This is a genomic window from Blastococcus sp. SYSU DS0828, from assembly GCF_054050975.1.
The window spans coordinates 112,310-223,617 of record NZ_JBJHAK010000002.1; the positions used below are offsets into that span (position 1 = coordinate 112,310).

General features: G+C 75.1%; 112 protein-coding genes, 2 tRNA genes and 1 pseudogene (2 of these 115 running past the window's edge). 40 read left to right on the forward strand and 75 right to left on the reverse strand.

The features are described from left to right. Positions 1-766 carry the 5' portion of a Rossmann-like and DUF2520 domain-containing protein gene (locus ACI79Q_RS02175; RefSeq protein WP_456588131.1) on the reverse strand. It extends 200 nt beyond the left edge of the window, so 766 of the gene's 966 nt are visible here — the first part of the coding sequence; its start codon is at positions 764-766; the stop codon falls past the left edge of the window. A 273-nt stretch (positions 767-1,039) separates the two neighbouring features. On the opposite strand from ACI79Q_RS02175, the gene ACI79Q_RS02180 reads away from it, so the two are divergent. Beyond that, positions 1,040-1,792 carry an SDR family oxidoreductase gene (locus ACI79Q_RS02180; protein WP_456599066.1) on the forward strand — a complete coding sequence of 251 codons (753 nt, stop codon included), beginning with the start codon at positions 1,040-1,042 and terminating at the stop codon, positions 1,790-1,792. A gap of 3 nt (positions 1,793-1,795) precedes the next feature. Here the strand turns inward: ACI79Q_RS02180 and ACI79Q_RS02185 are convergent, their stop codons facing one another. Beyond that, on the reverse strand, positions 1,796-3,199 hold the full coding sequence (locus tag ACI79Q_RS02185; protein WP_456614065.1) for a DUF6779 domain-containing protein: 1,404 nt from the start codon (positions 3,197-3,199) through the stop codon (positions 1,796-1,798). Between the two features lie 82 nt (positions 3,200-3,281). Here ACI79Q_RS02185 and ACI79Q_RS02190 point away from each other — a divergent pair, with 82 nt between their 5' ends. Next, the gene (locus ACI79Q_RS02190; protein WP_456614066.1) at positions 3,282-3,887 is read left to right on the forward strand and encodes a DUF1684 domain-containing protein; all 606 of its coding nucleotides are present in this window, start codon (positions 3,282-3,284) and stop codon (positions 3,885-3,887) included. 211 nt (positions 3,888-4,098) lie between these two features. On the opposite strand, the gene ACI79Q_RS02195 is transcribed toward ACI79Q_RS02190, so the two are convergent. From ACI79Q_RS02195 to ACI79Q_RS02205, 3 genes are all read right to left on the reverse strand, one after another. Further along, positions 4,099-5,097 carry a glycine betaine ABC transporter substrate-binding protein gene (locus ACI79Q_RS02195; protein ID WP_456614067.1) on the reverse strand — a complete coding sequence of 333 codons (999 nt, stop codon included), beginning with the start codon at positions 5,095-5,097 and terminating at the stop codon, positions 4,099-4,101. A 140-nt stretch (positions 5,098-5,237) separates the two neighbouring features. Continuing rightward, complete coding sequence (locus ACI79Q_RS02200; RefSeq protein ID WP_456588136.1) at positions 5,238-5,972, reverse strand: ABC transporter permease; 735 nt, start codon at positions 5,970-5,972, stop codon at positions 5,238-5,240. Beyond that, entirely contained in the window at positions 5,969-6,688 is a 720-nt protein-coding gene (locus ACI79Q_RS02205) for an ABC transporter permease (protein ID WP_456595840.1), read from the reverse strand. The genes ACI79Q_RS02200 and ACI79Q_RS02205 overlap by 4 nt, the downstream gene beginning before the upstream one ends. Positions 6,689-6,705: 17 nt before the next feature. Between ACI79Q_RS02205 and ACI79Q_RS02210 the strand changes: the two genes are divergently transcribed. Continuing rightward, positions 6,706-7,896 (forward strand): ABC transporter ATP-binding protein, encoded by a 1,191-nt coding sequence (locus tag ACI79Q_RS02210; RefSeq protein ID WP_456588138.1) that lies wholly within the window; start codon positions 6,706-6,708, stop codon positions 7,894-7,896. Here the strand turns inward: ACI79Q_RS02210 and ACI79Q_RS02215 are convergent. The 12 genes from ACI79Q_RS02215 to dacB all read right to left on the reverse strand — a co-directional run bounded on the left by ACI79Q_RS02215 (position 7,893) and on the right by dacB (position 18,856). After that, positions 7,893-8,438 carry a dihydrofolate reductase family protein gene (locus ACI79Q_RS02215; RefSeq protein WP_456588139.1) on the reverse strand — a complete coding sequence of 182 codons (546 nt, stop codon included), beginning with the start codon at positions 8,436-8,438 and terminating at the stop codon, positions 7,893-7,895. The genes ACI79Q_RS02210 and ACI79Q_RS02215 overlap by 4 nt on opposite strands. Then, positions 8,432-9,358: a helix-turn-helix domain-containing protein gene (locus tag ACI79Q_RS02220; RefSeq protein ID WP_456614068.1), complete on the reverse strand. Its 927-nt coding sequence runs from the start codon at positions 9,356-9,358 to the stop codon at positions 8,432-8,434. Before ACI79Q_RS02220 ends, ACI79Q_RS02215 begins: the two co-directional genes overlap by 7 nt. A 70-nt stretch (positions 9,359-9,428) precedes the next feature. After that, a complete protein-coding gene (locus tag ACI79Q_RS02225) occupies positions 9,429-9,944 on the reverse strand; it encodes a DUF3180 domain-containing protein (RefSeq protein ID WP_456614069.1) in 516 nt (171 codons plus the stop codon). A 7-nt stretch (positions 9,945-9,951) separates the two neighbouring features. Further along, entirely contained in the window at positions 9,952-10,458 is a 507-nt protein-coding gene (gene folK, locus ACI79Q_RS02230) for a 2-amino-4-hydroxy-6-hydroxymethyldihydropteridine diphosphokinase (RefSeq protein ID WP_456588142.1), read from the reverse strand. Then, complete coding sequence (gene folB, locus ACI79Q_RS02235; RefSeq protein ID WP_456588143.1) at positions 10,455-10,826, reverse strand: dihydroneopterin aldolase; 372 nt, start codon at positions 10,824-10,826, stop codon at positions 10,455-10,457. Before folB ends, folK begins: the two co-directional genes overlap by 4 nt. Next, on the reverse strand, positions 10,810-11,673 hold the full coding sequence (gene folP / locus ACI79Q_RS02240; protein WP_456595835.1) for a dihydropteroate synthase: 864 nt from the start codon (positions 11,671-11,673) through the stop codon (positions 10,810-10,812). The genes folB and folP overlap by 17 nt, the downstream gene beginning before the upstream one ends. 13 nt (positions 11,674-11,686) lie before the next feature. Beyond that, positions 11,687-12,304 carry a GTP cyclohydrolase I FolE gene (folE, locus tag ACI79Q_RS02245; RefSeq protein ID WP_456588145.1) on the reverse strand — a complete coding sequence of 206 codons (618 nt, stop codon included), beginning with the start codon at positions 12,302-12,304 and terminating at the stop codon, positions 11,687-11,689. Between the two features lie 13 nt (positions 12,305-12,317). Beyond that, positions 12,318-14,285, reverse strand: a complete 1,968-nt coding sequence (ftsH, locus tag ACI79Q_RS02250) for an ATP-dependent zinc metalloprotease FtsH (RefSeq protein WP_456595834.1) — start codon at positions 14,283-14,285, stop codon at positions 12,318-12,320. 400 nt (positions 14,286-14,685) lie between these two features. Then, complete coding sequence (gene hpt, locus ACI79Q_RS02255) at positions 14,686-15,270, reverse strand: hypoxanthine phosphoribosyltransferase (protein ID WP_456588147.1); 585 nt, start codon at positions 15,268-15,270, stop codon at positions 14,686-14,688. Further along, positions 15,267-16,295 (reverse strand): tRNA lysidine(34) synthetase TilS, encoded by a 1,029-nt coding sequence (gene tilS, locus ACI79Q_RS02260; protein ID WP_456614070.1) that lies wholly within the window; start codon positions 16,293-16,295, stop codon positions 15,267-15,269. Before tilS ends, hpt begins: the two co-directional genes overlap by 4 nt. 5 nt (positions 16,296-16,300) lie before the next feature. Beyond that, on the reverse strand, positions 16,301-17,383 hold the full coding sequence (locus tag ACI79Q_RS02265; protein WP_456599057.1) for a zinc-dependent metalloprotease: 1,083 nt from the start codon (positions 17,381-17,383) through the stop codon (positions 16,301-16,303). Between the two features lie 48 nt (positions 17,384-17,431). Next, positions 17,432-18,856 (reverse strand): D-alanyl-D-alanine carboxypeptidase/D-alanyl-D-alanine endopeptidase, encoded by a 1,425-nt coding sequence (gene dacB, locus ACI79Q_RS02270; protein ID WP_456614071.1) that lies wholly within the window; start codon positions 18,854-18,856, stop codon positions 17,432-17,434. Positions 18,857-18,912: 56 nt separating this feature from the next. Between dacB and ACI79Q_RS02275 the strand changes: the two genes are divergently transcribed. Then, positions 18,913-19,407, forward strand: a complete 495-nt coding sequence (locus ACI79Q_RS02275; RefSeq protein ID WP_456588151.1) for an inorganic diphosphatase — start codon at positions 18,913-18,915, stop codon at positions 19,405-19,407. A 219-nt stretch (positions 19,408-19,626) separates the two neighbouring features. Here ACI79Q_RS02275 and ACI79Q_RS02280 read toward each other — a convergent pair. The 3 genes from ACI79Q_RS02280 to tmk form a co-directional block, all read right to left on the reverse strand. Next, positions 19,627-19,699: transfer RNA gene (locus ACI79Q_RS02280), tRNA-Thr, on the reverse strand. Between the two features lie 57 nt (positions 19,700-19,756). Continuing rightward, a complete protein-coding gene (locus tag ACI79Q_RS02285; RefSeq protein WP_456588152.1) occupies positions 19,757-20,953 on the reverse strand; it encodes a DNA polymerase III subunit delta' in 1,197 nt (398 codons plus the stop codon). After that, complete coding sequence (gene tmk, locus ACI79Q_RS02290) at positions 20,950-23,229, reverse strand: dTMP kinase (RefSeq protein WP_456588153.1); 2,280 nt, start codon at positions 23,227-23,229, stop codon at positions 20,950-20,952. Before tmk ends, ACI79Q_RS02285 begins: the two co-directional genes overlap by 4 nt. Positions 23,230-23,425: 196 nt before the next feature. Here tmk and ACI79Q_RS02295 point away from each other — a divergent pair, with 196 nt between their 5' ends. Further along, entirely contained in the window at positions 23,426-24,250 is an 825-nt protein-coding gene (locus tag ACI79Q_RS02295) for a trans-aconitate 2-methyltransferase (protein ID WP_456612572.1), read from the forward strand. 17 nt (positions 24,251-24,267) lie between these two features. Here ACI79Q_RS02295 and ACI79Q_RS02300 read toward each other — a convergent pair whose 3' ends face one another. The 3 genes from ACI79Q_RS02300 to ACI79Q_RS02310 form a co-directional block, all read right to left on the reverse strand. Next, positions 24,268-25,080, reverse strand: a complete 813-nt coding sequence (locus tag ACI79Q_RS02300; protein WP_456588155.1) for a class I SAM-dependent methyltransferase — start codon at positions 25,078-25,080, stop codon at positions 24,268-24,270. Further along, positions 25,080-27,944 (reverse strand): type I DNA topoisomerase, encoded by a 2,865-nt coding sequence (topA, locus tag ACI79Q_RS02305; RefSeq protein ID WP_456614072.1) that lies wholly within the window; start codon positions 27,942-27,944, stop codon positions 25,080-25,082. The genes ACI79Q_RS02300 and topA overlap by 1 nt, the downstream gene beginning before the upstream one ends. A 266-nt stretch (positions 27,945-28,210) precedes the next feature. Then, on the reverse strand, positions 28,211-30,478 hold the full coding sequence (locus ACI79Q_RS02310; RefSeq protein ID WP_456588157.1) for a sodium-translocating pyrophosphatase: 2,268 nt from the start codon (positions 30,476-30,478) through the stop codon (positions 28,211-28,213). Between the two features lie 187 nt (positions 30,479-30,665). Here ACI79Q_RS02310 and ACI79Q_RS02315 point away from each other — a divergent pair, with 187 nt between their 5' ends. Beyond that, positions 30,666-33,149: a DEAD/DEAH box helicase gene (locus tag ACI79Q_RS02315; RefSeq protein WP_456588158.1), complete on the forward strand. Its 2,484-nt coding sequence runs from the start codon at positions 30,666-30,668 to the stop codon at positions 33,147-33,149. A gap of 36 nt (positions 33,150-33,185) precedes the next feature. Here ACI79Q_RS02315 and ACI79Q_RS02320 read toward each other — a convergent pair. The 7 genes and pseudogenes from ACI79Q_RS02320 to ssd form a co-directional block, all read right to left on the reverse strand. Continuing rightward, positions 33,186-33,512 (reverse strand): annotated as a pseudogene (locus ACI79Q_RS02320) (Rv3654c family TadE-like protein); the annotation flags it as partial. Beyond that, entirely contained in the window at positions 33,509-33,883 is a 375-nt protein-coding gene (locus tag ACI79Q_RS02325; protein ID WP_456588159.1) for a TadE family type IV pilus minor pilin, read from the reverse strand. The pseudogene ACI79Q_RS02320 and the gene ACI79Q_RS02325, both read right to left, overlap by 4 nt. Positions 33,884-33,886: 3 nt before the next feature. Then, positions 33,887-34,141 carry a DUF4244 domain-containing protein gene (locus tag ACI79Q_RS02330; RefSeq protein ID WP_456588160.1) on the reverse strand — a complete coding sequence of 85 codons (255 nt, stop codon included), beginning with the start codon at positions 34,139-34,141 and terminating at the stop codon, positions 33,887-33,889. Between the two features lie 119 nt (positions 34,142-34,260). Further along, complete coding sequence (locus ACI79Q_RS02335; protein WP_456588161.1) at positions 34,261-34,989, reverse strand: type II secretion system F family protein; 729 nt, start codon at positions 34,987-34,989, stop codon at positions 34,261-34,263. Then, a complete protein-coding gene (locus tag ACI79Q_RS02340) occupies positions 34,986-35,777 on the reverse strand; it encodes a type II secretion system F family protein (protein ID WP_456614073.1) in 792 nt (263 codons plus the stop codon). Before ACI79Q_RS02340 ends, ACI79Q_RS02335 begins: the two co-directional genes overlap by 4 nt. Then, the gene (locus tag ACI79Q_RS02345) at positions 35,774-36,913 is read right to left on the reverse strand and encodes a TadA family conjugal transfer-associated ATPase (protein ID WP_456612568.1); all 1,140 of its coding nucleotides are present in this window, start codon (positions 36,911-36,913) and stop codon (positions 35,774-35,776) included. Before ACI79Q_RS02345 ends, ACI79Q_RS02340 begins: the two co-directional genes overlap by 4 nt. Beyond that, a complete protein-coding gene (ssd, locus tag ACI79Q_RS02350; RefSeq protein ID WP_456612567.1) occupies positions 36,910-37,992 on the reverse strand; it encodes a septum site-determining protein Ssd in 1,083 nt (360 codons plus the stop codon). Before ssd ends, ACI79Q_RS02345 begins: the two co-directional genes overlap by 4 nt. 125 nt (positions 37,993-38,117) lie before the next feature. On the opposite strand from ssd, the gene ACI79Q_RS02355 reads away from it, so the two are divergent. After that, entirely contained in the window at positions 38,118-38,954 is an 837-nt protein-coding gene (locus tag ACI79Q_RS02355; RefSeq protein ID WP_456588165.1) for an HAD family hydrolase, read from the forward strand. A 3-nt stretch (positions 38,955-38,957) separates the two neighbouring features. Here ACI79Q_RS02355 and ACI79Q_RS02360 read toward each other — a convergent pair whose 3' ends face one another. Both ACI79Q_RS02360 and ACI79Q_RS02365 read right to left on the reverse strand, forming a co-directional pair. Then, positions 38,958-39,926 carry an aldo/keto reductase gene (locus tag ACI79Q_RS02360; protein WP_456614074.1) on the reverse strand — a complete coding sequence of 323 codons (969 nt, stop codon included), beginning with the start codon at positions 39,924-39,926 and terminating at the stop codon, positions 38,958-38,960. Between the two features lie 10 nt (positions 39,927-39,936). Beyond that, positions 39,937-40,725: an oxidoreductase gene (locus tag ACI79Q_RS02365; protein ID WP_456588167.1), complete on the reverse strand. Its 789-nt coding sequence runs from the start codon at positions 40,723-40,725 to the stop codon at positions 39,937-39,939. 65 nt (positions 40,726-40,790) lie between these two features. Between ACI79Q_RS02365 and ACI79Q_RS02370 the strand changes: the two genes are divergently transcribed. Beyond that, positions 40,791-41,342 (forward strand): histidine phosphatase family protein, encoded by a 552-nt coding sequence (locus tag ACI79Q_RS02370; protein ID WP_456588168.1) that lies wholly within the window; start codon positions 40,791-40,793, stop codon positions 41,340-41,342. A 307-nt stretch (positions 41,343-41,649) separates the two neighbouring features. Here ACI79Q_RS02370 and ACI79Q_RS02375 read toward each other — a convergent pair whose 3' ends face one another. From ACI79Q_RS02375 to def, 5 genes are all read right to left on the reverse strand, one after another. Then, on the reverse strand, positions 41,650-42,165 hold the full coding sequence (locus tag ACI79Q_RS02375; protein ID WP_456612565.1) for an FKBP-type peptidyl-prolyl cis-trans isomerase: 516 nt from the start codon (positions 42,163-42,165) through the stop codon (positions 41,650-41,652). A 120-nt stretch (positions 42,166-42,285) separates the two neighbouring features. Beyond that, complete coding sequence (locus tag ACI79Q_RS02380) at positions 42,286-42,615, reverse strand: tetratricopeptide repeat protein (protein ID WP_456588170.1); 330 nt, start codon at positions 42,613-42,615, stop codon at positions 42,286-42,288. 43 nt (positions 42,616-42,658) lie between these two features. Next, positions 42,659-43,837 (reverse strand): glucose-1-phosphate adenylyltransferase family protein, encoded by a 1,179-nt coding sequence (locus ACI79Q_RS02385; RefSeq protein ID WP_456588171.1) that lies wholly within the window; start codon positions 43,835-43,837, stop codon positions 42,659-42,661. Positions 43,838-43,889: 52 nt separating this feature from the next. Then, on the reverse strand, positions 43,890-44,384 hold the full coding sequence (locus tag ACI79Q_RS02390; protein ID WP_456588172.1) for an FBP domain-containing protein: 495 nt from the start codon (positions 44,382-44,384) through the stop codon (positions 43,890-43,892). A 90-nt stretch (positions 44,385-44,474) separates the two neighbouring features. Further along, positions 44,475-45,032, reverse strand: a complete 558-nt coding sequence (gene def / locus ACI79Q_RS02395) for a peptide deformylase (RefSeq protein ID WP_456588173.1) — start codon at positions 45,030-45,032, stop codon at positions 44,475-44,477. Positions 45,033-45,095: 63 nt separating this feature from the next. Between def and ACI79Q_RS02400 the strand changes: the two genes are divergently transcribed. The 5 genes from ACI79Q_RS02400 to ACI79Q_RS02420 all read left to right on the forward strand — a co-directional run bounded on the left by ACI79Q_RS02400 (position 45,096) and on the right by ACI79Q_RS02420 (position 50,887). Beyond that, positions 45,096-46,040, forward strand: a complete 945-nt coding sequence (locus ACI79Q_RS02400) for a cobalamin biosynthesis protein (RefSeq protein ID WP_456588174.1) — start codon at positions 45,096-45,098, stop codon at positions 46,038-46,040. Between the two features lie 250 nt (positions 46,041-46,290). Further along, entirely contained in the window at positions 46,291-47,739 is a 1,449-nt protein-coding gene (gene yczR / locus ACI79Q_RS02405; RefSeq protein ID WP_456612563.1) for a MocR-like transcription factor YczR, read from the forward strand. 147 nt (positions 47,740-47,886) lie between these two features. Next, positions 47,887-48,600 (forward strand): ANTAR domain-containing protein, encoded by a 714-nt coding sequence (locus ACI79Q_RS02410; RefSeq protein WP_456614075.1) that lies wholly within the window; start codon positions 47,887-47,889, stop codon positions 48,598-48,600. A 122-nt stretch (positions 48,601-48,722) separates the two neighbouring features. Then, positions 48,723-49,388 (forward strand): lysophospholipid acyltransferase family protein, encoded by a 666-nt coding sequence (locus ACI79Q_RS02415; protein WP_456588177.1) that lies wholly within the window; start codon positions 48,723-48,725, stop codon positions 49,386-49,388. Continuing rightward, positions 49,385-50,887 carry a cobyric acid synthase gene (locus ACI79Q_RS02420; RefSeq protein ID WP_456614076.1) on the forward strand — a complete coding sequence of 501 codons (1,503 nt, stop codon included), beginning with the start codon at positions 49,385-49,387 and terminating at the stop codon, positions 50,885-50,887. The genes ACI79Q_RS02415 and ACI79Q_RS02420 overlap by 4 nt, the downstream gene beginning before the upstream one ends. Here ACI79Q_RS02420 and ACI79Q_RS02425 read toward each other — a convergent pair. Continuing rightward, a complete protein-coding gene (locus ACI79Q_RS02425; RefSeq protein WP_456588179.1) occupies positions 50,874-51,263 on the reverse strand; it encodes an acyl-CoA thioesterase in 390 nt (129 codons plus the stop codon). The genes ACI79Q_RS02420 and ACI79Q_RS02425 overlap by 14 nt on opposite strands. A gap of 40 nt (positions 51,264-51,303) precedes the next feature. Here ACI79Q_RS02425 and ACI79Q_RS02430 point away from each other — a divergent pair, with 40 nt between their 5' ends. Both ACI79Q_RS02430 and ACI79Q_RS02435 read left to right on the forward strand, forming a co-directional pair. After that, entirely contained in the window at positions 51,304-51,927 is a 624-nt protein-coding gene (locus tag ACI79Q_RS02430) for an MSMEG_1061 family FMN-dependent PPOX-type flavoprotein (RefSeq protein WP_456588180.1), read from the forward strand. Positions 51,928-51,968: 41 nt separating this feature from the next. Then, positions 51,969-52,394, forward strand: a complete 426-nt coding sequence (locus ACI79Q_RS02435) for a VOC family protein (protein ID WP_456612559.1) — start codon at positions 51,969-51,971, stop codon at positions 52,392-52,394. A gap of 21 nt (positions 52,395-52,415) precedes the next feature. Here the strand turns inward: ACI79Q_RS02435 and ACI79Q_RS02440 are convergent, their stop codons facing one another. Then, a complete protein-coding gene (locus tag ACI79Q_RS02440; protein ID WP_456588182.1) occupies positions 52,416-52,613 on the reverse strand; it encodes a hypothetical protein in 198 nt (65 codons plus the stop codon). A 184-nt stretch (positions 52,614-52,797) separates the two neighbouring features. Here ACI79Q_RS02440 and ACI79Q_RS02445 point away from each other — a divergent pair, with 184 nt between their 5' ends. Next, positions 52,798-53,307: a type II toxin-antitoxin system PemK/MazF family toxin gene (locus ACI79Q_RS02445; RefSeq protein ID WP_456588183.1), complete on the forward strand. Its 510-nt coding sequence runs from the start codon at positions 52,798-52,800 to the stop codon at positions 53,305-53,307. A gap of 8 nt (positions 53,308-53,315) precedes the next feature. Here ACI79Q_RS02445 and ACI79Q_RS02450 read toward each other — a convergent pair whose 3' ends face one another. From ACI79Q_RS02450 to ACI79Q_RS02465, 4 genes are all read right to left on the reverse strand, one after another. Then, on the reverse strand, positions 53,316-53,531 hold the full coding sequence (locus ACI79Q_RS02450) for a hypothetical protein (RefSeq protein ID WP_456588184.1): 216 nt from the start codon (positions 53,529-53,531) through the stop codon (positions 53,316-53,318). A gap of 146 nt (positions 53,532-53,677) precedes the next feature. Then, the gene (locus tag ACI79Q_RS02455; protein ID WP_456614077.1) at positions 53,678-54,742 is read right to left on the reverse strand and encodes an AbrB family transcriptional regulator; all 1,065 of its coding nucleotides are present in this window, start codon (positions 54,740-54,742) and stop codon (positions 53,678-53,680) included. A 139-nt stretch (positions 54,743-54,881) separates the two neighbouring features. Next, positions 54,882-55,175: a transcriptional regulator gene (locus ACI79Q_RS02460; RefSeq protein WP_456599040.1), complete on the reverse strand. Its 294-nt coding sequence runs from the start codon at positions 55,173-55,175 to the stop codon at positions 54,882-54,884. Further along, on the reverse strand, positions 55,172-55,636 hold the full coding sequence (locus ACI79Q_RS02465) for a hypothetical protein (RefSeq protein ID WP_456599039.1): 465 nt from the start codon (positions 55,634-55,636) through the stop codon (positions 55,172-55,174). The genes ACI79Q_RS02460 and ACI79Q_RS02465 overlap by 4 nt, the downstream gene beginning before the upstream one ends. 63 nt (positions 55,637-55,699) lie before the next feature. Here ACI79Q_RS02465 and cobC point away from each other — a divergent pair, with 63 nt between their 5' ends. Together cobC and cobA are read left to right on the forward strand one after the other, a co-directional pair. Further along, complete coding sequence (gene cobC / locus ACI79Q_RS02470; protein ID WP_456614078.1) at positions 55,700-56,818, forward strand: Rv2231c family pyridoxal phosphate-dependent protein CobC; 1,119 nt, start codon at positions 55,700-55,702, stop codon at positions 56,816-56,818. Between the two features lie 11 nt (positions 56,819-56,829). Next, positions 56,830-58,053 carry a uroporphyrinogen-III C-methyltransferase gene (cobA, locus tag ACI79Q_RS02475; protein WP_456614079.1) on the forward strand — a complete coding sequence of 408 codons (1,224 nt, stop codon included), beginning with the start codon at positions 56,830-56,832 and terminating at the stop codon, positions 58,051-58,053. Here the strand turns inward: cobA and ACI79Q_RS02480 are convergent. Continuing rightward, a complete protein-coding gene (locus ACI79Q_RS02480) occupies positions 58,050-58,208 on the reverse strand; it encodes a hypothetical protein (RefSeq protein ID WP_456614080.1) in 159 nt (52 codons plus the stop codon). The two genes, cobA and ACI79Q_RS02480, sit on opposite strands and share 4 nt — an antisense overlap. 190 nt (positions 58,209-58,398) lie before the next feature. Between ACI79Q_RS02480 and ACI79Q_RS02485 the strand changes: the two genes are divergently transcribed. Genes ACI79Q_RS02485 through ACI79Q_RS02495 form a run of 3 tightly spaced genes read left to right on the forward strand, consistent with a single transcriptional unit; the run spans position 58,399 to position 60,422 of the window. After that, entirely contained in the window at positions 58,399-59,277 is an 879-nt protein-coding gene (locus ACI79Q_RS02485) for an ABC transporter ATP-binding protein (protein ID WP_456588191.1), read from the forward strand. After that, positions 59,274-60,128, forward strand: a complete 855-nt coding sequence (locus ACI79Q_RS02490; protein ID WP_456588192.1) for an ABC transporter permease — start codon at positions 59,274-59,276, stop codon at positions 60,126-60,128. The genes ACI79Q_RS02485 and ACI79Q_RS02490 overlap by 4 nt, the downstream gene beginning before the upstream one ends. Positions 60,129-60,131: 3 nt before the next feature. Further along, positions 60,132-60,422, forward strand: coding sequence for a helix-turn-helix transcriptional regulator (locus ACI79Q_RS02495; protein ID WP_456588193.1), 291 nt, complete (start codon positions 60,132-60,134; stop codon positions 60,420-60,422). 83 nt (positions 60,423-60,505) lie between these two features. On the opposite strand, the gene ygiD is transcribed toward ACI79Q_RS02495, so the two are convergent. Together ygiD and ACI79Q_RS02505 are read right to left on the reverse strand one after the other, a co-directional pair. Next, a complete protein-coding gene (gene ygiD, locus ACI79Q_RS02500) occupies positions 60,506-61,357 on the reverse strand; it encodes a 4,5-DOPA-extradiol-dioxygenase (protein ID WP_456588194.1) in 852 nt (283 codons plus the stop codon). Between the two features lie 86 nt (positions 61,358-61,443). Next, positions 61,444-62,142 carry a (2Fe-2S)-binding protein gene (locus ACI79Q_RS02505; RefSeq protein ID WP_456588195.1) on the reverse strand — a complete coding sequence of 233 codons (699 nt, stop codon included), beginning with the start codon at positions 62,140-62,142 and terminating at the stop codon, positions 61,444-61,446. Positions 62,143-62,275: 133 nt separating this feature from the next. Between ACI79Q_RS02505 and acs the strand changes: the two genes are divergently transcribed. The 3 genes from acs (at position 62,276) to ACI79Q_RS02520 (ending at position 65,822) form a co-directional block, all read left to right on the forward strand. Next, positions 62,276-64,225 (forward strand): acetate--CoA ligase, encoded by a 1,950-nt coding sequence (acs, locus tag ACI79Q_RS02510; RefSeq protein ID WP_456588196.1) that lies wholly within the window; start codon positions 62,276-62,278, stop codon positions 64,223-64,225. Between the two features lie 165 nt (positions 64,226-64,390). Further along, positions 64,391-64,891 (forward strand): phage holin family protein, encoded by a 501-nt coding sequence (locus tag ACI79Q_RS02515; protein WP_456588197.1) that lies wholly within the window; start codon positions 64,391-64,393, stop codon positions 64,889-64,891. 4 nt (positions 64,892-64,895) lie between these two features. Next, positions 64,896-65,822 carry an alpha/beta fold hydrolase gene (locus ACI79Q_RS02520; RefSeq protein WP_456599035.1) on the forward strand — a complete coding sequence of 309 codons (927 nt, stop codon included), beginning with the start codon at positions 64,896-64,898 and terminating at the stop codon, positions 65,820-65,822. A 70-nt stretch (positions 65,823-65,892) separates the two neighbouring features. Here ACI79Q_RS02520 and ACI79Q_RS02525 read toward each other — a convergent pair whose 3' ends face one another. The 5 genes from ACI79Q_RS02525 to nth are packed head-to-tail and all read right to left on the reverse strand — an operon-like array spanning position 65,893 to position 69,701. Continuing rightward, complete coding sequence (locus ACI79Q_RS02525) at positions 65,893-67,074, reverse strand: MarP family serine protease (RefSeq protein WP_456595791.1); 1,182 nt, start codon at positions 67,072-67,074, stop codon at positions 65,893-65,895. A gap of 2 nt (positions 67,075-67,076) precedes the next feature. Next, entirely contained in the window at positions 67,077-67,577 is a 501-nt protein-coding gene (locus tag ACI79Q_RS02530) for a plastocyanin/azurin family copper-binding protein (protein ID WP_456614081.1), read from the reverse strand. Next, positions 67,574-68,335: an NUDIX hydrolase gene (locus ACI79Q_RS02535; protein ID WP_456588201.1), complete on the reverse strand. Its 762-nt coding sequence runs from the start codon at positions 68,333-68,335 to the stop codon at positions 67,574-67,576. Before ACI79Q_RS02535 ends, ACI79Q_RS02530 begins: the two co-directional genes overlap by 4 nt. Next, positions 68,332-68,901 carry a TlpA family protein disulfide reductase gene (locus tag ACI79Q_RS02540; protein ID WP_456588202.1) on the reverse strand — a complete coding sequence of 190 codons (570 nt, stop codon included), beginning with the start codon at positions 68,899-68,901 and terminating at the stop codon, positions 68,332-68,334. The genes ACI79Q_RS02535 and ACI79Q_RS02540 overlap by 4 nt, the downstream gene beginning before the upstream one ends. Beyond that, on the reverse strand, positions 68,901-69,701 hold the full coding sequence (nth, locus tag ACI79Q_RS02545; protein WP_456588203.1) for an endonuclease III: 801 nt from the start codon (positions 69,699-69,701) through the stop codon (positions 68,901-68,903). Before nth ends, ACI79Q_RS02540 begins: the two co-directional genes overlap by 1 nt. 98 nt (positions 69,702-69,799) lie before the next feature. Here nth and ACI79Q_RS02550 point away from each other — a divergent pair, with 98 nt between their 5' ends. Beyond that, positions 69,800-70,039 (forward strand): hypothetical protein, encoded by a 240-nt coding sequence (locus ACI79Q_RS02550; protein ID WP_456588204.1) that lies wholly within the window; start codon positions 69,800-69,802, stop codon positions 70,037-70,039. Between the two features lie 176 nt (positions 70,040-70,215). Further along, positions 70,216-70,890, forward strand: coding sequence for a Crp/Fnr family transcriptional regulator (locus ACI79Q_RS02555; protein ID WP_091929288.1), 675 nt, complete (start codon positions 70,216-70,218; stop codon positions 70,888-70,890). 62 nt (positions 70,891-70,952) lie between these two features. Here ACI79Q_RS02555 and ACI79Q_RS02560 read toward each other — a convergent pair whose 3' ends face one another. The 3 genes from ACI79Q_RS02560 to ACI79Q_RS02570 form a co-directional block, all read right to left on the reverse strand. Further along, entirely contained in the window at positions 70,953-71,741 is a 789-nt protein-coding gene (locus tag ACI79Q_RS02560) for an NUDIX hydrolase (protein WP_456588205.1), read from the reverse strand. A 126-nt stretch (positions 71,742-71,867) separates the two neighbouring features. Further along, complete coding sequence (locus ACI79Q_RS02565; RefSeq protein WP_456588206.1) at positions 71,868-72,338, reverse strand: RidA family protein; 471 nt, start codon at positions 72,336-72,338, stop codon at positions 71,868-71,870. Then, a complete protein-coding gene (locus ACI79Q_RS02570) occupies positions 72,335-72,505 on the reverse strand; it encodes a hypothetical protein (protein WP_456588207.1) in 171 nt (56 codons plus the stop codon). The genes ACI79Q_RS02565 and ACI79Q_RS02570 overlap by 4 nt, the downstream gene beginning before the upstream one ends. A gap of 94 nt (positions 72,506-72,599) precedes the next feature. On the opposite strand from ACI79Q_RS02570, the gene ACI79Q_RS02575 reads away from it, so the two are divergent. From ACI79Q_RS02575 to ACI79Q_RS02585, 3 genes are read left to right on the forward strand one after another with little or no spacing between them, the layout of a single operon-like run. Continuing rightward, a complete protein-coding gene (locus tag ACI79Q_RS02575; RefSeq protein ID WP_456588208.1) occupies positions 72,600-73,592 on the forward strand; it encodes an ArsA-related P-loop ATPase in 993 nt (330 codons plus the stop codon). Beyond that, entirely contained in the window at positions 73,592-74,809 is a 1,218-nt protein-coding gene (locus tag ACI79Q_RS02580; RefSeq protein WP_456588209.1) for an ArsA family ATPase, read from the forward strand. Before ACI79Q_RS02575 ends, ACI79Q_RS02580 begins: the two co-directional genes overlap by 1 nt. 40 nt (positions 74,810-74,849) lie before the next feature. Beyond that, entirely contained in the window at positions 74,850-77,123 is a 2,274-nt protein-coding gene (locus ACI79Q_RS02585) for a transglycosylase domain-containing protein (protein WP_456599032.1), read from the forward strand. 64 nt (positions 77,124-77,187) lie between these two features. Here the strand turns inward: ACI79Q_RS02585 and ACI79Q_RS02590 are convergent, their stop codons facing one another. After that, on the reverse strand, positions 77,188-77,640 hold the full coding sequence (locus ACI79Q_RS02590) for a GatB/YqeY domain-containing protein (RefSeq protein WP_456588211.1): 453 nt from the start codon (positions 77,638-77,640) through the stop codon (positions 77,188-77,190). Positions 77,641-77,691: 51 nt separating this feature from the next. On the opposite strand from ACI79Q_RS02590, the gene ACI79Q_RS02595 reads away from it, so the two are divergent. The 3 genes from ACI79Q_RS02595 (at position 77,692) to ACI79Q_RS02605 (ending at position 80,605) form a co-directional block, all read left to right on the forward strand. Continuing rightward, on the forward strand, positions 77,692-78,603 hold the full coding sequence (locus ACI79Q_RS02595; protein WP_456588212.1) for a metallophosphoesterase: 912 nt from the start codon (positions 77,692-77,694) through the stop codon (positions 78,601-78,603). A gap of 49 nt (positions 78,604-78,652) precedes the next feature. Then, positions 78,653-78,726 (forward strand) — tRNA-Pro (locus ACI79Q_RS02600). A gap of 85 nt (positions 78,727-78,811) precedes the next feature. Next, entirely contained in the window at positions 78,812-80,605 is a 1,794-nt protein-coding gene (locus tag ACI79Q_RS02605) for a prolyl oligopeptidase family serine peptidase (protein ID WP_456599031.1), read from the forward strand. Here ACI79Q_RS02605 and ACI79Q_RS02610 read toward each other — a convergent pair. The 3 genes from ACI79Q_RS02610 to ACI79Q_RS02620 are packed head-to-tail and all read right to left on the reverse strand — an operon-like array spanning position 80,602 to position 83,448. Continuing rightward, positions 80,602-81,078 (reverse strand): hypothetical protein, encoded by a 477-nt coding sequence (locus tag ACI79Q_RS02610; RefSeq protein ID WP_456614082.1) that lies wholly within the window; start codon positions 81,076-81,078, stop codon positions 80,602-80,604. The two genes, ACI79Q_RS02605 and ACI79Q_RS02610, sit on opposite strands and share 4 nt — an antisense overlap. Positions 81,079-81,130: 52 nt before the next feature. Then, positions 81,131-82,183: an aspartate-semialdehyde dehydrogenase gene (locus tag ACI79Q_RS02615; protein WP_456588215.1), complete on the reverse strand. Its 1,053-nt coding sequence runs from the start codon at positions 82,181-82,183 to the stop codon at positions 81,131-81,133. Continuing rightward, a complete protein-coding gene (locus ACI79Q_RS02620) occupies positions 82,180-83,448 on the reverse strand; it encodes an aspartate kinase (RefSeq protein ID WP_456588216.1) in 1,269 nt (422 codons plus the stop codon). Before ACI79Q_RS02620 ends, ACI79Q_RS02615 begins: the two co-directional genes overlap by 4 nt. Before the next feature lie 74 nt (positions 83,449-83,522). On the opposite strand from ACI79Q_RS02620, the gene ACI79Q_RS02625 reads away from it, so the two are divergent. From ACI79Q_RS02625 to leuA, 3 genes are all read left to right on the forward strand, one after another. Further along, positions 83,523-85,118 (forward strand): phospholipase D family protein, encoded by a 1,596-nt coding sequence (locus ACI79Q_RS02625; protein ID WP_456599028.1) that lies wholly within the window; start codon positions 83,523-83,525, stop codon positions 85,116-85,118. A 145-nt stretch (positions 85,119-85,263) separates the two neighbouring features. Then, positions 85,264-85,905 carry a helix-turn-helix domain-containing protein gene (locus ACI79Q_RS02630; protein ID WP_456614083.1) on the forward strand — a complete coding sequence of 214 codons (642 nt, stop codon included), beginning with the start codon at positions 85,264-85,266 and terminating at the stop codon, positions 85,903-85,905. A gap of 228 nt (positions 85,906-86,133) precedes the next feature. Beyond that, a complete protein-coding gene (gene leuA, locus ACI79Q_RS02635; RefSeq protein ID WP_456599027.1) occupies positions 86,134-87,873 on the forward strand; it encodes a 2-isopropylmalate synthase in 1,740 nt (579 codons plus the stop codon). 69 nt (positions 87,874-87,942) lie between these two features. Here leuA and mnhG read toward each other — a convergent pair whose 3' ends face one another. The 8 genes from mnhG to ACI79Q_RS02675 all read right to left on the reverse strand — a co-directional run bounded on the left by mnhG (position 87,943) and on the right by ACI79Q_RS02675 (position 96,431). Continuing rightward, positions 87,943-88,392 carry a monovalent cation/H(+) antiporter subunit G gene (gene mnhG, locus ACI79Q_RS02640; protein ID WP_456588220.1) on the reverse strand — a complete coding sequence of 150 codons (450 nt, stop codon included), beginning with the start codon at positions 88,390-88,392 and terminating at the stop codon, positions 87,943-87,945. Further along, positions 88,389-88,715, reverse strand: a complete 327-nt coding sequence (locus tag ACI79Q_RS02645) for a monovalent cation/H+ antiporter complex subunit F (RefSeq protein WP_456614084.1) — start codon at positions 88,713-88,715, stop codon at positions 88,389-88,391. Before ACI79Q_RS02645 ends, mnhG begins: the two co-directional genes overlap by 4 nt. Beyond that, complete coding sequence (locus tag ACI79Q_RS02650) at positions 88,712-89,314, reverse strand: Na+/H+ antiporter subunit E (protein ID WP_456588222.1); 603 nt, start codon at positions 89,312-89,314, stop codon at positions 88,712-88,714. Before ACI79Q_RS02650 ends, ACI79Q_RS02645 begins: the two co-directional genes overlap by 4 nt. Continuing rightward, positions 89,311-91,101: a Na+/H+ antiporter subunit D gene (locus ACI79Q_RS02655; protein WP_456588223.1), complete on the reverse strand. Its 1,791-nt coding sequence runs from the start codon at positions 91,099-91,101 to the stop codon at positions 89,311-89,313. The genes ACI79Q_RS02650 and ACI79Q_RS02655 overlap by 4 nt, the downstream gene beginning before the upstream one ends. Continuing rightward, positions 91,098-91,628 (reverse strand): Na(+)/H(+) antiporter subunit C, encoded by a 531-nt coding sequence (locus ACI79Q_RS02660; RefSeq protein ID WP_456588224.1) that lies wholly within the window; start codon positions 91,626-91,628, stop codon positions 91,098-91,100. Before ACI79Q_RS02660 ends, ACI79Q_RS02655 begins: the two co-directional genes overlap by 4 nt. Then, positions 91,625-94,510 (reverse strand): Na+/H+ antiporter subunit A, encoded by a 2,886-nt coding sequence (locus ACI79Q_RS02665; protein ID WP_456614085.1) that lies wholly within the window; start codon positions 94,508-94,510, stop codon positions 91,625-91,627. The genes ACI79Q_RS02660 and ACI79Q_RS02665 overlap by 4 nt, the downstream gene beginning before the upstream one ends. 86 nt (positions 94,511-94,596) lie before the next feature. Further along, complete coding sequence (locus ACI79Q_RS02670; RefSeq protein WP_456595771.1) at positions 94,597-95,256, reverse strand: response regulator; 660 nt, start codon at positions 95,254-95,256, stop codon at positions 94,597-94,599. Next, positions 95,253-96,431: a histidine kinase gene (locus ACI79Q_RS02675; RefSeq protein ID WP_456614086.1), complete on the reverse strand. Its 1,179-nt coding sequence runs from the start codon at positions 96,429-96,431 to the stop codon at positions 95,253-95,255. The genes ACI79Q_RS02670 and ACI79Q_RS02675 overlap by 4 nt, the downstream gene beginning before the upstream one ends. A gap of 145 nt (positions 96,432-96,576) precedes the next feature. On the opposite strand from ACI79Q_RS02675, the gene ACI79Q_RS02680 reads away from it, so the two are divergent. Further along, the gene (locus ACI79Q_RS02680) at positions 96,577-97,284 is read left to right on the forward strand and encodes a hypothetical protein (protein ID WP_456614087.1); all 708 of its coding nucleotides are present in this window, start codon (positions 96,577-96,579) and stop codon (positions 97,282-97,284) included. Between the two features lie 106 nt (positions 97,285-97,390). Here the strand turns inward: ACI79Q_RS02680 and ACI79Q_RS02685 are convergent, their stop codons facing one another. The 3 genes from ACI79Q_RS02685 to ACI79Q_RS02695 are packed head-to-tail and all read right to left on the reverse strand — an operon-like array spanning position 97,391 to position 101,129. Beyond that, the gene (locus tag ACI79Q_RS02685; protein ID WP_456588229.1) at positions 97,391-99,211 is read right to left on the reverse strand and encodes an ABC-F family ATP-binding cassette domain-containing protein; all 1,821 of its coding nucleotides are present in this window, start codon (positions 99,209-99,211) and stop codon (positions 97,391-97,393) included. Between the two features lie 26 nt (positions 99,212-99,237). Continuing rightward, positions 99,238-100,530, reverse strand: a complete 1,293-nt coding sequence (locus ACI79Q_RS02690) for an MFS transporter (RefSeq protein ID WP_456588230.1) — start codon at positions 100,528-100,530, stop codon at positions 99,238-99,240. Further along, positions 100,527-101,129, reverse strand: coding sequence for a helix-turn-helix domain-containing protein (locus ACI79Q_RS02695; protein WP_456614088.1), 603 nt, complete (start codon positions 101,127-101,129; stop codon positions 100,527-100,529). Before ACI79Q_RS02695 ends, ACI79Q_RS02690 begins: the two co-directional genes overlap by 4 nt. 197 nt (positions 101,130-101,326) lie before the next feature. On the opposite strand from ACI79Q_RS02695, the gene ACI79Q_RS02700 reads away from it, so the two are divergent. From ACI79Q_RS02700 to ACI79Q_RS02710, 3 genes are read left to right on the forward strand one after another with little or no spacing between them, the layout of a single operon-like run. After that, the gene (locus ACI79Q_RS02700; RefSeq protein WP_456614089.1) at positions 101,327-102,340 is read left to right on the forward strand and encodes a pirin family protein; all 1,014 of its coding nucleotides are present in this window, start codon (positions 101,327-101,329) and stop codon (positions 102,338-102,340) included. Between the two features lie 10 nt (positions 102,341-102,350). After that, the gene (locus ACI79Q_RS02705) at positions 102,351-103,319 is read left to right on the forward strand and encodes a pirin family protein (protein WP_456614090.1); all 969 of its coding nucleotides are present in this window, start codon (positions 102,351-102,353) and stop codon (positions 103,317-103,319) included. A gap of 14 nt (positions 103,320-103,333) precedes the next feature. After that, complete coding sequence (locus ACI79Q_RS02710) at positions 103,334-103,768, forward strand: PPOX class F420-dependent oxidoreductase (protein WP_456588234.1); 435 nt, start codon at positions 103,334-103,336, stop codon at positions 103,766-103,768. 48 nt (positions 103,769-103,816) lie between these two features. On the opposite strand, the gene ACI79Q_RS02715 is transcribed toward ACI79Q_RS02710, so the two are convergent. Next, on the reverse strand, positions 103,817-104,575 hold the full coding sequence (locus tag ACI79Q_RS02715) for a VOC family protein (RefSeq protein ID WP_456588235.1): 759 nt from the start codon (positions 104,573-104,575) through the stop codon (positions 103,817-103,819). Between the two features lie 59 nt (positions 104,576-104,634). Then, complete coding sequence (locus ACI79Q_RS02720) at positions 104,635-106,698, reverse strand: TPM domain-containing protein (protein ID WP_456614091.1); 2,064 nt, start codon at positions 106,696-106,698, stop codon at positions 104,635-104,637. A 120-nt stretch (positions 106,699-106,818) separates the two neighbouring features. Between ACI79Q_RS02720 and ACI79Q_RS02725 the strand changes: the two genes are divergently transcribed. Next, entirely contained in the window at positions 106,819-107,181 is a 363-nt protein-coding gene (locus tag ACI79Q_RS02725; RefSeq protein ID WP_456614092.1) for a Rieske (2Fe-2S) protein, read from the forward strand. 72 nt (positions 107,182-107,253) lie between these two features. On the opposite strand, the gene ACI79Q_RS02730 is transcribed toward ACI79Q_RS02725, so the two are convergent. The 4 genes in view from ACI79Q_RS02730 to ACI79Q_RS02745 are tightly spaced (at most 31 nt apart) and all read right to left on the reverse strand, a layout consistent with a single transcriptional unit that may run on beyond the window. Beyond that, on the reverse strand, positions 107,254-108,411 hold the full coding sequence (locus ACI79Q_RS02730; RefSeq protein ID WP_456595759.1) for an ABC transporter ATP-binding protein: 1,158 nt from the start codon (positions 108,409-108,411) through the stop codon (positions 107,254-107,256). Beyond that, positions 108,408-109,451 (reverse strand): ABC transporter ATP-binding protein, encoded by a 1,044-nt coding sequence (locus ACI79Q_RS02735; protein ID WP_456595758.1) that lies wholly within the window; start codon positions 109,449-109,451, stop codon positions 108,408-108,410. Before ACI79Q_RS02735 ends, ACI79Q_RS02730 begins: the two co-directional genes overlap by 4 nt. After that, a complete protein-coding gene (locus ACI79Q_RS02740; RefSeq protein ID WP_456588240.1) occupies positions 109,448-110,389 on the reverse strand; it encodes an ABC transporter permease in 942 nt (313 codons plus the stop codon). The genes ACI79Q_RS02735 and ACI79Q_RS02740 overlap by 4 nt, the downstream gene beginning before the upstream one ends. A gap of 31 nt (positions 110,390-110,420) precedes the next feature. After that, positions 110,421-111,308 carry the 3' portion of an ABC transporter permease gene (locus ACI79Q_RS02745; protein ID WP_456588241.1) on the reverse strand. The gene runs 117 nt beyond the window's last position, so 888 of the gene's 1,005 nt are visible here — the last part of the coding sequence; its start codon lies off the right edge, out of view; the stop codon is at positions 110,421-110,423.

The window sequence follows — 111,308 nt, forward strand, 5'->3', positions numbered from 1 at the left end:
GGCTGACCGGTCCGGTGAGCCCTCGGTCACCCCGGCGCAGGCCGTTGTCGAGCGCGGCGGTGAGCAGCGGCGCCAGCACGCGGCCGGGTTCGGCCACTCCGGCGGTGCGCAGCAGGTCGGCGGCCTCGGCCACCAGGGTGACCAGGTGGTTCGCGCCGGTGACCAGCGCCGCGTGGTAGAGCGGGCGGTCGGCCTCGGCGACGAAGAACGGCTCGCCGCCCATCTCCAGCACGAGGGTCTCGGCCACGGGGCGGTGCTCCGGGCGGCTGGTCACGCCGAACGGGGCGCCGTCGAGCCGGTCGGCGTCCTCCGCGACGCCGGAGAAGGTCATGGCCGGGTGCAGCGCCAGGGCGAGCACCCCGGCCTGCTCGGCGGGGGCGAGCACGGCCAGCCCGTGCGCCCCGGACGTGTGGAACACCAGCTGACCGGCGCGCCAGGCGCCGGTCTCGGCCAGCCCGGAGACGAGGCCCGCCAGGGTGTCGTCGGGAAGGGCGAGGACGACCAGGTCGGCGGCGGCCACCACCGCGTCGGCCGGGATGAGGGGGACGCCGGGCAGCAGCCGCTCGGCGCGCTCGGCGGAGGCTGCGGACAGCCCGGACGCGGCGACGACGTCGTGGCCGGCGGCGGCGAGCGCGGCGCCCAGGACGGCGCCGACGCGGCCGGCGCCGATGACGCCCACGCGGAGGCGGGCGGGCGCGTCGGCCGGGCGGGCGTGCGTGCGGGCCGGGCCCAGCAACGCACGGACGGTCCTGCGGGGAGCAGGCATCGGTGCACCTCTCGTTCCAGTCCCTGACGGGTACCGGACGTCGGGCGCGATCCACACGGATCGCGGTGGTCGTTCGGTCCTGCTCCGGTCCGGCGCCCGCTGCAACCGGATGTGTCACGCGGGCGACGTACCGATGGCGAGTCTGTGACCCCTACGCGTCCGACGCAACGCCTCGTTGCTGTGTCCTGGCTCACGTCGGTCCGGGGCCCCGGTCGGGACCTGGCGGGGGCCCCGCCCTACCGTGACGGCCGGCACATCGGCGAAGGAGGCAGCGTGCACACGTTCGAGGGACGGACCGCACTGGTCACCGGCGGCAGCCGGGGCATCGGCCTGGGCATCGCCCGGAGCCTGGTCGAGCGCGGGGCGAGAGTGGTGCTCACCGCCCGCAAGTCCGACGCGCTGGCCGAGGCGGTCGAGGCGCTGGGCGGGCCGGAGGTGGCCGTGGCGGTCGCCGGCAACGCCGGGGACCCGGAGCACCGGGCCACCGCGGTGCGCACGGCGATCGAGACGTTCGGCAGCCTGGACGTGCTGGTCGGCAACGTCGGCATCAACCCGGCGTACGGGCCGCTGATGGACCTGGACCTCGACGCCTGCCGGAAGATCCTGGACACGAACGTCGTCGCCTCGCTGGGCCTGGTGCAGGAGGCCTGGCGGGCCTGGATGGCCGAGCACGGCGGCTCCGTGCTGTTCGTCGCCTCCGTGGCGGGGCTGCGCTCCTCGCCGGAGATCGGCGCCTACGGCGTGAGCAAGGCGGCGCTGATCAACCTCACCACCCAGCTGGCCGTGGAGCTCGCACCCAAGGTGCGGGTGAACGCGGTCGCCCCCGCGGTGGTGAAGACCCGCTTCGCCGGAGCCCTGTTCGAGGGCCGGGAGGCGGAGGCCGCGGCGGTCTACCCGATGGCGCGCCTGGGGACGCCCGAGGATGTCGGCGAGGCCGCCGCCTACCTGCTGGGCGACGGCGCCGGCTGGGTCACCGGCCAGACGCTGGTGCTCGACGGGGGTGGGCTGTCCCGCGGTCCGCGGTGAGGCTCAGCGGCCGAGGACCCGGGCCAGGACGTCGTCGCTCTCGCCGTCCTCCCGGTACCGCCGCCGGCGGCGCCCGCCGGAGACCGGGCTGACGGCGTTCTCGGCCAGGATCCGCGCCAGCCGGTCGGAGGTCTCCGCCCGCTCCTCCTCCGGCTGCGCCGTCCATTCCGGCGTCACCGCGGGGTGCGCGGTGGTGGGCGTGAACTCGGCGGGCAGCGGCGGCTCCGCCGGCTCGTCGGTGCGCCGGCGGCGGGGTGCGTCGTCGACCCGGGGCGGGGCGGGCGCGTCCAGCAGGGACCGGGCGGCCAGCCACTCCAGCGGGGACTGCGGCGGGTCGGCCGGCGGCCGCGGGGCCGAGGGCGTGACCACGGGCGACGCGACGGGAACCGGCGGCGGGGGCTCGGCCGGGGCGTGCCGCGACCCGAGGTAGGGGTCGTCCTCGTGCGCCGCGGCGCGCTCGTGTCGGCCGAACCCCGAAGGCACCGGTGCGGCCGGGCGGCCCGGCACCGGCGGGACCGGAGGACGCAGCGGCGGCGGGACCGGCGGCGCGGACGCGGCGGGGCGGACCGGCGGCGTCACGGGGACGGCCGGAGCCGGTGGCGGGGCGGAGGACCACGTGCTGGTGCTCGTGCGCACCTGCTCGAACTGCTGGGTGGGGCGTGGCTCGTCCAGCCGGATGGCCGGCCACCCCCCGGTCAGCTCGCGCGGCGGTGCGTCGTCGCTCCACGCCGCGCCGCCGTCGAGGGTGCGGGCCGGCCCGTCCACCCGGCTGGCCTGGGTGCGCATGACGATCCGCTCGACCAGCATCTCGCTGGACAGCTGTTCGGCGAGCTCGGCGCGCAAGCGGCCCATGTCCTCCCGCAGCGCCCCCAGCTGCCCGAGCTCGGTGCGCAGGCCGGTCAGCGCGGCGACGTCGTCACGGAGCGCGGCCACGCGGGCGACCTCGTCGCGCAGCTCGCCGAGCGCGGCGATCTCCCCCCGCATGCCGGCCACCCGGGCGATCTCGTCGCGGAGGCCGGTCAGGGAGGCGATCTCGCCGCGCAGCGCATCCAGCTCGTCGCGCATCGCGTCCTCGGTCTCGCGACGCAGCTCGTTCTCGAGCTCCAGCTCGTACTCGCGGCGGGCGGCGACCTCCCGCTCCAGCTCCCGCTCGTAGGCGCGCCGCAGGCCGGCCTCGCGGGCCTCGGCGCGCACCCGGTCGGTGCCGCGCCGGCCGGCGGCGAAGGTGGCGAGCACGAACGCCCAGGCCACAGCGACGACCGCCACCCGCAGCAGCTGGGCGTTGTCGGTCAGGAAGACGGCGAGCGTGGCGCCGGCGGCGAGCAGGAAACCGCCGGCCTGCAGCAGCGTCCGAGGACCCGGAGCGGCCGGGCCGCGGTCGACGTCGTCGTCCTCGCGGCGGGGCATGGCTCCAGCGTAACGACGTGCGGCGTTCACGGGGAGCATTCGCCCCCGTGCCCACAGTGGCCACAGGTGCAACAGTGCGGAGGTGACCCTCTCCCTGCTCGACTGGCGCCGCCGGGTGGCCGCGCTGCACGCCGCCGTCCGGGACGACCCCGATCCCGAACGGGGCTGGCAGCGGTGGCGGGACGGCCGCGACGAGCTCTTCGCCGGCCACCCGCAGTCGCCGCTGGACCCGGCCGCCCGGGCGGCCTTCCGCGGTCTGCCGGTCGCCCCGTACGACCCGGGGCTGCGGTTCGAGCCGGTGCTCGAGCCCGCGGGACCCCGGCGCCTGGAGGTACCGACGGCCGCCGACGGCGTGGTGCCGCTGGAGCGGATCGGGGCGGTGGCGCTGCCCGGCGTCGGCCGGCTGGACGTCTGGTGGATCGCCCTCTACGGGGGTGGGGTCTTCCTGCCGCTGCGCGATGGGACCGCCGGCGACACCACCTACGGCGGTGGCCGCTACCTGCTGGACACGGTGAAGGGCGCGGACCTCGGCAGCGACGGCGACCGGCTGGTGGTCGACCTCAACTTCGCCTACCACCCGTCGTGCGCCTACGACCCGCGCTGGTCGTGCCCGCTGGCACCGGAGGGCAACCGGGTGCCGACTGCGGTCGCCGCCGGGGAACAGCTGCCCCCCGGCGGCTGGACGTGACGTGCTGGAACGGCCCCCGTGCAGGGACCCGCCGCGAGCCCGTGACGTGCTGGAACGGCCGCCCTTCAGGGTCCCGCGCCGAGCGTCCGAGGCGTGGGGGGAAGGGCGGTCCTTCTACTGATCGTCAGGGGTCCTGGCTCAGCGTCGACGGTGAGCCAGGACCCCGAGTGGTGAGCCAGGAGCGAGCCCGAGGGGTGGGCCGGGACGGCGGTCAGCCCTGCGCGAGGGCGCCGTCGGAGCTGAACACCAGGCCGAGGGAGATCTCGCCCCGCTGCAGCGCCGCCTTGGTCAGCGGGCCGCCGGTGTCCAGCGCCCGGAACTCGGCGAACTCCAGGCCGTAGGTCTCCTCCAGCCCCGGCTGGCAGAACGGCCGGGTCGGGCACTCGGTCGGCCCGCCGAGGACGAGCGAGCCGTCCCCGCAGGCCTCCGCGAGCTCGGAGAGGGTGCTGACCCCCAGCTCGTCGGCGAAGGCCTGGGTGACGGCGAAGGCGTTCTGGTCGGCGGCCTCCGCCGGCTCCCCGACGACCAGGCCAGCCTCCTCGGCCAGCGGCTGGAGGGCCGCCAGCGTCTCCTGGACGTCGCCACTGGCGACCTGGTTCTGCTCGTCACCCTCGAGCGTCTCGGTGACGGTGGCCAGGTACTCGGGGAAGACCTGGATCTCCCCGTTGCGCAGCGCCTGCAGGTACAGCTCCCGGTTGCCGGCCTCCCGGACGGAGGCGTCGAACCCGGCGGCGCTGAGGACGTCGGCGTAGATGGTGGCGAGGATCGTCGACTCGGTGAAGTTGGCGGCGCCCACGACGATCGGGCCGCTGCCCTGGGCGAGGCCGGCGGTGTCGACGTTCTCCTCGACCCAGGCGGCGGCGACGTCCTCGGCGTTCTGCCGCTCGACGTCGACCGCGGCGTTCATGTCGATGAGGTCTTCGGTGGTGAGCTCCGCCGAGACGGCGTCCAGCGCCGGCAGCAGCGCCGGGTTCGCCTCGGCCGCGGCCACGTTGACCGCCGGGATGATGTTGTCGGCGTTCTGCAGGTCCTGGTCGTCGTCGAGGACGACGAGCTGGTCGCCGGCGACCGGGGCGCAAGCGTCGCCGGAGGCCTGGCCGCCGCCGGTGTCCCCCGCGCCCCCGGTGCCGGAGGACCCCGACTCCCCGCAGGCCGCGGTCAGCGCGACGGCGAGGGCGAGTGGAGCGAGGGAACGGATTCGTGCGCGCATGGTCGGAGGCCCGCCTTCTGTGTCCCGTGCCGGTCGGCACGCGTGTCTGGCGGGAGGACTCCCGCGCCACCATCGAACCGTCCCGTTGTGCACCACGCAATCGGGTATCCGGCGCCCGGGGATCCGTTACCGACGTGTGATCACTGGGGGACGCCGGTCGCGGTCAGCTCGGGCTCTCCCCGCACGGCCCGCCGGCGACCGGTCACGAGGGGCACCCGCTTCGGCCCGGGCCGCGCCGCCCAGGAGAGCACCACCAGCACCAGCTCGGTGAGCAGCGCCAGCGCCGCGATGACGATCGCGCCGGCGATGATCAGCCCGTAGTCCTGCTGGCCGAACCCGAGGTTGACCACCCGGCCCAGGCCACCCCCGCCGACGAGTGCCGCAAGCCCGGCCGTCGCCACCACCTGCACGGCGGCGGTGCGCACCCCGGTCATGACCAGGGGCAGCGCCAGCGGCAGGTCGACCCGGCGCAGCACCTGCCCTCGGGTCATGCCCATGGCGCGGGCGGCCTCGCGGACGTCGCCGTCCACCCCCCGGAAGCCGACGTAGGTGTTGGTGAGGATGGGCGGGAAGGCGAACACGGCCAGGGCGATCGCCGTGGCCCGGTTGCCGAAGCCGATCGGGCTGACCGCGAACAGGGTGAGCAGCGCGAGCGTGGGCACCGCGCGGCTGACGTTCGACAGGACGACCACCGCTCCCCCGCCGCGCCCGCTGGTGCCCAGGGCGATGCCCAGGGGCAGCGCGAGAACCAGGGCGGCGAGGACGGCGATCGCCGAGACCGCGAGGTGCTCGACGAGCAGGTCCAGCAGCCCGCCGGGCCGGGTCCAGTTGTACGGGTCGTTGAGGTAGACGAGGGCGTCGCCGAAGCCGGTCACGACCGCGCCCTCGCCCACGGGGTGAGCAGCCGTTCCGCGCCGGCGAGCAGCAGGTCGGCCAGCAGCGCGAGCAGCACGCAGCCGACCGCGCCGGTGACGATCTCGGCCCGGTAGAAATTGGCGTTGAAGCCGCCGAAGATCAGCTGGCCAAGCCCGCCGTGCCCCACCAGGACACCCACGGTGGTGAGCGCGACGGTGGAGACGGTGGCGATCCGCAGCCCGGCCATGAACGCCGGCAGCGCCAGCGGCAGGTCGATCTGCCAGAACAGCCGGATCCGGCCGTAGCCCATGCCCTGCGCGGCCTCGCGCACCTCCGCCGGCACGCCCTGCAGGCCGGTCAGGAAGTTGCGGACCAGGATCACCAGCGAGTAGACGACCAGCCCGATCAGCACCGTCGTCGCCGTCAGCCCGGTGAACGGGAAGATCAGGGCGAACATCGCCAGCGACGGGATCGTGTAGACGATCGAGGAGAAGCCGAGCACCGGGCCGGCCAGCCACCGGACGCGACGGGCGAGCAGGGCCAGCGGCAGGGCGACGAGCGCCCCGATGACGACGGCGGCGACGGTGAGCCTGACGTGCTCCCCGAGGTACCGCAGAATGGTGTCCCAGTTCGCCACCACGTAGGTTGCGTCGAACCACGGGTTCGGCGCCCCGTCCACGGCCAGCACCGCGCCGGAGGCGGACGTACCCGCACCCGCGCTCAGCACCGGGCGCATCCCAGGAGGGCCACCCCGTGGACGCTACTGCGCACACTCCACCGACCGCGAGCGCGTCCGGTGACGCGGCGGAGATCCGGCTGGAGGGCGTGGGCAAGGTCTACGACGACGGCACCGTGGGCGTGGCCGAGCTCGACCTCACCTTCGCCGCGGGCGAGCTGACCGTGCTGGTCGGCCCGTCCGGCTGCGGGAAGACGACCACGATGAAGATGATCAACCGGATCATCGAGCCCACCACCGGCCGCATCGTGATCGGCGGCGACGACGTCACCCGGGCCGATCCGGTGGAGCTGCGCCGCCGCATCGGCTACGTCATCCAGAACGTCGGCCTCTTCCCGCACCAGACGATCCGCGCCAACGTCGGAACGGTCCCCCGGCTGCTGGGCTGGGACAAGAGGGAGATCCGGGCGCGGGTCGACGAGCTGCTGGCCACCGTGGGCCTCGATCCGGCGGTGCACGGCGACCGCTACCCCGCCCAGCTCTCCGGCGGGCAGCGCCAGCGGGCCGGGGTGGCCCGGGCGCTGGCCGCCGATCCGCCGGTGCTGCTCATGGACGAGCCGTTCTCCGCCGTCGACCCCGTGGTTCGCGAGCGGCTGCAGGCGGAGTTCCTGCGGCTGCAGGCCACGGTGCGCAAGACCATCGTCTTCGTCACCCACGACATCGAGGAGGCCGTGCGGATCGGCGACCGCATCGCGGTCATGAGCGAGGGCGGCCGGGTCGAGCAGTTCGCCACCCCCGCCGACCTGCTGGGCCGGCCGGCGAACGAGTTCGTGGCCGACTTCGTCGGCGCGGACCGGGGCCTCAAGCGGCTCGCCGTCACCGGCATCGACCCCGAGGACCTGGAGCAGCCGCCGGTGCTGCACGTCGACGACGGGCTGGCCGACGCCCGGTCGGCGCTGCAGCGGTCCGGCGCGCGCTGGGCCGTGGTGCTCGACGACGCCGAGCACCTGCACGGCTGGCTGTCGCCGGACCGCGCCACGGGCGGCGGGACCGTCGGATCCGCGGCCCGGCGGATGGAGGCCTGGGTGCCGCGCGAGGCGTCGCTGAAGACGGCGTTCGCCACGATGCTGCAGCACGAGGCGGGGTGGGTGGCGGTGCTCGACGGGGACCAGTTCCTCGGCGTCCTCACGCCGGAGTCGCTGCACTCGGCGCTGCGCCGCTCGGTGGAGGGGCGGGTGCCGGAGACGGCCGGAGCCGCGTCGGCCTAGGGACGCCGGTCCTCCAGCAGCGGGCCGGCCACCCGGTACCGCGCGCTGACGAACGCCCCGTTGACCGCTGACTCGACCAGCTCGAGGTCCAGCCGGCGCGGGAGCAGCGGCCGGCCCGCGCCGAGGGTCACCGGCGCGATCGAGACCACGACCTCGTCCAGCAGCCCGGCCTCGGCGAACTGACCGGCCAAGTCGCCCCCGCCGACCAGCCAGAGGTCCTTCCCGCCCGCCGCCGCGGTCATCGCCTCGTGGACGGCACGGACGTCCCCGGAGGCGAACCGGACCGCGGGCCCTGCCGCTACCAGGTGGCGCGAGGTCATCACCCACGTCGGCAGCGTGTAGGGCCACGGCTTGCCGGCCTCGTGCTCCAGGACCCACTCGTAGGTCGTCGACCCCATGACCAGGGCGCCGATCCCGGCCATGAAGGCGTCCATGCCGAAGGCACCCGCCTCGTCGTGCGGCTGGCGCAGCAGCCAGTCGAGGGAGTCCTGCGGGTCGGCGATCCAGCCGTCGAGGGTGGTGGCGGTGTAGTAGGTCAGCACGGGTCTCCTCCAGGGGTCTCGCCGCGGCGGGCGCGGAGCCAGTCGATGGGGTCGCCGGTGTCGATCCGGCGGCCCGCCGTCCGCAGCAGGTGCCGGACCAGCTGACGCCGGTGGGCCGAGAAGGTGAGCACGTGGGCGACGACGCCGCTCAGGACGAAGCTCTCCGGCGGCTCGCAGAGCGCGTCGATCAGCCGGTCGTCCCAGCCGCCCCGGCGGTCGACGTCGCGGATCACCGCGAGCCACCGGGGAGCCACGGCGTCGTGCCGCTCCAGCAACGTGGCGGGGTCCGCGTCGGCGTGACGGTCGGGCACGTCGCGCCCCTCGATCGACGCCAGCCAGACCTCGACCGTGTAGACCAGGTGCGTCAGCACCGCCTGCATCGACTCCTCCGGGCCGTCCCACGGCAGCACGACCAGGCCGGGCAGCCGCGTCGCGCGGAACTCCTCGTCGGTCAGCCCCTTCGCCGCCTCGAGCAGGTGCCGGGTGTCGTCGAGGTCGTGCGCCACCAGTTGCTCGGTGAGCGGGTTCATCGCGTGCTCCGTGCTCTGCACCCACAGGGACGTGGGCGGGTGGAAGTGGATGCCGTTGGGCGCCGGCAGCCAGTGGCCGGACCCGGCGTCCACCGCGCTGGGCGGCCGGCCGTAGGCGCGGGTGAAGGCCCGGCTGAACCCCTCGACCGACTCGTACCCGGCCGCCCACGCGGCCTCGGTGACGCTGCTGCCCTGCCGCAGCTGCCAGGCGGCGCGCTCGAGCATCACCCGGCGCCGCATCGCCACGGGCGCCTCCCCGGCCTCCCGGGACAGGACCCGGCTGAAGTGGAACGGGGAGGCGTAGGCGTCGCCGGCCATCTCGGCGAGAGTGTGGTTCTCCTCGTCCAGCACGGCGTCGAGGAGTTCGCGGAGGCGGTCGCGTCCCGTCATGCCTGCAGCGTGCCGTCCCGGGAGCCGCCGGCGCTTGACCGTTCTTGCCCGGCGCGGGGCCGGGCGAGCGCTAGGCCGAGACCCCGGGGGCCGGATCGTCGTCGGACGAGCCCGGCGGGACGCGGCACACCGACTCCAGCCACAGCGCCGCGGCGACCAGCGCGAGGGCCGTGACGAGGCCGAGCAGCGCGGTCACCGTGTCGCTGCCGGCGTACTGCAACCGGCCCACCGCGGGGCCGGTGTAGGCGAGGACGCCGAGCCAGACGCCGGTGAAGACGGCGCCCACGTAGGCGCTGGCCTGGGCGAGCACCGCCAGCCGGGCGACGAGCATCGGCTCGACCGGGCGGACGCTCGCGGCGTCGCGCTCCCGGGGGCCGCGGCCGGCCCGTGCCTCGCGCAGCGCGTGCAGGCGGGAGCGCAGCACCCGGGCCCCCAGCGCCTCGGCCAGGGCCAGCACTGCCAGCGGCGCCGGCAGCCACCAGCGCAACGGCGGCAGGTCGCCGTACCAGGCGCGCACCAGCAGCCACGCGGCCACGGTGAGCCCGAGGGCGAGGACGACGAGGTCGCGGCGGCGGACGGGGGTCACGGCGTCCTCAGTGCAGGTGGTCCCAGCGCACGACCGCCGCCACGTCGGCGGGGTCGAGCGCGGCCACCAGGTCGGCAACCCGGCCGCGGCCCGGGAGGACTGCGGTCGGGTCGAGGGTCAGCCAAGGCACCAGCACGAACGCCCGTTCGTGCGCCCGCGGGTGCGGCAGGGTCAGCGCGGGGTCGTCGGAGAGCACGGGGGCGCCGTCGTCACCGGTCACGGTGACCACGTCGACGTCGAGCGTGCGGGCGCCCCAGCGCACCTCGCGGGTGCGGCCGGCCGCCTGCTCCAGCTCCTGCGCCCGCGCGAGCCAGCCCCGGGCATCCCGTTCGCCGCGGACGACGGCAATCGCGTTGAGGTACGGCGGCTGCTCGACCGGCCCCCACGGCGGGGTCTCGTACAGCGTGGAGCGGGCGACGAGCACGCCGTCGTCCTTCAGCGCGGTGAGCGCGGTGCGCAGCGCGCCGGCGCGGTCGCCCAGGTTGGCGCCCAGCGAGAGGACGGCGCGGCTCACCGGCGCTCCCTGCGGATGGTGACCTCGACGTCGTCGAACGGCACCCCCAGCTCGGCCTGCGGCTTGTGCACGGTGATCTCGACGGCGTCGACGAGCTCGTCGGCCAGGCAGACGTCGGCCAGCCGCTGGGCGAGGGTCTCGAGCAGGTTGACCGGCTCCCCCGCGACCACGTGGTGCAACCGCTGGGCCAGGTCGGCGTAGTTCACCGTCCGCGCGAGGTCGTCGGCCGCGGCCGCGGCGGTGGTGTCCAGCTCCAGGACGGCGTCCACCCGGAACATCTGCCCGCGCTCGCGCTCGAAGGCGTAGACGCCGTGGTGGGCGTGGGCGCGGATGCCCCGGACGACGATCCGGTCAGGGGTGCTGGCCACGGCCGGCTCCTCTCGCCGCGCGGACGGCGGCCACGGTGCGGATGGCGTCGACCGAGCCGGCGGCGTCGTGCACCCGTACGCCCCAGGCCCCGGCCTGCGCGGCGAGCACCGTGGTGGCCAGGGTCGCGGCGTCGCGCTCCTCGGCCGGGCGGGGGACGCCGTCGGCGTCGGCGAGCAGCCGGCCCAGGAAGGTCTTGCGCGAGGCGCCGACGAGCACCGGCAGCCCCACGGCCACGAGCCGGTCGAGCCCGGCCAGCAGCGCCCAGTTGTGCTCGGCGCGCTTGGCGAAGCCCAGGCCGGGGTCGAGGACCAGCTGGTCGGGGCGCACCCCGGCGGCGACGACGTCCTCCACCCGGGCGGTGAGCTCGGCGCAGACCTCGGTGACGACGTCGCCGTACTGCGCCGCCGCGTACATCTCCCGGCTGTGCCCGCGCCAGTGCATGAGCACCCAGGGCACGCCCGCCTCGGCCACCAGGTCGGCCATGTTCTTGTCCGCCAGCCCACCGCTGACGTCGTTGACCAGCACCGCGCCGGCGTGCAGCGCCGCCTCGGCCACCTCGGCGCGGGTGGTGTCGACGCTGGTGCGCACGCCCGCGGCGGAGAGCTCCCGGATGACCGGGAGCACGCGGCGGCACTCCTCCTCGGCGTCCACCCGGTCGGCTCCCGGGCGGGTGGACTCCCCGCCGACGTCGACGTAGTCGGCGCCCGCGCCGTGCATGGCCAGTCCGTGCGCGATCGCGGTGGCGGGGTCGGCGAAGCAGCCGCCGTCGGAGAAGGAGTCGGGCGTGACGTTGAGGACGCCCATCACCAGGCAGTGACCCGGACGGGGCAGCGCGGCGGGGCTCATCGACGCGCCCCGCTCACCGGCCGAGCACGAGGGCCATGGCCTCGCTGCGGGTGGCCGCGTTCTCGCGGAAGATGCCGCGGACCGCGGAGGTGACCGTGGAGGAACCGGGCTTGCGGACGCCGCGCATCGCCATGCACAGGTGCTCGGCCTGGACCACGACCAGCACGCCGCGCGGCTTGAGGGCGTCGTCGAGGGCGTCGGCGATCTGCCGGGTCATCCGCTCCTGCACCTGCGGCCGGCGGGCGTAGACCTCGACCAGCCGGGCCAGCTTGGACAGCCCGGTCACCCGGCCGTCCTGCCCCGGGATGTAGGCGACGTGCGCGACCCCGTGGAAGGGCACCAGGTGGTGCTCGCAGGTCGAGTACATCGGGATGTCCTTGACCAGCACCAGCTCGTCGTGGTCCTCGTCGAACGTGGTCGCGAGGATGTCGTACGGGTCCTGCGCCAGCCCGGCGAAGGTCTCCGCGTAGGCCCGCGCGACGCGCGCCGGGGTGTCCTGCAGGCCCGGCCGGTCCGGGTCCTCGCCGATGGCGAGCAGCAGCTCCCGGACCGCCGCCGCGGCCCGCTCCTGGTCCACCCCCGGCGCCGGGGTCAGCAGCTGGTCGGCGGGTTCGGCCGGGATCTCGCTCATCGGTGGTCCCGGCTCATCGCTGGACCGGGGCCCCGACGTCACCGACCGGGCTGGTGGCCCCCGACCCGTTCTGCCCGGCCCGCTCCGCCGGCGTCAGCACCGGCGGCTGGTCGGACGGGGTGCGCTTGCCGAAGCCGTTGTACGGGGCGAGGGCCGGCCGCTTGGCGACCGGAGCGCAGATGCGCGCCATGTCGTCCTTGGAGAGCGTCTCCTTCTCGATCAGCTCGAGCACGAGCTGGTCGAGGACGTGGCGGTACTCGACCAGGATCTCCCACGCCTCGTCGTGCGCGGCCTCGATCAGGGCGCGGATCTCCGCGTCGATGTCGGCGGCGACGGCCTCGGAGTAGTCGGGGCGGGACCCCATGTCCCGGCCGAGGAACGGCTCGGAGTCGCTGCTGCCGTACTTCACCGCGCCCAGCTTGGCGCTCATGCCGTACTGGGTCACCATCGCGCGGGCCATCGAGGTGGCCTTCTCGATGTCGTTGCCGGCCCCGGTGGTCGGCTCGTGGAAGACGAGTTCCTCGGCGGCCCGCCCGCCGAGGGCGTAGGCGAGGGTGTCGATCATCTCCGACCGGGTCTGGGTGTACTTGTCCTCGGTCGGCAGCACGAGGGTGTGCCCCAGCGAGCGGCCGCGGGGCAGGATCGTCACCTTGTGCACCGGGTCCAGGTTGGGCAGCGCGTGCGCCACCAGGGCGTGCCCGCCCTCGTGGTAGGCGGTGACCTTCTTCTCCTTCTCGCTCATCGCCCGCGTCTTGCGCTCGGGGCCGGCGATGACGCGGTCGATCGCCTCCTCGAGGGTCGCGTCGGTGATCATCGAGCCGTTGTTGCGGGCGGTGAGCAACGCGCCCTCGTTGAGCACGTTGGCGAGGTCGGCGCCGGTGAAGCCCGGCGTGCGGCGGGCCACGGTCTCCAGGTCGACGTCGGGCGCGAGCGGCTTGCCCTTGGCGTGCACCTCGAGGATCTTCTTGCGACCCTCGAGATCGGGGCGGTCGACGGCGATCTGCCGGTCGAAGCGACCCGGGCGCAGCAGCGCGGGGTCCAGGACGTCGGGCCGGTTGGTCGCGGCGATCAGGATGACCCCGCCCTTGACGTCGAAGCCGTCCATCTCGACGAGCATCTGGTTGAGCGTCTGCTCGCGCTCGTCGTGCCCGCCGCCCATGCCGGCGCCGCGCTGCCGCCCGACGGCGTCGATCTCGTCGACGAAGATGATCGCCGGGGAGTTCTCCTTGGCCTGGGTGAACAGGTCGCGGACCCGGCTGGCACCGACACCGACGAACATCTCGACGAAGTCCGACCCGGAGATCGAGAAGAACGGCACGCCCGCCTCGCCGGCGACCGCGCGGGCCAGCAGGGTCTTGCCGGTGCCGGGCGGGCCGAAGAGCAGCACGCCCTTGGGGATCTTCGCGCCGACGGCCTGGAACTTCACCGGGTTGGCGAGGAAGTCCTTGATCTCGTGCAGCTCTTCGATCGCCTCGTCGGCGCCGGCGACGTCGGCGAACGTCGTCTTCGGCATGTCCTTGGTGATCTGCTTGGCCTTCGACTTGCCGAAGGCCATGACGCCCCGGCCGCCGCCCTGCATGGAGTTGAACAGCCAGAAGAGCAGCAGGAGCAGGATCAGGAACGGCAGGAAGCTGACCAGCAGGCTGACCAGCAGGCTGTCCTGGGTGACGTTGGTGTCGAACTGCTCGTCCTCCTGGGCGCGCAGGAGGTCGACGATGTCGCCCTCGACCGCCACCGGGTAGGAGGTGGTGACCTCGGTGCTGCCCTCGACCTCGTCGGTCAGCTCCAGGTCGAGCGTCTGCTCCTTGGTGTTGAGCGTCGCCGACTCGACGTTGCCGCTCTCGATCTGCTCGAGGGCCGTCGAGGTGGTGATCTCCTGGCGGTTGCCCTCACCGCTGAACAGCGACGAGACGGTCAGGGCCAGCAGGATGACCAGGACCACCCAGAACCACACGGAGCGGAAGATCTTCTTACGTTCCATACACCGATGCCGGGCGCCGGCGTGCCGGCTCGCCCGTCGACCCTCCTGACCGTCCCGGGGACGCCGCCACGGCCCGGGCACGGACCCCGGCGCTCGGTGCAGCGTCGTCGGGATCGACGGTACACCGGTGCACCTGGGCGATCCCTGCGTGCGAGCTGGGAACGTCCCCCGCCCGGGCGACGTGACCGGCGACGGGCCCGGAGGGTCCTCGCCGGTCACGGCAGACGCGCGGGCCACGGGGCGGGGACGGCAGGCGGTCGCGGCACCGGAGGTGATCCGCCCCGCGAGGGTCGCAGCCGGCGACGGGCCCGGAGGCTCCTCACCGGCCGCGACGGGAGGGCTCAAGCGCAGCCGGGGCACGGCACCCGGCCGCGGTCGTCGTCCGGAGGACGACGACGTGTCAGGCGTAGACCTCGGGCTTGAGCGTGCCGATGTAGGGCAGGTCGCGGTACCGCTCGGCGTAGTCCAGGCCGTAGCCGACGACGAACTCGTTCGGGATGTCGAAGCCGACGTACTTCACCGGCACCTCCACCTTGACCGCGTCGGGCTTGCGGAGCAGCGTGCAGACCTCCAGCGACGCGGGGTTCCGGCCGCCGAGGTTCTTGAGCAGCCAGGAGAGCGTCAGCCCGGAGTCGATGATGTCCTCGAGCACCAGCACGTGCTTGCCGGTGATGTCCCGGTCGAGGTCCTTGAGGATGCGCACGACACCCGAGGAGCTGGTGGCGGACCCGTAGGAGGAAACCGCCATGAACTCCATCTGGGTGGGCAGCTGGAGCGCGCGGGCGAAGTCGCTCATGAACAGCACCGCGCCCTTGAGCACGCCGACGAGCAGGACCTCCCTGCCCGCGTAGTCGGCGGCGACCGCCGCGGCGAGCTCGGCGATCTTGTCGCGGATCTGCGCCTCGCTGAGCAGGACGTGGTCGATGTCCGGGCCGTAGCCGTGGTCGGGACCGAGTGCGCCGGGCGTGCTGGCAGGCTCCGTCACGGAGTGTGCTCCTCGTGGGGTGCGGTTCCGGGGGTGCTGCGCCGAGCCTCCGGCGGCAGCAGCACCAGACTGCCAGACGCCCGGACGACGCCCGCGCCGCCGGGTAGGTCGACCACGCCCTGCCCCCGCCAGCCGGTGACCAGGCTCTCGACCGCGCGCAGGTGGACCGCCTGCAGGTCGGGGACCCCGGCACCGCGCAGCCACCCGCGGAGCACGCGCCGGCGGAGCGCGGCCGGCAGCGCTTCCAGCGGCCGGGCGGGCAGGCCGCCGTCGCCGGACTCCGCGGCCAGCCGGGCGAGCTCGGCGGCCGCCAGGTCGTCGAGCGCGTCGAGGTCCTCCCGGAGCATCCCCGCGGTGCGCGCCAACGCCGGCGCCACACCGCCGCCGAGGACCTCCTCCAGCAGCGGCAGGACCTCGGTGCGCAGCCGCACCCGGGTGTAGGCGGGGTCGGTGTTCCACGGGTCGTCCCACACGGGCAGCCCCTGGTCCGCGCAAGCCCGCCGGGTGGTCTCGCGGCGGACGCCGAGCAGCGGCCGCCACCAGGAGACGCCGTCGGAGACCCGCAAGGGCACCATGCCCGCGACCGACCGGGGCCCGGAGCCGCGGCCCAGGCCGAGCAGGACCGTCTCCGCCTGGTCGTCCAGCGTGTGCCCGAGGGCGACCCGGGCGCCGCGCTCCCGCGCCGCGGCGGCCAGCGCGGCGTAGCGGGCGGTGCGGGCCGCCGCCTCGGGGCCACCGGGGCCGGCCACCCGCACGGGCAGCACCAGCACCGGGTCCAGGCCCAGCTGCCGCAGCAGCGCGGCCGTGCTCTCCGCACGCGCGCCCGAACCGGGCTGCAGGCCGTGGTCGACGGTGACCGCGCCGACGCGCACGCCGGCGGACCGCGCCTCGAAGGCGAGTGCGGCGGCCAGGGCCAGCGAGTCCGCTCCCCCGCTGCAGGCGGCGAGCACCGGGCCCGCGCCGGACCGCAGCCCGGCGCGGACCGCGAGCCGCACCGCGGCGACCGCGCGAGGTGGCCCGGCCACCGGCCTCAGGCGGGGAGCGCCGGGCGGCCGAGCACCCGCTCCACCCACCGCTCGGGCGCGGTGAGCTCGTCGACCAGCGGCAGGTTCGCCGGCCCCTCCCAGACCCGGTTGAAGCCCTCCATGCCGGCGAGCTCGACCACCCCGCCGACGAAGTGCCGGCCGTCGGCGTACTGCTTCATCTTCTGCTCCAGCCCCAGCAGCCGGCGCATCACGCGGTCGAGCGGTCCGCGACCCTTGCGGCGCTGCGCGAACCGCTTGCGCAGGGTGCGCACCGACGGGACCACGTCGGGCCCGACACCGTCCATGACGTACTCGGCGTGGCCCTCGACGAGGCTCATCACCGCGGTCACCCGGTCCAGCACGGCCCGCTGCCGCGGGTCGCGCACCAGCGCCAGCAGCCCCTCGGAGCCGCCGTCCCCGCCCCGCACCGCGTCGGCGAGGCCGCGCAGCAGGTCCTGCAGGCGCTCGCGCAGCACGTCCGGGGCCAGGTCGGTGGCGGCGACGAACTCCGCGATCTGCGACTCGAGGTAGCCGGTCAGCCAGGGGACGCCGGTGAACTGCAGCTGGTGGGTGACCTCGTGCAGGCAGACCCAGAGCCGGAAGTCCGACGGGTCGACGCCCAGCTTCCGCTCGGTCGCCACGATGTTCGGCGCCACCAGCAGCAGCCGGCCACCGGTGCCGAAGACCTCGTACTGGCCGAGCACCCGCGAGGACAGGAAGGCCAGCAGCCCACCGGCCTGCAGCCCGGTGGCGCGGGAGCCGATGGCCGTGGCGAGGGCGCCGGGACGGCTCTCCTGGCGCTCGGTCAGCTTGTGCACCAGCGGGTCGAGCAGGGCCGCCATGCCGCGGGCGTTGGCGTCCGCCCAACCCGGACGGTCGACGACGACGACCTCCGGGACCGCGCCCCCGGGGGCGGGCCGCAACCCGGTGAGGGCCTCGACGTGTGCGACGGCGGTGGCCGCGGCCCGGTGCAGCTCGGCGACGACGGCGGCGGCCTCCTCCCGGGTCGTGCTCGGGCCGCTGCTCACCAGCCGGCGGGCCGTGCGTCCGGCGAGATCCCAGTCGACCATCGAGGAGGCGCTGCTCATCGCCTCACCGTACGCGTGGAGCACCCCCCGGCCCGGCGGGCCGCGGCGTCACCGGCAGCCGCAGGCGGCCAGCGTGGCGGCGACCTCGTCGAGCGCGGCCTCCGCAGCCACCTCGCTGCCCGTCGCCTCGTCCGCCACCACGGCGAAGGCCAGCAGCCGTCCGTCCGCGGTCACGATGGTGCCGGCGAGGGCGTTGACACCCAGCAGCGTGCCGGTCTTCGCGCGGACGGTCCCCGGCGCGGTCGCCGGGTCGTCGTCGCCGCGGTCGGCGAGGGTGCCGTCGTACCCGGCCACCGGGAGCCCGGCGAGCAGGCCCGCGGCGTTCCCGAGGCTGCCGTCGGCAGCCCCGCGCACCAGGGCGGTGAGCAGCTCGGCGGTCACCACGTCCTCCCGGGAGAGGCCGCTGGCGTCGGCGAGGGCGACGCCGGTGACGTCCAGGCCGGCCTCGTCCAGCGTGTCGACGATGGCCCGGGCCGCGCCCTCGAACGTCGCCGGCTCCCCCCGTGACAGCGCCACGTGCCGGGCAAGGGACTCGGCGAGCACGTTGTCGGACATGGACAGCGCCTGCTCGACCAGCCGGGCGACCGGTGCGGACTCCACGGTGCCGAGCGTCCGCGCCCCGGCGGGGGCCTGCCCGAGGACCACGGCGGCGCCGGGCGCGCCGAGCGCGTCGGCGAGGGCGGAGCCGGCGTCCAGGCCGGGCTGCCCGCTCCGGGCGGTCGCCCCGGGGCTGACCCGGGCGCCGTCGACGGCGGTGGCGGTGATCGGCGCGGCGTAGCTGGAGGGGGCGTCCCCCGCACCCCAGCCGCTGGCCGTGAGCGGGCCGCTGAACAGCGAGCTGTCGACCACGACGCGGGTCACGGCGGTGCCGGCGGGGAGCGCGGCGACCACCTGGGTGGCGAGGTCGGCCACGGTCGGGGCGCCGGGATAGGTCAGCGACGGCTCGGTGCGCGACAGCGTCGGGTCCCCGCCGCCCACGAGCACCACCTCGCCGGGGGTGGCGCCGCTGACGACCCGGGTCTCGAACGTGTCGGCCGGGTCGAGGGTGGTGAGCACGGCGGCAGCGGTGAGCAGCTTGGCGGTGGAGGCCGGGGTCAGGGGCGCGCCGGCGTCCTGGTCGTAGAGCACCTGACCGGTGGCGACGTCGATGACCTGCGCCGTCGTCCCGGGCCCCAGCGGCGGGCCGGTGACCAGCGGGGTCAGCGTGGCCGCGAGGACGTCGGGGTCCGGGAGGGGCGCGTCGGCCGCCAGCCCGGCCAGGACGGGCTCGGCCTCGCCCAGGCTGGGCAGCTCCGCGTCGGGGACGGCGACAGCGCCGTCCCGGCCCGTGTCGCCGCCGAGCGCGACGCCGAGCCCGACACCCCCGGCGGCGAGCAGCAGCACGAGGACCACGACGCCGATCGTCATGCGCCGTCGGAAGCGGCCGTAGTTGGCCGTGACGATCGTCGAGCCGCTCGACGAGATGGTGCCCACCCCCCACAGGGGGGCCTGCGCCGACCGGATCGTCCCCCGTGGGCCACACTACGTCCGTGCAGTTCGACGTGACGGTAGAAATCCCGAAGGGCCAGCGGAACAAGTACGAGCTGGACCATGAGACCGGACGCATCCGCTTGGACCGGATGCTGTTCACCTCCACCCGCTACCCGGCGGACTACGGCTACATCGAGAACACCCTGGGGCAGGACGGCGACCCGCTGGACGCCCTGGTGATCCTCGAGGAGCCGACGTTCCCCGGGTGCCTGGTCACCTGCCGGGCCATCGGCATGTTCCGCATGACCGACGAGGCCGGAGGGGACGACAAGGTCCTCTGCGTCCCGGCGACGGACCCGCGGGTGGCGCACCTCAAGGAGATCGAGGACGTGTCGGAGTTCGACCGCCTCGAGATCCAGCACTTCTTCGAGACCTACAAGGACCTCGAGCCGGGCAAGTCGGTCGAGGGCGCCGAGTGGGTCGGCCGCGACGCGGCCGAGGCCGAGATCCTGGCCTCGATCGAGCGCGCCAAGAACAACTCCACGCACCACTGACCTCCCGCCCGGCCTTCCGGACCGGGCGTCGGGTGCACCGATGGCGGCACGTCCCCCTGGGGACGTGCCGCCATCAGCCGTACCCGGGTGCAGGGCCGTCGGGCTCGTCGTCCGGATGCGGGCCCCGGACGGGCCGGCCGCCGCCATGTGCGTCCGGCTGCACGGCGGGCCAGGGAACGACGACGGGCCCGTCCTCGCGGACGGGCCCGTGTGTGCGCGAGCCGCCTGTCGGAATCGAACCGACGACCTTCTCATTACGAGTGAGATGCTCTACCGACTGAGCTAAGGCGGCGGACTGCCCGCACAGCCTACGACACGGCCGCGCCGGGCTCGCGCACGGGCCGAGGTGTCACGCGGGCAAGCGCAGGGCGACGGTCAGCGCTTCCAGGGCCACCTGGGGCTTCACGTTCTGCTCCAGCGCACGGCGGCAGGCCAGGATGGCGTCGATGCGGCGCAGCGCCCCCTCCGCGCCGATCCGCCGGGCCAGTTCCTCGGCGTCGGCGCGGCGGTCGGGGTGGTTGAGCTGCGGCGCGGGGTGGGTCGGGGAGGACACAGCGGCGTCGAGGACCAGTGCGTCGCGGTAGAGCCCGGCCAGGTCGACCAGCGCGCGGTCCAGGGAGTCGCGACCGAGCCGGGTGGCCCGCGACTTCTGCCGCTTCTCCAGCTCCTTGAGCTGGCCCGCACCCCGGCTGGCGGCGGCCACGCCCGGCCCGCGCGCACCGACCCCCAGGCTGGCCTTGACCGCCTCGGTCTCGGCCCCGTCCAGAGCGGCGGAGGCCTCGTCGGCCTCCTCCTTCGCCGCGCCGACCAGGTCGTCGGCGGCGTCCAGGCACGCGGCGAGGGAGACCAGCCGCAGGGGGACGTCGAGCACCGCCTTGCGGGCCAGCCGTGCCGTCTCATCCCGGGCCAGCCGCCGGGCCCGGCCCACGTGCCCGCCCGACGCCGCGGCCGACCAGGCGGCCAGCGCGGGGTCGACGCCGTCCCGGCGGACCAGCACCTCGGCGATCGCCTCCGCCGGCGGGGTGCGCAGCCCGACGACGCGGCAGCGCGAGCGGATGGTGACAGGCACGTCGTCCGGGTGGAGGCTGGGCGCGCACAGCAGGAACACGGTGCGCGGCGGCGGCTCCTCGAGCATCTTGAGCACGGTGTTGGACGCCTGCTCGGTCATCCGGTCGGCGTCCTCGACCACCACCACCTGCCAGCGGCCCTGCGAGGGGGCCCGGCCGGCGATGCGCACGAGCTCGCGCACCTCGGCGACGCCGATGGACAGGCCCTCGGGGACGATCATCTGCACGTCGGCGTGCGTCCCGGCCAGCACGGTGCGGCACGCGTGGCAGGTGCCGTCCCCGCCCGCGGGGCACTGCAGCGCGGCGGCGAAGGCGCGCGCGGCCACCGACCGCCCGGACCCCGGCGGGCCGGTGAACAGCCAGGCGTGGGTCATCGCGGTCGGGTCGGCGATCGCCGCCCGCAGTTCGGCCACCACGGCCGGCTGGCCGACCACCTGCGTCCAGACGCCCTCCTCGGGCGCCACCACCGGGGCGGTCACGGGTGCAGCTGCGGCGTGGCGCCGGTCTGCGCGTGCGGATGGTGCGCGTGGGCACCGCCCCGGCCGTCGTGCCGCAGCTCGGGAGCGACCTGGGTCTGCGCGGCCGGCGGTGCGGGGGTCTGCAGCGGCAGCCCGGAGAGCAGCTCGGCGACCCGCACCCGGATCGCGGCCGCGAGCTCGTCGGGTGAACGCCGCGCGTCGAGCACCAGGTAGCGGTCGGGCTCGGCCTCGGCGAGCTCCTGGAAGGTGCGCCGCACCCGCTGGTGGAACTCCAGCGACTCCGACTCCAGCCGGTCGGCGGCGGCCCGGCCGCGGGCTCGCGCGAGGCCCACCTCGGGCGGCAGGTCGAGCAGGACCGTCAGGTCGGGCTGCAGGCCCTGGCTGGCCCAGCGGGAGATCGTGCGGACGTCGTCGAGCGGGATCGTGCGCCCGGCGCCCTGGTAGGCCAGCGAGCTGTCGATGAACCGGTCGGTGATCACGACCTCGCCGGCGTCGAGCGCGGGGCGCAGCACCTCGTGCACGTGCTGGGCGCGGTCGGCGGCGTAGAGCAGCGCCTCGGCCCGCGGGGCGATGCCCACCTGGGCGCGGTCGAGCACGATCGAGCGGATCCCGGCCCCCGGCGGGGTGGCGCCGGGCTCGAAGGACGCACGGGCGGTCAGCCCCTCGTCGGCGAGCCACTCCTGCAGCCGGCGCACCTGGGTGGACTTGCCGGCCCCCTCGCCGCCCTCGAAGGCGATGAGCACCCCGCCCCCGGCCAGCCTGCGGCGCGCGGTGGTGTCGCGGCGCAGCGCGGTGACGACGTCGGCCCACAGCGGGATGGGGCGCCGGTCGTCCATCTGCCGGTAGGCGAGCAACCCGACGCCGATGGCCAGCAGCCCGGCCGCGAGCAGCATGATCCGCTCGCCGGAGAGCGGCAGCACGACGGCGCCGAGGTCGAGCTCCTCCCGGCCGATCAGCCCCACCCCGATCGGCACGAGGGCCAGGGAGATGATCAGCGCCGCGCGGACCAGGGACTGCACGATCGCGAAGGTGCGGCCCCGGATCGAGTCCTCCACCTCGGTGCCGATCAGGGTGATCCCGGCCAGGAAGGCCATGCCGGCGAAGAAGCCCATGACGACCACGAGCAGCAGCGAGATCCACAGCGCGAAGGACAGCGACAGCAGCACCACGACCACCCCGGCGCCGACGATCGCCAGCCCGAAGATGCGCTCGCGGGCGAGGTCGCGGGCCACGCTGGGGCCGATGCCGATGCCCAGGCCCAGGCCGACGAAGACGGCCCCGAACAGCAGGCCGTACGCCGCCTCGCCGCCCCCGAGCACGTTGACGTAGGCCTGCCCGGTGGCGATGATCGCGCCCGCCGCGACGAAGGCCCCGGTGATGCCCACGACCAGGCCCCGGATCAGTCGGGTGTGCCCGGCGAAGGAGAAGCCCTTGACCAGCGAGCCGAGGAAGCTCTCCTGCTGGCCGACCACCGCCCCCTCCGCCCGGCGGCCGCTGATCGACGGCAGGTTCCAGATGACGAAGGCCGCGACCAGGAAGGTGAGCGCGTTCAGGTAGAGGGCGAGGTCCACCTCGTCCACGCCCGGCAGGACGGCGCTGAGCTCGCCGCCCACGCTGGTGAGCAGGGCGAACACGATCGCCGCGGCCACCGGGGTGAGCCCGTAGGTGGTGACCAGGGAGAGCTGGTTGGCCGGCTCCAGCTGGTCCTTGCGCAGCATGTTGGGGACGGCGGCGTCCTTGGCCGGGATCCAGAACAGGCTGAAGGCCTCGATGACGAACTGGGCGATGAAGAGCCAGATGAGGTTGTCGACGATCGGGATCGAGGCGAACAGCCCGAACCGGAAGATGTCGGTGACCACCATCGTCTTCCGCCGGTCGAACCGGTCGGCGAAGGCCCCGGCCACCGGGCCGAGCACGATGGCCGGGAGCAGCCGGAAGAGCAGGACGCCGGCCAGCGCGAAGTTCTGCGCGGCGTAGTCGTCGAAGGTCATCGTCGCCGTGACGGTGATGGCGAGCAGGCCGAGCCAGTCACCGAAGCTGGACAGCAGCGTGGACAGCCAGAGCTTGCGGAAGTCGCGCACCCGCAGCACCGCGCGGATCTTGGCCACCGTGCCCACCGCACCGGAGCCGTCCGCGCCCGAGGCGGACGAGCCGGGGGGTGCGCCGTCCGGGCCGACGTCGGTCAGGGGCGGGCCCGCGGACGGCGGCACCGGCGTGCCGGCGGGCGGCAGCCCGTCGCCCGGGGCGGCCGGCTCCCCGACCGGAGCAGCCGGCACCGCCTTCTCGGGCGGTGCCGGTGAGTTCGGGTCGGCCGGAATGGCGAGCTCCCCAGGTCGGTGGGCGGCAGGGCGGAGCGGGCCCAGCGGGGTTACGGTACCGGCCGGGGACCACGTTCCGGCACCGCATTACCCGGCGGGTGGGCGGTTCTCGACGGCTCCGCGGACGGGCGGAGCCCTGTCAGGGTCGGGGATGATGAGTGCGACCGGGGATCCGACGCGCCAGGCCGGCAAGACTTCACCCGGCCGTTGGCACCCGGACACCTACCTGCGGTTCGCCGGGGAACGCGCCCGCCCGTTCGCCGACCTGCTCGCCCGGGTGGGGGCCCCCGACCCGCGGGTCGTCGTCGACCTGGGCTGCGGAGAGGGCTCCCTGACCGCTTCGCTGGCGCAGCGCTGGCCGGGTGCCCGCGTCATCGGCGTCGACTCCTCCCCCGAGATGCTGGCCGCGGCCACCGCCACCGCTCCCGGGCACGTGGAGTTCCGGCTCGGCGACGTGCGGGACTGGACCCCGGCCGGCGCGGTGGACGTCGTCGTCAGCAACGCCGTCCTGCACTGGGTGCCCGGGCACCCGGACCTCATGGCGCGCTGGGCCGCGGCCCTGCCGGCCGGCGGGTGGCTCGCCGTCCAGGTGCCGGGCAACTTCCGGGCACCCACCCACGCGCTGCTGGCCGACCTGTGCCGCCGCCCGGAGTGGGCCGACCGGCTGGCCGGCGTCGCGCCGCGGGCCGACGCCGTGCTCGAGCCCGCCGGCTACGCCGAGGTGCTCACCGGGGCGGGGTTGGTGCCCGACGTCTGGGAGACGACGTACCTGCATGAGCTGAGCGGGCCCGACCCGGTGCTGGCCTGGGTGCGCTCGACGGTGCTGCGCCCGGTCCTCGCCCGGCTGGACGACGACGCCGCGACCGCGTTCTCCGCCGCCTACGCCGAGGCCCTGCGGACGGCCTACCCGCCCCGACCCGACGGCACGACGCTGCTGCCCTTCCGGCGGGTCTTCGCCGTCGGCACCCGCCTGTCCTGACCGTCGGCCGGCGGCGGTCAGCGCGGGGTGAGCCGGTAGGCGTGCGTCCGGTAGGGCAGCTCGAGCTCCGGCCGCCCCCGGGTGCCGGGGTGGTCGGCCAGCAGCCGGCGGATCGCGGAGAGGAACTCCTCGCGCCGGGCGCCGTCCATGACCGCCACGTAGCTGCGGGTGGCGATGCCGCCGACGACGTCCTCGGGGCCCGCACGCTGCACGATCCCCGACTCGACGACCTCGACGTCGGCCCCGAGCTCCTCGGCGAAGCGGTCGACGACGCGCTGGTCGGCCTCGTGCCCGCGCGCCTCGTCGGCGATCAGCTCCTCCAGTGCGGCGATCCAGGGCACCCGGTCGTCGCGGGTGTTCCAGACCAGGCCGAGGACTCCACCGGGACGGAGCACCCGGCGGATCTCGCGGGCGGCCGGGACCGGGTCGAACCAGTGCGCGGCCTGCCCGGCCACGACGGCGTCGACCGAGGCGTTCCCAGCCGGGAGCCGCTCCGCGGTCCCCACGGCGGTGGCGACCGCCGGGAACCGGGCGCCGAGCTCGGCCAGCATCTCCGGGGACGGGTCGACCGCGCGGACGCGGTGCCCCAGGCCCAGCACGACCTGGGTGAGCAGTCCCGTGCCGGCACCGACGTCGAGCACGTCGAGCGACCGGTCCCGGCCGAGGAGGAACTCGACCGCGTCGACCGGGTACGTCGGCCGCAGCGCGGCGTACCCGGCCGCGACCGCCCCGAACGAGCGCGCCCGTGCCCCCAGCGCGTCCTCGTCCGGCGGCCCCGCCCCGAGGCCTCCCCCGAGCATGCGAGGGGTGCGGGGGACGGGGTCCTTCATCAGCCCGCGGTGACCGGGTCCGACGCCGTCGTGGCGGCCTTCTTCGCGGTCGTCTTCTTCGCGGTGGCCTTCTTCGCGGTCGTCTTCTTCGCCGCCGTCTTCTTCGCCGTCGTCTTCTTGGCGGCCTTCTTCTTCGACGGTCCAGCGGCTCGGCGGTCGGCCAGGAGCTCGGCGGCGCGCTCGATCGTGATCGACTCGACGTCGTCGCCCTTGCGCAGGCTGGCGTTGGTCTCGCCGTCGGTGACGTAGGGCCCGAAGCGACCCTCGCGCACGGTCACCACGCCCTGGGTGACCGGGTCGGGGCCGAGCTCCTTGAGCGGGGCCTTGGCCGCCGCCCGGCCGCGCTGCTTGGGCTGGGCGAAGATCGCCAGAGCCTCGTCCAGCGTGGTGGTGAACAACTTCTCCTCGCTGTCGAGCGAGCGGGAGTCGGTGCCCTTCTTCAGGTACGGACCGTACCGGCCGTTGAGCGCCTGGATCTCCTCGCCGTCGGGCGCGGTGCCGACGGTGCGCGGCAGCGTCAGGAGCTTCAGCGCGTCGTCGATGGTCACCGTCTCCGGGGACATCGACGAGAACAGGCTCGCCGTGCGCGGCGACTCCTTGCTCCCCTCGGGGACGACGGTGGTGACGTAGGGGCCGTAGCGGCCTGCCTTCACCACGACCGGGTGCCCGGACTCCGGGTCGGTGCCCAGCTCCCGGTCGCCCGAGGGCGCCTCCAGCAGCTCGCGGACCTTCTCCTCGGTCAGCTCGTCGGGCGCGAGGTCCTCGGGGATGCTGACGCGCGCGCCGTCCTCGCCGTCGGCCTGCAGGTAGGGGCCGTAGCGGCCGACGCGGACGACGACCGGGCGGCCCTCGCGGTCGGTGGCGCGCAGCGGGATCGAGTTGATGCCGCGGGCGTCGATCTCCTCCAGCCGCTGGCCGATGACCTGCTTGAGCCCGCCGGACTGCGCGATCGCGCCGGCGTGCCGGCCCTCGCCACCGAAGTAGAACTCGGTCAGCCAGTCCACCCGGCCCAGGTTCCCGCCGGCGATCTCGTCGAGCTCCTCCTCCAGCGAGGCGGTGAACTGGTAGTCGACCAGCTGGGCGAAGTACTGCTCGAGCAGGTTGACCACGGCGAACGCCACGAACGACGGGACCAGGGCGTTGCCCTTCTTCCACACGTACCCGCGGTCCTGGATGGTCTGCATGATCGACGCGAACGTCGACGGCCGGCCGATCCCCAGCTCCTCCAGCCGGGCCACAAGGCTCGGCTCGGTGTAGCGGGACGGCGGCTGGGTGGTGTGGCCCTTGGCGTCGAGCGACCGGGTGTCGAGGGTCTGGCCGCGCTCCAGGCGCGGCAGCCGGCGCTCGGCGTCGTCGCTGCCGTGGTCGTCGTCGCCGTCCTTCTGCGCGCCCTCGTCCCGGGACTCCACGTAGGCCCGCAGGAAGCCGGGGAAGGTGATCGTGCGGCCGCTGGCGGTGAACTCGACCGCCTCGTCGGTGCTGCTGCGACCGGCCAGCCGGACGCTGACGGTCTGGCCGACGGCGTCGGCCATCTGCGAGGCGACGGTGCGCTGCCAGATCAGCTCGTAGAGCCGGAACTCGTCGCGCGCCAGCTCCGACGCCAGCTGACCGGGGGTCCGGAAGCTGTCCCCGGCGGGCCGGATGGCCTCGTGCGCCTCCTGCGCCCCCTTGGACTTCTTGCTGTAGACCCGCGCCTCCGGCGGCACGTACGCGTCGCCGTACAGCTCCCGCGCCTGGGTGCGAGCGGCGTTGACCGCCTCGGCCGACAGGTTCGTCGAGTCGGTCCGCATGTAGGTGATGTGGCCGTTCTCGTACAGCCGCTGCGCCACCCGCATGACCTGCGCCGACGACCAGCCGAGCTTGCGACCGGCCTCCATCTGCAGCGTGGAGGTGGTGAACGGGGCGTACGGACGACGGCGGTAGGGCTTCTCGTCGACCCGGCTGACGGTCACCTGGCGGCCCTCGAGCCGGGCGGCCAGGCCGCGGGCGCCGGCCTCGTCGAGGTGCACGACGTCACCGGTGACGCGGCCGGTGGCTGCGTCGAAGTCCTTGCCGGTGGCGACGCGGCTGTCGTCGACGCTGACCAGCTTGGCCCGCACGGTGGTGGGCTCGCCCGCGTCGGCGCCGGCGGCGCGGCCGGGGACGGCGAAGGTGCCCTCCAGCGACCAGTAGTCGGCGGCGTGGAAGGCCATCCGCTCCCGCTCGCGCTCCACGACGATGCGGGTGGCCACCGACTGGACGCGGCCGGCCGAGAGCTTCGGCAGCACCTTCTTCCAGAGGACCGGGGAGACCTCGTAGCCGTAGAGCCGGTCGAGGATGCGCCGGGTCTCCTGCGCGTCGACCAGGTGGGTGTCGAGCTCCCGCGGGTTGGCCACGGCACGGGCGATCGCCTCGGGGGTGATCTCGTGGAAGACCATCCGGCGCACCGGCACCCGCGGCTTGAGGGTGTCGATCAGGTGCCAGGCGATGGCCTCGCCCTCGCGGTCCTCGTCTGTCGCGAGGTAGATCTCGCTGGCGTCCTTCACCAGCTGCTTGAGCCGGGTGACCTGCTGCTTGCGGTCGGGGCTGACCACGTAGAGCGGCTCGAAGGAGTTGTCGACGTCGACACCGAGCCGCGCCCACGCCGCGCCCTTGTGCTCGGCCGGGACGTCGGCGGCGTTGCGCGGCAGGTCGCGGATGTGCCCGACGCTGGCCTCGACGACGTAGCCGCTGCCCAGGTAGCCGGCGATCTTGTTCGCCTTCGTCGGCGACTCGACGATGACCAGCGGCCGGCCGCCGGACGCGGCCGAGCCCCGGCGGGCCGGCGTCTTCTTCGCGCCGTCCGTCGTGGGGTCGCTCTCGGTCTGCGTGGTCTTGGTGGGCACGGGACTCCTGTCGGTGCTGCGGGGGCGGTGCGGGTGCGGCGGGACCGGCCGGTCGGCCGGTCTCCTGCGTCGCCCCGGCGGGTGCCGGGGCGGCGGGCGCCACCGCGGAACGCCCCTCGGCGGGCCACGGTAAGCCACCCCGGCGCCGTGGCGCCGGGGGCGACCTCTCCATGGGCGTGCCGCCACCCCGACCAACGTGGATGGTGCGGCCGTGTTCCCGCAGGTGGAAGGCGGTGTACCGCCAAGGGGTCAGCCGCCGGCGGTGTTCAGGGCGCGCTGGTGGTGAGCTCGGACCCGGTGGAGGACGCCGTCGTCGCCTCGCCGACGACGACCGAGCGCCGCTTGGACACCACGACCGCGACCACGATGACGACGACGGCGGCCAGCGCGATCGCCACCCGGACCGGGGTGTTGGCGCCCTCCCCGACCGACAGGGCGACCACCGCGGGTGCGATGAGCAGTGCCACCAGGTTCATCACCTTGATCAGCGGGTTGATCGCCGGGCCGGCGGTGTCCTTGAAGGGGTCGCCCACCGTGTCGCCGATGACGGTGGCCGCGTGGGCCTCGCTGCCCTTCCCCCCGTAGCTGCCGTCCTCCACCATCTTCTTGGCGTTGTCCCAGGCGCCGCCGGAGTTGGAGAGGAACACCGCCATGAGCGTGCCCGCCGCGATGGCGCCGACGAGGTAGGCGGCCAGCGGGCCGATGCCGAGACCGAAGCCCACGGCCACCGGCGCCAGCACGGCCAGCAGGCCCGGGGTGGCGAGCTCGCGCAGCGAGTCCTTGGTGCAGATGTCGACGACCCGGCTGTAGTCCGGCCGCTCCTCGAACGTCATGATCCCGGGGTGCGTGCGGAACTGCTCGCGCACCTCGAAGACCACGCGTCCGGCGGCCCGGGACACGGCGCTGATGGCCAGCCCGGAGAAGAAGAAGACCACTGCGGCGCCGAGGACCGCACCGACGATGTTGTTCGGGTTGACCAGGCTGAAGGCGGTGCCGAGCGTGGCGCCGGCCTCGTCGAGCGCGACGGCGACCTGGGCGTTGTAGGAGCCGAAGAGCGCGGTGGCGGCGAGGACGGCGGTGGCGATGGCGATGCCCTTGGTGATCGCCTTGGTGGTGTTGCCGACGGCGTCGAGGTCGGTGAGCACCCGGGCGCCGTCGTCGTCGATGTCGCCGGACATCTCGGCGATGCCCTGGGCGTTGTCGCTGACCGGGCCGAAGGTGTCCATGGAGACGATCACGCCGGCGGTGGTGAGCAGCCCGCACCCGGCCAGGGCGACGGCGTAGAGCGCGGCCCCGCCCCCGATGAGGAAGGCGCCGTAGACCGCTCCCCCGATGAGCAGCGCGGCGTAGACCGCCGACTCCAGGCCCAGCGAGATGCCGGAGAGGATGACGGTGGCCGGTCCGGTGAGGGAGCTGCGCCCGACGTCCTGGACCGGCTTGCGGCTGGTCTCGGTGAAGTAGCCGGTGAGCTGCTGGATGGCCGCGGCCAGCACGACGCCGACGAGCACCGCCACGAGGCCGAGCACCTGCGGGCTGACAGCCAGGCCCGCACCCCCACCGGTGCCGGGCAGCACGGTGAACGCGGCGACCGCCACGAGCACCAGCGACACCACGGCGGAGACGAAGAAGCCGCGGTTGATCGGGGCCAGGCCGTTGCGGTCGTTCTTGCCCGGGTTGGTGGCCAGGATGCCCACGACCGAGGCGATGACCCCGATCGCGGCCACCACGAGGGGGAAGACCATGCCCACCGAGCCGAAGAAGACCTGGCCCAGGATGAGGGCGGCGACCAGGGTGACGGCGTAGGACTCGAAGAGGTCGGCGGCCATCCCGGCGCAGTCGCCGACGTTGTCGCCCACGTTGTCGGCGATGGTCGCGGCGTTGCGGGGATCGTCCTCCGGAATGCCGGCCTCGACCTTGCCGACCAGGTCGGCGCCGACGTCGGCGGCCTTGGTGAAGATGCCGCCGCCGACGCGCATGAACATCGCCAGCAGCGCACCGCCGAACCCGAAGCCCTCGAGGACGACCGGCGCGGTCTCGTCGAACAGCAGCAGGACCAGCGCCGCGCCGAACAGGCCGAGGCCGATGGTGATCATCCCGCAGACGCCGCCGGTCCGGTACGCGATGCGGAAGGCCGGCCGGTAGCCGCCCTCGCGGGCGGCGGCCGCCACCCGCACGTTGCCGCGCGTGGCCAGGGTCATGCCGATGAAGCCGACCAGCGCCGAGAACAGTGCCCCGACGAGGAAGAACACCGCCCGTCCCACCCGGGTGCCGAAGCCGCCGTCGGCCACGGGGAGGACCAGCAGCAGGGCGAAGACGATCACCGCGAAGACGCTGAGCGTGCGGAACTGCCGACGCAGGTAGGCCGCCGCGCCCTCCTGGACGGCCCGGGCGATCTCCTTCATCTTCTCCGTGCCCTGATCGGCGGCGATGACGGCGCGGACCAGGTAGGCGGCGAAGGCCAGCGCGGCGAGGGAGATCGCGAGGATGACGGCGACCAGCGCCGTCTCCCCGCCGGACAGCGATCCGTCAGGCATGGCTCCTCCAGGCGTCTGCGGCCGCCCGGGAGGCGCCGTGCTCCCCGGTGCGGCGGAGGTCGGCGTCCCGGGGGCGGGCCCCGGGACGGCGCGAAGTGTAAGGGAGATCACACTGCATGTGGCCGGTCCGCGCGCTCCTTCTCCCGGCGGGCGACGGCCGGTTGCGCCCGGGTGTGACAGTGGGGAGGTGACCACGCTCCACCCGGTCCGGTCGGCTCCCCCTCCCGGCACGGACGACCGGTCCGGGGGCGCTGCGGCCTGGCCCGGCGGCGGCGAGCTGCTGGCCGCGCTGCTGGCGGACACGGCCGAGGACGAGCAGCCGGTGACCCACGTGCACCACCTGCCGGTGCGTGAGAGCCGCACGGCCGCGTGGCCGGAGTGGGTGGAGCCGGGCCTGCGCGACCGGTTGGTGGCACGGGGCGTGCGCGCTCCGTGGCAGCACCAGGTCGCGGCGGCGCAGGCGGCGCGGGAAGGCCGGCACGTCGTCGTCGCCACCGGCACCGCGTCGGGGAAGTCGCTGGCCTACCAGCTCCCGGCCCTGACCACGCTCGCCGAGGACCCGCGCGCCTGCGTCCTCTACCTCGCGCCCACCAAGGCGCTGGCCCGCGACCAGCTGGCCTCGGTGGCCGAGCTCGCGGACCCCTCGGTGCGGCCGGCCCCCTACGACGGCGACACCCCGGCCGAAGAGCGGGACTGGGTCCGGCGGCACTCCCGCTGGATCGTCACCAACCCCGACATGCTGCACCGCGGGATCCTGCCCGCGCACCAGCGCTGGTCGAGCACGCTGCGCCGGGTGGCCTACGTGGTGATCGACGAGTGCCACGCCTACCGCGGGGTGTTCGGCTCGCACGTCGGGCACGTGCTGCGCCGGCTCCGCCGGATCTGCCGCCGCTACGGCGCGGACCCGGTCTTCGTGCTCGCGTCGGCCACCGTGGCCGACCCGGCCGCCGCGGCGACCCGGCTGATCGGGGCGGACGTCGTCGCCGTCACCGACGACGGCTCCCCGCGCCCGGGCGCCACCTTCGCGCTCTGGGAACCACCGCTCACCGAGCGGACCGGCGAGCACGGGGCGCCGCTGCGCCGCTCGGCCGCCGCCGACGCCGCCGGCCTGCTCGCCGACCTCGTCGAGCGGGGCGCGCGGACGCTGGCGTTCGTGCGCTCGCGCCGCAGCGCGGAGTCGGTGGCCGAGCAGGCCCGCCGGCTGCTGCACGACCGCGGCCGCGCCGACCTCGTCCCCCGGGTGGACTCCTACCGCGGCGGCTACCTGCCCGAGGAGCGCCGGGAGCTGGAGCGGGCGCTCTCGGCCGGGGACCTGCTGGGCGTGGCGACCACCAACGCGCTCGAGCTCGGCATCGACATCGCGGGACTGGACGCGGTCCTGCTGGCCGGCTACCCCGGGACGCTCGCCTCGCTCTGGCAGCAGGCGGGGCGGGCCGGGCGGGCGCAGCGGGAGTCACTGGTGGTGTTCGTCGCGCGCGACGACCCGCTGGACCACTACCTGGCCCACCACCCGCGGGCGGTGTTCGGGCGGCCGGTCGAGGCCACCGTCACCGACCCGGCCAACCCCTACGTGCTGGGCCCGCAGCTGTGCTGCGCCGCGGCCGAGCTCCCGCTGGTGCCCGCGGACCTCGCCGACTTCGGCGGCCCGGTGGCCGAGGCGCAGCTGGACGAGCTGGTGGCCGCCGGGCAGCTGCGCCGGCGGCCGGCCGGCTGGTACTGGGCCGGGCGCGGCCGCCCCGACGTCGACATCCGCGGCAGCGGGGACGAGCCGGTGGCGATCATCGAAGCCGGCACCGGCCGGCTGCTCGGCACCGTCGACGGCGGCGCCGCGCACTCCACCGTGCACGAGGGCGCCCTCTACGTGCACCGGGGCGACACCTTCGTCGTCGACGAGTTCGACCTCGACGACGCCTGCGCTGTCGTGCACCCGGAGAGCCCCGACTGGACCACGGTGGCCCGCGACGTCACCGACCTGGCGATCGTCTCGATCGAGCAGACCCGGTCGCTGGGCACGGTCACCGCGCACACCGGCGTCGTCGACGTGACCAACCAGGTGGTCGCGTACCAGCGGCGGCGGCTGGGCACCGGCGAGGTGCTCGCCGAGTTCCCGCTCGACCTGCCGCCGCGCCAGCTGCGGACCAAGGCGGTGTGGCTGACCCTCGACTCCCGCGCCGTGCAGCGGGCGGAGGTCGACGACGCGGCGCTGCCCGGCTCGCTGCACGCCGCCGAGCACGCGGCGATCGGCATCCTGCCGCTGCTGGCCACCTGCGACCGCTGGGACCTCGGCGGGCTCTCCACCGCGGTGCACCCCGACACCGGGACGGCGGCGATCTTCGTCTACGACGGCCACCCCGGCGGAGCGGGCTTCGCCGAGCGCGGCTACGCGGCACTGCGCAGCTGGCTGCAGGCCACCCGCGCGACCGTGGCCAGCTGCGAGTGCGAGAGCGGCTGCCCCTCGTGCGTGCAGTCGCCCAAGTGCGGCAACGGCAACGACCCCCTCGACAAGGCCGGCGCGGTGCGGGTGCTCGACGTCGTCCTGGACGAGCTGGCCACCGTCGACGAGCGGGGCGCGGACGACCTCGCCGACGAGGACGACGACGCCCCGGTTCCCGGCGCGGTCACTGCTGCCGAAGAGGTGCCCGCGCCGACCGAGGAGGACCTCGTCTTCTGACCCGGTCGGCGCGGCGGCTGCGACCGGGCCGGCGCGGGCCCGGCCCTCCGCGCCGTGCACGCCGAGCCGGCCCAGCCGCAACGGCACGCGCACGGTCACCTCGACGACCGCACCCTCGGTGACCCGGCACCCGGTCAGCTCCGCGCCGTTGGCGGCCGCGACCTCGGCGGCCGCGGTGCAGGCCGCCGGATCACCCAGCACCGCGCGCCCGGCGGCGGCCAGGGCGGCGAGATCCGCCGCCGTCGCCGCCCGGTGGCGGGCCACCGTGGCCAGGCCGACCAGCACCGCCCCGGCTGCGACGGTCACCAGGACGGCGCAGAGCACCAGCACCCACACCGTGGCCGAGCCGCGCTCCCTGCTCATCCGGGGGGCTCCGTCCCGGGCTCGCGCTGCGTCACCGCCGCGGCGGTGACGGTGACCCGCCAGGGCAGGGGGCCCAGGGGCCGGACCTCCGCCGTCACGGTCACGCGGACCTCGCTCCCGCTGCCGGTGACCGCCGTGCGGGCACCCGCCGGCGCCGCCCGGCCGGCCCACTCCGCGACGACCGCGACCTCCTCCCCGCGCGACGCGGCCCGGGCCCCCTCCCGGGCCGCGTCGACGCACCGCAGCTGCGCCCCCACGACGGTGACCGCGGCGACGGCCCCGGCGAGCACGAGCAGCAGGACCGGCAGGACCACCGCGGTCTCGGCGGTGACCATCCCGGCCTCCCGGCGCGGGGCCGCTCGACGTGCCACCGCTCAGGAGAGGGTGGCCAGCGCGGCGTCGACCAGCTCGGTGAGCCCGGTGACGATGGAGTCGCCCGAGACCACCCGGTAGAGCACCGCGGCGAAGGCGCAGGCGGCCACGGTGCCGACGGCGTACTCGGCGGTGCTCATGCCGGCCTCCGCACGTGTCTGCAGCCGCGCCCACCGGCGGCGGAGGAGCAGGCCGCGAGGCGGCTCCTCGGCCCCCTCCGGTGACGGGTTGCGGGGAGCGGGCGTGGTTCCGGGCATCGGGCGTCCTCCTCGGTCGGGGCCCCCGGCGGGGCCGTGCCATCGAGCCTCGGGGTTGCGGGCGGCCCGGCCGAGGGGCACGCGACATCTGTGGAGAGCGCCGGAGGATGTGGACGGCGTCAGCCGAAGACGTCGCCGGCGATGCCTAGCACGAGCGGCACCACGCCGAGGCAGACGAACGCCGGCAGGAAGCACAGCCCGAGCGGGGCGAGCACCCACACCCCCGCCCGCTGGACCGCCGCCTGGGCCTGCGCCCGCGCCGCCGTGCGGGTCTCCTCGGCCAGGGCCACCAGCGCCGGCACCGCGGCGGCGCCGGACTCCCCCGCCCGCACCAGCACGCGCGCCAGACCGGCGAGCTCGGCCGGCTGGTCGGCCCAGGCCCGGCGGGGCTCGGCACCCATCCGGTACAGCCCGGCCGCGCCGCGCAGCCGCCGGCCGAGCGGGTCGGGCACCGCACCGGCCACGGCGGCGAGCGCCCCGGCGACCGGCAGCCCCGCGGTCAGGCAGGCGGCGAGCAGCTCGCAGGCCGCCGGCAGCTCGCGCAGCAGGGCCGTGCGCTCGGCGGCGTCCTCGTCCGGGGAGCCGCCGCGCAGCAGCCGCTCCCCCGCGGCGGCGACCACGACGGCGGCGCACGCCCCGGGCACACCGCCCAGCAGCAGGCCCACCGCGACGCCGGCCGCGCCCGCGAGCAGCCAGCGGCGCCGAGCACCCGCCGCCGCGTCGCCGGCGACCGCCGGCGGAGGGCCGGGCCCGGTCACCCGGCGGACCCGCTCGCCGACCACGGCCGAGCCCGGCACCCACACGGCCGCCGCCACGGCGAGCAGCAGCACCGGCAGCGCACCGGTCATCGCGCGCTCCGCCGCAGCAGGCGGCCGGTCCACGCGATGCCGGCCACCTCCAGGAGCACCCCGGCCACCAGCAACCCCTGCCCGGTGCCGGTGCGGGTGAGCACGTGCCACGGGTCGGCGCCGATCCCGGCGCCCATCGCGAGCCCGAGCACCGGCAGCCCGGCCAGCAGCCGGGCGCTGGCCCGGGGCCCGGCGGTGGCCACGAGCAGCTCGCGGCGCCGGCGCAGCCGGGCCCGGAGATCGCTCTCGACCGCGGCGACCACGGCGGCCAGGGAGCAGCCGGTGCGGGTGCTCAGCGCGACGGCGGCCGAGAGCCGGGCGAGCGCGGCGGCGACCCCGTCGGCGCCAGGTGCCTCCGCAGCTCCCGCAGGCACCGGCGCGCGGACGGCCCGCACCAGCGCCGCGGCGCACTGCGGGTCGGGGCAGTCGGCGGCGGCGGCGCGTACCGCCTCGTCCAGCGTGCGGCTCGCCCGCAGCTCCGCCGCGAACGCGGCCAGCGCGTCGGCGAGCACCCCCTGGCGCGCGGCGTCGGCCGCGTCCCTCCGGCGGGCCAGCCGGTCGCGGGCCGCGAGCGCGGCGCAGCCGGCGGCGAGCACCGCGACCAGTGGTGTGCCGAGCAGCGCGCCGGCTCCGCCGGCGACCACCGCGGCGGCGAGCGGCAGCGGTGGCAATCGAGACGGGCTCCCGGTAGCGGCCGGCGTCACCCGAAGCAGCCGGCGGCGGACCACCGCGCGGCCGTCCGGCCAGAGGAGCGCCGCGCCCGCGGCGGCCAGCAGCGCCGCGGTCACGGGCCCGCCAGCAGCCGCCGCAGCGCCTCACCGGCCGGGCACGGCCCGCCGTCGGCCCGCCAGCCCGGCTCCACCACCACGAGCTCACCGTCCCGGCGCAGCAGCCCGATCTCCTCCACCCGGCGTCCCCCGGGCGCCCGGCGCAGGTGCACCACCACGTCGAGCGCGGCCGCGGCCTGGCTGTGCACCGCGGCGCGCCCCAGCCCGGCGGCCACGCCCAGCGCCTCCAGCCGGGCGGGCACCTCGGTCGACCGGTTGGCGTGCAGGGTGCCGCACCCGCCGTCGTGACCGGTGTTCAGCGCGGCCAGCAGGTCGACCACCTCGGGGCCCCGCACCTCCCCGACGACCAGCCGGTCGGGGCGCATGCGCAGCGCCTGCCGGACGAGGTCGCGCAGGCCGACCGCGCCCGCGCCCTCGACGTTCGGCGGCCGGGTGAGCAGGCGGACCACGTGCGGGTGCGGCGGCGTCAGCTCGGCGGCGTCCTCGCACAGCACCAGCCGCTCGGCCGGGTGCACCTCACCCAGCAGCGCGGAGAGCAGGGTCGTCTTCCCCGAGCCGGTGCCCCCGGTGACCAGGAACGCCAGCCGCCGCGCCACGACCGCGCGGACCAGCGCCCCGCTCTCGCCGGGCAGCGCGCCCAGCGCCTCGAGGTCGACCAGCGCCTGCGAGCACCGGCGCAGCACCCGCAGCGACAGGCACGTGCCGCCGCCGGAGACCGGCGGGAGGACCGCGTGCAACCGGGTGCCGCCGGGGAGGCCGACGTCGACCCAGGGGCAGGCGTCGTCGAGTCGCCGCCCGGCCGACGCGGCCAGTCGCACGGCCAGCCGGCGCACCGCGTCGTCGTCGGGGAACCGGATCCCGGCCGCCGGCTCCAGGCCGGCCCCGCGGTCCAGCCAGACCTCCTCGGGCCCGTTGACCAGGACGTCGGTGACCCCGGGCAGGCGCAGCAGCGGCTCCAGCGGGCCGGCGCCGGCCAGTTCGTCCACGGCGTCGCGCGCGGCGAGCAGGACGTCCCGGTCACCCAGGAGCCCCCCGGCCTCGTCGCGCACCAGGGCGGCCACCCCTGCCCGCGAGGGGACACCGTCGGCGACGGCGAGCCGGGCGCGCACCCGGTCCAGCAGCGAGGGCTCGCTCACCGGCCGGCCGCCTCGGGCAGCGCCGCGAGCACCCGCCGGGCGACGGCGGCCAGCGGGGACCGGGGGTGCGCACCGGGGAGCTGGCCGCGCTCGGCGCGGGCGACCGCCCCCCGGTCGTGCGGCAGCTCGGCCAGCACCGGCCGCCCCACCACCTCGGCCACGTCACCGGGCGCCAGCCCGCCGGGCCCGGTGCGCACCACCAGCTGCGCCGGGGACCACGGCGAGCCGTCGGCCGCGACGAGCTCGCGGGCGGCCGTGGCGGCGCGCAGCCGGGCCGGCACCACGAGCAGCGCGAGGTCGGCGTCGGCCAGCACCTCCTGCGGCCCGCGCCCGATGCCGTCGGGGCCGGGGCGCGGCAGGTCCACGACGACCGGGCGCCCGGTGCCGCGGCCGGCGTCCACCACCGCGGTCAGCGCCTCACCGGGCACCGGCGTCGCGCCGCCCCGGTCGGCCGAGACCAGGTGGACGCCGGCGACCTCGGGCAGCGCGGCCAGCAGCGCCTGGCCGGCCACGCCGCCGCGCAGGCCGGTCAGCTCCGGCCAGCGCAGCCCCTGGGCGAGCTCGGCGCCGAGCAGCAGGTCCAGACCGCCGCCCCAGGCGTCGGCGTCGACCAGCACCGCGCCCCCGGGGGCGGCCAGGGCGACCGCGGCGGCCACCGTGCTCGCGCCCGCCCCGCCGCAGGCACCGCCCACCGCGATCAACCCACCCCGTTCGGCCGGCGCCCGGGCGGCGGTGGCGCAGCGGGTGAGCAGCCAGGCCTCGTCCGCCGGGAGCACCGCCACCCGTTCGGCCCCCACCTCGACGGCCACGGCCCACCCGGCGGCGGGCAGCTCCCCGCCGGAGACCACCACCACGCCCGGTCGGCGGGGCAGCCCGCGCAGCGCCCCGCCGCTCAGCTCCTCGGCGCCGACCAGCACCAGCGGCGCCTCGCGGTGCGCGCGGCGCAGCGCCGGGCCGCCGGTGGCCACCTCCGCCTCGGCGCCCGCGGCGGCGACCAGGCGGAGCAGCTCGTCGAGCAGCTCCTCGTCGGTGCTGACGACGAGGGGACGGAGCGGTCGGGACGGCATCGGGGCGGGCACGGGGCGACCCCACCGGACGCCAGGAGGACGGCGCCAGAACGGCGGGGGAATTGTGGATGACCCCATCGGGTGTGGACACCGTGCATCTCGGTGCCCTACCTGCCGATCCAGCTACCGTGACTGACGTGTCCCGCGCCGCGGCGTTCTTCGACCTCGACAAGACGGTCATCGCCAAGTCCAGCACGCTGGCCTTCGGCCGGCCATTCTTCCACGGTGGGCTGATCAACCGGCGCGCCGTGCTGAAGACGGCCTACGCCCAGTTCGTCTTCTCCCTCGCCGGTGCCGACGCCCAGCAGATGGAGCGGCTGCGCGCCCAGCTCACCACGATGGTCACCGGCTGGGACGTGGCCACGGTGCACGAGATCGTCCGGGAGACCCTGCACGAGATCGTCGACCCGCTGGTCTACGCCGAGGCCGCCGACCTCATCGAGGAGCACCGCGCCGCCGGCCGGGAGATCGTCATCGTCTCCAGCAGCGGGGCGGAGATGGTCGAGCCCATCGGCGAGATGCTCGGCGTCGACCGCGTCGTCGCCACCCGGATGGTCGTCGAGGACGGCCGGTACACCGGCGAGATCGAGTTCTACGCGTACGGCGAGCACAAGGCCGAGGCGATCCGCCGGCTGGCCGCCGAGGGCGGGTTCGACCTGGCCGACTGCTACGCCTACAGCGACTCGATCACCGACCTGCCGATGCTCTCGGTCGTGGGGCACCCCACCGCCGTCAACCCCGACCGCGGGCTGCGCAAGGCCGCGCTGCAGCACGGCTGGCCGGTGCTGCGGTTCGAGCGCCCGGTGAGCATGCGCTCCCGCTTCTCGGTGCCGCCGGCGCCGGTGGTCACCGGCGCCGCCATGGGCGTCGGCGCCGCCGTCGTCGGGCTGGCCTGGTACGCCCGGCACCGGGCGCTGCGCGCCGGGCTGCCGGCTCCCGGCCCGGCGCCGCGGCGGCGTCGCCGCGGCGCCTGACGCTCAGCGACCGAACCGCTCCCGGAGCCCGTCGACGAGGGTGCGCACGCCGGACACCGGGGTGAACGCGCGCGCGGCCGCGGTCAGCGCCGCCACCTCGTCGTCGGCCAGCTCCAGCTGGTCGGCGGCTGCGTTGAACTCCAGCTGCTCGACGCTCGAGGCGCCGGGGATCACCACCACGCGCGGCTGCGCGACGAGCCACGCCAGCGCGACCTGGGCGGGGGTCGCGTCGTGCGCGTCGGACACCTCGCGCAGCACGTCGAGCAGCGGCTCGACCCGGCGCAGGTTCTCGGTGCCGAACAGGGGGTTGGCCGCGCGTACGCCCCCGGGCCGGTGGTCGGCCGAGTACTTCCCGCCGAGGAGGCCCTGGGCCAGCGGGCTGTAGGCGATGACCAGCCGGTCCTCGCGCTCGGCGAAGGGCACCAGGTCCGCCAGCGGACCGGCGTGCGCCAGCGAGAACTGCACCTGGTTGGCGATCACCGGCGCACCGAGCGCCGCGTCGGCGGCCCGCCAGCGGTCCAGCGAGTAGTTGGAGACGCCGACGGCGCCGATCCGCCCCTCGTCGAGCAGCGCCCGCAGGCCCGGCATGGTCACCGTGTCGGGCACCACCGGGTTGGGCTGGTGCACCTGGTAGAGAGGGATGCGGTCCAGGCCCAGGCGGCGGGCGCTGCCTCTCCAGCGCTGCCGCACCACCCGGGGGAACGGCGCCACCGGGAAGATCTTGCTGGCGACGACGACCTGGTCCCGCTCCTCCCCCAGCGCCTCGCCGAGGATCCGCTCGCTCCGCCCGAAGCCGTAGATCTCGGCGGTGTCGAACAGGGTGATGCCGAGTTCGCGTGCCCGCCGCACGATGTCGCGGGCGGCCCGGTCGGCGTAGGTGTCGCCGTACCCCCACTCGCGGGACCCGAACTGCCAGGTGCCCAGACCGATGCGGCTGACGGGGCCCAGCCCCGGGACGTCGAGAGTGCGCATGCCCCCAGTCTCAGCCGCGGAGCAGGCTCTCGCAGATGGCCAGGCCTTCCAAGGCCCCGTGCTCGGTGGCGCGGCAGCAGTGCACGAGCCACGCGGCCACGCCCTCGGGGGTGCCCGTCACGTAGCCGGCGAGCGCCTCGGCGTAGGCCTCCCGGCCCAGCTCGGTGAAGCCCACCTCGGGTACCGACACCGCCTTGGGGTCCAGCCCCCGGGCGATGCCGGTCAGCCGGGCGGCCCCCCGGGCGACGACGCCGTCGGCGACGCCGAAGGGGGCGAGGGCGGCCAGCTCGCCGTGCACGAGGGCAGCCACGAGGACGGCGGGCACGGTCGTGGTGCCGGTGGCCAGGGAGAACAGGCCCGCCAGCCGGGGGCCGGCGTGCGCGGCGGGCCGGCCGAGGTCGGCCCGGTCGGCGAGATCGGCGGCGGCCAGCACGTGCAGGCGGGCGATGACCTGCCCGGGCGCCCGCGGCCAGGTCTCGACCATCGAGCCGAGCGCCGCCGAGACCCGCAGCGCGCCCTGCACCACCGGGTCGTCCACCCCGCCGGCCCGCAGCTCGGCGAGCGGCACGTCGACGCCCGCCAGCGCCGCGGATGCGCGCGCCCCGCGCAGCGCCGACTCGGTGCTCACGCCCGCGGACTCCCGGCGCAGCACCTTGTGCCTCAGCAGCCGGTCGATCCCGGCACGGGCCGCGTCGGCGGCGTCGCGCACGCCCGGCAGGTCGAGGAGGGGCGCCAGGGGGTCCGGGTCACCCGGACGGGCTGCGGGACGGGCCGCGCCGGGGCGGACGGGGATGCTCACGGCCACGACGGTACGAGGCGCGGCGTGCGGGCCCGCGAACCCCTGCCCTACGCTGCCTCCTTGCCATGGCCCGACCCGTCACCCTGCTGCTCGTGCGCCACGGGCAGAGCGAGTGGAACGCCGCCGGCCGCATGCAGGGGCAGGTGGCCCACGTGCCCCTGACGCCGCTGGGCCACACGCAGGCCGAGGCGGCCGCCGCCGAGCTCGCCGGCCTGCGGCCGGGCGCGCTGCTCTCCAGCGACCTGCTCCGCGCCGTGCAGACCGCCGAGTACTGCGCCCGCGCCACGGGGCTGCCCTTCAGCACCACCCCGGCGCTGCGCGAGCAGGGCTACGGCGTCCTGGAGGGCCGGCCGTCCCGGGAGCTGTGGGACGTCGTCGACTGGTCCGACGCCCACTGGTCCGCCGAGGGCGGCGAGAGCCTGGCCGAGCTGCACGCGCGGGTGGCGGCCTACCTCACGCAGCTGTGCGCCGAGCCCCCGGCCGACGTGGTCGCGCTGGTGACCCACGGGGACACGATCCGCGCGGTGCAGGCCGTGGCGGCCGGGCTGGGGCCCGACGCGATGCCCGCGATCACCCCGCACAACGGCTCGGTGACCCGGCTGGAGATCTGCGAGTGAGGACGGCCCGGCCGCGCGGCCGGGCCGTCGTCCCCGCTCAGCGACGGCGGAGGAATCCCTGCACGAGGCGCCCGATGCCACCGCCGGAGGAGGCCGAGCGGCCACGCCCGGTGCCTCTGCTCGCCGACGTCCTGCGGCCCATGCCGCGGCCGCCCCGCGTCGCGCTCTGCGCCGTTCCCATCAGCTTCCCGAGGATGCTCATGCAGGACCCGGTGCCCGCCGCCGACCGGCCCGATGCGGCCGACGGCGACGCGCCGGCCCGACGCGGCGTGGCGTCACGCCCTGCACGCCGAACGGCACGGTCGCGTCAGGCAGCGAGCTCCACCAGGTCGACCACGAAGACCAGCGTCGAGCCGCCCGGGATGGGTCCGCGGTCCTGCTCGCCGTAGCCCAGCTCGCTGGGGATGACGATGACCCGCCGGCCACCGACATGCATGCCGGTGATCCCCTGGTCGAAGCCCGGGATCACCTGGCCCGCGCCCAGGGTGACCGGCAGCGTCTCGTCCGCTCCGCGGCTCCAGGAGGAGTCGAACTCCTCGCCGGTCTCGTAGAACGCGCCCACGTACTTCACCGCGACGGCGGTGCCCTCGGTGGCCTCCACCCCTTGCCCGACCACCACGTCCTCGACGGCGAGCTCGGTCGGCGCGGGCGCGTCCGAGGCGGGCACGTCAGGCGCCTGCGTGAGGTCGGTGGTGATCTCCTCGGCGATCACCACCGCGGGGTCGCCGGTCGACGAGCCGGTCCCGTCGTCCCCGCCGCAGGCGGTCAGGACGGCGGCGAGGGCCAGGGCGAGCAGGGTGCCGGGAACGGTGCGGCGGGGCATGAGGACTCCTGGACGAGCGGCGGCTCGGATCGGGACCGGGACGGCGCTGCCCGGGCGGACGGGGGCCACGACGGCCCCGCGGTCATCGTCCCAGAACGCCCGGTCCGCCCCGGGGCGCGGTCAGGCGGCGCCGAAGGCGTCGGCCACCCGGTGGTGCACGGCCGCCTCGTCCCGCCGGCTCTGCCGCTCCAGCGTGCGCGCCAGGGCCCGGCGGGCCCAGCCGTTGCTCGGCGCCAGCTCCACCAGGCGGGCGAGCGCCTCCTCGGCCGACCGCAGCTGCGCCGAGCCGTAGTAGGCCCGCGCCAGCAGCTCCAGCGCCGCCTCGTTGCGCGGCTCGGCGTCGACGACCGGCCGCAGGATGCGGACGGCCGCGTCGGCCTGCCCCATGTTCAGCAGGAGGTCGGCGCGGAGGAACTCCGAGTGCAGGTCGAACTCGCTCGGCTGACGCATGCTCCCGCCAACGCGCCCGCACGGCGGCAGCTTCCCGCGGGGCTCAGCCCTCCGGTTCGGGGAAGCGGGCGCCCGCGGCCAGCTCGCTGCCGTCGGCGACCCGCGCCGCCCGGCCCACCAGGGTGATCTCGCCGTCCCCGCCGATCGACGCCCCCCGCCCGACGTCGACGCCGTCGTCGAGCACCGACCGGGTCACCGTCGCCCCCGAGCGCACCCGGACACCGGGGAGGAGCACCGAGTCGACGACGGTGGCCCCGGCCTCGATCACCACGCCCGGCGAGAGGACCGAGCCGCGGACCTCCCCGCCGACGCGGGTGCCGCCGGAGATCAGGCTGTCCTCGACGTGCGCCTCGCTGAGCACCCGCGCGGCGCTGTGCCGCCCACCGCGGGTGTGCACCGGCCACCGCGGCGCGTCGAGGTCCAGCGGCGGCTCCGCGGCGATGAACTCCCGGTGCGCCTCCCAGTAGGCCGGGATGGTGCCGACGTCGCGCCAGTAGCCCTGGAGGGGGAAGGCGCGTGCCAGCCCGTCGGCCGTCATCGCCGGCAGCAGGTGGGTGCCGAGGTCCTCCAGCCCCTCCTCCCCGACCTGGTCGCTCAGCGCCTCCAGCCGGTCCAGCGTGGGGGCCGGGGAGAAGACGAACACCTCGTTGGTCGCCGTCGTCGTCGCCGGCTCGTCGGGCTTGTACGCGTACCCGCTCACCCGGTCGCCCTCCCCTACCTCGACGATCCCGTAGCGCGACGCGTCGTCCGGGGCCACCTCGGTGGTCACCATCGTCACCTCCGCACCGGAGCCCAGGTGCGCCTCGGCCACCTCGCGGTAGTCGAGCTTGTAGACGGCGTCGGCGCTGACGACGACCAGCGCGTCCGCGTCGAAGTCCCGGATCAGGTCGGCGTGCCGCCACAGGGAGTCCGCGGTGCCGGTGTTCCACCCGCCGCGCTCGGTGCCCTTGTACGGGGGAAGGGTGAGCAGCCCGCCGGCCGTCCGGTCGAGGTCCCAGGGGCGGCCGTTGGACAGGTGGTCGTGCAGCGACGTGGGGTGGAACTGGATGGACACCCAGACGTCGGGGATCTGCGAGTTCTGGCAGTTGCTCAGCGGGAAGTCGATGAGCCGGTAGACCCCGGCGAAGGGCACGGCCGGCTTCGCCCGCCGTTCCGTCAGCAGCTCGAGGCGGCCTCCGGCGCCGCCGGCCAGCACGAGGACGAGGATTCGCGGGAGCGCCATGGCGGCTGGCTACCCCGCCGCGGGCACACCCACCCGCGGGCGTGCCCGGCGACTACGGGCGGCGCACCGACTCGAGGAAGCCGCGCACCCGCTCCTCCAGCTCCCAGGACCGCTCGGCGACGACCTCGTCGGGGTCGCGCTCCTGCAGCCACGGCGGGATCTCGGTCCGCACCCGCGCGGAGCACCGCAGGTCCGCGCAGATGTAGGTGCCCACGGTGTTGCCGTTGCGCCCGGCGTCGCCGGTGCGCCGGGCGGTGAACAGGGAGACGCCGTCGCCCGGCTGCGCGGTCTGGCAGAGCAGGCACATCGCCGTCGTCCGGCTGGACATGCGGCTCTCGGCGGCCCGGACGGCGATCCCGACGGTCTCGTCGTCGACCTGCGCCACCAGGTACCCGCGCAGCGGCGCCTTCGGGTCGCGCCAGCCGAGCACGACCTGCTCGCTCCAGTCCAGCTCGCCGAAGTCCCTGGGCAGGGTGAGGGTCTTCGCCTCGCCGCGTGAGCAGTTGACGAACGAGCGCCGGATCTCGGCCTCGGTCAGGGGTGTCACCGGTGGTGCCTCGTCTCGTGGTGGTGCGGGTGCCGACGGACGATCATCGGTCATCCGCCCGGCGGGCTCACCCGGTTTTCCGCACCGCGGTCAGGCGGGGAGCTCACCACCGGGACCGGCCGCCTCGGCCAGCAGCCGTTCCCGATGCTCCGCCGGGAGCCGGTCGACGTACACGGTGCCGTCGAGGTGGTCGACCTCGTGCTGCAGGCAGCGGGCGGCCATGCCGGTCGCCTCGATGGCCATCGGGTCGCCGTGCAGGTCGACGCCGTCGACCCGCGCCCGGAAGGCGCGCGGCAGCTCGGCGTAGGGGCCGGGCACCGACAGGCAGCCCTCCTCGGTGATCTCCTCGGCCGGCTCGTCCCCGACCGGCTGGAGGACGGTCAGGGCGGGGTTGACGACGTAGCCCACGACGTCCTCCCCGTCGGCGTCCGGGCAGTCGATGACGAAGACCCGCGCGTCCACGCCGATCTGGTTGGCGGCCAGCCCGACACCGTCGGCGGCCTCCATGCTGGCGAACATGTCGAGCACCAGCCGCCGCAGCGCGTCGTCGAAGACGGTCACCTCGGTGCACCTGCGGTGCAGCACCGGGTTGCTGCCGTAGGTGACGATCGGCCGGGCGACGCCGTCGTAACGGCCGAACAGGCGCATGCGGCGATCCTAGGGAGGACCACCGCGGGCGGGCGCCCGCCGGGGCCTTGGCACGATGGCGCGGTGCGCCCCAGCCCCGATGCCGCGACCGCGCTGGGGCTGGCGCTCGGCGCGCTGGCCGACCTCGCGCTCGCCGATCCGCGGCGGGGGCATCCGGTGGCCGGTTTCGGGCGCGCCGCCGCCGCGCTGGAGCGCCGGGTGTGGCGGGACTCCCGCGCCGCGGGTGCCGGCCACTGGGCCGTGCTCGTGGGCGGCGCCACCGCGCTCGGGGTGGCGGCCGATCGCGTCACCCGCTCCCGCCCGGCGCTGCGCACGGCGGCGACGGCGGCCGCGACGTGGACGGTGCTGGGCGGCACGTCGCTGGCCCGGGTGGCCGGGCGGATGCACGTGGCCCTGGCAGCCGACGACCTCCCCACCGCCCGGGCCACGCTGCCCGGCCTGGCCGGGCGCGACCCGAGCGGGCTGGCGGCGGCGGAGCTCGCGCGTGCGACGGTGGAGTCGGTGGCGGAGAACACCTCCGACGCCGCCGTCGCCCCGCTGTTCTGGGGTGCGGTGGCCGGGCTGCCGGGGTTGCTGGGCTACCGGGCGGTGAACACCCTCGACGCGATGGTGGGCCACCGGTCGGCGCGGTACGGCCGCTTCGGCTGGGCCGCCGCCCGGGCCGACGACGTCGCCAACTGGGCGCCCGCCCGGCTGACCGCGGCCCTGACGGTCGGGTGCGCCCCCCTGGTGGGCGGGTCCGCGGCCGGAGCGCTGCGCGTCTGGCGCCGCGACGGCGCCGCGCACCCCAGCCCCAACTCGGGGCGCTGCGAGGCCTCGCTCGCCGGCGCCCTCGGCCTGCGGCTGGGCGGGCGCAACGTCTACGGCAGCCGGGTGGAGGACCGGCCGGCGCTGGGCGACGGCCGGCCGCCGGGAACCGCGGACATCTCCCGGGCCGTGACCCTCTCCCGCGCGGTGTGGACCGCGGCGGCGGTCGCGGCGGTGCTGGCGCGCCGGCTCCGCGGCTGACGGCGCCGGTGCGCGACGTCACGCGGGCGTGGCGGCACCGGGAAGCCGGCCGGGTCGACCCGGGGATGGCTGGCCGGCGGGTCCCCCGGCCCGCGGCCACCCCGCACCGTGACGAGGAGCGTGGACACCGACAGGTACCCCAGCCCCAGGAGAACGAGCACCATCGCGACGACACCACCTGCATCCATGCCGAGCACAGTGGCACGGTCGTTGCTGGCACATTCCAGGCCAATCCGGCATGGTGGCCCGCATGCCACCCGGAGCAGAGAAGTCCACCGGCGCTCGCGAGCTCGCCACTCTCATCGGGCCGCCCGACGGGTTGCCCGCTCCGCGGTACGCCGGGGTCGCCCGGCGGGTCCGGGAGCTGCTGACCGCCGGCTCGCTGCCCGTCGGCACCCGGCTCCCCGCCGAACGGGAGCTCGCCGCCGAGCTGGACGTCAGCCGCGTCACCGTGGCGTCGGCCTACCGGGTGCTCCGCGAGGAGGGGTTCGCCCGGACCCGGCACGGATCGGGCACCGTGACCGCGCTCCCCGACGTCCGGACCGGCTGGTCGCCGCCGAGAACCACCCCCGGGGTGCTCGACCTGGCGCACGCCGCACCGGAGGCGGCCCCCCAGCTGCTGCCGGCCTACGAGCGGGCGTTCGGCGAGCTGCCGGCGCACCTGCCCGCCCACGGCTACGCGCCCAGCGGGCTGCCCGGCCTGCGCGCGGCGGTCGCCGGGTGGTTCACCTCCCGCGGGCTGGCCACCGACGCCGACCAGGTGGTGATCACCGCGGGCGTCGGCGATGCGGCCGCGCTCGTCCTGGGGACGCTGCTGGAGCCCGGCGACCGGGTGCTCGTCGAGCACCCGACGTACCCCGGCGCGGTGGGCCTGGTCGCGGCGGCCGGCGGGCGCTGCGTGCCCGCGGTGGTCGATCCGGCCGAGCCCGACGCGCTGGTCGGGACGGCCCAGCTGGTCGCCCGGCAGAGCAGCCCCCGGCTGGCCTACCTGATGCCCGACTGCCACAACCCCACCGGCGCCGGGCTGTCGGCGACCGGGCGCCGGCGGCTGGCCGCCACGCTCTGGCAGCACGGGATCGTGACCCTGGTCGACGAGGTGGCCACGGGCCTGCAGCTGGACGGCCCGGCCGCGCCGCCGTACGCCGCCGGGGTCCCCGACGCCGCGGTGGTGACCGTCGGCGGCCTCTCCAAGGCGGTGTGGGGCGGCCTGCGCATCGGCTGGCTGCGGACGGAGGCGAGCCTCGCCGCCCGGCTGGGCGAGGCGCTGGCCAGGCGGCAGCTGTCGGTCGGGGTGCTCGACCAGCTGGCCGCCACCGTCCTGGTGCAGCAGCTCGACGAGGTCCTCGGGCACCGGCGGGTGCAGCTCCGGGAGCGGCGCGACGTCCTCCTGGCCGAGCTGGCCCGGCAGCTGCCCGACTGGAGCGCGCCGGTGCCCGCCGGCGGCCTCTCCGCCTGGTGCCGGCTGCCGCCCGGGACCAGCTCCGCCGAGCTGACCTCAGCCGCCGCCGAGCTCGGGCTGCTGCTCGCCGAGGGGCGGGCGTTCGGCACCGGTCACGCCTTCGACGACCACCTCCGCCTGCCCTTCACCCTGCCCCCGGAGCGGCTGCGGGCCGCCGTCGGCGTGCTGGCCCGGCTCGACTCGGCGGTGCGCCGCACCAGCCCCGCCGCCTCGCCACCGCGCCCGCTCACCGTGGTCTGAGGCGCGTGCCGGTGCGGGGAGCGCCGCGTCGACGTACGGTCCTGGCATCGGGAGGCCCGGCCCGTCGGAGCCGGGGCGCCCGGGTGTCGAACAGCCGGTGCCCGGGGGTCTGCCGGCACCGGCACGCCTCCGCCGAGGAGGTCGACCATGTCGTCACCGGCGCCCGCCCGCACCCCTCCGGCCACCCGCCCCCCGCTCGACCGGGGCCGGGAACCGCGCCGCACCATCACCCGGCACCCCACCCCGGTGCCGGCGATCGCCGGCCGCTACCGGTTCGACCGGCACACCGGGAGCTGGTGGTGGTCCCCGGAGATGCACGACCTGCTCGGCCTGGACGCCACGGCCACCGCGCCCTGCACCGAGGCGCTGATCGGCGTCCAGCACCCCGACGACGCCGGGCGGGTGCTCGCCGCCCTCTCGGCCTGCGGGGCCGGCCGGCCGTTCGCGGTCGAGACCCGCGTCGTGCACCCGGCACGTCCACCGCGACAGGTGCTGCTGGTCGGCGAGCCCGACCGGGACGACGCGGGCGGCGTGCGCGCGGTGGAGGGCATCTGCGTCGACCTCACCGGCTCCCGGCCACCGGTGCCCGGGCCCACCGGCGCCGAGATCCTCCGGGCCGAGGTCCAGCAGCTCCGGGCGGCCATGGCCAGCCGCGCGGTCATCGAGCAGGCCAAGGGCATCCTCATGGTGCTCACCGGCTGCACCGAGCAGGTCGCGTTCGACCTGCTGTCGCACATCTCCAGCCACACGCACCGGAAGGTCCGGGACGTGGCCCAGGCCATCACCGCCTCGGCCACGGGGCACGGCCGGCTGCCCGAGGACGTGCGCCTCATCCTCCGGGACGCCTGCCCCCCGGGGTAGCCGCCCGGCCGGGCCCTCGCCGGAGCCGCCGTCCCGCCGCCGGGCGGGTTCCGGCAGGATCGCGGGCAGCCCGTGGTGTCCGGGGTCGCGGCCCCCGGGCCGCCGAGGAGGGAGAGCCTGCGATGTTCTACGTCCTGGCCCGATTCGTGCTGCGCCCGCTGTTCTTCCTCATGTGCCGGCCGCAGATCACCGGGCGCGAGAACGTGCCGCTCGACCGGCCGGTCATCCTCGCCAGCAACCACCTGTCCTTCATCGACAGCATCGCCATCCCGCTGGCCGCCCCGCGCCGGGTGGCCTACCTGGCCAAGGCCGAGTACTTCACCGGCCGGGGAGTCGGCGGGTGGCTCACCCGCACGCTGTTCACCGCGCTGGGGGCCCACCCGGTCGAGCGGGAGACCCACCGGGCCGCGCAGGCCGCCCTGGACACCGCACTCGGCATCCTGCGGGGCGGCACCGCCTTCGGCCTCTACCCGGAGGGCACCCGGTCCAAGGACGGCCGGCTGGCCCGCGGCAAGACCGGGGTCGCCTGGCTCGCGCTCACCGCCGACTGCCCCGTCGTCCCGGTCGCGGTGCGCGGCACCGACAAGGTGCAGCCGGTGGGTGCGCGCTGGCCACGCCCGCACCGCATCGCGATCACCTTCGGCGAGCCGCTGACCTTTCCCGAGCTGGCCGGCCAGGCGAACCGCAACCGGGCCCGCCGCGAGGTCACCGATCGGATCATGCTGGCGATCGCCGACCTCTCCGGGCAGGAGAAGGCCGGCTGGGACGCCCCGCGCGAGGCGGCGTGAGCGGAGGGCTGCTCGTCGCCGGCACGACCTCGGACGCCGGCAAGTCGGTGGTCACCGCCGGCATCTGCCGCTGGCTGGTGCGCCAGGGGGTGTCGGTGGCGCCGTTCAAGGCGCAGAACATGAGCAACAACTCCATGGTCACCCTCGACGGGGCCGAGATCGGCCGCGCCCAGGTGATGCAGGCGGCGGCGGCGCGGGTCGAGCCGGAGGCGGCCATGAACCCGGTGCTGCTCAAGCCGGGCGGGGAGAACTCCAGCCAGGTGGTCGTGCTCGGCCGGCCCGTGGCCGACGTGACCGCGCTGTCGTACCGGCCGATGAAGGCGGCGCTGCTCGAGCAGGTGCTCGAGTCGCTCGCGGACCTGCGGTCGCGGTACGACGTCGTCGTCTGCGAGGGCGCCGGCTCCCCCACCGAGATCAACCTACGGCCCGACGACATCGCCAACATGGGCCTGGCCACCGCCGCCGGCCTGCCCGTGGTCGTCGTGGGCGACATCGACCGGGGCGGCGTCTTCGCCGCCCTGCACGGCACCGTGGCGCTGATGCCGGCGTCGGACCAGCGGCTGGTCGCCGGGTTCCTGGTGAACAAGTTCCGCGGCGACGTGCGGCTGCTGCGGCCCGGGCTGGACCAGCTGACCGCGCTCACCGGGCGGCCGACGCTCGGCGTCCTGCCCTGGCTCTCCGGCCTGGAGCTGGACGTCGAGGACTCGCTGAACGTGCCCGCCGCGTCCGCCGCCTCGCCACCGGTCGGCGACGACGCCCTGCGCGTCTCGGTCGCCCGGCTGCCCCGGCTGTCGAACTTCACCGACCTCGACGCGCTGGCCGCCGAGCCCGGTGTGCTCGTGCGGTACGCGACCCGGCCCGAGGAGCTCGCCGACGCCGATCTGGTCGTGCTGCCCGGGACGCGCGCGACCGTCGCCGACCTGGCCTGGCTGCGCGCGACCGGGCTCGCCGACGCCGTGCTGCGCCGGGCGGCGGAGGGGACTCCGGTGCTCGGCATCTGCGGCGGCCACCAGATGCTGGCCCGGTCGATCACCGACGAGGTGGAGTCCCGGGCGGGCACCGTGACCGGGCTGGGCCTGCTGCCCGCCGCCGTCCGGTTCGCCCGGGAGAAGACGCTGGCCCGCCCGGTGGGGTCCGCGCTGGGCGAGACGGTGCACGGCTACGAGATCCACCACGGGGTCGTGACCGTCGACGGCGACGCCGAGCCGTTCCTCGACGGGGCCCGCGCGGGATCGGTCTTCGGGACGACCTGGCACGGCGCGCTGGAGAACGACGGCTTCCGCCGGGCCTTCCTCGTCGAGGTCGCCCGGATCACCGGCCGCCGCTTCGTCCCCTCCCCGGACACCGACTTCGCGGCGGTGCGGGAGGCCCGGCTGGACCGGCTGGGCGACCTGGTCGCCGAGCACGCCGACACCGACGCGCTGTGGCGGCTGATCGAGGCAGGACCGCCCGCCGACCTGCCGATGCTGCCGCCGGGCGCCGGGTTCAGCCCTCGCTGAGGCGGGCCCGCACGTCGTCCGGCCAGGGGGTGGCGCGGCCGTCGGTGACGGAGACGTAGGTGGTGCGCACCACGCAGCAGACCCGGTCGCCGACGCGCACGGTGAACCGCACCGACACGCTGGTGCGGCCGACCTTCTCCGTCTCGGCGTCCACGGCGACGGTGTCGCCCCAGCGGGCCGACGACGTCCACTCGAGCGCGGTGGCCTTGACCACCGGGTCGATGCCGCGGGCGACCAGCTCGTCCCACGCGAACCCCTGCGCGGCCCACCACCCGTTCGACGCCTCGTCGGCCCACGTCAGGTAGTGGGCGTTGAAGACGACGCCCTGCTGGTCGCACTCGACGTAGCGGACGGGGGAACTCCAGACCTCGGGCACGGGTCGCCACGCTAGCCGCACGGGCCGATACCGTCTGGGCGTGCACCCCGAGACGCCCGCCACCCCGCCCTCCGACGCCGTCGTGCTCGCCGGGTACCGGGAGGCGTCTCCACGGGTGCTGAACAAGGTGATCGGCGCGCTGGACGGCTACTGCCGCGACTTCATCGCGCTGAGCCCGTTCGCCACGCTGGCCACCGCCTCGCCCGACGGCTGGCCCGACGTCTCCCCGCGGGGCGGCGCGCCCGGCTTCGTGCACGTGCTCGACGAGCACCGGCTGGCGCTGCCGGACCGGAGCGGCAACAACCGGGTCGACAGCCTGCGCAACCTGGTGGCCAACCCGAGGGCCGCGCTGATGTTCTTCGTCCCCGGCTTCGACGAGACGCTGCGGGTCTACGGGACGACGTCGCTGGTGGACCCCGGGTCGCTGGATCTCGACCTCACCGAGTTCGGCCGGGCACCGCTGTCGGTGCTGGTGGTCCAGGTGGAGCGCGCCTACTTCCAGTGCCCGAAGTCGGTCATGCGCTCGGGCCTGTGGGACCCGGAGCAGCGGGTGGACCGCTCGGCCTTCGCGCCGTTCGGCGAGGTGATGCGCGAGCACTGCCGGGACACCACCATCCCCACCGACGACGCGGTGATCCGGGCGGACCTGGCGCTGGAGCTCTGACGCCGGCGGGTTCTGTCGGTGCGGCGCCCTAACCTGCGGCCATGTCCTTCGACGTGCAGGTCGTGGTCGACTCGTCCGCCCCGCATGAGCTCGCCGACTGGTGGGCCGAGGCGCTGGGCTGGCGGGTGGAACCCCAGGACGAGGCCTTCATCCGCCGGATGGTCGAGACCGGCGCCGCCGCCGGGTCGGACACCACCACGCACCGTGGCGCACTGGTGTGGAAGGCAGGCGCCGCGATCACCTCGACGGAGCCGGGCCGCCCGCGCGTGCTGTTCCAGCTCGTCCCCGAGCCGAAGGCCGTCAAGAACCGGCTGCACCTCGACGTCCGGGTCGCGCCCGAGCGGCGGGAGGAGGAGGTGGCCCGGCTCGCCGGGCTGGGTGCCACGGAGCTGTGGCGCGGCCAGCAGGGCCCGTTCGCATGGGTGACGATGGCCGACCCGCAGGGCAACGAGTTCTGCCTCACCTGAGGAGGCACTCCCCCTGGGTGCTCAGCCGGCGCGCAGGTCGCGGGCGAGCTTCCGGTCGGCGACGGCCCGCTCGGCCACGGCGCGCACCCGAAGGCGGCGGCGTCTGCGACTGGAGCCCAGGTAGCGGGCGTCCTCCACCAACTGGAAGGCGGCGAGCACGCTCGCCTGCACCTCCCGTGCGCGTGGGAGCGCCGGGCGCGCCGGTTCGGCCGAAGTCATGAGCCCCCCTTCTCCCGGGGGCGCCGCCACGCTCCCGTGCGCCCATCGTGCCCCCGTATCGACACCGCCAACCCCCACGGTGACCAGATGGTGCCGATGTGTCACGTGTGACACACGGTGATGCTCCTGTGTCCTCGCCGGGGCGCACGATGCCGTCGCGGCCACCCCTCCGTACGGTGCGGTCATGGCCAGGTTCCGGCTCGGGCGGACGGCGGCGCACACCGCGGGCCGCGTGCTGCACCTGCTGCGCAGCAGCCGTTCCCCCGCCCGCGGGCGGCCCGCGCCGCCGGGGAGCCCGCGGCCGGCCGGCGCGCCGGACGTGGAGTACCGGCCGTTCGACGACGACCGTCCCGATCCCGGGGAGATCGTCTGGGCCTGGGTGCCCTTCGAGGAGGACGACGGCCGGGGCAAGGACCGACCGGTGCTGATCATCGGCCGGCGGGGCGAGGACCTCCTCGGTCTGATGCTGACCAGCCGCGACCACGACCGGGACGCCGCCGACGAGGCCCGGCACGGCCGGTCGTGGACCGACATCGGCACCGGCGCCTGGGACCCGCGAGGGCGGGCGAGCGAGGTGCGGCTGGACCGGCTGCTGGTGCTCGATCCCGGGACGGTCCGCCGGGAGGGCGCCGCGCTGGACCGCAGCCGCTTCGACCGCGTCGTGGCCGAGGCCCGCCGCGTGCAGGGCTGGTGAGGCGGGGGTCAGTCCGCGACCGACTCGTCCCGCGCGGGCCGCCGCACCGGCGGCCGCAGGTTGTAGACGCCGAGGCCGTCGCCGATCGGCTCCAGGTCGTAGCGGTGCACGACCTTCGGCCCGCCGTGGAGGTGGACGTGGGTCACCGTCGGCAGCGGGTCACCGTGCCGGGCCTCCCGGATCTGCACCCGGCCGTCGAGCGGACCACCGACGAACAGCAGCACCGCGTCGTCGGCGTCGGCCCCGGTCGTGGCCGCGTTCTCCTCGGACAGGTCCCTCTCCTCCCGCTCGTGCGCCGGTCCACGAGGGTAGGCGCGTCCGGCCCGCCCGTCAGGTCCCCCGCCCCCCGGCAGCCCGGTGGCCGGGTCGCTCAGCCCGGGGGTCTGCGCCGGAGCCGGCGCGCCACCAGTGGGGCGCTGAAGAGCATGACGAACAGCCGGATCACCTGGACGGCGAGGACGAAGGTGGTGTCGGCGCCCGAGTCCCGGGCGGTGGCCAGCACCGCGTAGAGCCCACCGGGCGTGGTGGCCAGGTAGCCCTCGAGCGCGGTGGCCCCGGTGGCGGCGGCCAGCAGCCCGCCCAGCCCGGCGCACGCCAGCACCAGGGCCAGCATGATCGCCAGCGCCAGCGGCAGGGCGCGGCCGATGGCACGCAGGCTCCCGCGGGTGAAGCTGATGCCGACCTGCAGGCCGATCACGAGGAAGGCCGCGCTCTCGACGAGGGCGGGCACCCCCGCACCACCGGAGAGGCCGGTCAGGTCGGCGACCGCGGCGGCGACCAGCGGGCCCAGCAGCGCGGCGACGGGGACCCGGAGCAGCCGGCCCCCGACCAGCCCCACGAGCGAGCAGGAGGCGGTGAACGCCAGCCCGGCGGGCCAGCCCGGCCCCCCGGCGTCGCCGGGGGTGAGCCCGGCTCCCGCGGTGGCGCCGTAGGCGGTGGTGGCGACCACCGGCATGAGCAGGACGATGAGCAGCACCCGCAGGTACTGGAGCACCGCGACCATCCGCTCGTCGGCTCCCAGATCGCGGGCCATCACCACGATGCCGGAGGCGCCACCGGCGATCATGGCGAACGCCCCCGTGACCGGACTGACCCCCCGGTGCAGCCGCAGGGCGAGCCCGGCCAGCAGGCTCAGCACGAGCGTCCCGACGGTGACCAGGAGGACCGGGAGCCAGTCGGCGGCCACCGCCCGCAGCGTGCCGAGGTCGACCAGGGCGCCCATGGAGACGCCGACGACCGCCTGCCCGGCGGTCCCGAGCCGCTCAGGGACCCGTGCCGGTGCAGGTACCGCGAGCGCGCGGACCAGCCCGGCGACCAGGCCCCCGAACAGCGCGGGCGACGGCAGGCCGGCCAGGCCCAGCAGCAGGCCGAGCGCGACGGCTCCGCCGACGACGACGGCCGCGTCGAGCAGCGTCGCACCCCGTCCGCCCCGCACCAGCCCCCCGCTCCCCGTTCCGCCGCCGGCGCACACTCTGCCGGTGTGCCGCTGGCCACGCGCGGGTGGTCGGCCGCCGGCGACCCGGCAGCGAGGGCGCTCCGCACGGGAAGTCGGGCGCACCGCCCCGAGGGCGGACTCAGCCGCCGGTGATCCGCCGCAGTTCGGCGACGTGGGCGTCGAAGGCCGCCCGGCCGGCCGGGGTCAGGGCCAGGCTGGTGCGCACCCGGGACGCGCGGGTGACCTTGCGGACCGTCACGTACCCGGCCGCCTCCAGCTGCTTGACGTGCTTGGAGAGGACCGAGTCGCTGACGCCGACCTGCTCGCGGACGGCGGCGAAGTCCATCGTGTCGACGACGGCGAGCAGCCCGCACACCTGCAGCCGCGGCGGGGCGTGCACGACCGGGTCGAAGCGCGGTTCGACGGCGGTCACAACTCGCCGCGGAGCTCGGCGGCGTAGATGCGCGTCCACCACCGGCTCACCAGCGCGACGGCGACGCCGCAGGCCGCCGACACCCCGAGCAGCAGCTCCGGCAGGTCGAGGAAGGCGTCGAGGCACGCGGCGACCACCCAGCTGACGCAGCACCAGAACCAGACCGTCGTCGCCCGCTGGGTCGGACCGGGCCGCATGCCGTTGACCCACATGCCGGTGAGCCTCCGGTAGACGGTCACCAGCCCCCAGCAGCCGGCGAGGAACACCAGCCCCGCGCCGCCGATCAGCCACCAGTTGTGGGTCGCGTAGCTGCCCAGGAAGGCGAAGACGAGCACGCCGAGGAGCACGTCGTACCACCAGGGCTGGACCACCCGTTCGGCCAGCGCCACGCGCTGGGCCCGGAGGGTGGCGAGCTCCGCCGCCGCCCTCGTCGCATCCGTCGCACGCTCGTCGCTTTCCATGTCGGAAAGGCTGCTCGTCGCTTTCCGATCCGTCAAGTCGCGCCACGCGACCGTTACACGGCCGTGGTCTCATGGCGGTCCGCCCGACGACCGCGAAGAGGAGACGTGACCGATCTGCGCCACCACGGGGACGCCGAGCTGGCGCCCGGCCTGGTCGACCTCGCCGTGAACGTGCGGGCCGGCACGCCACCGGCCTGGCTGACCGACGTCCTGCGCGGCGCGCTGGACGACAGCGCCGCCTACCCCGACGGCACCCGCGCGCGGACGGCGGTCGCCGCCGCACACGGTCGCGCCCCCGCCGAGGTGCTGCTCACCGCGGGCGCCGCCGAGGCGTTCGTGCTGCTGGCCCGCGCTCTGCGGCCCCGGCGCGCCGTCGTCGTCCACCCGTCCTTCACCGAGCCGGAGGCGGCGCTGCGGGCCGCCGGGCACCCGGTCAGCCGGCACCTGCTCTCCCCCGCCGACGGTTACCGGCTCGACCCCGCCGCGATCCCCGACGACGCGGACCTCGTCGTCCTGGGCAACCCGACCAACCCGACGTCGGTGCTGCACCCGGCCGGCGACCTGGCCGCCCTGACCCGACCGGGACGGATCGTCCTGGTCGACGAGGCATTCGCGGACACGGTCCCCGGCGAGCCGGAGTCCCTCGCCGGGCGCACGGACCTGCCCGGGCTCCTCGTGGTGCGCAGCCTGACCAAGACCTGGGGCCTGGCCGGGGTGCGGGTCGGCTACGCCCTCGGGCCACGGGAGCTGATCGCGGCGATGGCCGCCCAGCAGCCACCGTGGCCGGTCAGCACGCCCGCGCTCGCCGCACTGGTGGCCTGCAGCACCCCGGCCGCGCGCGCCGAGGCCGGCGCCGCGGCCGTCGAACTGGTCGCCCACCGGGAGGCGCTGCTCACTGCGCTGCCGGCACCGGTCGAGGTGGTCGCCGAGCCCCGTTCCTCGTTCGTCCTCCTGCGCGTGCCCGACGGCGCGCGGGTGCGCGCCGCGCTGCGGGACGCCGGCTGGGCGGTGCGCCGCGGCGACACCTTCCCGGGCCTCACGACCGACCACCTCCGGGTCGCGGTGCGGGATCCGCAGACCTCGCGCGCGTTCGCCGGAACGCTCGCTGGGATCCTGGCGGGGACGCACGGGCCCGGCTCCGCCCCCGGAACCGCCCCCCGCATCCCCGAGGAGATCCGCTGAACGCCACCCCGGTGCCCCCCGAGTCGGGCACGGTCTACCCGGTCGGCCTGCGGCTGCGCGACCGGCCGGTCGTCGTCGTCGGCGGCGGCCGGGTCGCCCACCGGCGCGTCGCCGGTCTGCTGGAGGCCCGGGCCCGCGTCACGGTGGTCAGCCCGGAGGTCACCCCGGCGCTCGAGTCGCTCGCCGCGGCCGGCAGCACGACCTGGCACCGACGGCCCTACCGGCCCGGGGATCTCGACGGCGCCTGGTACGCCGTCGCCGCCACCGACGACCCGGCGGTCAACGCGGCCGTGGCCGAGGAGGCCGAGCGCGCCCGCATCTTCTGCGCCCGCGCCGACGACCGCGCCGCCTCCAGCGTCTGGACCCCGGCGATCGGCCGGCAGGGCGACCTGGTGGTGGGCGTGCACGGCGGCGGGGACCCGCAGCGGGCGATCGGGGTGCGGGACGCGATCGTCGCCGGGCTGACCGACGGCAGCATCCGCGACCGCGCCGCACGCCCGACCCCCGCGGGAAGCGTGGTGCTGGTGGGTGGCGGCCCGGGTGATCCGGGGCTGATCACCGTGCGCGGCCGGCAGGCGCTGGCCACCGCCGACGTCGTCGTCGCCGACCACCTCGGCCCCCAGCCACTGCTCGCCTCGCTCCCCCCCGAGGTCGAGGTCGTCGACGCCTCCAAGCTGCCGCGCGGCCGCTCGATGGCCCAGGAGACCATCAACGACCTGCTGATCACCCACGCCCGCGCCGGCCGCCGCGTCGTCCGTCTCAAGGGCGGCGACCCCTTCGTCTTCGGCCGCGGCTTCGAAGAGGTCCAGGCCTGCACCGACGCCGGCATCCCCGTCGAGGTCGTGCCCGGCATCACCAGCGCCGTCGCCGTCCCCGCCCTCGCCGGCATCCCGGTCACCCACCGCGGCCTCACCCACGAATTCGTCGTCGTCTCCGGCCACCTGCCCCCCGGCCACCCCCAGTCACTGGTCGACTGGGCCGCCCTCGGCGCACTGCGCGGCACCCTCGTCGTCCTCATGGGCGTCGACACCGCCCCCGCCATCGCCGCCGCCCTCGTCGAGCACGGCCGCGCACCCGACACCCCCGTCGCGGTCGTCACCGACGGCTCCACCCCCACCCAGCGGTCGCTGCGCACCACCCTGGCCGACCTCCCGGCCACCCTCACCGAGCACGCAGTCCGCCCCCCGGCGGTCTGGGTCGTCGGTGAGGTGGCCGGGCTCACCGCTGCCACCTAGGAGCCGTCGGCCACCGTCGCGAACACCACGGTGTTCTCCGTGCTGGTCCCCGCAGCGTCGTCGAACTCACCGCCGCAGGTGGCCAGCGCGGCGTCGGCCTCCGCAGGATGCCCGCTGAGCGCGCTCCGGGCGCGGTGGCGGATCCGTTCGTCCACGCGGGGGGTCGCTACGACTCGCACGTGAGTCGCTACGCGGCGTGAGAGCCACCGCCGTTCCGTATGCACTTGTGCTCTCGATGTAGTACTCCTACTATCGGCCGCACCGACGAGCGCACAGGGGTGTGGCGGTATGGGTCCTCAGCGGGACACGGCAGGTGAACCGGTCGTCCGGACCAGCGGGCTACGGATGACCTACGGCGAGCAGGAAGTCCTCTCCGGCGTCGACCTCGAGGTCCACCCCGGCGAGGTCGTCTGCCTGCTCGGCCCCAACGGGGCCGGCAAGACCACGACGATCGAGATCCTGGAGGGCTTCCGGCTGCCCTCGGCCGGGGAGGTCCGGGTGCTGGGGGAGAACCCGGCCACCGCGGGCGACGCGTGGCGGGCCCGGGTGGGCGTGGTGCTGCAGTCCTGGCGCGACCACGCCCGCTGGACGCCGCGCCGGCTGCTCACCCAGCTCGGCGGCTACTTCACGCCCTACTCGACACCCGAGCGCCGGCGCCCGTACGACGTCGACGAGCTCATCGCCACCGTCGGCCTCGACGAGCACGCCGACCGCAAGATCGGCACCCTCTCCGGCGGCCAGCGCCGGCGGCTCGACGTGGCCGTCGGCATCATCGGCCGGCCCGAGCTGCTCTTCCTCGACGAACCCACGGCCGGCTTCGACCCGCAGGCGCGGCGGGACTTCCACGAGCTGGTGCACCGGCTGTCCGACCTGGAGGGCACGAGCATCCTGCTCACCACCCACGACCTGGCCGAGGCGGAGAAGCTGGCCGACCGGATCCTCATCCTGGCCCACGGCCGGATCGTCGCCGCCGGCAGCGCCGACGAGCTCACCCGCCAGGTCGCCGGCACGGCGGAGGTGCGCTGGGCCTGCGGCGCGGAACGCTACGTGCACCCCACCGACGACGTCGTCCCCTTCGTCCGCCGGCTGTTCGAGGAGCACGGCGACCGGCTCACCGACCTCGAGGTCCGCCGCGCCAGCCTCGAGGACACCTACCTGGCGATGGTGCAGCGCTTCGAGTCCGGCCGCCCGGCCGACCCGGTCCTGGAGGAGGTCACCCGATGAACGCCACCCGGCACGCGATCGGTCTGGGGCTCCAGCGGGGCTGGACGGAGTTCGTCCTGAGCCTGCGCAGCCCGCAGGACCAGGGCTTCTACCTGTTCACCGCCGTCGGCACCTTGCTCTACCTCTGGTTCAACCGGGACAACGAGCTCGAGGGCACCGGGCTGATGTACCCGACGTACGCGCTGCCCAGCATCCTCGGCGCGCTGCTGGCCTTCGGTGTGGTGATCGGTCCGGCCTTCGCGCTGGCCATGGAGCGCGAGGACGGCACGTTGCTGCGGCACAAGGCGCTCCCCCACGGCATGCCGGGGTACGTGACCGGGCAGCTGACCTACCACTCCCTCTCGCTGTTCCCGTCGCTGCTGACCGTGCTGGTGCCGAGTTTCCTGCTCTTCGACGGGCTTATGCACGGCGGCGCGTCGGGGTGGCTCACCGTCGCCTGGGTGGTCGTGCTCGGGCTGCTGGCCACGCTGCCGCTGGGCATGATCCTGGGGGCGGTCGTGCCGAGCACGCAGAAGGTGGGCAGCTGGGGCATGCTGCCGGTACTGGTCCTCACGGCGATCTCGGGGATCTTCTTCCCGATCACGCTGATGTGGGGGTGGGTGCAGGCCGTGGCGCAGGTCTTCCCGATCTACTGGATCGGCCTGGGGTTGCGCTCGGCGTTCCTCCCCGACGCGGCGGCGACCCTCGAGCTCGGCGACTCGTGGCGCACCGGCCTCACCGTCGTGGTCCTGGCCGCCTGGGCCGTGTTCGGCGCGCTGGTCACCCCCCGGGTGCTGCGCCGGATGGCGCGCCGGCAGTCCGGGTCGCAGGTGCAGGCGGCCCGGGAGGCCACCCTGCAGTGGGTGCGCTGATCGGTGGCTCCTGATCGCCCCGCCGGCGACCGTTCCGGCGACGCCGTCCACAACCGGATATCGCTGCTGCGCGCCGAGCAGCAGGTGACCCGGCGGGAGCTCGCCGACGCCCTCGGCGTCCACTACCAGACCGTCGGCTACCTGGAGCGCGGCGAGTACAACCCGAGCCTGCACCTGGCCCTGCGGATCGCCGAGTTCTTCGGCGTACCGGTCGAGGCGGTCTTCTCGACGCGCCCCTTCCCCCGGATCACCGATCTGCACCGCCCCGCCGACGAGGAGCCCCGCACCGCATAGCGACCCACTGGGCATAGGAAGCTATGCATACGTTCTCGCGCCGGAAACGCATGCATAGCTTCCTATGCCTGGTCGGTGGTCCATCAGATGTTGGCGCCGTCCGGGGGCGGGCCGTCGGGCAGCGCCGCGGCGACGCCCGACCCCGCCGCCTCCGGGGCGTCCATGCCGACGGTGTAGGCGGTCATCGACAGCGAGCCGTAGGCGTAGCCGTCGACCAGCACGTCCACCGGCGCGTCGGTCGCGCCCGCCATGCCGGCCACGTAGAGCAGCGGCAGGAAGTGGTCCGGCGTCGGGACGGCGAGGTCGAAGTCGCGGTGCCCGTCGAGACGGCCGACGTCGGTGGGGTCGGTCAGCATGCACTCCTTCGCCGCCTCGTCGAACCGCTGCGCCCAGTCGAACCCGGCGTCCGGCAGCGCGCGGCTGACCCCGCCGAGGTTGTGGACGACGTTGCCGCTGCCGATGACCAGCACCCCGTCCTCGCGCAGCGGCGCCAGCGCCGCCCCGAGCTGGAGGTGGTAGTCGAAGGACTTGAGCGCGTTGATCGACAGCTGCACCACCGGGACGTCGGCGTCGGGGAAGGCGTGTGCCAGCACCGACCACGCGCCGTGGTCGATGCCCCAGCTGTCGAGGTCGGCCCCCACCCACGTCGGGTGCACGATGTCGGCCACCTCGTCGTACAGCTCCGGCAGGCCCGGGGGCTCGTACCGGACGTCGAACAGCTCCCGCGGGAAGCCGAAGAAGTCGTGGATGGTGCGCGGCCGCGGCATCGCGGTGAGCGCGGTCGCCTGCACGTACCAGTGGGCGGAGATCACCAGGATGGCCCGGGGCCGGGGCACCGACCGCCCGAAGGCCCGCCAGGCCTCCGTGTAGCGGTTGCTCTCCAGCGCGTTCATCGGGTTGCCGTGGCCGAGGAACGCGGCGGGCATCACGGGCATCGCTGACCTCCGCTCTCGTCGCCTCCGTCGATCATCTCGCGCGAAGCCTCGCGGTGCGACGTCGTCGCGGCACCGACAGCGACGGATCAGCCCGGCAGCCGGGTGGCCGCGTCCTCGAGGAGCACCTGCCGTTCCGCCGGGGGGCGGCGGGGGCAGGACAGGCACCTCGCACCGGGCGGCAGCCGGTCCACCAGGCAGCAGGACACCCGGGCGGTGAACCGCGCACCGCCGACGTCGACGTAGCGGGGAGCCGGCAGCGGCGCGCCGACCGCCCGGGCCAGCGGCGCGGCCAGCGCGGTCACCGCCGGGACGTCGCCCAGCGCGCGGCCGAGGCCCAGCAGCCCGTTGGCCAGCGAGTCGGTGGCGATCGCCCAGAGCGGCCGCTCGCGCATCCCGGCGACGTCCGCCAGGGCGGGGACGACGTCGCCGAGCGTCTCGCGGAGCCCCGCCGCCGGGTCGTCGTCCCCCCGCGAGGAGACGGCGGCGAGCGGGAGACCGCCCGGGCTCAGGGCAACGGCGACGTCGGGGAGGCGGCCGGAGAGCGGACGCCCGACCGCGAGCCCGGCCAGCAGCGGCGCCAGGAGGACGGCGGAGGCCGAGTACCACCACACCGTGGCGTGCACCCGGCGGCTGCCGCCGCGGGCCCGGCCGGCGAGCAGGTCGGTCAGCCACACCCGGTCGGCGAACGCGGTCGCCGGAACGACCGGGGCGCCCTCCGGGGGCACCAGGCCGAGCGCCGCCGCACCCGGGATCCGGGCCGCGACCTGCGCCTGGCGACCGCTCACCGGCCCAGTGTGGCCGGTCGTCGCTCGGGGGCTCGCGTGGGGCAGACGCCGGAGCACTGTCCGCCATACGGTGTGTCGTGGCACACGTTGCACGGCCGCGGGCCCACCGCGGCACCGGACCCGGGAGGACCACATGAGCGAGACGCCCCAGCTGGACGGCCGGACCTTCGCGCCGCCCGAGGCCCTGGCCGCCCAGGCCAACGTGGGCCCCGAGGTGTACGAGGAGGCCGCCCGCGACCGGCTGGCGTTCTGGGAGTCCGCGGCGCGACGGCTGAGCTGGGACCAGGAGTGGGACACCGTGCTCGACTGGAGCAACCCGCCGTTCGCGAAGTGGTTCGTCGGCGGCCGGCTCAACGTGGCTTACAACTGCGTGGACCGGCACGTGGAGGACGGCCACGGCGAGCAGGTGGCCTACCACTGGGAGGGCGAGCCGGGCGACACCCGGACGATCACCTACGCCCAGCTCAAGGACGAGGTCTGCCGGGCCGCCAACGCCCTGACCGAGCTCGGTGTGCGGGCCGGCGACCGGGTCGCCATCTACCTGCCGATGATCCCCGAGGCGATCATCTCGATGCTCGCCTGCGCCCGGATCGGCGCGGTGCACATGGTGGTCTTCGGCGGCTTCTCCGCCGACGCCCTGGCGAGCCGGCTCGACGACGCCGGCGCCGTCCTGGTCATCACCGCCGACGGCGGGTACCGCCGCGGCGCCCCCAGCGCCCTCAAGCCCGCCGTCGACGACGCGGTGGGCCGCAGCCCCGGTGTCCGCAACGTCGTCGTGGTCAAGCGCACCGAGCAGGACGTGGAGTGGACCGAGGGCCGCGACCTGTGGTGGGACGACGTGGTCGGCCGGCAGTCCGCCGAGCACGAGTGCGAGTTCTTCGACGCCGAGCACCCGCTGTACATCATGTACACGTCGGGGACGACGGCGAAGCCGAAGGGCATCCTGCACACGTCCGGCGGCTACCTCACCCAGGTCGCCTACACCCACTGGGCCACGTTCGATCTCAAGCCCGACACCGACGTCTTCTGGACCGCGGCCGACGTCGGCTGGGTCACCGGCCACAGCTACATCGTCTACGGGCCGCTGGCCAACCGCGCCACCTCGGTGATGTACGAGGGCACACCCGAGACCCCGCACCGCGGCCGCTGGTTCGAGCTGATCCAGAAGTACGGCGTCACGATCCTCTACACGGCGCCCACGGTCATCCGCACGTTCATGAAGTGGGGCGAGGAGGTCCCGGCCGGCTTCGACCTGACCTCCCTGCGGCTGCTCGGCTCGGTCGGCGAGCCGATCAACCCCGAGGCCTGGCTCTGGTACCACGAGCACATCGGCGGCGGCCGCTGCCCGATCATGGACACCTGGTGGCAGACCGAGACCGGGGCGCACATGCTCACGCCCCTGCCCGGCGTCACCACCCTCACCCCCGGCTCCGCCCAGCACCCGTTCCCGGGCATCTCCGCCAAGGTCGTCGACGACGAGGGCAACGAGCTCACCGACGACTCCACCGGGCTGCTCGTGCTCACCGAGCCGTGGCCGTCGATGCTGCGCACGATCTGGGGGGACGACGACCGGTACGTCGACACCTACTGGTCGCGCTTCGGGAAGAACGTCTACTTCGCCGGTGACGGCGCGAAGAAGGACGCCGAGGGCAACATCTGGCTGCTCGGCCGGGTCGACGACGTGATGAACGTGTCGGGCCACCGCATCTCCACCACCGAGGTCGAGTCCTCGCTGGTCGGCCACCCGACGGTCGCCGAGGCCGCCGTCGTCGGGGCCAGCGACCCGACCACCGGCCAGGGCATCGTCGCGTTCGTCATCCTCCGGGGGAACGCCGAGGACTCCGGCGACGAGCTGGTCCAGCAACTCAAGACGCACGTCGCCAAGGACATCGGCCCGATCGCCAAGCCGCGGCAGATCATGGTGGTGCAGGAGCTGCCCAAGACCCGGTCCGGGAAGATCATGCGCCGGCTGCTGCGCGACATCGCCGAGAACCGCGAGCTGGGCGACGTCACCACGCTGACCGACTCGTCGGTGATGAACATGATCAAGGAGAAGCTGCCCGCCACTCCCGCGGAGGGCTGACCTCCTAGGCATAGGAAGCTCTACCTGCGCCTCGGACCCCGGGCACGCAGGTAGAGCCTCCTATGCCCTCCCGCCCCACCGCGTCTGCAGGCACCGGGACGCGGTCCCGCTGGCCATGGGGCACGATCGTCCCGACCAGCAGTTCCACCGAAGGAGGAGCCACCCGTGGCCCACAGTGTGTCGACGACCCGAACCGACGGGAGCAGCGCGGCGGCCGAGCCCTCGATCGGCACGCTGGTGCAGAGCGCGATGGCCGACGTCTCGACGCTGGTGCGCGGTGAGATCGAGCTGGCCAAGGCCGAGATCGGCACGTCCGCGAAGAAGGGCGCCATCGGCGGCGGGATGTTCGGCGCGGCGGGCGTCGTCGCCGGCTTCTCGATGTTCTTCCTCTTCATCGCCCTCGCCGAGGGGCTCACCGCGCTGGGCGTGCCCCGCTGGCTGTCCTACCTCATCGTCTGGGTCGTGCTGCTGCTCGTCGCCGGCGTGCTCGCACTGATCGGCAAGCGGCTGATCAAGAAGATCGAGAAGCCCGAGCGGACGATCGAGTCGCTGCGCGAGCTGCCCGAGGTGATGCACCGCGAGGCGCCCGGCGCGCGCCACCGCGACGTCCCCGTGGTGAACGGCGGCAAGGTGGAGCTGCGCGGCAACGAGACCTACCGGGTCTGACTCGGTGACCGTCCCTCCGGACGGCCGTCCCGACGCCGTCAGCGTGCTGCTGCCGGGGCCCTGGACCCACCGCGACATCTCCGCGAACGGGGTGCGGTTGCACACGGCGGAGGCCGGTGACGGGCCGCTCGTGCTGCTGCTCCACGGTTTCCCGCAGTTCTGGTGGACCTGGCGCGCCCAGCTCACGGCCCTGGCCGGGGCGGGGTTCCGGGTCGTCGCGCCGGACCTGCGCGGCTACGGGGCCAGCGACAAGCCACCTCGCGGATACGACCTGCCGACCCTCTCCGCCGACGTCGCGGCGCTGGTGCGGGCGCTCGGGGAACGCGATGCGGTCGTCGTCGGCCACGACTGGGGCGGCCTGCTGGGCTGGACGGCGGCCGCGCTGCACCCGCGGGTGGTCCGCCGGCTGGTCGTGGTGTCGATGGCCCACCCCCGGCTGCTGCGGGCCGGTATGGCCGACCGCCGCCAGCGCCGGGCGATGCGCCACGCGCTCGGTTTCCAGGTGCCCCGGCTGCCCGAACGGCGGCTGACCCGGGTCGACGACGACCCGGTGGCCGACCTGATGCAGCGCTGGGCCGGGCCGGAGTGGGCGCGCACCGCGGAGTTCGCGGCGGCCGTGGACCGCTACCGCGCGGCGGCGCGCATCCCGCAGGCCGCGTACGGGGCGATGGAGTACTACCGCTGGGCCGGCCGGTCCCAGCTGCGGCCCGACGGTCTCCGGTACGCCCGGCGGATGGCGGCCCCGATCACGGCGCCCACCCTGCAGCTGCACGGTGCGCTCGACCCGTACGTGCTGCCGGGTACGGCGCGCGGGTCCGGCCGCTACGTGGCGGGGGCCTACGAGTGGCGGGAGCTGCCCCGGGTCGGCCACTTCCCGCAGGAGGAGGCCCCCGACGAGGTCACCCGGGCCATCGCCGACTGGGCCAAGTGACCCGCTGGAACGGCCCCGCTGCAGGGACCCGGCACGAGCGAAGCGAGTGGTGGGGGGCAGCGGGGTCCTCTTACTCGCAGGAGCCCGTCGCCACCTCGGTGCGCGCGACGCTGCCCGCATCGGCGGCCGCGGCGACCTCCGGTCCGGTGAGCGCGTAGCCGGTCTGCGGGTCGTCGATCGCCGAGGCGAACACGACTCCGAGGACGCTGCCGTCGGGGGCGAACAGGGGGCCACCGGAGTTGCCGGCGCGCACCTGTCCGTACAGGGCGTAGACGTCGCGGACGACGGTCTGCGTGTTGCGGAAGTCGGGACCGCTGATCTCGCCGCGGTCCCGCACGCGGGCGGCACCGACGTACAGCGGTCCACCTCCCGGGTAGCCCATGATGATCGCGTCGTCGCCCGAATCGGCCGGCTGCGGGGTGAACGACAGCGGCACCTGCGGCAGCCCCGGCACCGCGAGGACCGCGACGTCGATCTCCTCGTCGACCACGACCGGGATCGCGTCGTACTCCCTGCCCTCGGCGACGACCACCGGCGCGGTGACGCCGGCCAGCACGTGGGCGTTGGTCATCACCCGCTCCGGCGCGTAGACGAAACCGGACCCGTCGATCTGCCGGGAGCAGGACGGCGCCACCCCACGGATCCGCACCACGGACCCCTGCACCGAGGCGACCACCGCGCTCTCCTGCAGCGCCGGGTCGGGCGCCGGGACGTCGCGCGCCTGGGTGGGGGTGAGCGGGTCGAGGACGTCGGGCAGCCCCCGCCGGTCGATCGCCTCCCGCAGGTCCTCGTAGACGGTGCGGACCTCGTCGGGGACCGCCCGGTCCACGGCCTGCACCAGCGCCGACTGGCGGACCTGGCCGGCCACCTCGGGGAACGGCGAGCTCGCCAGCGGTGAGGCGACCATCCAGGCGACCAGCAGGACCGCCGCCGCCGAGACGACCGCGCCGGCCACGGAGTCGACCATCTTGGCCGGCTCCCACGTGACGCGGGACCGCAGCGCCCGGCCCGCGGCCCCGGCCAGGATCTGGCCCAGCAGCGCGCCGGCGAGCACCACCACGAGCGCGGCGAAGACCCGGCTGACGCTGGAGCCGTCGATCCGGTCGGCCACCGGCCCCGCCAGCTGGGCCCCGAGGACCGCCCCGGCCAGGAAGCCGACGATCGAGGTGGCCGAGACCAGGAGGCCCTGCCGGAACCCGGACAGCGCGAACAGCAGCGCCAGCATGATGAGCAGGAGGTCGACCAGGGACACCGCTACCCGCTGACCGTCATCGTGCCCACCTGCCCCAGCTGGAGGTGGAAGGTGCAGGAGAACGGGTACTCCCCCGGCGTCGACACCTCGAACTCGATCGTCTTCTCCTCGCCCGCGGCGAGCATCGAGATCCCGGCGTCGATCGGCTCGGGCAGCTCCTCGTCGGTGAACTCGAGGTTGTGCGGCATCTGCTCGGCGACGTTCACCAGGGTCAGCCGCACCCGCCCCGGCGACACGGTGAACCGGTCGGGGGTGAACACGTAGTCGTCCTGGGTCTGGAGGGTGACCTCCTGGACGCCGTCGTCGGCGATCGTCACCTCACCGAGCCCCTCGGCGACTGGCGCCGCGGTCACCTCCTGCCCCCCGGCGCCACCGCAGCCGGTCACCAGCAGGACCAGCACCGCGACGACCGCCACGACCTTCCCGCCGATGTCCTGGCCGCCTCCCGGGCCCCGCCCCGAGCCGGCGAGGGACGGGGAGGAGGTGGTCCTTTCACCGCTCATCGGGGCCGAACCGTACGCGCCGGGGCGACGCCGGGCGCGGGATCGGCGACGGTCGGCGCGGCGGAATCGCCGGCGGGGTCGTCGTCCCCCGAGCCCGGCAGCGTGTACGGGCGCAGCCGCTCCGGGCGGATCGGCCGCACGTCGGTGGCGTCCCACGGCTGCGCCAGCCCGGCGGCTTCGAGGATCGCGTCGAGCAGGCCGGCGGTGAAGCCCCACACCTCCATGTCGGCCACGCCGAACGCCGGCCCGACGAAGCCCGCCGGATGCCGGACGCGGTAGCGGTTGGCCGGGTCGACGAGGTCGGCCAGCGGCACCCGGGCGACCCGCGCCACCTCGTGCGGGTCGCCGACCGTGACGTCGCGCGGGTCGTCCCACCAGCCCACGACCGGCACGACGAGCCGGTTCGACGGCGGCAGGAACAGCTCCTGCAGGGTGGCGAGGACCCGGACGCCGTCGGGGTCGATCCCGGCCTCCTCGTGGGCCTCGCGCAACGCCGTGCCCACCGGGAAGTCGTCGCCCGGGTCGACGCCGCCGCCCGGGAAGGCGGGCTGCCCGGCGTGGCTGCGCAGGTGTGCGGACTTCTCGATCAGCAGGATGTCCGGCCCGGCCGGGCCCTCGCCGAAGAGGATGAGGACCGCCGAGCGGCGGGCGGTGGCGGTGGCCTGCGGCATGCGGTGGCGCAGCGGGAGGTCGTCGGCCCGCTCCAGCAGCCGGAGCAGGTACTCGGGCAGGCCGTCGGTGGCCGCCCCGGCGGTCACAGCTGCACCCCGAGGTGGTCCGCGACGAGGCCGCGGAGCTCGTCCACCGAGGCGACCGCGCCGGCCTCGGTGTGCACCAGCGCGCCGCCGGCGTCGACGAAGTAGGTGAAGGGCAGGAAGTTGATCCCGAGCTCGGCCATCAGCTCCCCGGTCCGGTCGTAGGCGCTGGGGAACGTGACGCCGGCGTCCTCGGCGAACGAGCCGGCCTGCGGCAGCCCGTCCTTGCTGATCACCCCGACCACCCGCACCTGGTCGCCGGCGAGGTCGGCGAACTCCTGCAGGACCGGCATCTCCTCCCGGCACGGCGAGCACCAGCTTCCCCACAGGTTCACGACCGTCGGCACGCCCGGTGCCCTGGCCAGGTCGAGGGAACCACCGCCGGGGCAGTCGAAGGCGAGCGCCGGCAGTCGCTCGGCCCCGGCGGCCTCGACGTCGGGCTGGTCGGGGCACGGCGTGAACGACGGGGCCGCGGTCGTCGCGGGCGTGGCCTCGGGCTGCTCCTCGGCGGTGCAGCCGGCCATCAGCAGCGCGAGCGCCGCCCCGGCGGCGGCCAGGACCCGGCGCATCACTCGGTGTCCGAGGCGGAGGGGGTCTTCACGAGCTTCAGAGCCACCTCGGGGTCGACCGGGCCGATGCCGAACGAGGGGCACCACTGCGCCAGGCCGCAGGCGCCGCACGCCGCCTTCTTCGCGTGGCACACGCGCCGGCCGTGGAAGATCACCCGGTGGCTGAAGTCGGTCCACTCCTTCTTCGGCACCAGCTGCGCGATCTCCGCCTCGACCTTGACCGGGTCCTCCTCCGCGGTCCAGCCGAACCGGCGCACCAGCCGGCCGAAGTGGGTGTCGACGGTGAGCCCCGGGACACCGAAGGCGTTGCCCAGCACGACGTTCGCCGTCTTGCGCCCGACGCCCGGCAGGGTCACCAGGTCGGCCATCCGGGCGGGCACCTCGCCGTCGAAGCGCTCGACCAGGGCCTGGCTCAGCCCCAGCACCGAGTTCGCCTTGGCCCGGAAGAAGCCGGTGGGCTTGAGGATGGTCTCCAGCTCCTCCCGGTCGGCGCCGGCGAGGGCGACCGCGTCGGGATACCGCGCGAAGAGCGTGGGCGTCACCTTGTTGACCATCTTGTCGGTGGTCTGCGCGGACAGCACCGTGGCGACCAGCAGCTCGAAGGCGTTGGTGAAGTCCAGCTCGCAGTGGGCGTCGGGATGGATCGCGGCCAGCTCGCGGGCCATGCGACGGGCCCGGCGGGTGCGGGCCAGCGGCGTCTCCGCCGGGTCGTACGGCGACGCCCCGGTCAGTGCGGCTGCGGTGGGGCGCCGGGCCCGGGCGGGGCGTGCGTAGGCCGGTGAGGACGCGGGTGCGGACACGCGGTCGAGGGTATGCGGAGCTGCTGACCCTCTCCCGGCGTGCCATGATCGAGGACGGACCGCTTCCCCGTTCCGCCGACGACGCAGAGGAGGTCGGGATGGTCGCCCTCAGTGTCATCCTGTTCCCACCGCTGCTGATCGCGTTCCTGCTGGTGATGGAGCGGGTCGAGGAGCCCCTCCGCCGCCCGGCGTCCCCCCGCGAGGTCAGCGAGTTCCTGGACACCGCGACGCCCGGCGAGGTCGACACGCTCGCCACCTCGGGCATCCGGCGGGCGCTGTTCCGCTGGCGCCGTCGCCGCCACCGCGTCCGGCGCTCGCAGAACCCCCCGCTGGTCTGAGGAAGGACCTCCCTGCCCCCACCGCTCGCACGCTCGCGGCGGGCCCCTGCAGGGAGGCCACTCGCTCCATGGGGGGACGCGGCCGCCCACCGAACGGGTGATTGACCGCACAGCCGCCTAGACTCGCTCCGGACGCGGGCACCCCTGCGTCCGAGGACAGTGCGAGAGGACGTGCAGTGGACGAGGTGCTGGCTCAGTCGGGGCTCTTCCAGGGGCTCTCCGAGGACGCGGTGGACCCCGTCATCAGTCGCCTCGAGACGATCACCCTCCCCCGGGGCCGGGTGGTCTTCAACGAGGGCGAGCCCGGCGACAGCCTCTACATCGTCATGACCGGCAAGATCAAGCTCTCCCGTCGGTCGCCCGACGGCCGGGAGAACGTGCTCGCGGTCATGGGACCTTCCGACCAGTTCGGTGAGCTGTCGGTCTTCGACCCCGGTCCGCGTACCGCGACCGCCACCGCCGTCACCGACGTGAAGCTGGCCCGGATGCCGCAGTCGGTGCTGCTGCCCTGGATCGAGGCGCACCCGGAGATCGGCGAGCAGCTGCTCCGCGTGCTGGCCCGGCGCCTGCGCCGCACCAACGACTCGGTCGCCGATCTCATCTTCACCGACGTCCCCGGCCGCGTGGCCAAGGCGCTGCTGCAGATGGCCGACCGCTTCGGCAGCCGCGACACCGACGGCCTGCGCGTGAAGCACGACCTCACCCAGGAGGAGCTCGCCCAGCTGGTCGGCGCCTCCCGCGAGACGGTCAACAAGGCGCTGGCGGACTTCGTGCACCGCGGCTGGATCCAGCTGCAGGGCAAGTCCGTCGTCGTCCTCGACGAGGAGCGCCTGCGCCGCCGCGCGCGCTGACGCACGCCTGAACGCGAGAGGCCCGGAACCGCATCGGTTCTGGGCCTCTCGCGTTCACCGCTTCACGAGGGGAGCGGCACGGCCAGCCGGATGCGGGTGCCGTCGGGCAGCACCGCCCAGCGGCCGTCGGGCGTCTCCTCGAAACGCGGGCTGATCGGCTGCAGGGGCTCTGGCGGCGAGCCGGCCAGGGCGGCCGCGACGTCGGGGAAGGCCACCAGCTGGCCGAGCGTGTGCGACGTCGGCGGCAGCATCGGGCGGGTGCCGGCCTCCAGCTCGGCGAGCGCGGCGGCGGGTGCCAGCCACGCGGCCTCGTCGGCCTCCCCCGAGACGTCGCGCGCCTCCTGCCCGACCGGCAGCGCGGCGGCGAAGAACTTGGTGTCGTAGCGCCGCGGCTCGACCGGTGGGGTGATCCAGTGCGCGAACGGCCGCAGCAGGTCCGACCGGAGCACCAGCCCCCGACCGGCCAGGAGCCCGGCCAGCGACAGCTCGCGGCTGAGCAGGGCCTGGCGCTGGTCCTCCCAGTCCTCCCCCGAGACGTCCGGAACGACGGTCCCGTCGGGCAGCCCGGCGAGCAGGACGCCGGCCTCCTCGAACGTCTCGCGCACCGCGGCGCACACGAGCTCCCGGGCGGTCCGCTCGTCGCAGCCGAAGGCGGTCGCCCACTGCGCGGGCGCGGGCCCGGCCCACCCGATCTCGGTGTCGCCGTCCCGGGGGTCGACGCCGCCGCCCGGGTAGGCGGTCATGCCACCGGCGAAGGGCATGCCCTTCGTGCGGCGCAGCAGGTACACCTCGAGCCCGGGCGCGCCGTCCCGCAGCAGCAGCACCGTCGCGGCCTGCTTCGGCTCAGGCATGCCGCACGACGCAGTCGTCGGTTACGAGCAGCGGGGGTCCGGAGGACCTCCCGGCGAGGGACCGGGACACGCTCAGCGCAACGACGGATGGCACCTGGCCGCGGTGCGATGCGGAGGATCGCGGTGTCATCGCAGCTCGACGGTGAGCTCGACCTCCACGGGGGCACCCATCGGCAGCTCGGCCACCCCCACGGCGCTGCGGGCGTGCTGACCGGCGTCGCCGAAGATCCGGCCGAGCAGCTCGCTGGCGCCGTTGACCACCCGGGGCTGACCGGTGAAGCCCTCGACGCTGGCCACGTAGCCCACGACGCGGACGACGCGCGCCACCGCGTCCAGCCCCACGAGGTCGTCGATCGCGGCCAGCGCGTTCAGCGCGCAGACCTTCGCGTCGGCCGCGGCGGCCTCCACGTCGACCGACCCGCCGACCTTGCCGGTGCGGCGCAGGCCGCCGTCGACGAACGGCAGCTGCCCCGAGGTGAACACCAGGGAGCCGGTGCGCACGGCCGGCACGTAGGCGGCGACGGGAGCGGCCACCGGGGGCAGCCGGATGCCCAGCTCGGCGAGCCGGGCGTGCCAGCCCGGAGCCGGGGCCGTCATACCGGCCGCTTGAGGTAGGCGACCGGCTGCTCGGGCCCACCGGGCCCGGGGAGCACGGTCACCAGCTCCCACCCGTCGACGCCCCAGGAGTCGAGGATCGCCTTGGTGTTGTGGATGAGCAGCGGGATGGTCGCGTACTCCCACTTCTGGCGGGCGGTTTCGCTCATGACCGCGACGCTAGCGCAGCCGCCGGACGCGATGCCCGTCACGCCACCTGGCACGGGCAGGCCGTCCCCGTCGCCTGCTCCTACGCTGGGACAGGTGAGCCCAGATCCCGCCGCCCCGCGCCTGCACGTGGTCACCGGCAAGGGAGGGACGGGCAAGACCACCGTCGCCGCCGCCCTGGCCCTGGCGCTCGCCGCCGACGGGCGCTCGGTGCTGCTGGTGGAGACCGAGGGCCGGCAGGGCATCGCCCAGCTGTTCGACACCCCGCCGCTGCCCTACGAGGAGCGCCGGGTCGCCGTCGCCCGCGGCGGGGGCGAGGTCAAGGCGCTGGCCATCGACGTCGAGGAGGCGCTCCTCGACTACCTCGACATGTTCTACAACCTCCGCCGGGCCGGCCGGGCGCTGCGGAAGATGGGCGCCATCGACTTCGCCACCGCCATCGCGCCGGGCCTCCGCGACGTGCTGATCACCGGCAAGATCAAGGAGGCGGTCACCCGGCGGCGGGACGGCAGGCTGGTCTACGACGCCGTCGTCGTCGACGCGCCGCCCACCGGCCGGATCACCCGCTTCCTCGGCGTCACCGGGGAGATGTCGCAGCTGGCCCGCTCCGGTCCGATCAAGACCCAGAGCGACGGCGTCATGGCGGTGCTGCGCTCCCCGCAGACGGCGGTCCACCTGGTGACGATCCTGGAGGACATGCCGGTGCAGGAGACGGCGGACGCCATCGCGGAGCTCGAGGCGGCCGGGCTGCCGATCGGCTCGGTGATCGTGAACATGGCGACCGAGCCGGTGCTGCCACCGGCCGCGCTGTCCCGCGCGGCGGCCGGCGAGCTGACCGGGGCCGACCTCGCACCCGCGCTGGACGCCGCGCACCTGCCGGGCGCCGAGCAGCTGGCCGAGGCGCTGGTCGCCGAGGTCGTGGAGCACGCCCGCCGCTGGGCGGCGCAGGACGCCCTGCGGGCCCAGGTCGCGGAGCTGGACCGCCCCAGCCTCGAGATCCCGCTGCTGCCCGGCCCGATGGACCTGGGCTGCCTGTTCGAGCTGGCGGGGCGGCTCGAGGAGCACCTGCGCACGGAGGTGGCCGCCTGATGGCCGCCGGCACGGCCACCGCGCCGCGCACCCGGGCGCCCCGGCAGGCCCCGGCGATGGACCTGGGCGCGCTGATCGCCGACCGGCAGACCCGCATCGTCGTCTGCTGCGGCGCCGGCGGGGTGGGCAAGACGACGACGTCCGCGGCGCTGGCGCTGGCCGCGGCGGAGGCCGGGCGCACCGTCGTCGTCCTCACCATCGACCCGGCCCGGCGGCTGGCCCAGTCCCTGGGGCTCACCGAGCTGGACAACGAACCGCGGCGCGTGGACGTCCCTGGGGCGACCGGTGAGCTGCACGCGATGATGCTGGACATGAAGCGGACGTTCGACGACATCGTCACCGCTCACTCCACGCCCGAGCGCGCGCAGCAGATCCTCGACAACCCCTTCTACCAGGCGCTCTCCTCGTCGTTCGCCGGCACGCAGGAGTACATGGCGATGGAGAAGCTCGGGCAGCTGCGCGCCAGCGACCGGTGGGACCTGATCATCGTCGACACCCCGCCGTCGCGGTCGGCGCTGGACTTCCTCGACGCCCCCAACCGGATGGGCCGGTTCCTCGACGGCACGATGATCCGGCTGCTGATCGCGCCGAGCCGGGCCGGCTTCAAGTTCGCCAGCGCCGGGTTCCTGCTGTTCAGCCGGATCGTCAGCAAGATCCTCGGTGGCCAGCTGCTGCGCGACATCTCCGCCTTCGTCGCGGCCCTGGACACCATGTTCGGCGGGTTCCGCGAGCGCGCGACGGCGACGTTCGAGCTGCTGCGCCGCCCCGGCACGTCGTTCGTGGTGGTCGCCGCGCCGGAGCCCGACGCGTTGCGCGAGGCGTCCTACTTCGTCGACCGGCTCTCGGCCGAGGGGATGCCGCTGGCCGGACTGGTCGTCAACCGGACGCACCCCCCGGCCACCACGGCGCTGTCGGCGACCCGCGCGGAAGGCGCCGCCGAGGAGGTCGCCGAGAGCGGTGACGAGGGCGCGGCGCTCGCGGCCGCGGCGCTGCGGGTGCACGCGGACCGGATGCAGCTCGCGAGCCGGGAGCAGCACCTGGCCGACCGCTTCACCAGCGCCCACCCCGACGTCGCGCTGCGCACGGTGCCGGCCGCCGCCGGGGACGTCCACGACCTCGACGGGCTGCGGATGATGGCCGACGCCCTCACCGGCCCCGACCACGACACGCCGACCGGCACGCCGCGGACGCGCGTCCTGCCCGCGCGCCGCGGCTGAGCGCTCCGCTCACCCGTCCGGTCGACGTACCCTGGCCGCGATGTCGGAGAACGCGCGTGTCCGGACCCGTCTGCTCGCCAAGCTCGCCGCGACGATCGTCGTCGCCGGCGCACTGCTGGCCGGACTCATGCTGCCCTGGATCGGGGGCACCGGCCTGGCGGCACGCAACTCCGTGTCGCTGCTCGACGCCCTGCCGGTGGAGCTGACCGACAAGACGCCGGCCGGCGTCACCCGGGTGCTCGCCGCCGACGGGCAGCTGATCACGAACTTCTACGAGCACAACCGGACGCCGGTCACCTCCGACCAGATCGCCGACGTCATGAAGCAGGCGCTCGTCGACATCGAGGACTCCCGGTTCTACGACCACAACGGCCTGGACGTGCAGGGCACGATGCGGGCGCTGGTGAAGAACGTCGCCGCCGGCGAGGTCCAGGAGGGCGGCTCCACCCTGACCCAGCAGCTGGTGAAGCAGACCCTGCTGCAGACGGCCACCACGCCGGAGGACCGGGACGCCGCCGACGCCCAGACCGTGGGCCGCAAGCTGCGGGAGGCCCGCCTGGCCCTCGCCCTGGAGGACACCTACTCCAAGGACGAGATCCTCACCCGGTACCTGAACATCGTGTACTTCGGGCAGGGCGCCTACGGCATCCAGGCCGCCGCCCAGCGCTACTTCAGCGTGAACGCCGCCGACCTCACCCTCCCGCAGGCGGCCATGCTCGCCGGGCTGGTGCAGAAGCCGTTCTACGACGAGCCGATCAACAACCCGGAGAACGCCCAGATCCGGCGCAACCAGGTGCTGCAGCGCATGCACGACCTGGGTCACGTCAGCGCGGAGCAGCTGGCCGAGATCACCCCCACCCCGGTGGAGGTGGCTCCGGGCCAGGCGCCCCCGAACGGCTGCATCGACGCCGCGATCGGCGGCTTCTTCTGCGACTTCACCCGGCAGTACCTCATCCAGGAGCTCGGTCTGACGAAGGCCCAGCTGGACAAGGGCGGGCTGACCATCCAGACGACGCTACGGCCGGACATGCAGGCCGCCGGTGACCAGGCCGTGCTGGACACCGTGGCGATGGGCGCCGACACCGTGGGCGTCTACGACGTCGTCCAGCCCGGCACCGGGCACGTGCTCGCGATGAGCGTCAACCGCCGCTACGGCTGCGACGGCCCCGAGTGCGAGTCGGTGAACTTCGCGACCGTCCCCACCAAGGGCTCCGGGTCGACCTTCAAGACCTTCGTCGCCGCGGCCGCCCTGGAGATGGGTCTGCCGGCCAGCCACACGATCACCACGAGCGAGCCCTACCGGTCGAAGGTCTACGAGAGCTACGACCCCGAGACCCAGCGCATCGAGCCCTACTCGATCGGCAACGTGGGCAGCTCGTACCCGCGCACGCTGACCATGACGCAGGCGCTCTACATGTCCTCCAACACCTACTTCCTCGCGCTGGAGGACGCACTGGGCCGGATCGAGCCGGCGGTGCGGATGGCCGAGCGGCTGGGCATGACCTTCGACTACTCGGTCACCCAGACGCCGGCGCAGCAGATCATCGACGAGAACCGCCCGTCCTTCGCCTACGGCACCGATGGCGTGAGCCCGCTCGACCTGGCCAACGCCTACGCGACGATCGCCGCCCGCGGGGTCAAGTGCACGCCCACGCCGGTGCTGTCGATCACCACCCCGAACGGCGAGCCGCTCACCGGCGAGGACGGCGAGCCGGTGGTGAAGGGCGACGACTGCGAGCAGGTCATCGAGCCCGGCATCGCCGACACGCTGAACCAGATGATGATCAAGGACGTCGAGCCCGGGAACCGGCTGCAGACCGGCGCCCGGGCCCACATCCCCGGTCACCAGATCGCCGGCAAGACCGGCACGGTGAACGAGCGGGACTCGGTGGCCTTCGTGGGCTCGACGCCGGAGTACACCGCCAGCGTCATGGTGTTCCGCCCGCGGGACACCAACGACGTCGGCAGCTACGGCGGCGGTCTCCCTGCCGGCATCTGGCGGGCCGCGATGGCACCGATCCTGACCAACCAGCCGGCGGCCGAGTTCCCGCCCGCCGATCCCCAGTACGCCGGCCGCGGCGTCGACGCCGCCCCGCAGGGGGCCGGCGTCTCCCGGTCCGGCACCACGTCGAGCCGCTCGGCGGACCGGTCGAGCACGACGGGCACCACGGGAGGCACCACCTCCCCGCCGCCCGTGCAGCCCGAGACGCCGGCACCCCCGCCGGTGGAGCCCCAGGTGGAGCCCCAGGTGCCGCCGCCGGCCGACGCCGGCACGACCGCACCGGAGCCGACCGGGGACCTCCCGACGAACTGACCGGAGCGACGACGAAGGGCCGGACCGAGAGGTCCGGCCCTTCGTCGTTCCCGTCGCGCGAGGCTCAGCCGAGCTGGCGGCGGACCTCGGCGGCGACCCGCGAGCCCTCGGCCCGGCCGGCGACCACGCCGTTCGCCGCGCCCATGACCTTCCCCATGTCCTTCATGCCGGAGGCGCCGGTCCGGGAGATGACGTCGGCGACGATCGCGGCCAGGTCGGCGTCGTCCAGCTGAGCCGGCAGGTAGTCCGCGAGGATCTCGCCCTCGGCCCGCTCGCGGGCGGCCTGCTCGGCGCGACCGGCCGAGCCGAACGCCTCGGCCGCCTCGCGGCGCTTCTTCGCCTCGCGCCGGAGCACGGCCTGCACCTCGTCGTCGGTGAGCTCGCGGGCCTCCTTGCCCGACACCTCCTCGGCGCTGACGGCGGCGAGCACCATGCGCAGCGTGGCGGTGCGCAGCTCGTCACGGGCCTTCATGGCGGTGGTCAGGTCGGCGCGCAGCTGTTCCTTGAGGTCGGGCACGGGTCCAGCCTCGCACGACGCCGCGCCGGGGTGCGCCCGTAGGCTCGGCGGGTGCGCTGGTACACCGCCGTCCCCACCGCCGCCGTCGCCTCGGGCGCGGCCGTGACCGCCTACGCGAGCCTCTACGAACGCACGCGCTGGACGCTGCGCCGGTTCGAGGTGCCCGTGCTGGCCCCGGGCTCGGCGCCGCTGACGATCCTGCAGCTGTCGGACCTGCACATGACCGCCGGGCAGCGGAGCAAGCAGGAGTGGGTCGCGGGCCTCGCCGCCCTCGAGCCCGACCTGGTGATCAACACCGGGGACAACCTCGCGGGGTTCGACGCGGTGCCGCCGACGCTGCGCGCGCTGGACCCGCTGCTGGACCGGCCCGGCGCCTTCGTGCTGGCCAGCAACGACTACTACGCCCCGCGCCCGAAGAACCCGCTCAAGTACTTCAAGCGCGACCACAAGCGGGTGCACGGCGACGAGCTGCCCTGGCGCGACCTGCGCGACGGCATGCGCGAGCGCGGCTGGCTGGACCTCACCAACGCCGCCGGTGAGCTCACCGTGGGCGGGCGGCGGATCGTCTTCGCCGGCGTCGACGATTCCCACCTGAAGCGGGACCGCTACGACCTGGTCGCCGGGCCGGCCGATCGGAGCGCCGACGTGCGGATCGGGCTGGCCCACTCCCCCGAGCCGCGGGTGCTCGACCGCTTCGCCGCGGACGGCTACGACCTGCTGCTGTGCGGTCACACGCACGGCGGCCAGCTGCGGGTGCCGTTCTACGGGGCGCTGGTCACCAACTGCGGCATCGACCGCCACCGGGTGCGCTGGCTGCACCGCTGGGCGGCCCCCACGCCGGAGCACCCGGCCGGCACCTGGCTGCACGTGTCGGCCGGCCTGGGCACCAGCCCCTACGCCCCGGTGCGGTTCGCCTGCCCGCCCGAGGCGACGCTGCTGACCCTCACCGCACGGCCGTCCTGACCCGCCGCCGGGGCGCGCGCAGTGGAGCGTTAGACTCGTCGACGCACCTCGGGGTGTGGCGCAGCTTGGTAGCGCGCGTCGTTCGGGACGACGAGGCCGCAGGTTCAAATCCTGTCACCCCGACCCTCCGCTCAGGGGCCGCCGCAAGGCGGCCCCTGAGTCGTTCCCGGGGCACCGGTCGTTCCCGGGGCGCTGCGAAGATGGTGGCGTGACCGCCGAGCAGACCGTCCCCGCCCTTCCCCCCGAGGTCACCGCCCGCTGGCAGGCCCGGTTCCGCGCACCCCGGGTGTCGCTGCCGGACTGGGCCGAGGAGGCACCGCACCGCAACCTGTACAGCTCCGACGTCAGCGGCGTCGTGGAGCAGTACGCCTGGGACCGGGAGACCGGCACCCACCGCCGGGTCACCGACCGGCCCAACGGCACGCTGATCGCGACGCTGGACCGTGACGGCGACACGATCTGGTGGTTCGCCGACACCGACGGCGACGAGTTCGGCGTCTGGATGACCCAGCCGTTCACCGGCGGCGAGGACACCGTCGCCGTCCCCGAGGTGGGGCCCGCCTACCCGGCGGGACTGGAGATCGGCCGGGACCTGGTGGCCATCGGCCGCAGCACCGACGACGGCAGCGAGCTGTGGCTGGCGCCCACCGGAGGCACGCCGCGGGTGGTCTACCGGCACCCCGACCCCGCCTCGGTGGACGCGCTGACCCGCGACGACGAGCTGCTGGTCATCTCGCACTCCGAGCACGGCGACCCGCGCTACCCCGCGCTGCGGGTGCTCCGCACGGCCGACGACTCGGTGGTCGCGGAGAAGTGGGACGGCGAGGGACGCGGGCTGCACGCGCTGGAGTTCGCCCCGCTCCCCGGTGACCGCCGGCTGCTGGTCGGCCACGAGCGGCGCGGTCGCGAGGAGCTGCTGGTCTGGGACGTCGCCGCCGACACCGAGACGGAGATCGTGCTCGACCTGCCCGGCGACGTGACCGCCGGTTGGTACCCCGACGGCTCCGCGCTGCTGGTGGGCCACGACCACGCCGCCCGCAGCGAGCTGTACCGCTACGACCTCGACTCCGGCGCGCTGGAGAAGCTCGACACCCCGCCCGGCGTCGTCCGCGGCGCCACCGCCCGCCCCGACGGCACGGTGGAGCTGGCGTGGTCGAACTCCGAGCGGCCGCCGGTCATCCGCCGCGCCGACGGCCCCGTCGTCCTCTCGGTCTCCGACGAGGAGCCGCCCGCCGCCTACCCGGTCGAGGACCGCTGGGTCCCCGGCCCGGGCGGCGACGTGCACGCCCTGCTGGTGCGCCCGGCCGGTGAGGGCCCGTTCGCGACGGCGTTCCTGGTGCACGGCGGCCCGGAGGCGGCCGACGACGACTCCTACCGCGCCCGCCGGGCGGCCTACGTCGACGCCGGCTACGCGGTCGTGCACGTGAATTACCGGGGCTCCACGGGCTACGGCTCGGCCTGGCGCGACGCGCTCACGGGGCGCCCGGGGCTCACCGAGCTCGAGGACATCGGGGCGGTCTACGACGCGCTGGTGGCCGAGGGCGTCGTCGACCCGGCCCGCGCGCTCCTCACCGGGGGCTCGTGGGGCGGGTTCCTCACCCTGCTGGGGCTGGGCACCCAGCCGGAGCGCTGGGCGGCCGGGATCGCCGAGGTGCCGGTGGCCGACTACCTCGCGGCGTACGAGGACGAGATGGAGGGCCTGCGGGCCTACGACCGGGCGCTGTTCGGCGGGTCACCGGAGGAGGTGCGCGACGTCTACGTGCGCTCCTCGCCGATCACCTACGTGGACGCCGTCGCCGCGCCGGTGCTGGTGGTGGCCGGCGCGAACGACCCGCGCTGCCCGATCCGGCAGATCGACAACTACCTGGGCGAGCTGGAACGGCTGGGCAAGCCGCACGAGGTCTACCGGTTCGACGCCGGCCACGGGTCGCTGGTCATCGAGGAGACGATCCGGCAGGTCGAGGTCGCGCTCTCCTTCGCCCTGCGGCACGTGCGGCCCTAGCGGTCCCGGCGCCGCCGGCCGGCCACGCGGGGGCGCGGTGGAGCGAGCAGTGCCAGACGGGCGCTCTCCCTCCGCCGCAGGACCGCCCGGCGGAGCCGCCCCCGGCTCCCCCGCGGGTCGCCGGGGGCGTAGGCGTACCAGCCGAACTCCTCGTCCGGCGGGTCCGGCGCCTCCTCGTCGGCGAGCATCCGGGCCCGGAGCGCCGCCAGCACCCGCTCGGCCAGGGGGTCGTCGGTGAGGAGCGCGGACAGCTGTGCCGGGTCCCGCCCCTCGGCGGCCAGCGCGTCGGTCAACCACTCGTACCACCGCGGCCCGAACGCGTGGACGACGGCGTCGCTCAGCAGGGCGTGGGCGGCGTCCACCGTCACCCCGCGCTCGAGCGCCAGGTCCAGCTCGAGCATCCCGCGCAGCGTGTAGAGGTCAGGCCCCGGCCAGGCGTGCTGCGGGGAGGCAGGCAGGTCCGCGGAGTTCACGGGACCATCCTGCCGCCTGGTCGGGCTCCTCCGCGGAGGAGCCCGACCAGGGTCAGCGGGAGGCGGCGATGAGCTCCGCGATCTGGACGGTGTTGAGGGCAGCGCCCTTGCGCAGGTTGTCGTTGCTGACGAAGAGCACCAGCCCGCGGCCGCCGTCCACGCTCTGGTCCTGCCGGATGCGGCCCACGTAGCTGGGGTCGCGGCCGGCGGCCTGCAGCGGGTTCGGGACGTCGGAGAGCTCCACCCCGGGCGCGGCCTGCAGCAGCTCGGTGGCCCGCTCGACGGTCAGCTCGCGCGCGAACTCCACGTTGAGCGAGAGCGAGTGCCCCGTGAACACCGGCACCCGCACGCAGGTACCCGAGACGCGGAGGTCCGGGATGCCGAGGATCTTGCGGCTCTCGTTGCGGAGCTTCTGCTCCTCGTCGGTCTCGAACGAGCCGTCGTCCACGACCGAGCCGGCCATCGGCAGCACGTTGAAGGCGATCGGCGCGACGTACTTCACCGGGTCGGGGAAGGCGACGGCGGTCCCGTCGTGGGTGAGCTCGTCGGCCTTGTCGACGACGGCCTTCGCCTGCCCGTGCAGCTCCTCCACGCCGGCGACCCCGCTGCCGGAGACCGCCTGGTAGGTGCTGGCGACGATGCGGACCAGGCCGGCCTCGTCGTGCAGCGGCTTGAGCACCGGCATCGCGGCCATGGTCGTGCAGTTCGGGTTGGCGATGATCCGGCCGTGCGCCTTCGCGATGTCGCCGGGGTTGACCTCGCTGACGACCAGCGGGATCTCCGGGTCGCGGCGGAACGCCGAGCTGTTGTCGATGACGGTCACGCCGGCCGCGGCGAACCGCGGCGCCTGGGCGCGGGAGGTGGTCGCGCCGGCGGAGAAGATCGCGATGTCCAGCCCGGTCGGGTCGGCGGTCGCGGCGTCCTCGACGGTGATCTCGCCACCGGCCCAGGGCAGGGTGCTGCCGGCCGACCGCGCCGAGGCGAAGAAGCGGAGCTCGGCCAGCGGGAAGTTCCGCTCGGCCAGGATGTCGCGCACGACGCGGCCCACCTGACCTGTCGCGCCCACGATGCCGACCCGCAGGCCGCCGGGGGTGAAGCCACTCATCGTCCGGTCCCTCCGTAGACCACGGCCTGGGCGTCCTCGGTGCCCAGGTCGAACGCATCGTGCACCGCGCGGACGGCGAGGTCGACGTCGGTGTCGCGGCACACCACGGAGATGCGGATCTCCGAGGTGCTGATCAGCTCCAGGTTGACCCCGGCGTCGGCCAGCGCGCCGAAGAACTTGGCGGAGACGCCCGGGTGCGAGCGCATGCCGGCGCCGACCAGGCTCACCTTGCCGATGTGCTGGTCGAAGCTGACGTCGGTGTAGCCGACGGTGTGCTTGACCCGTTCCAGGGCGGCCAGCGCGGCCGGGCCGTCGCTCTTGGGCAGCGTGAAGGAGATGTCGGCGAGCTTGCTGGCCTCGGCCGACACGTTCTGCACGATCATGTCGATGTTGACCTCGGCGTCGGCGAGCACGCGGAAGATCTGCGCCGCCTCACCCGGCCGGTCCGGCACGCCGAACACGGTGATCTTGCCCTCGGAGCGGTCGTGCGCGACGCCGGAGATGATCGCCTGTTCCACGGTGAGGTCCTCCATCGAGCCGGTCACGGTGGTGCCGGGGAGCTGTGAGTAGGAGCTGCGGACGTGCACGGGGATGCCGTAGCGGCGGGCGTACTCGACGCAGCGCAGCATGAGCACCTTCGCCCCGGAGGCGGCGAGCTCGAGCATCTCCTCGTAGGTGATGGTGTCCAGCCGCTTGGCGTTGGGGACGATGCGCGGGTCGGCGGTGAAGACGCCGTCGACGTCGGTGTAGATCTCGCAGACGTCGGCGTTCAGCGCCGCGGCGACGGCGACGGCGGTGGTGTCCGAGCCGCCGCGGCCGAGGGTGGTGATGTCCTTGGTGTCCTGGCTGACGCCCTGGAACCCGGCGACGATGACGACCGAGCCCTCGTCGAGCGCCGACTTCAGGCGGCCGGGCGTGACGTCGATGATGCGCGCCTTGCCGTGGCTGGACGTGGTGATCACGCCGGCCTGCGAGCCGGTGAACGACCGCGCCTCGTAGCCGTGCTCGGAGATCGCGATGGCCAGCAGGGCCATGGAGATCCGCTCGCCGGCGGTGAGCAGCATGTCCAGCTCGCGGCCGGGCGGGGTGTCGGTGATCTGGCTGGCCAGGTCCAGCAGCTCGTCGGTCGTGTCGCCCATCGCGGAGACCACGACGACGACGTCGTCGCCGTTCTTCTTGGCAGCGACGATCCGCTCCGCGACGCGCTTCATGTGCTCGGCGGAGGCGACGGACGAGCCGCCGTACTTCTGGACGACGAGGGCCACGGGTCAGAAGGCTACCGACGCGGTCCACGGGCCGAGCGGTTGCATCTCGTGCGCCCGACCGATGTGATCGCCGGGTGGACGATCCGCACCGGTGGTTGCTCACCTCGGAGGAGCGCCACAACCGCGGTGCCGCCGTGCCGGCCTGGACCGAGGGCAACCTGGTCCGGCCGCTCGTCCACGGCGCGGCGTACTTCGACCGGCTCGTCGAGGTGGTCGAGCAGCTGGGCGAGGGCGACCGCGTCTGGTTCACCGACTGGCGGGGCGACCCCGACGAGCGGCTGCGCCCCGACGGGCCCACCGTCGACGAGCTGTTCAGCGCGGCCGCGCTCCGCGGCGTCGACGTGCGCGGCCTGGTGTGGCGCTCGCACACGGACGCGCTCTCCTACAGCAAGGAGCAGAACCGGTCGCTGGACCGGGAGATCGAGGCCGACGGCGGCCGGGTCGTGCTCGACCAGCGCGTGCGCCGGTTCGGCAGCCACCACCAGAAGGTGGTGATCATCCGGTGCCCCGCGGACCCGTCCCGCGACGTCGCGTTCGCCGGGGGCATCGACCTGTGCCACAGCCGCCGCGACGACGCGCGGCACGACGGGGACCCCCAGGCGGTGGACATGGCCTCCGGCTACGGGCCGACCCCGCCGTGGCACGACGTGCAGGCGGAGATCCGCGGCCCGGCGGTCGCCGTGCTCGAGACCAGCTTCCGTGAGCGGTGGGACGACCCGACCAGCCCCGTGCAGGGAAACCCGATCGCCTACGTCGTCGGCCGGTTCCGCGGGGCCCGGCTGGACCCCGCTCCGCTGCCGCCCGAGCTGCCGCCGCCCCCACCGGCCGGCCCGCACCTGGTGCAGATCCTGCGCACCTACCCCAAGATCCTGCCGCGCTACGACTTCGCCCCCGAGGGTGAGCGCTCGATCGCCCGCGGCTACTCGAAGGCGGTGAAGCGGGCGCGGCGGCTGGTCTACCTCGAGGACCAGTACCTGTGGTCCTCCGAGGTCGCCCAGCTGTTCGCCGACGCCCTCCGGGACAACCCCGACCTCCACCTGGTGGTGGTCGTGCCCCGCATCCCCGACCAGGAGGGCGCGTTCTCGGCGACTCCCCAGACCGTGGGCCGCCGGCAGGCGATCGACCTGTGCGTCCGGGCGGGAGGCCAGGACCGGGTGCACGTCTTCGACGTGGAGAACCACGCCGGGACACCGGTGTACGTGCACGCCAAGGTGTGCGTCGTCGACGACGTGTGGGCCAGCATCGGCAGCGACAACTTCAACCGGCGTTCCTGGACGCACGACAGCGAGCTCTCCACCGCCGTCCTCGACACCACGCTCGACCCCCGCGAGCCGCGGGACCTGGGAGGAACCGGGGACGGCGCCCGCACCTTCGCGCGGGACCTGCGGCTGGAGCTGGCGCGCGAGCACCTGGACCTGGCCGAGGACGGCAGCGACGACGACCTGCTGGTGGATCCGGCGCGCTTCGTCGCCACGCTCGAGGAGCGGGCGGGCGCCCTGGCCGAGTGGCACGAGGGGGGTCGCCGCGGGCCACGTCCACCCGGTCGGCTCCACCCACACCGCCCGGAGGAGCTGCCCTGGCACACCCGGCTGTGGGCGACACCGCTCTACCGGCTGCTGGTCGACCCGGACGGCCGGCCCCTGCGGCTGCGCCTGCGCAAGGAGTTCTGACCGCCGCCTGCGGCTGCGCCCCGCACGTGCGGACGGCACCAGGTGAGCTCCGCGGAACTAGTGCCCTGCCCACCCCTGTGGGCAGGGCACTAGCTTCCACAGGAGCATCTGCCCCGGGCCGCCGGCGCGGGCCACGATCCCCGGCGTGGACGAGGGTGATCGGGCGGAGCTGCTGGCGGGGATGCTCCGCCGCGCCCGCCGGGTGGCGGACCTCTCCCAGCGCGAGATGGCCGCTGCTGCGGGGGTCGCGAAGTCCACGCTGGCCGCGGCCGAGGCGGGCGCACGTGACCTGCCGGTCGGGGCGCTGCTCGGCGTCCTCGCCGTGGCACGGCTCCGGCTGGCGCTCATCGGTGCGGACGGCGCGGAGGTGCTGCCGATGTCCGACCGTGCCATCCGGGACCACGGGGGACGGCGCTTCCCCGCGCACCTCGATCCGCGTCACTCGGACGAGGGGTGGTGGCACGGCTCCGAGCGGTACAGCCGACCGCAGCCCTGGTACACCTTCGACCTCTCACGCAGCGCGCGAGACGGTGAGCGGCGGCTCCGGGGAGTACCCGACGACCACCAGCCGCCCCGGGCCGGCGACTCCCCCGCCGAACGCCGCGCCGCCCGACGAGCGGAGGCGGCGCAGCGACGGCGCGAGGACCTGGAGCGCAGGCGGCTCGCCGGTGAGCTGCCGACGCTGACCGACTTCGCCTGCACGTGCCCGCCGGCCTGCGCGGAGGGCGACGACGGCCTTCGGCCGTTCCACGTCGACGGCTGCCCTTGCCGCTGCGACGTGGACTGATCCGCCAGGCCGTCCCCGGCGGCCGCGACGCGCCGTCCTCCCTGCGACGTGGGCTGACCCGCTGCTACCGTGGGCGCGTGCGCGGCAGCCTCCTGCTTACCCGCCGCGGCGAGGCCCTCTCCTAGGTCGGCTTCCTCGCCGCGGGGTTCCGGCGTCCCCGGCGTCCGCTGACCGCCCCCGGAGCCGTGCGCACTCCGCGCACGCAGCCCGCACCAGGAGCCCTCCCCCATGAGCGAGACCCACCCGCACGTCCGCAACCCCCAGCAGCCGTCCGGCATGCCGATCCAGCGCTACGTCCCCTTCACCCCCGTGGCGCTGCCCGACCGCACCTGGCCGGACACCGTGACGACGCAGGCGCCGCGCTGGTGCGCCGTCGACCTGCGCGACGGCAACCAGGCGCTGATCGACCCGATGACGCCCGACCGCAAGCGCCGGATGTTCGAGCTGCTGGTCCGCATGGGCTACAAGGAGATCGAGGTCGGCTTCCCGGCGGCGAGCCAGACCGACTACGACTTCGTCCGCCAGCTGATCGAGGACGACCTGGTCCCCGACGACGTGACGATCCAGGTGCTCACCCAGGCCCGCGACGAGCTGATCGAGCGCACCTTCGAGTCCCTGCAGGGCGCGAAGCAGGCGATCGTGCACCTCTACAACTCCACGTCCACCCTGCAACGACGGGTCGTGTTCGGCTCCGACCGGGCCGGGATCGTCGACATCGCCGTCCACGGCGCGCAGGTGGTGCGCAAGCTGGCCGAGCAGATGGGCGACACGGACATCCGGTTCGAGTACTCGCCCGAGTCCTTCACCGGCACCGAGCTCGACTTCGCCGTCGAGATCTGCAACGCCGTCACCGATGTCTGGGAGCCGACGCCCGAGCGGCCGACGATCCTCAACCTGCCGGCCACGGTCGAGATGGCCGAGCCCACCGTGTACGCCGACCAGGTCGAGTGGATGCACCGCAACCTGGGCCGGCGCGACTCCGTGGTCCTCAGCCTGCACCCGCACAACGACCGCGGCACCGCCGTCGCCGCCGCCGAGCTCGGCTACCGGGCCGGCGCCGACCGCATCGAGGGCTGCCTGTTCGGCAACGGCGAGCGCACCGGCAACGTCGACCTGGTCACCCTGGGGCTGAACCTGTTCAGCCAGGGCATCGACCCGCAGATCGACTTCTCCGACATCGACGAGATCCGCCGCACCGTCGAGTACTGCAACCAGCTCGGCGTGCACGAGCGCCACCCCTACGGCGGCGACCTGGTCTACACCGCCTTCTCCGGCTCCCACCAGGACGCCATCAACAAGGGCTTCAAGGCCCTGGAGGCCGACGCGCAGGCCGCCGGCGTCCCCGTCGAGCAGCAGACGTGGGCGGTGCCGTACCTGCCGATCGACCCCAAGGACGTCGGCCGCAGCTACGAGGCCGTGATCCGGGTGAACAGCCAGTCCGGCAAGGGCGGCGTCGCCTACATCATGAAGACCGAGAACCACCTGGACCTGCCGCGCCGGCTGCAGATCGAGTTCAGCGCGGTCATCCAGCGGCACACCGACGACGAGGGCGGCGAGGTCACCGCCCAGCAGATGTGGACCGCCTTCAGCAACGAGTACCTGCCCGACCCGGCCGCGCCGTGGGGCCGGTTCTCCCTCAGCGGGCACCGGCACACCGCCTCCGGGGACGGGCAGCTCGACGAGATGGTCGTGGAGCTGGTCGACTCCGGCGTACCGGTGACCGTCGAGGGCCGCGGCAACGGCCCGATCGCGGCGTTCGTCGACGCGCTGCGGACCGTCGACGTCGACGTCCGCGTGCTCGACTACGCCGAGCACGCCATGTCCGCCGGGGGCGACGCGCGCGCCGCCGCCTACGTCGAGTGCGCCGTCGGGGAGCGGGTGCTGTGGGGCGTCGGGATCGACCCGAACATCGTCACCGCCTCGCTGCGGGCCGTCGTCTCCGCGGTCAACCGCGCCCAGCGCTGCTGAAGGTTCCCTTTCCCCCATCCCTCGGAGGCTCGGGCGGGGCCCGGAACGGGACCTGACGGGGCGCGCCGCTCAGCGCGCCCCGTCCTCCCGCTCCTCGCGGCGGCTCTCGGCCAGGGCCCGCCCCGGCTCCTCCGGCGGGGCGTCGGCCGGCTCGTCGCCGCGGTACACCCGGTCCGGCCGCCGCTCGGTGTGCAGCTCGTCGACCAGCAGCAGGTCGCGCCGCACGTGCCGGCGCCGGTAGGCGACGCGGCTGATCATGTGCGCGCTCACCGGTGCCGTGAGCATCTGGAAGACGGCGACCAGCAGGAGCATCCACGTCGCCGACCAGCCCTGCAGCCGGATCGCGCCGCCGATCATGATCAGCAGCACGCCCAGCACCTGCGGCTTCGTGCCGGCGTGCATCCGGGCGAGCACGTCGGGGAAGCGGAGCAGCCCGAGCCCGGCGGTCAGGCACAGGAACGCGCCCAGCAGCACCAGGACGACGGCGATCACGTCGCCCGCGGTCTCGATCCCGTTCACCGCGCCTCCTCCCCGCCCGGGGGCCGGTCGTCCACGTCGAGCCCCTGGGTGCCCAGGCTCGAGTGGATGAGCATGCCGCCGACGTAGCGGGCCACCGAGACCGAGCCGACGAACGCCAGCAGCGACACCACCACGAGCACCGGCACGACCGTGGGGTCCCGATCCAGCGTCGCGTGCACGGCCAGCCCGGCGGCGATGATCACCAGCAGGGTGTCGGTCGCGACCACCCGGTCGAGCAGGGAGGGCCCCAGCGCCAGCCGCACCAGCGCCAGCAGCGCCCCGGTGCCCAGCATCAGGTAGGTGGCCCAGTAGACGGCGGTCACGGCGTCCGCCGCCCGTCGCCGATGCCGAGGGAGCCTGCGCCGGTGGTCACGGCGGTCACCTCGGCGGCGGAGCCGAAGGCGCGCACCACCCGCTCCTCCATGGTGAGCACCGACCTCCGCTGCCGCTCGATGTCGCGCTCGTCCTCCACGTGGAGGATGTGCACCGCCAGCGTCCGCTGCTCCCGATCCATGTCGATGACCATCGAACCGGGCACGAGGGTCAGCGCCTCCGAGATGATGGTGAGCAGCAGGTCGGAGTCCGTGCGCAGCTGCACCCGGATGATCGCGCTGCGGCTGATCCCCCGCGGGCGGATGGTCTGCCACGCCACCTCCGCCCCGGAGGTCACGAGGTCGACGACGAAGGTGCCGACGAAGGCGAGCACCGGCACCGGGCGCACGGTCAGGCCGCCCTCCACCGGCGGCAGGGGCAGCAGCAGGGTCACGGCGAGGGCCAGGACCACCCCGGACAGCAGGTTGGCCCACGACCACGTGCCCCACAGCAGGTTCCAGACCAGCACCAGCCAGACCAGCAGGGGCAGCTGGTGCCGCAGCTGGTAGACCAGGCCCCCGCGGCCGGCCTGGTCCGGGGCGCCGGTCACGGGGCCTCCTCCGCACCGAAGACCGCCTGGACGTAGGGCGCGCGGTCGCGCAGATCGCCGGCCGCGCGGTCGGCCACCGCGTAGAGCGGACCGGCGAGCGCGGTGAGCGCGACCGTCACGGTGACCATCGCCGCGGTCGAGGCGAGCATGACCCGCGGCAGCAGCTGGTCCGGCCGGGCGCGCTCCGGGTCCTCCCCGAGCCCGTCGGTGGCCGGCGTGGTCGCCGTCGCCACCGCCGTGTGCCGCTGCCACGCCGCGCGCCGGGCGGCGGCGCGACCGACCCCCCCGGACGCCACGGAAGCGGACGCGGGCACCGGCGTGGGTTCGACCTCGTCGGTCGGGCCGGGGCCGTCGGCCTGCGCCTCACCGGGCTCCGGTGTCGGGGGCTGGGGCAGCGGCTCCGGGGAGAGCTCCGGCCCGGCGTCGGCCGCCGCGGCCTCGTCGGTGTCCGCGGACGGCTCCTGGGCCCGCGGCCGCCAGAAGGCCCGGCTCCACACCCGCGAGATCGCCACCAGCGTGAGCAGGCTGGCGACCACGCCGGCGGCCACGAGGACCAGCGGCAGCCACCCGCCGTCGGCCACGCCCGCCTCCAGCAGCCCGAGCTTCCCGATGAACCCGGAGAACGGCGGGATCCCGGCGAGGTTCATGGCGGGGACGAAGAAGAGGACGGCGAGCAGCGGCGATGCCTTCGCCAGGCCGCCGAGCCGGTCGACGGCGGTCGCCCCGCCCTGCCGCTCGACCAGCCCGGCGACGAGGAACAGCGTGGTCTGGATGGCGATGTGGTGGACGACGTAGAAGACGGCGCCCGCGAGCCCGGCCCGGGAGGCCAGCGCGATGCCGAACACCATGTAGCCGATGTGGCTGACCAGCGTGAACGACAGGATCCGCCGGATGTCGGCCTGTGCCACCGCACCGAGGATGCCGATCAGCATCGTGGCCAGCGCGGCCCACATGAGCACCGTGTCCAGCCCGCCGCCCGGGAAGAGCAGGGTCTGCGTGCGGATGATCGCGTAGACGCCGACCTTGGTGAGCAGCCCGGCGAAGACGGCGGTGACCGGGGCCGGCGCGGTCGGGTAGCTGTCCGGCAGCCAGGCCGACAGCGGGAACACCGCCGCCTTGATCGAGAAGGCGATCAGCAGCAGCGAGTGGATGAGCAGCTGGGTCCCCTCCGGCAGCTCCCCCAGCCGGCCGGCGAGCTGCGCCATGTTGACGGTGCCGGTGGAGGCGTAGACCAGGGCGATGGCGGCGAGGAACAGCAGCGAGCTCAGCAGGCTGACGACGATGTAGGTGACGCCGGCGCGGATCCGCGGTGCCGATCCGCCCAGGGTCAGCAGGACGTAGCTGGCGGTCAGCAGGATCTCGAAGCCGACGTAGAGGTTGAACAGGTCGCCGGCGAGGAACGCGTTGGCCACGCCCGCCATGAGCACCAGGAACGTCGGGTGGAAGATCGACACCGGCGCCTCCTCGTCGCCGTCGGCCGCGCCCTGGCCGACCGCGAAGACGAGCACGCCCAGGCCCACGGTCGAGGCGACCACGAGCATCAGGGCCGACAGCCGGTCGACGACCAGCACGATGCCCAGCGGCACCTCCCACCCGCCCAGCGAGACGGCCACGGCGCCCTGCTCGTCGGCGAGGACGAGCAGCGCGACCGACACGGCGAGGACCGTGCTGAGCACCAGGATGCTGAGCGTGCGCTGCGCCCGCGGGCGGCCGCCGCCGACCAGCAGGGCCGCCGCCGCGCCGAGCAGCGGCAGCAGCACCGGCAGGGGCGTGAGGACGCCGGTCACCGGCGCCGCCGCCGGGTGGCCGGCAGATCCACGTCGTCGGACGGGATCCCGGCGTAGTGCCGCCGGAGCAGCTCCTCCACGTCGTCCCCCTCGCCGTGCAGGCTGTCGGCGTGCGCGGCCGGCCGGTCCTCCGGCGCGAGGTCGTCGGGGTCGATCTCGTCGGCGTCCGTGCCGGACCGGGCGGCCACCCGCCGGTCCTCCTCGTCGACGCCGACGACCTCCTGGCGCACCAGCCGCCAGGAGCGGTAGATGAGCGCGAGCAGGAAGGCGGCGATGCCGAAGGTGATCACGATCGCGGTGAGGACGAGCGCCTGCGGGAGCGGGTCGCTCATCTCCTCCGGCTCGGCGATCCCCACGATCGGCGCCAGCCCCGCCGGACCACCGCTGGAGAGCAGCAGCAGGTTGGTCGCATTGCCCAGCAGGAGGAAGCCGAGCAGCACGCGGGTCAGGCTGCGGTCGAGCAGCAGGTAGACGCCGGCCGCGTAGAGACCCGCGACGATCACCGGCAGCACCACGGTGGGGGTCATCGGGGGACCACCTCACCGGGGGCGCCGTCGATCGGGTCCCGCTCGTCGGCCTGGCGGTCCAGCTCGGCCCCGAGGCTGCGCAGCACGTCGAGCACCAGCCCCACCACGATCAGGTACACCCCCATGTCGAAGAAGAGCGAGGTGACCAGCTTGACGTCGCCGAGCACCGGCAGCGTCGTCTCGAGGATCGCCGTCTCCAGCACCTCGGCGCCGAGCACCAGCCCCATGGCTCCGGTCCCACCGGCGAACAGCAGGCCGGCGCCCAGCAGCAGACCGGGATCGACCGGCGCCGCCTCGCCCAGCTCGTAGCGGCCGCCGGCCAGGTAGCGCAGCACGAGCGCCAGCCCGGCGACCAGCCCCCCGGCGAAGCCACCACCGGGCTGGTTGTGCCCGCTGAACAGCAGGTAGATGGAGAACACGACGATCGTGTGGAACAGGACCCGGGTGATCACCTCGAGCACCACCGACCGCCGCTCGGGGGCGAGCGCCACCGTCGCCGACAGCCACTGCCGCCGGGGCGCCCGCCGCGACCGCCGGGCGTCCCGCGCCGCCCGCACCGGGTCCAGCCGCTGGACCACGCCGGTGCGCCGCCGGAGGAAGACCAGGCTGGCCACACCGGTGGCGGCCACGACCAGCAGGGAGATCTCGCCGAGGGTGTCCCAGGCGCGGATGTCGACCAAGGTCACGTTGACGACGTTCTGCCCACCGCCGAGCTCGTAGGCCGCCTCCGGGTAGTCGACCGACACCGGCGTGGCGTCGCGGGCGCTGAGCGCCACCGCGCCGACCGCGCCCATGAGCAGCCCCACGCCCACGGCGATCGCACCGCGGACCGCGCGCTCGCCGGGACGGTGCCGCTCGGAGATGTCCTTGGGCAGCTTGCGCAGCACGAGCACGAAGACGACCAGGGTCAGCGTCTCCACGAGGAACTGGGTGAGCGCGAGGTCGGGGGCGCCCTGCAGGGCGAAGAGGACGGCGAGGCCGTAGCCGGTGACGCCCACGGCCAGCACCGCCGACAGCCGCTGGTGGATCCGCAGCGCCATGGCGGCCGCGAGCAGCACCACCGCCCCGACCAGCGCCTGGATGGGGGTGTCCCAGGCCCGCCACTCCCCCGGCCACGGCGCCCGGAACAGCAGCACGGAGCCGGGGAGGGCGAGGACGACGACGAGGATGGTGCCGAGGTAGGCCGGCAGCGAGCCCCGCTGGGTGGTGCCGGTGACCAGCACGGCGAGCCGGTCCAGCGTCTGCATGGTGTTCCAGTAGCCCTCGTCGGCCGATGCGCCCACGGCCCGCCGCTGCTGGAAGCGGAACACCGCCGAGCGCGCGGCGAACAGGGCGGCGCCGCCGAGCAGGGTGAGGGCCGACAGCGCCAGCGCCGGCTGCCAGCCGTGCCACAGCGCCAGCTTCTCGGCCTCCTCGGCCACCAGCGGCAGCCCGTCGGCGTACCCGGCGACCAGCGGCTCCAGCAACGGGCTGGCCGGCCCGGCGGCCAGCCCGGTCAGCGCCAGCAGGGCGGGGGCCAGCAGGAACAGCGGGGTGGGCGGGTGGACCAGCTCCGCGGGGGCGGTGGCCGGCAGCCCGGGCTTGCGGGCGAAGGCGCCCCAGAGGAAGCGGAAGGTGTAGGCCGCGGTGAGCACCGAGCCGAGGACCAGGCCGACGAGGACGACGACGGCCGCCGTGCGGTCGGGCAGCCCGCCGTCCCACAGCGCGCTGAACGCCGCCTCCTTGCCCACGAAGCCGAGCAGCGGCGGGACGCCGGCCATGCTCAGCGCGGCCAGCGTGCCGATGACCGCCACCACGGGCAGCCGCCGGCCCAGCCCGGACAGCCGGCGCAGGTCGCGGGTGCCGGTGGCGTGGTCGACGACCCCGACGGTGAGGAAGAGCGTCGACTTGAACAGGGCGTGCGCCAGGGTCATCGCCAGGCCCGCGGCCGCCAGCTCGCGGCTGCCGGCGCCCACGAGCGTCATGAGGAAGCCCAGCTGGCTCACCGTGCCGAAGGCGAGCAGCAGCTTGAGGTCGTTCTGCCGCAGCGACCGGTAACCGCCGACGAGCATGGTGGCCAGGCCCAGCCCCAGCACCACCGGGCGCCAGCCGGGCACCTCGGCGAACCCGGGCGCCAGCCGGGCCACCAGGTAGATCCCGGCCTTCACCATCGCGGCCGCGTGCAGGTAGGCGCTGACCGGGGTGGGCGCCTCCATCGCGGCGGGCAGCCAGAAGTGGAACGGGATCATCGCCGACTTGGTCACCGCGCCGACGACGACCAGCATCGTCCCGGCCACCAGCAGCGGGCCGCTCCCCGGGTCGGCGACGACCTCCGAGAGCAGGTAGCTGCCGCTGGTCTCGCCGAGCATGATCAGCCCGACCAGCATCGCCAGCCCGCCCGCGGTGGTGAGGATCAGCGCCTGGCCGGCCGCCCGGCGCGCGGCGAGCTTCGTCCCCGAGCCACCGATCAGCAGGTAGGAGAAGACGGTGGTGAGCTCCCAGAACACGTAGAGCAGCAGCAGGTCGTCGGCCACCACCAGGCCCAGCATGGAGCCGGCGAAGGCGGTGAGCGTGCCGGCGAACCGCCCCGTCCCCTCGTCCCGGGGCTCGAAGTAGCGGGCGCAGTAGAGCATGACCAGCGCGCCCACCCCGGTGACCAGCAGCGCGAACACCAGCGCCAGGGCGTCCAGCCGCAGGGCGATGTCGAGGCGCAGGGTGGGCACCCACGGGACGGTCTCGGTGACCTCACCGCCGTCGGTGACCCGCCCCAGCTGCGCGAGCACCCAGCCGAACCCCACCGCCGGTACGAGCGCGAGGGCGAGGAACGCCTGCCGGCCCCACCAGCGCACCAGCACGGGTGCGGCCACCGCGGCGACCAGGTGGAGGAGCAGGAGCGCGAGCACGGGTCTCCGGGAGTCAGGGGCTGCTCGGACACCACTGACGTCGGAGGACGGCCGGCGGTGAGCCGCAGTTTATCGGCGGGACCGGCTCATCCGCCCGGCGTGACCAGCCCGCTCTCGTAGGCGAACGCCACAGCCTGCACCCGGTCGCGCAACCCGAGCTTGAGCAGCAGCCGGCTGACGTGCGTCTTGACCGTCGCCTCGCCGAGGTGCAGGCGGGCAGCGATCTCGGCGTTGGAGAGCCCGGCCGCGACGAGCGCCAGGACGTCGGTCTCCCGGTCGGTCAGCGTGCGCAGCGCGTTCGCCCGGGCCGGGTCGGGTGCGGGCGCCGCGGCGAAGGACTCGATCACCCGCAGCGTCACCGCCGGGTCGAGCAACCCCTGCCCGGCGGCGACGGTGCGCACGGCGGCGACCAGGTCCTCGGGCGGGGCGACCTTGAGCAGGAAGCCGCTGACACCGGCACGCAGCGCGGCTGCCACGTACTCGTCCTCGTCGAAGGTGGTGAGCACGACGACGCGGGTGGGCAGGTCGGCGCCGAGGATGCGGCGGGCCGCCTCGAGCCCGTCCATGCCGGGCATGCGGACGTCGAGCAGGACGACGTCGGGCCGCAGCCGGGTGACCGCGCGGACGCCCTCGGCGCCGTCGGCGGCCTCCCCGACGACCTCGATGTCGGGCTCGGCGGCGAGCACCATCCGCAACCCGGTGCGCACCATCGCCTGGTCGTCGACCAGCACCACGCGGATCGTCACGCGGTCACCGCGACGGGCACCGGAAAGGTGGCCCGGACCCGGTAGCCACCGCCGCGCACCGGCCCGACCTCGAGCGTGCCGCCGGCCACCGCCACCCGCTCGCGCATGTGCAGCTGGCCGTGCCCTCCCGCCGCGGGGCCGCCGCCGGCGCGGGGCGCCGGCACGGTGGGGCGCCCGTCGTCGGTGACGCTGACGCCCACCCGGTCGCCGGCCCAGTCGACCCGCACGCAGGTGGCCGCGGCCCCCGCGTGCCGGACGACGTTGGACAGCGCCTCCTGCACCACACGGACGGCCGAGACGTCGACCAGCTGCGGCAGCTCCACCGGTTGCCCGGTCACGGTCAGCTCGACCGGCATCCCTCCGGCGCGCAGCTCGTCGAGCACCTCGTCCAGCCGGGACAGCGAGGGCTGCGGCGCGGGGTCGCCACCCGCCTGTTCCCGCAGGATGCCGACGACGCGCCGCATCTCCTCGACCGCCTCGCGCCCCAGCCGCTCCAGCCCGAGCAGCACGTCCTGCGCCTCGGGGTGGTCGGGCAGCAGCCGGCGCAGGCCGCCCATCTGGAGCACCATGACGCTCACCGAGTGGGCGACCGAGTCGTGCACCTCCCGGGCGATGCGGGCCCGCTCGGCGACGACGGCGGAGGCGGCGACCGCCTCCTGCTGCTCGGCCAGCCGCGCCGCCAGCACCTGGAGCTCGACCGACCGGGCCCGCGTCTGGCGGACCAGCAGCCCGACGCACCAGGCGCTGCCGAGGATCAGCGAGTAGAAGATCGCCTCCCACGGGGACGCCGCGACCACGACGACGCCGAGCACCATGCAGACGGCCGCGGCGCCGGCGGTGGCCAGGAGGCTGCGGCGCAGCGGCAGCACCGCGGCGGCGTGCCCCACCAGCAACCCCATGCCGATGAGCTGCGCGCCGCCGGGTCCGGGGAGCCCCATCGCGAGGTTGCCGGCGACGGTGGTGGCCCCCAGCACCGCGGCGGCCGCCGGCCACCGGGGGCTCAGCGCCAGCAGGGCACCGACGGCGACGCCGGGCAGCGCCGTGCCCATCCCCCAGCGGCCGGCGTAGTCGGTGTCGATCGCCGACTCCGCCAGCGCCATGAGCGCGATGCCCAGGCCCACGGCGACCCACAGCATGCGGCCGCGGGGCAGGAGGGCGGGCGACCAGGACGGCATGGCAGCACGGTAGGGGCCGCGCGGAGCCGGGGGCATCCCCCGCGCGGCCGAACGGTGGGCCGCAGCGTTCCCCCGCAGGGCGGAGCCAGGTCGGTCCGTCGCGGTGGACGCGAGGCGCTGCCCGCCGTCCCTAGCTTCTCCGGCCATGACGACCGAACTGCGCAGCCCCTCGGCTGCGACCCCGCCCACCGCCCCGACGCCCCGGAGCGCCGGCTCGCTGCTGCTGCCGATCGCCGGCGGCGCGCTGATCGTCGGTCAGCTCCTCTTCGTCGCGGGCATGGCCACCTCGCCACCGCAGGACTCGATGGCCGACGCCGACTACATCGCCTCGCTCGCCCGCGACGAGGGGCAGACGACGCTCTCGGCGCTGCTGCTGCACTACGGCAACCTCCTCAGCGGGCTGGCCTGGCTCGCCGCCCCGGCCCTCGTCCGCGGCGTGCGCGGGCGCATCCCGACCGTCGTCGGCGCGCTCATGGCGGCCTTGGGGCTGGTCACCGTGGCCGGCAACGTGCTGTTCGACTTCTGGGTCGGGGCGGTGGGCCGGCTCCTCGACGCCGGGCCGGCCGAGGCGGTCTTCGCCGACGTGCACTCCTCGACCGGCATGGCGATCGTCGGCACGGTGACCATGCTGGGGTTGCTCGGCCCGCTGGTGGCGACGATCGGGCTGGCCCGGGCCGGCGTCGTCGGCTGGTGGCTGCTCGCCCCGGCGGTCGCCGGGCTGGCGCTCGCGATGGTGCTGACGTTCTCGCCGCTGCTGTTCGCCGGGCTGATGCTGCTCGGCGCGGTGCCGGCGTTCGTGGTCGGGCTGCGGCTGCTCCAGCGGAACCGTGCCGAAGCGGCCGCCGCCGCCTGATGTTGATCAGGTGACCTGATCAACAGGGGTCCTGGCTCACTGTCGACGGTGCGCCAGGACCCCGTGTGCTGAGCCAGGACGCCGGAGCGGGCCGGCCGCGCGGCGCTCAGCCCTCGGCGGTCTCCGAGGCGACCAGCCAGGCCTCCTCGACCTGCTCCTTCTCGGCCTGCACCGCCTTGAGCTGGGTGTCCAGCTCGGCGGCCTTGGCGTAGTCCGCGGCGGCCGCGGCCAGCTGCTCGTGCAGCCTCTTCTCGTCGGCGTCCAGCTTGAGCATCCGCCGCTCCAGCTTGGCGGCCTCCTTCTTCGCCGCCCGGGCCTCGGCCGCCGACACCGCCGGGGCCGACGTCGACGGGGCGCCCACCGGACGGGCGCCGTCGTCCCCGGCCGCCGTGGTGAGCGGGGCGCCGCCGGCCGCGCGGCGGCGCAGGTACTCCTCGACCCCGCCGGGCAGCTCGGCCAGCGACCCGTCGCCGAGCAGCGCCACGACCTTGTCGCACACCCGGTCGACGAAGTAGCGGTCGTGGCTGACCACCAGCACGGTGCCGGGGAAGCTGTCGAGCAGGTCCTCCAGCGCCGTCAGGGTGTCGATGTCCAGGTCATTGGTGGGCTCGTCGAGGATCAGCACGTTCGGCTCGGCCATCAGCAGGCGCAGCAGCTGCAGCCGCCGCCGCTCGCCGCCGGAGAGGTCGCCGACCGGCGTCCACTGCCGGTTCGCCATGAAGCCGAACCGCTCGGCGAGCGACGAGGCGGAGATCTCCTGGTTGCCGATCCGGGCGACGCGGGCGACCTCCTGCACCGCCTCCACCACCCGCAGCGTGCGCGGCAGCTCGGTGACGTGCTGCGACAGGTACGCCGGCGCCACCGTCTGGCCGACCACCACGCGCCCGGCGTCGGGCTCGGTCTCGCCCACGAGGAGCCTGAGCAGCGACGTCTTGCCCGCGCCGTTGACCCCGACGATGCCGATCCGGTCGCCCGGGCCGACGTGCCAGGTCAGATCCTTGAAGAGGGTGCGCGGACCGTCCTCGGTGGGGACGGCGTAGTCGACGTCCTCCACGTCGTAGACGGTCTTGCCCAGGCGCCGGGCAGCGAAGCCCTGCAGCGCCATCGAGTCCCGCGGCGGCGGCTCGTCGGCGATGAGCGCCTGGGCCGCCTCGATGCGGAACCGCGGCTTGCTGGTGCGGGCCGGCGGGCCGCGCCGCAGCCAGGCCAGCTCCTTGCGGACCAGGTTCAGCCGGCGCTCCTCGGTGACCGAGGCGATCCGCGCCCGCTCCGCCCGCGCCAGCGTGTACGCCGAGTAGCCGCCGTCGTAGGAGTGCACGTTCGCGTCGGCGACCTCCCACGTGGTCGTGCAGACCTCGTCGAGGAACCACCGGTCGTGGGTGACCACGACCAGGCCACCGGTGCGCTGCTTCACGTACTCGGCGAGCCAGGCCACCCCCTCGACGTCGAGGTGGTTGGTGGGCTCGTCGAGCACCAGCAGGTCCAGCGGCCGGATGAGCTGGGCGGCCAGCGCCACCCGCCGGCGCTCGCCACCGGACATGGGGGCGACCGGCGCGTCGAGGCCCAGCCGGTCGAGCTCCAGGCCGGTGAGCACCGAGCGGACGGCCGGGTCGCCGGCCCACTCGTGCTCGGCGGCGAACATCGACGACGGCAGCACGACGTCGCGCACCGTCGCCCCCGGCGGGAGGGTGCCGGACTGGTCGAGCACCCCCATCGCGATGTCCCCGCGGCGGGTGACCCGGCCGGAGTCCGGGTCGTCGGCACCGGTGATCAGCGACAGCAGCGTGCTCTTGCCGCCGCCGTTGCGGCCGACGATCCCGATCCGCTCGCCGGCGGCGACGCCGAGGGAGACGTCGTCGAGCACCACGGTGGTGCCGTGGGCCTTGTGCACCCGCTCGAGGTTGACCAGGTTGAGGGGCGCGCTCATCGGCTGCTCGCAGAAGTCATGGGCCCTCAGTATCCGACGGTCGCCTCCCCGGGGGCCACGGTGGTGCCCGCGACGGTCGACCGGGGCAGCCGCAGGCAGCCGAGGAGGCCGAGCGCCACGACGCCGGCGACGACGAGGAAACCGGTCCCGGTGCTCGTCGCGGCGGCCAGCGGCGGGACGGTGAGGTTGCCGGCGATCCCGCCGAGCGCCAGCGCCAGCGACATCGCCGAGACGGCGGTGGCCCGGTGCGCGGCGTCGACCCGCGTGTGCAGGACCGCGGCGAGCAGCGGCCAGACGGAGCCGTGCGAGAGGTAGTACAGGGCGAAGCCGGCGGCGGCCGGCACCAGCGTGTCGGGCCCCGCAACCAGGGCGAGCGACAGGCCCCCGACGGCGAACAGCGCGGCGCAGGCGGCCGGGGTGGAGCCGCGGAGCAGCCGCCGCAGGGCCGGCGCGAGCACCGCCCCCACCGCGGAGGCTGCGAACGAGATCGCCAGGACCACGCCGTACACCGCGGCGCCGCCGTCCCGGCCGCCGGTCAGCTCGGCGAACCGGACCGGACCCAGCAGCTCGCACACGACCAGCCCGGCGCCGGTGACGGCGGTCAGCGCCAGGACCCGCCGCAGGGTGCGGTCGCCCACCGACACCCGCACCGACTCCCCCACGGTCGCCGGCACCGCACGCACCCCGGCGGCCAGCGCGCCGAGGACGCTCCCCTCGCGCGGTGGCCGGTGCTCGGTCAGCAGCCACAGCACCGCGCCGACGAACGCGACGTCGAGGACGGCGGCCCCCAGATAGGAGAGCGCGAGCCCCTCGGCACCGCCACCGCCGAGCAGCACCGGGAGGAACCCGCCGACGACCGCGCCGACGGCGAGGCTCGCCCCGTCGGCCGCCGAGTGCTGGGCCAGGCCCGGGGCGACGTCGGCGCCCGGCTCCAGCCGGTGCACCGTGTCCACGTACCACGCCTCGAGCGGGCCGGAGTCCAGCACGCGGCCCACCCCGAGGGCGACGACCCCGGCCAGGAACCCGGCGAACGACGTCGCCGTCGCGATCAGCAGGCACGAGGCGATGTGCAGGACGGCGCCGGCCACGATGACGGGACGGCGGCCGAGCACGTCGGCCAGCCCGCCGGTGGGGAGCTCCAGGACCACGACCAGCACGCCGTGCACGGTGAACAGCACGCCGATCTCGGCGAGCGAGAGCCCCCGTGCCTGGGCGAGCAGGACGGTGATCGGCGTCGTGAGCCCGACCGGCAGCCAGCGCAGGGCGGTCAGGCCGACGAGCCGCCGGGTGGCGGAGCGGACGGTCTGCGGCGCGCTCACGTCGGCCACTCCCGCAGCGGGACCAGGTCGAGCAGCACGCAGACCTGCTCGGTGCCCTCCGCCGGCGGCGCGTCGCCAGGGTGCTCGGCCATCCAGCGCCGGAGCGTGGCGTGCAGCTCGCCGATCAGCTCCCGCGCCTGGTCGGGGCTCAGCCGGAGCCCGTAGTCGTTCAGCGTGGCGGCGTCGGTCCAGCCGGGGTCGAGCTGCTCCTTCTGCTCGAACCAGGCGTCGAGCACGCGGGCGTGCTGGTCGATCTGCAGCCGGCTCATCTCGTCCTGCACCTCGGCCCCGCCCTCCTGCGGGACGAGCTCCCCGGCCTGCCAGCTGGTCATCCGGTGCCGGGCCCGCCACCACCGCTCGCGCGCCGTCCCCTGGCCCTCGACCTCCTCCACGAAGCCGTAGGCCGCCAGCTGGCGCAGGTGGTAGCTGGTCGATCCGCTGCTCTCCCCCACGGCCCGCGCCAGGCCGCTCGCCGTCGCGGGGCCGTGCACCCGGAGCCGGCCGAGCAGCCGGCTGCGCAGCGGGTGCGCCAGTGCACGCAGGGCGCGCACGTCGGTCACCTGGACGGCCGACTCCAGCGGCGGGGGCACCTCGGTCACGAGGACAGGCTAGGAGTGCGAAGACATCTTTGCAAAGGTTTCTTTGCGCTCAGGACGGGCCAGATCTGCACACTGGCGACCATCAGCCGGCGTCGAGGGGGTCACTTCGCAGATCTCGCGCGGGAGAAGGGGGAAGACAACGGCCGGGCCCGGGGTTACGCTCGCCACTAGTTGAGCCCTCAACCAAGGAGGCCGGCATGCCTGCCGTGACCGTCGAGGACACCACCACCCTGCCGCGGGTCCCGCTCCCCGCACCCCGCACGGTGCGCCGCCGCACCCGGTCGGTGACGACCGCCCCGTCGGGCTTCGAGGGCGAGGGCTTCCCCGTGCGCCGCGCCTTCGCCGGCGTCGACCTGCGCGCGCTGGACCCCTTCCTCCACATGGACCAGATGGGCGAGGTGGAGTACGCCCCCGGTGAGCCGAAGGGCACCAGCTGGCACCCCCACCGCGGCTTCGAGACCGTCACCTACCTCCTCGACGGCACCTTCGAGCACGCCGACTCCCACGGCGGCGGCGGCACGATCAGCAACGGCGACACCCAGTGGATGACCGCCGGCGGCGGCGTCCTGCACATCGAGCGCCCGCCGGAGCAGCTGGTGGTCAGCGGTGGCCTGTTCCACGGCCTGCAGCTGTGGGTGAACCTGCCTCGGGCGCAGAAGTGGGTCGAGCCGCGCTACCAGGACCTGCGCGCGAAGGAGTCGGTCCTGCTCGCCAGCCCGGACGCCGGCGCCCTGCTGCGGGTGATCGCCGGCGAGGTGGGCGGGCACACCGGCCCCGGTTCGACGTACACCCCGATGGCGATGGTGCACGCGACCGTCTCCCCCGGCGCGACGCTGGACCTGCCCTGGCGGCCGGACTTCAACGCGCTGGTCTACGTGCTCTCCGGCGCCGGCTCCGTGGGGATCGACGGCGCCCCGGTGCGCACCGGCCAGCTCGCGGTGCTCGGCCCCGGGGACACCGTGACCGTGCGCGGGGCGGTGAACCAGGAGTCGCGGACGCCGGCCCTGGACGTGGTGGTCCTCGGCGGGCGGCCGATCAACGAGCCGATCGCCATGTACGGGCCGTTCGTGATGAACACCCGGCAGGAGGTGGCCGACGCGTTCGCCGACTTCTCCGCCGGCCGGCTCGGATCGATCCCGGCGCAGCGAATCGAGGGACCGGTTCCCCACGGCGACGTCCGGGGTGACACTGCCGGGGACGACGAGCGGTAGGAGCCACGCCATGAGCAACCTGGAACCGCGCCCGCCCGCTCGCGGGCTGGGCGGGCTGGCGGGCACCACCGCCGGCCCCGCCCTGGACCTGCTGCCGGGCAAGGAGGTGCTGCTCGGCGAGAGCACCCGCGTGCGCCGCCTCCTGCCCACGCTCGGCCGGCGGATGGTCGGCGCCTGGGTCTTCGTCGACCACTACGGCCCCGACGACATCACCTCGTCCCCCGGCATGCAGGTGCCGCCGCACCCGCACACCGGGCTGCAGACCGTGTCGTGGCTGCTCGACGGCGAGGTGCACCACCGCGACTCGCTCGGCAGCGACGTGCGGTTCCGCCCCGGGGAGCTGGCGCTCATGACGGCCGGGCACGGGATCGCCCACTCCGAGCAGTCGCCGGCGACCCACCCGCGGTACCTGCACGGGGCCCAGCTGTGGGTGGCCCTGCCGGAGGCCGACCGTGAGGTCGCCCCGCACTTCGAGCACCACGGCGTCCTGCCCGGCTTCAGCTCCGACGGGCTCACCGCCACGGTGCTCATGGGCGGCTTCGGCGGGGTGACGTCGCCGGGGCGGACCTACACCCCGCTGGTCGGCGTCGACCTGGAGCTCGCCGCCGGCGCCGACGTGGAGCTCCCGCTGGAGGCCGACTTCGAGTACGGGCTCCTGGCGTCAGCGGGGTCGGTCACGGTGGATGACGTCGTCCTCGAGCCTGGCGCGATGCTGTACCTGGGCACCGGCCGCACGGCGCTGCGGGTGCGGGCAGGGGCGGCGTCCCGGTTGCTGCTGCTCGGCGGGGAGCCGTTCGAGGAACGCCTGGTGATGTGGTGGAACTTCATCGGCCGCTCGGGCGAGGAGGTCGCCGAGTACGCCGAGCAGTGGAACGCCGAGTCGCGGCGCTTCGGCACCGTCGTCGGTTACGACGGCGACCGGCTGGAGGCGCCGCCGCTACCCCCGGTCGCGCTCCGGCCGCGCGGCCGGGTCCGCTGAGGCAGGCTTCGGGCATGAGCGACCCCACCCGGCCGGACCCTCGGCTGCTGCAGTTCGTCGCCGAGCAGCGCTGGGGCGTGCTCGCCACGATCAAGCGCGACGGCCGACCGCAGCTGTCCAACGTCGGCTACGCCTGGGACGACGGCCTGATCCGCGTCTCGGTGACCGCCGACCGCGCGAAGACCCGCAACCTGCAGCGCGACCCGCGGGTGACGCTGCACGTGGCGTCGAAGGACTTCTGGACCTGGGTCGCCGTCGAGGGCACCGCCGAGCTCACCCCGGTCGCGCAGGAGCCGCACGACCCCACCGTCGAGGAGCTGATCGCCTACTACCGCGGCGTCTCCGGCGAGCACGAGAACTGGGACGAGTACCGGGCGGCGATGGTCGCCGACCGGCGGCTGGTCGTCCGGTTCCGGCCCGAGCACGCGTACGGGCAGCTGCCGGGCTGAGCCCGGCGCCGCTGGTGCGCCCCGTTCGCACCGGCCGCCGGGCGGAGCTCAGCCGGCCGGCACCTGCATGACGGAGAACGACGCGCCCCACGGGTCCGCGACGACCGCGAAGCGGCCGTACTCGGTGTCCTCGGCCGGGAGGAGCACCTTCCCGCCCGCGGCGGTCACCGCGGCGACCGCGGCGTCGGTCGAGGCCACCGCGAAGCAGGTCGACCAGCCCTTGGGCGCACCGGGGACCACGCCGCCGAGCCCGCCCAGCGGGTCACCACCGGTGGCGAAGGTCGTGTAGCCCTCCGCGCCCGGGATCTCCTCGAACCGGAACCCGAAGACGGCGGTGTAGAACTCCCGGGCCGCCGCCGGGTCGTCGACCGCCGCCTCGTTCCAGACCAGCGAGCCCGGTTCGTTGTACCGCTGCACGCCGGGGTGCTCGCCGGCCTGCCACAGGCCGAACGGGTGGCCCTGCGGGTCGAGGGCGATGACCATCGTGCCCATCGGCCCGACCGCCATCGGCTCCACCACGACCGTGCCACCGGCCTCCCGGATCCGGGTGACCGTGGCGGCCGCGTCGTCCGTCGCGAAGTACGTGGTCCAGCGGGGCGGGGCGCCCCCGTCCGTCTGCGGTCCGAGGCCGGCCACCGCCCGCCCGTCCTTCTGGGCGTCCAGGTAGCCGCCGAACTCGGGCTCGCCGCCGGTGTACTCCCAGCCGAGCAGCGCGGCGTAGAACTCCTTCGCCGCCGCCAGGTCGGCGGCGCCGTAGTCCACCCAGCACGGCGTCCCGGCCGGCCAGGGGGTGTCTCGCGTGGGCATGGTTGCCTCCTCCGGTTGTGGGGGAGGTCACCGTCCCACCGGAGTACGACGGTTCGGGGCTAGAACGTCCCGCCCCCGCCGCGGCCGCCGCCGCCGAACGAGCCGCCCCCACCGAGACCGCCGCCGCCGAACGACCCTCCCCCGCCGCGGCCGCCGAACCCGCCGCCGCCGAAGCCCCCACCACCGAAGCCGCCGCCGAACCCGCCGCCGTGGCCGCGTCCGCCGCCCAGCAGGATGCCGCCCAGCACGAGGCTGCCGAGGTCCACGCCACCGCGGCGGTACCCGCCCCCGTAGCCGCCGCCGAACCCACCGGGTCCGTACCCGGAATTCCACCGGTCGACGTCGTCCTGCGCCAGGTCGAGGGCGTGCTGGGCCAGCATGCCCGCCTGGTGGGCCTCCCGCAGCGCGCTCACCGGGTCGGTCCCGCCCAGGTCGACGGCTGCCTCCAGGTGCCGCCGCGCCTCGGCGAGCCGGGTGCGCGCCTGGGGACCGACCGCCCCACGGCGGGTGTCGATGAAGTCCGCGGCCGCGGCGACCGCCGAGCGCGCGTTGAGCAGCGACTGCTCCAGCGCCGCCGCGGCCCGGCGGGCCTGGGTCTGCGCGTCGCGGGCCGCCGCGAGCGCCTCCTCGAGCGCGGTGTCGGCGTCCTCGAGCTGCCGGAGCGCGGCCAGCGGGTCACCCGGGGTGCCGTCGGCCGGGTGCAGGGCGGTATCGCAGGCCGCGAGCGCCGACTCGGCGCGGGCGATCTGCGGCTCCAGGCCCGTGCGGTCCCCGGCGGCAACCAGCGCCCGGGCCTCGGCCAGGTCCTTCTCGGTCTCCGCGCGGGCGGCCGCGACCCGGCCGGCGGCGGCGTCGAGGTCGGCGGCGAGCCGGCCGACGGCGTCCAGCAGCGTGCCCGTCTGCGCCGCGGCGTCCTCGGCCGCGCGGATGTCGCCGACGGCGTCGCCGCTGCGCCCCTCGGCCAGCGCCGCCCGCGCCTCCCGGACCTCCTGCTCGGCGGCGGCCAGCCGCGCCCGGGCCTGCTCCACGTTGTCCGCCACGGGAGCGGATGCGGTCGCCGCGTACCGGCTCCGGAGCGCGGCCAGCCGCTGCTCCTCCTGCGGGATCCGGTCGCCCAGCCCGGCCAGCCGCGGCTCCAGCGCGTCCAGCACCTGCGGCGCGTTGTGCTCGAGGTCGCGCAGCCGCTGGAAGGCCTCGCTCTGCTCGTCGAGCCGGGCGCCGGCGGCGCCGGTGAGCGCCAGGATCTCGGCCAGCATCCGGCGGGTGGTGGGCTCGTCCTCCGGGATGTCGTCGTCGAGCTCCTGGCGCAGCGTGAAGGCCCGGGAGAGCTCCTTCCTGGACTGCGCCAGCGCGGCGTCGAAGCCGGCGACGGCATCCTCGCCGTACTGCGACCGGGCGAAGTCGAGGTCCAGCTGCGAGGTCTTCACGGCCTCGTCGAGGTCCAGCAGCGCCTCGCTGGCGCGGCCCTGCAGCTGGTCGGTGGGCACGCCCTCGTACGGATCCGGCTCCCGCCGCCGACCGGGCGGCAGAGCGGTGCCGCTCCGGTTCCGGCGCGAGCGGCTGAGCAGGTAGGCGCCGCCCCCGACGACCGCGAGGCCGCCGAGCACCAGCAGCGGCCCCACCCCGCCGGAGCCGCCGTCGGCGGACCCGGTCGGCTCCTCCGCGGCCGCGCCGCCGTCGCGCAGCAGATCCGCGAACGCCGCCACGCCGCCGGCCCAGTCGCCCTCGCCGAACTGCGGGGCGACCCGCTCGTCGGTCAGCGAGTCGAATTCGGCGCCGGTCACCGGGAAGTCGGCCGGCCGCACCGTGCCGTACTGCCCGTCGTCGACGGCGACGGCCAGCAGCGCGTCCTCCTCGCCGAGTTGGGTCAGCTCGGCCGTGGCCTGGGCCCACTCCTCCTGGTCCGCGCCGTCGAAGCTGGACACGAACACCACGTAGAGGTCGGTCCGGGTGTCGGCGCGCAGGTCGTCGACGACGTCCTGCACCCGCCCGGTGCCACCCTGGAGGACGCCGACCTCGTCGACGACCTGGTCGGGCAGCCGGAACGGCGGCACCGCGTACGCCGGCCCGCCGGTGAGCAGGAGGACGGCGAGCACCCCCAGGACGACGCACAGCCGGCGCACGGAGACCTCCTGGACGGGTGAAGGGGAACCCGGACGACCCTACCGACGGCCGAGGGGTCCGGCCCGACCGCCGTGGGTAGGACTCCTCCGCCGCCGACCCGCCGTGCCGAGGAGACCCGCGTGCCCGAGCCCGACTCCGTCCCCGCCGCCGATCTGCCGCCCCGCACGGTCCGCCGCGCCGGCGGCTGGGCCGTGGGCAACCGGGGGGACGACGAGTACTTCGCCGTCTCCCGGCGGTGCCGCCACCAGCTGGCCGACCTCGCCGAGGGCAGCGTCGACGCCCACGGGTGCCTGGTCTGCCCGTGGCACGGCAGCCGCTACGACGTGCGCACCGGCGAGATGGTGCAGGGGCCGCGCGGCTTCCTCGGCTACCACGGGCCGACGCCGGTCTACACCCAGCTGGTGCGGTTGCTGGGGTCGGTGGCCCGGCTGCGCGTGCGCCGGGCGGTCCGCCGCGGCAACGACGTCGTGGTGACCGACTGAGGCATAGGAAGGTTTTCGTGCGTATCCGGGTGCGAGAACGCACGCAAAGCTTCCTATGCCCGGGGGGCAGGGTCAGCCCTGCTCCTGACGGGGCAGCGGCTCGTCCCGCCCGAGGAAGGGGGTGGGGTCGTCGTCGCCGCGACGGGCCGGCCCCGGACGGGCGGCCGCGGCTGCGTGCAGCGCTTCCTCCGGCGACCGCGGCCGCAGCACGCCGTCGCGGATCTCCTCCGCCCAGTGGCAGCTGACCAGCCGCCCCGGCGCCAGCTCGCGCAGCGCGGGCACCTCGTCGTCGCACCGCGTCTCCTGCCGCCACGGGCAGCGGGTGTGGAACCGGCAGCCGCTGGGCGGGTTCGCCGGCGACGGCAGGTCACCCGCCAGCAGGATCCGCTCCCGCGACTCCTCGACCTCCGGGTCGGGCACGGGGACGGCGCTCATCAGCGCACGCGTGTAGGGGTGCAGCGGCTGCTCGTAGAGGTCGTCGGCCGGCGCCTGCTCCACCAGGGAGCCCAGGTACATCACGCCGACGACGTCGCTGATGTGCCGCACCACCGCGAGGTCGTGCGCGATGACCAGGTAGGTCAGGCCGAGCCGCTCCTGCAGCTCCTCGAGCAGGTTGAGCACCTGCGCCTGCACCGACACGTCGAGGGCGGACACCGGCTCGTCGGCGATCAGCAGGTCCGGCTCGAGCGCCACGGCGCGGGCGATGCCGATCCGCTGCCGTTGGCCGCCGGAGAACTCGTGCGGGTAGCGGCGCAGCGCCGCCGAGGGCAGGCCGACGGCGTCGAGCAGCGTGCGGATCCGCTGCGCGATCCCCTCCTTGCCGCCGCCGATGCCGTGCGCGCGCAGCGGCTCGGACAGCAGCGACTCCACGTTCTGCCGCGGGTCCAGGCTCCCCAGGGGGTCCTGGAAGACCATCTGCATCCGCTGGCGCATCCGCCGCAGTGGCTCGCCCTTGAGCGCGGCGACGTCGGTGCCGTCGAAGAGCACCCGCCCGGCGGTGGGCTCGACCAGGCGCAGGATCGCCCGGCCCAGCGTCGACTTGCCGCAGCCGGACTCCCCCACCAGCCCGTAGGTGGCCCCGCGCGGGACGACGAGGTCGACGCCGTCGACGGCCCGCACGTGCCCGACGGTGCGGTCGAAGAAGATCCCCTGCTTGATCGGGAAGTGCACCTCGAGGCCCTCGACGCGCAGCAGCTCGTCCTGGCCGGGAGCGGTCGGGACGGCGGTCATCGGGCGGCTCCGGAAGCGGTCGCCCCGGCGGTCGGGGACGGCGGGTACTCGATCGGGTGCCGGCAGCGCAGCTCGCGACCGGGGCCGTCGTACTCCAGCGGCACGGTGCTGCCGGAGACCTCGGTCAGGCAGTCGTCGCGGGCGTTGTCGCAGCGCGGCGCGAAGGCGCACCCCTCCGCCCACGGGATGGCGTCGGCGGCCGAGCCGCGGATCGGCGTGAGCGGTGCCCCGCGAGCGGAGTCCAGCCGCGGCACCGAGGCCAGCAGCCCGCCGGTGTAGGGCTGGCGGGGCCGGGCGAAGAGGTCGTGCCGGTCGGCGGTCTCGATGATCTTCCCCGCGTACATGACGTGCACCCGGTCGCAGAGCCCGGCGACCACACCGAGGTCGTGGGTGATCATCACCAGCGCCGTCCCGGTATCGACGACGAGCTCGCGCAGCAGCTCCAGGATCTGCGCCTGGATGGTGACGTCGAGCGCCGTCGTCGGCTCGTCGGCGATCAGCAACCGCGGCGAGCACGCCAGCGCCATGGCGATCAGCGCGCGCTGGCGCATGCCGCCGGAGAGCTGGTGCGGGTACTCCTTCAGCCGGCGCCGCGGGTCGGGGATGCCGACCTTGTCCAGCAGCACGATCGCCTCGTCGGCGGCCTGCCCGCGGTCCATGTCCCGGTGCTCCAGCAGCACCTCGGTCACCTGGGTGCCGATGGGCACGGTGGGATTCAGCGAGGACAACGGGTCCTGGAACACCATGGCCATGTCGGCCCCGCGCAGCCGGCGCAGCGTCCGGTCGTCGGCGCCGACCAGCTCCTGCCCGTCCAGCCGGACCGAGCCGGACACCTGCACGCCGCGCCGGGGCAGCAGCCCCATGATCGCCAGCGAGGTGACCGACTTGCCGCAGCCGGACTCCCCCACGAGACCGATCGTCTCGCCGGGGGCGACGGAGAAGCTGACGCCGTCGACGGCGAGGGTCGGGGCCTCGCCGCGGCGGGTGAACCGGACGGCGAGGTCCTCCACCTCGAGCACCGGTGCCTGCAGGCTGCTCACCTCCGGAACTTCGGGTCGAGGGCCTCGCGCAGGCGTTCCCCGAGCAGCGTGAACCCGAGCGCGACGACGATGATGCACAGCGCCGGCCACACGGCGAGCGCCGGCCGGATGGACAGGAAGTCCTGGGCGTTGGCCAGCATCGCGCCCCACTCGGGCCGGGCGATGTCCGGGTCGCCGAGGCCCAGGTAGGAGAGCGCGGCGGCCTCGATGATCGCCGTCGCCAGGGAGAGCGTGGCCTGGACGATCACCGGCGACAGCGAGTTGGGCAGCACGTGCCCGAACACGATCCGCGTCTTCTTCACCCCGAGCGCCTGCGCGGCGACGGCGTAGTCGCTGCCGCGCTGGGCGAGCATCGAGCCGCGCAGCAGCCGGGCGAACACCGGCACCTGGACGACCGCGATCGCGATCATCAGCGCGTACTGGTTCTGGCCCAGCAGCACCGAGACGGTGATCGCCATGAGCAGGCCGGGGATCGACAGGATGATGTCGACGAACCGCATGACCACGGTGTCGACCCAGCCGCCGAAGGCGCCGGCCAGCACGCCCAGGGCCATGCCGACCACCAGGCCCAGCACGGTGGAGACCACGCCGATGAGGAGCGACTGCCGGGCGCCGTAGACCAGCCGGGAGAGCAGGTCGCGCCCGAGGTTGTCCACACCGAGGGGGAAGCCCTCGCGCGCGCCGGGGATCTCACCGGGCCGGATCTCCGACAGCAGGTACTGGGTGACCGGGTCCCTGGGGGCGAGCAACGGCGCGAACGCCGCCACGACGAGGAAGACCAGGACGATGACCGCGCCGGCGATCGCCACCGGGTCGCGGCGGAGCCGCCGGAACGCGCTGCGGGTGAGCGACAGGCCGCCGTCGCCCTCCGGGAGCCGGCCAGCCCGGGCGGCGAGGGCGTCGATGCGCTCGCGCTTGACCTCACCGAGAGCCGTCATCGGCTGCGCTCCTCGTCCGATTCCGCAGGCGTCATCGGACGCGCACCCGCGGGTCGAGCAGGCCGTACGAGATGTCGACCAGCAGGTTCACCAGCACGTACACCACCGCCAGCATGAGGATGAAGCCCTGGAGGACGGCGAAGTCCCGGTAGGTGATCGCGTCCCGGAGGGTGAGGCCCACCCCGCCGAAGGCAAAGACCGTCTCGGTCAGCACCGCGCCCGACAGGAGCAGGCCGGTCTGCAGCCCGATCGTCGTCGACACCGGCAGCAGGGCGTTGCGGACGACGTGCCGGCGGCGCACGGTCGCCGTCGCCAGGCCCTTGGCGTTCGCCGTCCGCACGTAGTCCTCGTTGACGACGTCGAGGACGGAGGCCCGGGTGATCCGCACGATGATCGCCAGGGGGATGGTGCCCAGGGCGATGGCCGGCAGGATCAGGTGCAGCACGGCGTCCCAGGCGGCGTCCCACTCCCGGGTCATCAGCCCGTCCAGGACGTAGAAGTTGGTGATCCGGGTGGCGTCCATCCGGACGTCCTGGCGCCCCGACCCGGGCAGCCAGCCGAGCTCCACGGCGAACAGCAGCCGGAGCAGGTAGGCGAGGAAGAACACCGGGATCGCCACGCCGATCAGCGAGCCGATGACGGAGGCGGAGTCGAAGAAGCTCCCGTACCGGCGGGCCGCGAGGTAGCCCAGCGGGATGCCCACGCCGATGGCGAAGATCATCGCGAAGACGGTGAGCTCGATCGTGCCGGGGAACCGCTCGAGGAACACCTCGGTGACCGGCCGGCCGTACTGCGTGGAGTTGCCGAAGTCGAGGGTGACCGCTCGCCCCAGGAAGCGGAAGTACTGGACGTAGATCGGCTCGTCGAGCCCGAACAGCTCGTTGTACCGGGCGATCGCCTCCGGGGTGGCGCGCTCCCC

What these genes read in the sequence shown, in the direction of transcription:
- ACI79Q_RS02465 (WP_456599039.1), bottom strand. Translation starts at nt 55,636, where the DNA reads ATGGAAAGCGACGAGCGTGCGACGGATGCGACGAGGGCGGCGGCGGAG.
- ACI79Q_RS02375 (WP_456612565.1), bottom strand. Translation starts at nt 42,165, where the DNA reads ATGCCCCGCCGCACCGTTCCCGGCACCCTGCTCGCCCTGGCCCTCGCC.
- ACI79Q_RS02740 (WP_456588240.1), bottom strand. Translation starts at nt 110,389, where the DNA reads ATGACGGCTCTCGGTGAGGTCAAGCGCGAGCGCATCGACGCCCTCGCC.
- ACI79Q_RS02730 (WP_456595759.1), bottom strand. Translation starts at nt 108,411, where the DNA reads ATGACCGCCGTCCCGACCGCTCCCGGCCAGGACGAGCTGCTGCGCGTC.
- ACI79Q_RS02580 (WP_456588209.1), top strand. Translation starts at nt 73,592, where the DNA reads ATGGCCGCCGGCACGGCCACCGCGCCGCGCACCCGGGCGCCCCGGCAG.
- ACI79Q_RS02485 (WP_456588191.1), top strand. Translation starts at nt 58,399, where the DNA reads ATGACCTACGGCGAGCAGGAAGTCCTCTCCGGCGTCGACCTCGAGGTC.
- ACI79Q_RS02300 (WP_456588155.1), bottom strand. Translation starts at nt 25,080, where the DNA reads ATGAAGGACCCCGTCCCCCGCACCCCTCGCATGCTCGGGGGAGGCCTC.
- ACI79Q_RS02335 (WP_456588161.1), bottom strand. Translation starts at nt 34,989, where the DNA reads ATGACCGGTGCGCTGCCGGTGCTGCTGCTCGCCGTGGCGGCGGCCGTG.
- ACI79Q_RS02530 (WP_456614081.1), bottom strand. Translation starts at nt 67,577, where the DNA reads ATGAGCGGTGAAAGGACCACCTCCTCCCCGTCCCTCGCCGGCTCGGGG.
- ACI79Q_RS02310 (WP_456588157.1), bottom strand. Translation starts at nt 30,478, where the DNA reads ATGCCTGACGGATCGCTGTCCGGCGGGGAGACGGCGCTGGTCGCCGTC.
- ACI79Q_RS02415 (WP_456588177.1), top strand. Translation starts at nt 48,723, where the DNA reads ATGTTCTACGTCCTGGCCCGATTCGTGCTGCGCCCGCTGTTCTTCCTC.
- ACI79Q_RS02370 (WP_456588168.1), top strand. Translation starts at nt 40,791, where the DNA reads ATGGCCCGACCCGTCACCCTGCTGCTCGTGCGCCACGGGCAGAGCGAG.
- ACI79Q_RS02710 (WP_456588234.1), top strand. Translation starts at nt 103,334, where the DNA reads ATGAGCGACCCCACCCGGCCGGACCCTCGGCTGCTGCAGTTCGTCGCC.
- ACI79Q_RS02205 (WP_456595840.1), bottom strand. Translation starts at nt 6,688, where the DNA reads ATGCGCCCGGTGCTGAGCGCGGGTGCGGGTACGTCCGCCTCCGGCGCG.
- ACI79Q_RS02565 (WP_456588206.1), bottom strand. Translation starts at nt 72,338, where the DNA reads ATGACGGCCCCGGCTCCGGGCTGGCACGCCCGGCTCGCCGAGCTGGGC.
- ACI79Q_RS02560 (WP_456588205.1), bottom strand. Translation starts at nt 71,741, where the DNA reads ATGCCTGAGCCGAAGCAGGCCGCGACGGTGCTGCTGCTGCGGGACGGC.
- ACI79Q_RS02360 (WP_456614074.1), bottom strand. Translation starts at nt 39,926, where the DNA reads ATGCGCACTCTCGACGTCCCGGGGCTGGGCCCCGTCAGCCGCATCGGT.
- ACI79Q_RS02380 (WP_456588170.1), bottom strand. Translation starts at nt 42,615, where the DNA reads ATGCGTCAGCCGAGCGAGTTCGACCTGCACTCGGAGTTCCTCCGCGCC.
- ACI79Q_RS02385 (WP_456588171.1), bottom strand. Translation starts at nt 43,837, where the DNA reads ATGGCGCTCCCGCGAATCCTCGTCCTCGTGCTGGCCGGCGGCGCCGGA.
- ACI79Q_RS02540 (WP_456588202.1), bottom strand. Translation starts at nt 68,901, where the DNA reads ATGCGCCGGGTCCTGGCCGCCGCCGGGGCGGCGCTCGCGCTGCTGATG.
- ACI79Q_RS02185 (WP_456614065.1), bottom strand. Translation starts at nt 3,199, where the DNA reads ATGCCCCGCCGCGAGGACGACGACGTCGACCGCGGCCCGGCCGCTCCG.
- ACI79Q_RS02615 (WP_456588215.1), bottom strand. Translation starts at nt 82,183, where the DNA reads ATGAGTGGCTTCACCCCCGGCGGCCTGCGGGTCGGCATCGTGGGCGCG.
- ACI79Q_RS02550 (WP_456588204.1), top strand. Translation starts at nt 69,800, where the DNA reads ATGGTCGCCCTCAGTGTCATCCTGTTCCCACCGCTGCTGATCGCGTTC.
- yczR (WP_456612563.1), top strand. Translation starts at nt 46,291, where the DNA reads ATGCCACCCGGAGCAGAGAAGTCCACCGGCGCTCGCGAGCTCGCCACT.
- ACI79Q_RS02440 (WP_456588182.1), bottom strand. Translation starts at nt 52,613, where the DNA reads ATGACTTCGGCCGAACCGGCGCGCCCGGCGCTCCCACGCGCACGGGAG.
- ftsH (WP_456595834.1), bottom strand. Translation starts at nt 14,285, where the DNA reads ATGGAACGTAAGAAGATCTTCCGCTCCGTGTGGTTCTGGGTGGTCCTG.
- ACI79Q_RS02435 (WP_456612559.1), top strand. Translation starts at nt 51,969, where the DNA reads ATGTCCTTCGACGTGCAGGTCGTGGTCGACTCGTCCGCCCCGCATGAG.
- ACI79Q_RS02490 (WP_456588192.1), top strand. Translation starts at nt 59,274, where the DNA reads ATGAACGCCACCCGGCACGCGATCGGTCTGGGGCTCCAGCGGGGCTGG.
- ACI79Q_RS02220 (WP_456614068.1), bottom strand. Translation starts at nt 9,358, where the DNA reads ATGACGGGACGCGACCGCCTCCGCGAACTCCTCGACGCCGTGCTGGAC.
- ACI79Q_RS02330 (WP_456588160.1), bottom strand. Translation starts at nt 34,141, where the DNA reads ATGCCCGGAACCACGCCCGCTCCCCGCAACCCGTCACCGGAGGGGGCC.
- ACI79Q_RS02410 (WP_456614075.1), top strand. Translation starts at nt 47,887, where the DNA reads ATGTCGTCACCGGCGCCCGCCCGCACCCCTCCGGCCACCCGCCCCCCG.
- ACI79Q_RS02660 (WP_456588224.1), bottom strand. Translation starts at nt 91,628, where the DNA reads ATGACCCCCACCGTGGTGCTGCCGGTGATCGTCGCGGGTCTCTACGCG.
- ACI79Q_RS02570 (WP_456588207.1), bottom strand. Translation starts at nt 72,505, where the DNA reads ATGAGCGAAACCGCCCGCCAGAAGTGGGAGTACGCGACCATCCCGCTG.
- def (WP_456588173.1), bottom strand. Translation starts at nt 45,032, where the DNA reads ATGCGCCTGTTCGGCCGTTACGACGGCGTCGCCCGGCCGATCGTCACC.
- ygiD (WP_456588194.1), bottom strand. Translation starts at nt 61,357, where the DNA reads ATGCCCGTGATGCCCGCCGCGTTCCTCGGCCACGGCAACCCGATGAAC.
- folP (WP_456595835.1), bottom strand. Translation starts at nt 11,673, where the DNA reads ATGAGCCCCGCCGCGCTGCCCCGTCCGGGTCACTGCCTGGTGATGGGC.
- ACI79Q_RS02265 (WP_456599057.1), bottom strand. Translation starts at nt 17,383, where the DNA reads ATGAGCAGCGCCTCCTCGATGGTCGACTGGGATCTCGCCGGACGCACG.
- ACI79Q_RS02715 (WP_456588235.1), bottom strand. Translation starts at nt 104,575, where the DNA reads ATGCCCACGCGAGACACCCCCTGGCCGGCCGGGACGCCGTGCTGGGTG.
- ACI79Q_RS02705 (WP_456614090.1), top strand. Translation starts at nt 102,351, where the DNA reads ATGAGCAACCTGGAACCGCGCCCGCCCGCTCGCGGGCTGGGCGGGCTG.
- acs (WP_456588196.1), top strand. Translation starts at nt 62,276, where the DNA reads ATGAGCGAGACGCCCCAGCTGGACGGCCGGACCTTCGCGCCGCCCGAG.
- ACI79Q_RS02700 (WP_456614089.1), top strand. Translation starts at nt 101,327, where the DNA reads ATGCCTGCCGTGACCGTCGAGGACACCACCACCCTGCCGCGGGTCCCG.
- ACI79Q_RS02445 (WP_456588183.1), top strand. Translation starts at nt 52,798, where the DNA reads ATGGCCAGGTTCCGGCTCGGGCGGACGGCGGCGCACACCGCGGGCCGC.
- ACI79Q_RS02585 (WP_456599032.1), top strand. Translation starts at nt 74,850, where the DNA reads ATGTCGGAGAACGCGCGTGTCCGGACCCGTCTGCTCGCCAAGCTCGCC.
- ACI79Q_RS02675 (WP_456614086.1), bottom strand. Translation starts at nt 96,431, where the DNA reads ATGCCGTCCTGGTCGCCCGCCCTCCTGCCCCGCGGCCGCATGCTGTGG.
- ACI79Q_RS02680 (WP_456614087.1), top strand. Translation starts at nt 96,577, where the DNA reads ATGACGACCGAACTGCGCAGCCCCTCGGCTGCGACCCCGCCCACCGCC.
- ACI79Q_RS02195 (WP_456614067.1), bottom strand. Translation starts at nt 5,097, where the DNA reads ATGCGCGCACGAATCCGTTCCCTCGCTCCACTCGCCCTCGCCGTCGCG.
- ACI79Q_RS02295 (WP_456612572.1), top strand. Translation starts at nt 23,426, where the DNA reads ATGAGTGCGACCGGGGATCCGACGCGCCAGGCCGGCAAGACTTCACCC.
- folE (WP_456588145.1), bottom strand. Translation starts at nt 12,304, where the DNA reads ATGAGCGAGATCCCGGCCGAACCCGCCGACCAGCTGCTGACCCCGGCG.
- ACI79Q_RS02685 (WP_456588229.1), bottom strand. Translation starts at nt 99,211, where the DNA reads ATGAGCGCGCCCCTCAACCTGGTCAACCTCGAGCGGGTGCACAAGGCC.
- leuA (WP_456599027.1), top strand. Translation starts at nt 86,134, where the DNA reads ATGAGCGAGACCCACCCGCACGTCCGCAACCCCCAGCAGCCGTCCGGC.